Source organism: Methylobacter marinus A45 (assembly GCF_000383855.1).
GTDB classification, from domain to species: domain Bacteria; phylum Pseudomonadota; class Gammaproteobacteria; order Methylococcales; family Methylomonadaceae; genus Methylobacter; species Methylobacter marinus.
Genome location: NZ_KB912877.1, coordinates 288,358 through 403,700, shown reverse-complemented (window position 1 = coordinate 403,700; position 115,343 = coordinate 288,358). Strand labels below are relative to the sequence as shown.

The following is a 115,343-nucleotide window of genomic DNA, read 5'->3' as shown; positions in this document are numbered from 1 at the left end:
CGATAGGTGAAATCAGCACAACATTGTTCTGATCCAGTTGTTGATGGATGGCCGCGCTGTCGATGCGCCGCACTTCCCCTGTATGGCAGTAATCGATGCCGTCGATGACGCCAATGGGTTTGGCGGTCACGAAATTGCCGGAAGCCACCTTGATTTTTGCGCCCGCCATCGGCGAATTGGCAAGGCCCATGGACAAGAGTGCTTCAATTTCCACGCGCACAAGCCCCGCCGCTTCCTTGACGCATTGAAGCGCCTGGTCATCGGTAATGCGTAAATGTTTATGAAAGCGAGGAGGCGGGCTGTTTTTCAGGCGCTGGTCTATCTGCGGACGTATGCCGTGGACCAGAACCAAGCGTATGCCCAGGCTGTTCAGCAATGCAAAATCATGAACGTGATTGGCGAAATCATCGTCAAGAACCGCCTCGCCGCCGAACGAAATCACAAAGGTCTTGTTGCGATGGGCATGTATATACGGCGAGGAGTTTCTAAACCAGCTGACGAATGATTGATGCGATTCCATGATAGCGCTTGCGGAATTTTTGCCCATGAAAGAAAAGGGGCTCAGGGCGCCGGAACGCCCAGAGCAAACAGGGACGGGATTTTAATCCAGATTGTCAGTCACCGCGCCCAATGAAGCGGAGCTGACAAGTTTGGCATATTTTGCCAATACGCCACGCGTATAACGCGGTGCGGGTTGCCGCCATTCGGCCAATCGACGAGCAATCTCCTGGTCATCAACGTGTAACGTCAAGGTATTGTTTTCCGCATCAATCGTGATCGAGTCGCCGTTTTCAACAATCGCCAACGCACCGCCGACATAGGCTTCCGGAGTGATATGTCCGACCACGAAACCATGCGTGCCGCCGGAAAACCGGCCGTCGGTAATCAGAGCCACATCCTTGCCCAAACCTTTGCCCATTACGGCGGAAGTGGGGGACAGCATTTCGCGCATGCCGGGACCGCCTTTGGGGCCTTCGTAACGGATAACGATCACATCGCCTTTGACAATGTCGCCGTTCAGGATGCTTTGCAGTGCTTGCTCTTCGGCCTCGAATACCTTGGCTTTGCCGGTAAAACACAGACCTTCCTTGCCGGTAATCTTGGCGACGGCGCCTCCGGAAGCCAGATTGCCGTATAGAACCACCAGATGGCTGTCTTTTTTGATCGGGTTATCCAGCGGATGAATCATGTCCTGGCCTTCCGGATACGATTTGACGTCAGCCAGATTTTCAGCCAGGGTTTTTCCGGTCACGGTCAAGCAATCGCCGTGCAGCAAGCCCCGGTCCAGCAGTTCTTTCATCAAAGGCTGAATGCCGCCGATCTCGATCAGTTCGGCCATTTGGTAGCGGCCGCTGGGTTTTAAATCAGCAACCATGGGTACATGCTTGCCGATGCGCGTGAAATCGTCCAGTGTAATGTCGACACCGACGGCATTGGCCATGGCCAGGATATGCAGTACCGCATTGGTCGAACCGCCGAGTGCAATGGCAACCGTAATCGCATTCTCGAACGCTTCCTTGGTCATGATATCGCGTGGCTTGATGTCTTTTTTCAACAGTTCCAGTACCGCTGCACCGGCGAGTTCGCAATCCCGGCGCTTGTCTTCGGAGACAGCGGCCTGAGCGGAACTGTTGGGCAGACTCATGCCTAATGCTTCAATCGCCGATGCCATGGTATTGGCGGTATACATTCCGCCGCATGAGCCAGCCCCCGGAATGGCTTTAGCTTCAATCTCAGCAAGTTCGGCATCATCGATTTTGTTATTGGCTCTGGCGCCAACCGCTTCGAATACGGACACAACATCCAGTTTTTTATCTTTGTGGCAGCCTGGCAGAATAGTGCCGCCGTATACGAAGATGGCCGGACGGTTCAAGCGGGCCAAGGCGATCATGCAGCCGGGCATGTTCTTGTCGCAGCCGCCGATGGCGACAACGCCGTCAAAGCCCTGACAGCCGACCACGGTTTCAATGGAATCGGCAATGACTTCGCGCGATACCAGCGAATATTTCATGCCTTCCGTACCCATGGAAATACCGTCCGATATCGTGATGGTATTGAAGATAACGGCTTTGCCGTTGGCATTGTCCACGCCGCGCGCGGCATCATCAGCCAGCCTGTTGATGTGCATGTTGCAAGGCGTCACCATGCTCCAGGTCGAGGCGATACCAATCTGCGGTTTGCTGAAGTCTTCGTTCTTAAAGCCAACGGCATGCAGCATTGCGCGACTTGGCGCACGCTCCATGCCGTCAACAACTTGAGAAGAATAGGTGCGGTTTTTTTTGTCACCTGAGTTAGCCATATAAGCGATTTCCGAAGGTTAAATATTTAAAATATAGGGTGCGAAGGCAAAGGGTTGCATTGGTTTCTCAGAAGGTATCCCAACTGCTGTTTCTACGACGCCAGCCTAATTTGGGTAGAATGAACCCTAATACGACACCGATCAAGGATAGAATGCCACCGTATAAAAACCAGTCCTGATTGCTGCTGTCCGCCAGCGCCTGGTTTTCCAGTTTGAGCTGTTCCAGTTCCCGTTCAACATTAACCACGCGTTCCTGAAGTTCGTCGCGTTGAGTTTTTAACTCTATCGCGCTGGAGGCGGTTTGTTTCAGTTCGTTAAGTTCCCTGGTTAAGTGATCACGTTCCGCTGCCAGGGATTGTTCAAGCGTTGTTCCCGGGGTAAGCGCGCTTTTCAATGATTCAAGTTCGGCTTTCAACGCTATATTCTCCGTTTCGAACGACGCCAGTTTTTTATTGGCGGCATCCAGTTGAAAACGCGAGGAGGGTTCTTTCATAGTGTGACGGGTCAGAATATAGCCTTCTGTGCCGTTACTAAGACGCGCATAGCTGAAACCGGTTTTATTGTTCTGGCTAATTATCGTAAGAGGCGTACCGGATGGGAGCAGTTTTACCACCTTGCCGTGCGTGTTTTCTTCGCTTCTTAACGCTAAATTGACATTGTCGGTTATATAGGCTGTTGTAGCCTGCGCCGGACCGAACGTGAGCATTAGGATAAAAAACGAGCTTAATAGTTTTTTCACTTGAATCTCTGGTGTTGATCGTTTGAAAAGATAAATTTTAGCGTTATTTATGGCACATGAGAAATTCCAGCAGCGCCTTTTGGGCGTGCAGGCGATTTTCAGCTTCATCATAGATAACGCTCCGAGGACCATCGATAACGTCAGCAGTGACTTCTTCACCGCGATGCGCGGGCAGGCAATGCATGAACAGGGCATCATGATTGGCGACTTTCATGACCTCTGTATTGATTTGATAATTTTTAAAGGCTATTTCGCGTTGTTTCTGTTCCTCTTCCTGACCCATACTGGCCCAGACGTCGGTAACGAGCAAATCCGCATTCTGGGCCGCTTCCAACGGTGTGGAAAAAAAACGGACGCGATCGCCCGCGGCTTTAACGATCGATTCCAGGGGTTCATAACCAGACGGGCAGGCAATGTTCAATTTGAAGTCCAATACGGTCGCGGCATCAATATAGGAATGGCACATATTATTACCGTCACCGATCCAGGTGACTGTCTTGCCTTGAATGTCGCCGCGATGTTCAAAAAAGGTCTGCATGTCTGCCAGTAATTGGCAAGGATGCTGTAAATCGGTTAAGCCGTTGATCACAGGTACGCGCGAATGTTCCGCGAATGTCGTTACCGTTTCGTGCTTGTCAGTTCTGAGCATGATGCAGTCGACCATGCTGGAGATAACCTTAGCGCTGTCTTCCAGCGGTTCGCCGCGTCCGAGTTGGGTGTCCCGGGGCGACAGGAACAGGGCGCTGCCGCCAAAATGGCTCATGCCGGCTTCGAATGAAATGCGCGTGCGCGTCGATGATTTTTCAAAAATCATCGCCAGGACTTGGCCTTTAAGGGGCTGGTAGTTGGGATCGCGGTTGTTTTTCAGCGTTATGGCTCTGTTGATCAAGCCGCGAAATTCTTCGCTTGATAAATCGAGCAGGCTGATGAAGTGTCTGGGAATCATAGGCATAGTCTTGTATGCTCTTGAATAAGAGCTGATAAGGTTTCCACGAGTTGATTGATTTGTTGGTCATCAATGATTAATGGCGGCAGCAAGCGGATGGTTTTCTCGCTGGTAACATTGATCAATAAGCCTTGCTGTAGGGCTGATTTGACAAGTTCCGCGCAGGGTGCGTCAAGCTCAATGCCGATCATCAGGCCTTTATGGCGAATATCGACCACATGCGGGTTATCACCCAGTTGCTTGGCAAATCCGTCGTGGATTGCCGTGCCTTTTTGTTCGACTTGTTCGATCAGGTTTTCATGGTCTAACGTTGCCAATACTGCTAACGCCGCGCTGCATGCCAAAGGATTGCCGCCGAACGTCGAGCCGTGGGAACCCGCGGAGAAGAGTTGGGCCGCTTTGCCATGGGCGAGGCAGGCGCCTATCGGTACCCCATTACCTAGCGCCTTGGCCAGTGTGCAGACATCAGGCACGATCGAGTTGTGCTGGTAGGCGAGAAATTTACCCGTGCGGCCTATGCCGGTCTGGATTTCATCCAGCATCATCAGCAGGTTATATTGGTCGCACAGGTTGCGGATTCGGTTCAGATAATCGCTGGCCGGAATGTTGACGCCGCCCTCGCCCTGAACCGGTTCGACCAGGATGGCAACGATATTACCGTGCTGTCCAATTGCTTGTTCGATGGCATCGATATCGTTATAAGGCACGCGCACAAAACCTTCGACCAGCGGTGCAAAGCCTTGCTGTACTTTGGGGTTGCCGGTGGCGCTCAGCGTGGCCAGCGTGCGGCCATGAAAGCTTTTTTCCATGACGATGATGGCCGGATTTTCTATATGCCGCTGGTGTCCATAGAGGCGAGCCAGTTTAATGGCGGCTTCATTGGCTTCGGCGCCGGAATTACTGAAAAAAACGTTGTCCATGCCGCTTTTATCAATCAGCCTGTCCGCCAGGTTCTCCTGGGCAGCGATACCATATACATTTGATGTATGCACCAGGGTTTCGCTTTGTTTGCAGATGGCCCGGTGCACTGCCGGGTGAGCATGACCCAGGTTGCATACGGCTATACCCGCTAAGGCATCCAGATAACGTTTATTGTCGGTATCCCACAACCATACGCCGCTGCCCCGCTCGAAAGTTACGGGTAAACGTCCATAAGTTGGCATAATATGGCTAGTCATTGATTCTGCCTGCAAAGAAAAGTAGGCGGAAGTCAGCCGCCCGTCGGAAAAATGTTCGATTATAGTTTTCAAATGAGCCTCAGGCAAGAGCGGTCCTTTAAGATTTACTTTTTTAACAGCGTAAATGTTGATAAAATTAGTTGGTTTTATTTGTCGAATGAGTGACTGCTACTATGAATGTTACAGAAAGAATTAAAGACCAGCTTGAAAACAATCCGGTTGTTTTATACATGAAAGGCACGCCTGATTTTCCGCAGTGCGGCTTTTCGGCGCAGACTGTTCAGATATTGGATGCCTGTCATGCAAAATACGCGTACGTTAATATTCTTGAGGACCTTGAGGTTCGTGAAGCGCTGAAGGAATACTCGCACTGGCCGACTTATCCGCAGCTTTATATCGGCGGTGAACTCATCGGCGGTTGTGACATCGTGACTGATTTGTACACCAAGGGCGAGTTGAGCAAAATGTTGGCGGCGGCCGATGCCATAGCGGAATAAACCGCCGAGGCTCTGCAATAGTTAAATTGAGAGCCGGTTGATCAAGCGCCGCTGGCTCAATAGGCGGGATAAAGGCAGTTCGAAGGTAATGTCAATGATCACCGTATCCGCGGACGCGGGTACGGTGATGGTTTCTATCTTATTGATCGAGCGACTCAAGTCGCTTCCAGCGGTTGACTATCATACAGAACAGTTCGGCTGTCTTTTCGGCATCATAGAGCGCTGAATGCGCCTTTTCGTTATCCCACTCCAGTCCGGCTGTCCGGGCTATTTTAGCCAGCACGGTCTGTTGATAGGCCAATCCTCCGAGTGTGGCCGTATCAAACGTACTGAACGGATGAAACGGACTTCTCTTGATTTGCGTGCGATGAATAGCCGCATTTAAAAAATTAATATCGAAAGCCGGATTGTGGCCGACCAGGATCGCCCGCGTGCAGTTGTTGCGCTTTACCGCTTCCTTGATGGGTTTGAACAGCGTATTCAGCGCCTCTTTCTCGTCGACAGCCATGCGAAAAGGGTGGTGCGGATCAATGCCGTTGAATTTAAGGGCGGCTTCATCCAGTTCGGCGTTTTTAAACGGAATCACATGCGTGGAATAGCGTTCTGTGATTTCCAGATCGTGCTGGCTGTTAAGTTCGACGATAACGGCGGCGATTTCCAGTACTGCATGTTTTTTAGGATTAAAGCCGGCTGTTTCAATATCGATAATGACGGGTAGGTAGCCTCTAAATCGCTTGTCTAAGGGTATTGCAGGTATATCCATTAATTTTGAATGTTCTCGGAGTGGAAAAACTTAAGGGGCATAATAGGGTGGATGTCGGTGGTAGTAGGCATTTTATGGTATGTTACGCGAAATTTAATTCAGAATAAAAATAATAGCGAAATTAAAGGCAAATCAATGCGCAAGCAAAAATTAATAACGCAATTGACTGGTTTTATATTATTCGGCATGTTGGCCGGATGCGCAACCAGCGCAAAAGACACCAGGGATCCGATGGAAAACTGGAACCGTGGGGTACAGACATTTAATGATAATCTTGATGATTATGTGATGAAGCCTGTCGCTAAAGGTTATCAATGGGTCACGCCGTCATTTGTCGATCGTGGCGTGACTAACTTTTTCAGTAATATCGATGATATCGGCGTCACCATAAATGATCTGTTGCAGTTTAAGTTGTCGCAAACCGGTATGGATGGCGCGCGCTTTATTGTTAATACGGTGGCCGGGATTGGTGGCTTCATCGATGTCGCGGAAATGATTGACCTGCCCAAGCATAACGAGGATTTTGATCAAACCCTGGGCGTTTGGGGTGTGCCGACCGGGCCTTATCTGGTGTTGCCGTTTTTCGGGCCCAGCTCGCCGCGCGGGGTGGGCGGTCTGATCGGCGATGCGGCCATGAACCCTATCAGCTATATCGATAGCGGCATTATTACCGGTTCGTTATTCGCCCTGAATGCGACCGATTTGCGTGCCGATAATTTGGGCACGGAAAAAGTGGCCGCTGAAGCGGCTGTGGACCGGTATGAGTTTTTCAAAAATTCCTATTTCCAGCGGCGTAACTACCTGGTTTACGACGGCAATGTCCCGGAGGATGAGGAAGAACTGGAACTTGATGAGGATTATTTGTCCCCTGTCAGCCCCTATTGACCGGCATTTTATCCCCAGACAGCCGGCATTTGACGGCTGTCTGGGGGCTATGCGCTACTGCTGTATTTGCCAGGCGAGTTCTTCATCGGCTTTCAGCGGCGTGATCGATAGCGAATGCTCGCCATAGGCCGCCGGTACTTTCCAGGGGGTTTTCACCAGCGTGACGACGTCCAAATTTCTCGGCAAACGGTAAAAATCGGCGCCGTGGAAACTCGCAAAACCTTCCAGTTTATCCAATGCGTCGGCCCGTTCGAAGACTTCGGCATACAGTTCCAGCGCGGCATGGGCGCTGTAACAGCCCGCGCAGCCGCAAGCGGCTTCCTTCAGCGAGGTCGGATGCGGGGCGCTGTCCGTGCCCAGGAAGAATTTCGGATTGCCGCTGGTGGCGGCGGCAACCAAGGCCTGGCGATGGTGCTCGCGTTTGATGATCGGCAGGCAGTAATGATGCGGACGTATGCCGCCGGCCAGCAGGGCGTTGCGGTTGAACATCAAATGCTGCGGCGTGATGGTGGCGGCAATGCGCGCGCCGGCCGACTGCACAAACTGCACGGCTTCCGCCGTTGTTACATGCTCGACTACGATGCGCAGTTCCGGGAAGTTTCTGCTGATATCGGTCAGGGTGGTGTCGACGAATACCTGCTCCCGGTCGAAGATGTCACATGCCTCGTCAGTAACTTCGCCATGGATCAGCAAAGGCATGTCGTGCTTTTCCAGGGCCGCCAGCAGCGGGTAGGCGGCCTTGATATCACTAATGCCGGCATCGGAATGGGTTGTGGCGCCGGCCGGATACAGCTTGAACGCTTGTACATGCTCGCATTCCGCGGCTTTGCTGATTTCAGACGCACTCGTCGAGCCAGTCAAATAAAGCGTCATCAGCGGCGTAAAATTCAGACCGACGGGCACGGCCTGCAGAATTTCCTCCCGATAAGACAGGGCCTGTGCCACGGTCGTCACGGGCGGCTTCAGGTTGGGCATGATGATGGCACGGGCAAATTGCCTGGCGGTATGAGGCATGACGGTTTTTAAAATCGCGCCGGTTCTGACATGCAAATGCCAGTCGTCAGGTCGTGTGATGGTTAATTTTTTCATTATGCGGGTTATTCTTCTGTAAAATAGGCAGGTATTTTATAGGAAGGACCTTGAAAATCTAACATAGTCCCCTATTTTGGGTATTATTTTTTTGTTATCGGAGGGGCTAATGCCAATTTACGAATATCAATGTCAAGCATGCGGTCATGAACACGAGGCGTTGCAAAAACTCAGCGACGAGCCATTAATTCACTGCCCGGCCTGTAGTCAACCTGAGCTGATGAAAAAGATCTCAGCGGCCGGGTTCCGGTTAAAAGGCGGCGGCTGGTATGAGACTGACTTCAAAAGCGGTACCAAGAAAAACATAGCGGGCGAAAGCAGCAGCTCCAGTACCACTACCAGCTCTCCAGGCTCAGCGAGCTGCTGCGGCGGAAGCTGTAACAGCAGTCATTAGGGCTGACTTGCAACAGCCGGTTTAAGCACGTAATATCGACAACTTTTTTGGATTAACAGAGAAAACTTATGCGTACCCACAAGTGTGGAGAATTAAACAAAGAACATTTAGGGGAGGCCGTTGAATTATGCGGTTGGGTTCATCGTCGCCGGGATCATGGCGGGGTCATTTTTATTGATCTGAGAGACCGTGCCGGCCTGGTGCAGGTCGTATTTGATCCTGATTCTCCTGAAACTTTCGCCATCGCTGAAAGTGTACGCAGTGAATATGTTTTAAAGGTTGAAGGGATCGTGCGCAATCGTCCCGAAGGCACGATTAATCCGAACATGCATACCGGTGAAATTGAAGTGCTGGTCAGCAATGTGGAAGTACTGAACGAATCCGAAACACCGCCTTTCCCGGTGGAAAGCGATATCGAGGTCAACGAGGAAATGCGTCTGCGTTATCGCTACATCGATCTACGCCGCACATCCATGCAGGAAAAAATGCGCGTGCGCCGCGATGTGACGCGTACCTTGCGCAATTTCCTCGACGATAACGAATTTTTCGAGATTGAAACGCCTTATCTGACCAAGGCCACGCCGGAAGGCGCGCGCGATTACATCGTGCCCAGCCGCACGCATGAAAATGCCTTCTTTGCCTTGCCGCAGTCGCCGCAGCTTTACAAGCAAATACTGATGGTTGCCGGCATGGACCGCTACTATCAGGTTGTGCGCTGCTTCCGCGACGAGGATTTGCGCGCCGACAGACAACCTGAATTTACCCAGCTCGACATCGAAACGTCTTTCATGGATGAAAACGAGATCATGGAGGTCATGGAAGAGATGATCCGTCAGTTGTTCGCGGAAATCATCGATGTGCAACTCGATGCCACTTTCCCGCGCATGACTTATCAGGAAGCGATGTCCCGGTTCGGCGTCGACCGTCCCGATCTGCGAATTCCGCTGGAACTGGTCGATATCGCCGAGGAAATGAAAGCGGTCGATTTCAAAGTCTTCTCGGGTCCTGCCAACGATCCCAACGGTCGTGTCGTGGCCTTGCGCCTGCCTAACGGCGGCGATCTGAGCCGCAAGGATATCGAGGACTTGACCAAATACGTCGGTATATACGGCGCCAAGGGTCTGGCTTATATCAAAGTCAACGACCGCAATGGCGGCATCGACGGCCTGCAGTCGCCGATCGTCAAATTCGCACCGGCCGAAGTCTGGGAGCAAGTGCTGACCAAGACCGGCGCTCAGACCGGCGATCTGATTTTCTTCGGCGCCGACAAGGCGCACGTCGTCAACGAAGCGATGGGAGCGCTACGGGTCAAGCTGGGCCACGATCTCAACCTACTGGAAGGCGACTGGAAGCCGGTTTGGGTGATCGATTTCCCGATGTTCGAATGGGACGACAAGAGTCAGCGCTGGAATGCCATTCACCATCCGTTCACGGCGCCCAGTTGCTCGGTCGAAGAATTGCTGGCCAACCCTGGCGCGGCGTTGTCACGCGCCTATGACCTGGTATTGAACGGCACTGAAGTCGGCGGCGGCTCGATTCGTATCAATCGAACAGCGATGCAGCAGATCGTGCTAAAGATTCTGGGCATTGACGAGGACGAGGCCAAGGAAAAATTCGGCTTCCTGCTCGAGGCGCTGAAATACGGCGCACCGCCGCACGGCGGAATGGCGTTCGGACTCGACCGCCTGGTCATGCTGATGACCGGATCGCACTCGATCCGCGATGTGATTGCCTTCCCTAAAACACAATCAGCGTCCTGTCCTTTAGTCAGTGCGCCGGCTGTCGTCGATGATGCGCAGTTGCGCGAACTGGGCATCCGGTTGCTGAAACCGGCAGTCAAGGCATCGTAAGATAAGCCTGTCCAACATTTGCTCCGCCGTAAAATATGCGGCGGAGGCAAAACTATATCGGGAAGGAAGGGTCTTAGTAAATTAAATACTTCGTTCCATCGTGTCCGTTGTGAGTTATCAAATTATTCTCTGTTAAGGTTTGTCTTTATAATGACCGATACCGCATTATCCATTCAAGATTATGCATTGCTCAGTGACGAGGAGTGCGAAGCGCGCATTGTTGCCGCCAAGGAAAAGCTGGGCAGTCGTTGTGTTGTTCTAGGTCATCATTATCAACGTGATGAGGTTTTCAAGCATGCTGACTTGACCGGCGATTCATTGAAGCTGTCCCGGGAAGCGGCCCAGTCCGACGCCGAATACATCGTGTTCTGCGGTGTACATTTCATGGCCGAAGTGGCCGACATTCTGTCCAGGCCCGAGCAGATCGCCATATTGCCGGACATGGCGGCCGGCTGTTCCATGGCGGACATGGCCAACCTGATCAAGGTGCAGAAATGCTGGCACGAGCTGGCTGAAATTCTGGATGTGGAAGCTGAAGTCACGCCCGTCACTTACATTAACTCGGCTGCCGACCTGAAAGCCTTCTGCGGCGAGCATGGCGGCATCGTCTGTACGTCGTCCAATGCCCAGAAAATCCTGGAATGGAGCTTCGCGCGCCGCGAAAAAATCCTGTTTTTCCCCGACCAGCACTTAGGCCGCAATACCGCCTACCGGATGGGTATTCCGCTGGAGGAAATGGTGGTTTGGGACTTCACCAAGCCCATGGGTGGGCTGACGGCCGAGCAAGTCCGCAATGCCAAGATGATTCTGTGGAGCGGCTATTGTTCCGTGCACCAGGCGTTCCAGCCGGAACATGTCGATAACTTCCTGCAGCGTTATCCCGAAACGAAGGTGATTTCGCATCCGGAAGCCTGCTTTGAAGTGTGCCAGAAATCCGATTACATCGGCTCTACGGAATACATTCTCAAGACCGTGCGCGAAGCGGAGCCGAACACGCGCTGGCTGGTTGCGACGGAACTGAACCTGGTCAATCGTTTGAACGAGGAATGCAAAGCACAGGGCAAGAACGTGCATTTCATGTCGCCCATGCTGTGCATGTGTTCCACCATGTTCAGAACCGATCCGCAACATTTGGCCTGGGTTCTGGAAAATCTGGTGGAAGGCCATGTCGTCAACCGGATCTCCGTGCCTGCCGACGTGGCCAAACTGGCCAAGGAAGCCCTAGATAATATGTTAGCTATAAAATAGTTTTTATTTGATATCAGCAGTTGTAGGGTCGAATTCATTCGACCCGAAATACTCGCAAAGCTTTACTGCATAAAAAGCCGATAAATGCAGCGCATTTATCGGCTTTTTTACAGAAGATGGAGGGGCGACTTCAGTCGCTCAGAGCGGATAAATCCGCCCCTACAGAATTATTTCGAATCCTTCCACTTCTGTTTCCTGGCCAGTTTCTTCGCCGCTTTCTGCTCGCGGATAACCGCCAGTTCGGCCAGTTCCCGTTCCATCATGGCCGGCGTTTCCAGGCTGATGCGACCGATCGTGCCGGAACGCAATTCGGACAGCAGCAGTTTGGCAACCTTATCCATATCCACACGTCCGCCCGAACGCAGACAGCCGCGATTTTTGCCGATAGTTTCCATAAGCGCCTGCTCGCCGTCCGGCAGTTGCTCGATCTGATAGCGGGCCTTCAGCAGGTCGGGGTACTGTTTTAACAGATACTCGGCCGCGAAAAAGGCGATATGTTCATGATTGATGGCCGTGTCCTTGATCGCGCCCGTGGTCGCCAGCCGGTAGCCGCTGTTCCGGTTTTCGACATTGGGCCAGAGCACGCCGGGTGTATCCCACAGGACGATGCCGTTGCCGATGTCGATACGCTGCTGGGTTTTGGTGATGGCCGGTTCGTTGCCGGTCTTGGCGATAATCCGGCCGGCTAGGATATTGATCAGCGTGGACTTGCCGACATTCGGTATGCCCATGATCAGGGCTTGTATCAGCCGGCCGTTGCTGTCCCTGCCGGGCAGCATCTTGTGACACAGATCGGCGATCTGGCGCATTTTTTCGGGTTGCTCGACGGTCAACGCCAGGGTCTTGACGCCTTTTTCCCGTTCCAGATAGATTTGCCATTGCTGCGTCAGGTCCGGGTCGGCGAGATCGCTTTTGCTGAGCACCTTGATGCAGGGCTTGTCGCCGCGCAGGGTTTTCAGCATCGGATTCTCGCTGCTGAACGGAATGCGCGCATCCAGAATTTCAATGATCAGGTCAACCTGAGGCAGGATGTGTTTGATCTCTGTGCTGGCCTTGTGCATATGGCCGGGGTACCACTGAATAAGCATGATGTTTTTCAAATAGTTAGAATGCGGGTCGAGCGGCATTATAGCAGCTATAGCGTAGGGGCGCCCCGATGACAGTGCAGCAAAAATGGCTGATATTCAGTATCATGTGCAATAAAATCCCGATTGCTATTAATCATCCGTATGAAAACGACGAAAGAAACAACGATAACAAGCAGCTTTTACGCCTATTTATCAAGATTGCGCTGGATCAAGCGCTGGGGGCTCAAACGCAATGCCCATGACGAGAACGTCATGGAGCACAGCTGGGAAGTCTCCGTCATCGCGCATACGCTGGCCCTGATCAAAAACCGCTATTACGACGGTAATGTCGATGCCAATGCCGTCGCCGCCGCGTCCTTGTACCACGATATCACCGAAGTGATCACCGGTGATCTGCCGACACCGATCAAATACCACTCCGAGGAAATCAGCACGGCTTACAAGCAGATTGAAAAACAGGCCGAGAAGGAACTTCTGAATCTGTTGCCGGCGGAACTGCAGGCCGATTTTAAGACGCTGATTCATCATGACCACATGCCGGAAGAGCATGTGCGCATCATCAAGGCCGCCGACAAGATCTCAGCCTACCTCAAATGCCAGGCCGAGCTGAAAGCCGGCAACACCGAATTCGAGATGGCCGCCGAGCACCTGGCCAAAACAATCGGCGAATCCGATCAGCCCGAAGTCATGTTTTTCATGCAGGCGTTCGTGCCCAGTTGCGGACTGACCCTGGACGGCCTCATGAAAACCTACTGAGCTGGCAACATTAGGGACATACCACATGTTAAGACTCTTCCATACAGCCGACTGGCATCTCGGCCATCACCTGCACGGCGTATCGCGACACTCCGAACACCGGCAGTTCCTGGCCTGGTTGCTGCAGGCCATGCAAGACAGACAGGTTGACGCATTGATCGTCGCCGGCGACATTTTCGATACCGCCAACCCCTCGGCGCTCGCGCAGGCGCAACTTTATGAATTCCTGGTCAACGCCAGAACACGGCAGCCTCAACTGGATATCGTGCTGATCGGCGGCAATCACGACTCGGCAAGCCGGCTCGATGCGCCTTCGCCGATACTGAAAGCGCTGGGCGTGCATGTCGTCGGCGGACTGGTGCGCAAACCCGACGGAACAATCGACTGGGATCGGTTGATCGTGCCGCTGACCGATGCCAAAGGAGCCATCAAGGCCTGGTGCGGCGCCATGCCGTTTCTGCGCCATGCCGATCTGCCCGGCAATGGCGAGGCCGGCGATCCCTTGATCGCCGGCGTTAAAGACCTGTATGGACAGTTATCTGAACAGCTCCAGAAAAAGTCCGGCAACGGCGCGAGTCTGGTCCTGACCGGTCATTGCTACATGGTAGACGGCCGCGTGTCGGAACTGAGCGAGCGCAAAATCCTGGGCGGCAACCAGCACGCGCTGCCGGTCGATATATTCTCCGGCAACGTCGCCTATGTCGCCCTGGGCCATCTGCATCTGGCGCAAAAAGTCGGGCCGCACGAGCATATCCGCTACAGCGGCTCACCGATACCGCTGTCCTTCGATGAAGCCGACTATCGGCATCAAGTGCGGCAGATTGATATCGAGGCGGGGCAGGTGGAAACGGTCGCCGTTCAAATTCCGCGCGGCGTCGAGATGATCAGAATCCCTGACGGCAAGAACTTCGCGGTATTAGCCGACGTCATCGCGCAACTGGAGCGTCTGGATCTCGACCACGAACTGCCGATTGAGCAAACCCCGTTCGTGGAACTCAGAATCCGGCTCGACAAGCCGGAACCGGGCCTGCGCCAGCAGATCGAGGAAGCCATCGCCGGACTGCCGCTGCGCCTGCTGAAAATATCGACGGCCTATGGCGGCAGCCAACAAAGCCTGGCCGATGCGAATATCGAACAGCGATTGGAAGAACTGCAACCCATGGACGTTTTCCAGCGCTGCTACCAGAACCGCTACGACCAGAGTGCACCGGACAGCCTGACAGCCCTATTCAATGAACTGGTCGAAAGCGTGCAGGGAGGCGACTGATGCGCATTCTGGCGATTCGCGGCAAAAACCTGGCCAGCCTGGCCGGCGAGTTTGAGATTTCACTGGACGATGGCCCGCTCGCGCAGGTCGGCCTGTTCGCCATCACCGGTCACACCGGCGCTGGCAAGAGCACGATACTGGACGCCCTGTGTCTGGCGCTGTACGACAAAATACCGCGTCTGCCCGAAGGACACGGGTTTGCGGTCGGGCACAGGGACGAGGATGAAAACCTGCGCGTGACCAGCAACGACGTGCGCTCGATATTGCGGCGCGGCACGGCCTCGGGGTTTGCCGAGGTCGATTTTATCGGCAAGGACAAGCAGGCCTATCGGGCGCGTTGGGAAGTCAGCAAGGCGCGCGGCAAGGCGACCGGCCGGCTTCAGCCCCAGGACATCACGCTGACTCATACCGCCAGCGGCCTGCGCATAGGGCAGGGCAAAAAGAGCACGCTGGAAGCGATCAGTGAAAAAATCGACCTCAATTTCGACCAGTTCCGGCGTTCGGTGCTGCTGGCGCAGGGCGATTTTGCCGCGTTCCTGAAAGCCAAGAAAGACGAACGCTCCAATCTGCTCGAGCGCATCACCGGCACCGATATTTATTCCGAACTGTCGATCGCGGCCTTCGAGCGCGCCAAGCAGGAAAAAGAGGCGCTCAGACGCATCGAAGAGCAGTTGCAGAATCAGCTGCCGCTGGCAGAGCCCGATCGAAAAGCGTTGGAACAGGAACGCGATCAGTGCGTCGCGTTGCTGGACGATCTGGAAAAAGCGATCAACGCCAATCAGCAAACCCTCGACTGGTACACGGCGCTGAACAACCTGAAAGCGGCCGAGCAGGCGGCCGGCGAGGCCTTCGAACACAGACGGAAAGCCTGGGACGACGCCGAAGCCGATCGCCTGCTGATAGAAAAAGTCGAAGCCGCGCAACCGCTTAAAACCCTGCTAGCGCAGTATGAAGCAGCGCTGACAGAAGTCCGGGATGCGCAACAGAAACTGCAAGCCGGCGGCGAATTGCAAGAAACCGCCGAATTCAGGCTAAAGGCGGCCAAACAACAGGCAACGGTTGCCGCCGATGCCCTGCAGGCCGCCGAGAAAAACCGGCATGATGCCCAACCGCTATTGAACAAGGTCCGCGATCTGGATACCCGCATCGAGATCATGCAAGTCAATATCAACGCCTTGACTGCCGAACAAATCCGCCTCCAGGAACAGCTGGAGGATGCGCAAACGCATCATCAGCGCCTGCTGGCACAGCAGGCTGAAAAAACGGATCGATTGCAGCAGCTCAACGTCTGGCTGGACGAAAATCAGGCGTTCAAAACCATCGCGGTTGAATGGAGCCGTTGGCAAGGAGAACTGGAACGCTACCAAGTGCTGGCAGCACGCAAGATCGACTGCGAGAACAGGCTCAATACCTGCAAGGATTCGGTTGACGGCGATGAGCAGCAGCTGGCCGGGATCAAAAAAGCCATCATGGAAAGCCTGCAGGAGCAGGAACGGCAACAGGCAAGGCTCGATCCGCTGAAACAGCAGGCCGGACAGTACTCGCTTGAGGACTTGAACCGGACTAAAGACGAGCTGGAAACCAAGCGTGCGCAAGCCAGTGCAGCACTGAAGCTGGCTGAGGAAGCGAGAGGGCTGCAACAGGCCATGACGCAGGACGGCGACAGACTGGCCACTATCGGGCAGGCGCTGACCGATGCGGCCGGACAATTGGAAACGGCAATCCGCCAACAGGCCGTCAACAGCACCGCGCTCGAAGAAGCCAAAAAAGCCCTGGCCTTGATCCAGGCCGCCACGCATAAAAACGCGCAGGAATTCCGCGATCTGCTGCAGCCGGACCAACCCTGTCCCGTTTGCGGCGCCCTCAAACATCCCTGGCGTAGCCATAGTACCGTGGGCTCCCCGCTGGATGGCGCTCAGCAGGCCCGGGTCAAGGAACTGGAAAGCGAAAAAGTGGCCCTGATCAAATCGGTCGCGGGGCTTAACAACCTGATAGCCCAGAAACAGGAACAACAGACGGCGCTGGAGCAGCAAATCACTCAGACCCAGGCAAAACTGGCTGATTGCCGCAATGAGTGGAACATGTTGACCTTGCCCGACAAAACCGATCTGGCCGTTACCGATGCGGGGCTTCTACCGTGGCTGGAGCAGCAGGCCGAACAATTGATGGTCGAATGGGAGCGGATCAAACAGCAGGAGAAGCAGGCCATAGAACTGCAAAAGCAGATAAAAACGGCTCAGGACCTGTTCGATGCCGCCAAGCAGAAACAGGAAACTCTGGTCGGTCAACAGGCTGCACTCGACAGCCGTCTGGCCGAAAATAAAGCCAACCTGAAGCATTTTTACGACCAGCTTCAGGAACTGGAAATACAATGGGACGCGCAGAGCGGGCTGCTGCAGGCGCCGTTTGGCCAAATTGATGACTGGCAGTCCGATCTGGCACGCGATGCGGAGCAGTTCAGACAAAACCTGGCGTCACAGGTAGGCCAATGGCAACAGGCAGCGCAGGAGGTAGAGGCGACCACCCGAGATCTTGCCGATATCAAGCACGAGGAAAAACTCTCGGCCCAGACCCTGGAACAATGCAGAAAACTTTTCCAAGCCAAGCAGACCGACATCACACAGCAGATCGAGGGAAAACAGAAGCTGTCAGAAGAACGCAATGCCTTGCTGCCGCATGCCGAGGGTGAGACCGCAGACATCTACGAACAGGCACTGCACCGCAAGGTACAGGCTGCCAAGGCCGCGCATCAGCAGGCCAGCGATAATGCCGCCCAGGCTGAAACCGATCTGGCGACGCAGCAACAAAACCAGCGGCACTGGCGGGACGAGACCGATCGGCGCTCTGGCAATCTGGAAAAGGCGGGGAATATGCTGAATCAGGCGCTGGCAACGCAGGGCATCGACCTGGATGGCTTGAAGCCGTTGCTGGAAAAGGACGAAACCTGGCTGAGTGAGCAGAAAGCAGACCGGCTAAAGCTGGAACACGCGCTGCACGAAGCGGCCGCATTGCTGAAAGTCAAAGCGGACGACCGGCGCCGGCATGAAACCCATGCGCCCCTGGAAACCGAGGAACTCGCCCTGCAGATCGCTCAGGAATTGCGGCAGCAGCGGCAGAATCTGAATTCACAGAAAGAAGAAAAATTGATACTGCTACGCGAAGACGACAAGAAAATCATTGCCGGCAGCCATCTGAAAGCGGAGCTTGAACAGCAGCAGGAGCGCTGGCAACAATGGGAAAGCCTGAACGATCTGATCGGCTCGAAGAACGGCGCCAAATTTCGCGGCTTTGCCCAGAGCCTGACTCTGGAAGCCCTGCTGGCCCACAGTAACCGCCATCTTGAAGATTTTGCCCGGCGGTACCGGTTGCAACGCGTGCCGGGCAGCGAACTGGAACTGCAGATCATCGACCGCGACATGGCCGACGACGTGCGCAGCGTGCACAGCCTGTCCGGCGGCGAAAGCTTTCTGGTCTCGCTGGCGCTGGCGTTGGGCCTGGCCTCATTGTCCTCAAACAAAACCCAGGTTGAATCACTGTTCATTGACGAAGGCTTCGGCAGCCTGGACCCGGAAACCCTCGACATCGCCATTGCCAGCCTGGACACCCTGCAAGCCCTGGGTCGTAAAGTCGGCGTTATCTCGCATGTGCCGATACTGGTCGAAAGGATCGGCGCCAGAGTCATGGTTGAAAAGCAGGGAGGGGGGCGGAGCCGTGTTTTTGTTGAGGGGAATGGTTAAGGCGCGCCGTTAAATTGGCATTAAATACGCTGTTGTGCAGGAGTGGGATATAGGTTCTGTAAGGCTTGAATCATGAGGGTCAGGTTGCATTGATGTCGAGCACCAAGCGAAACTGACCCCCATTGATTGCCGTCAAACCAGATCGGTCTGAAGCGGTTCGGACTGCCCGGAAGAAGCGGGACATTTTGACTGCTTACCACGGGGAAGGCGAGTGAAACTCACCTCTTTACATCCAGGCTGTCTGAACTGACTATAGCATCTATCGGGTTTACTCCTGTTTGGCGAGCTGTCCCATACGGTCGGCGCGCTGGTCGGGTTCAGGGTGGGAAGACAGCATTGAATGCTCACCTCCGCTCAATTGCGCCAGTTTACGTAGCGCGCTCTCCGCCGCTTTCAGATTGCCGCCTGTTTTACGCATGAACTGCAATCCGTAATCGTCCGATTCCGTTTCCTGACTCTGGGAGTACTGGGCGTTCAAGACGGATTCCAATAGCCCGCCTAATTCCGAGGAAACAAGATTGCCAGCCATTGTTCCGCTTGCGGCCGCGCCTTTGCGGGCTCCGCTTAAGGCCAAGGCGGTACGCATTTCCTTTGCGGCATGGCCGTTTTTGATATGGCCTATTTCATGGCCAATAACAAACAGCAACTCTTCGTCATTCATTAGATCCATCAATGCCGTGTAGACACGTACAGAGCCGTCCGCCGTCGCATTGGCATTAACGCTGTCGCTGACATAAGCCTTGAAGTTGATATCCAAACCATCATAGTTGCGGTACTTATCGGTCAACCTCGCCAGCCGCTTCGCATATTTGCTCGATGCGGGAGCGACTGTTTCCTGGGATTGTTCTTCAAATAACCGCATTTGTCGCGAAGATTCTTTCACTTCTTCGTCTGTCAAAGTAGCGGCTTTTCCGAGTTCGGACGCGGCACCTATGGCACCGTCGACATCAATGCCTCCGATACTGCCTACTTGAACTCCGGGTAATCCCTGTCCTCCGCAGGCCGCTAATAACGAGCATATTCCAACTATTCCAATGACACGATTCATTATTGATTTTCCTTATTTATTCCATTGATCGGTTCTGATTTCAAGCAGTTAATATTGCTTTCAGACTTTAACTTTGATTATTCAAAAAATGGGTAAACTCATTGACTTGATGAGCATCACGCCGATAATGCTTCGAGAGAAGCTAAATGAGGTTGCCTGGAGCCCCTTTATGAAATAGAGCGCTAAGCAACCTAACGCATTTTATCATGGGAAAAATGGATTGACGACCCTGTCTTGCCAATCAGAGCAATCGCGCAATGCTTTCCTGATTCATGAACAGGACAGTTCAGCTCGCCGGCTGTTTCGGGCAGGATCAGCTCCAGGCTCGGGAAGCGGGCGCGGCGAAGCCCTGATGCCTGAACAGGGCTCCACTCCCTCAAGGCGCTCGAAGCCGACTAAGCGCTCGGCGTAGATGATAAGGTAGATTACCAGCGTGTTGTCCCGGTACAGCCGCTCCATCCGAACCAGGTACTATCCTGAGCGCCCCAGGTCGGTGATGACTCAGCTGTCGATCAGGATGAATCGCCCAGCATCAAGGTTATGATGTCGGCGACGCTCATGATCAGTTTAGTGCTATGGGCGGTGCGGAACCGGCTGGCATTCTTTCGTCCGGTCTATGGCCAAAATTTTAATGAACCTGGCCGCAATCCATAACGAAGTAGTTTTGGTTCAGGCCGGGGATAGTCTGGTGAAGTCGAGTTTTTCCGATGAGGAAAAACGGTTAACTCCGAATTTATTGGAGAGGAGGTTTTAGGTGATCATGGCTATTTTTTGGCAACCGTATTCACATCTTCAGTGGGATTCCAAGAATAGATTGAAGTATTATCCATGTAATCACACAAACGATAACAATCAGTATCGTTTTGATGTGTTTTGATGTTTCGCCATCATTATTTTCTGGTTTTGACATAATAAAATATATCCATGGTTTAATTACTGCGCCCATCTGATTCATCAGTTGTATGACTTTTATAAACGCTATAGTCATTGCCTGCAAGAAATTTGCATTATCTAAATTTGTACGATTTCAAATTTAGTGTGCAGGTTGGGTTAGGCGATAGCCGTAACCCTGCACATCGAAGCGATAAATGTACCATGAATGCCGTTAACAGAATTCGTGGGAGCGGGGTTACGCCGTGACAAACGCTTATAACGGCGCTTTAAATCGTGATTAGCCAGTATTTTCTGGGGAGATGGAATATTTTACGTTATCGCTTATCCAACCTACCGAACTTGCTTGAGGTGTTGCGAGGTTTAATATGAAATGCCCTGATTGTGGAGAAGATATTGAAATTGAAGATTGGATGGGTGACGAACCATTCGGTTGCCCTTATTGCGGAATTATCCTGCGGCTGATAACCAGCAAGGACGCTTATTCCGATGCCAACGACAAGCGGCTGGTGATTTGCGAATAAGCTGCCTGATCTTTTCGGCAATTGCAAGACGTTCAGGAAATGCTATGGCGCCGGAGACCTATTAGCCTGAGTGAATGCCACGATTTACTGGGAATGGTGTTGCCGCATGCAATCCAGAACCCAGGGCGGATAAATGAGGCGTCATCCGGTAAATGACGCCAGATGCTCAATTAAACTTAGTAATTAAGCTATGACCGAAGCAGCGACCAAACAATCGATCTATCAAAGAAAAGAGCAGGCGGGTTTCCTGGAAACTGTCGGAGTTCGTTACTACCAGTTTTTGGCCAAAAAAGCCGGTACGGCCGAGTTGCATAATGTCAGCATCGATGACTTACAGCCCGATGCAACGCTACAGGCATTATCGTCCAATATCACGGCTTTCGCGGCCGTGATCGCCTTTGCCATAGGCGCTCTGACCACATTCGTGACAATCTGGATAGAATGGACTTATCAAGCCTCGATGAGCACCACGGCCTATTATCTGCTCTATGGCTCGGCGTTAATCTTGATGCTGGTTATCGAAATGACTGTGCTGTTTTGGCTGGGTCTCAAAATTGTCTACAGCCTCGCCTGTCTAACCGGACATAACCAGGCCACCAAAGACTTTTGCCTGCCGGGTGATGATGCCGTGCCCAATATACTGGCACGTGCCGCGCTGGAAGTGCCGGATCCGATCATTCATTATTTGGGGATTGATCCGCTAAAACATTTATCCAAATCCAAAATATTTCTGGTCACGATTTTATATAAAGCCAAAGTCATACTCAGTAGTCTGGGGGTGAAATTTTTACTGGTGCGCTTTTTTGGTAAAGGCGACATACGCATGACCTTCAACTGGGTTGCCATTCCGATAACCGGTTTATGGGATGCCTTTACTTTGTATAAAGTGGCTAGGGAAGCGCGACTGCGCCTATTCGGCAACAAACTGGCCGAACATATTGCGGTGAACATCATCACCGACGAAGTGATCGCTCAACTGAGCCCTAAAGCCCGCGAAGGCTCGATCAGGGCGGTTGCGGTCATGATGGTCCTGGCGCAACATTACCATCCGAATATGTTGGTGTTGTTGCATAGGCTCTGCCTGACCTTCGAAATCGATGAGACTAAAGAATACGATAACTGGAAAGATTTTTTATCACTCCTGGATGAAATCTCCGAGCGCGAACGCTATTTTTTGCTTGATTTACTGTGTGTATCTGCCGCTTTCGACGGACATTTATCACGTTTGGAACGACACCATTTGCCAGAGGCATTCAAAGAACTGACCGAAGAATACATGCAACGCGCGGAAAAATTAAAAAATATGCTGCTGAACGGGCAGTTACATGCGGCCAAAGACTTATGCGAACTGGATTTTAATGCTGGCTAATGCCGCTTTTGATGCACTTCAGTTCCCTATGTCAGATATACTCGGCGCGGTCAGGAATGTAGAAAACGAGATGAGCAAGTAGGACGGTTTCGCGCAGCAAACCGCCATTTCAGGCAGGTCCGGTAATATCGCGGAACATCATGGCTTTAAGACTTCATTTGTTGGTGGCTTGCCAAGGCAAATCCACCTTACAAGTCATCCATCATACGGCCATGCTTATTCAGAAAATTCATGCCGGGCAAACGACTCCCACCCGTATTTTCTAATTACCTCCATACTAGGATTTTGCGTTTCAAACTCTTCTAGCAAGGTCAAAAAGCCATCGCCTACGTTACCAGCACGAGAAGGATCGAGCCATCCATATTCACATTCTTCACAATGTAAATATAACCTTTTATTAGTTACATCTTCCGTAATTATTAATCTCCCTTGGTGGCAATTTACACATACGTCATACCAATAGAATTTTTCCATTGCAACCTCTAGTTTCCTGGATACGAAGTTATAATTTTATTTGTGTCAGGTACAAGCTTTATATGGACTCCATAAAACAATTCACCTGTATCAGCAGTCTGACCGCCAGCTCTACCAGTAAGTTTGTTCATTGGAACAAATAGATTGCCTTGAGCATCGGGTTTTACCCCTAATTTCTGAGCTTGAGACCAAGCTTGGTTAGTCAAGTCAACCCCATCGCCATAAAAGACACCGTGCTGAGGCTTACCAGGATGATCAATATTGTGGAGTCGAACATGATCTTCGCGACTTTGTCCCTTGTACTTGCCTTTATCTGGAACAACAGCTTTCCAATCTAATGTACTATTTGTAGTACCCGAACAATCTTTCCCCGTCAACCCCAACGGATCAACCCAATTGACCGGATTAACCGCATACTGGAACAGATTCACGCCGCCGGCCAGCCCTATCGGATCCTGGTGGATGAATCGCCCCGCCTGGGGATCGTAATACCGGTGCAGATTGTAATGCAGCCCCGTCTCGGCATCAAAATACTGCCCCTGAAACCGCAGCGGATTATCGATGTCGGCCACATCGGCCAGTGCCAGCGAACCATAAGCCCGGTAGCGGGCCGACCAGACGATTTTGCCGGCGGCATCGGTCAGCTCGCGCGGTGTGCCCAGATGATCCAGGTGGTAGTAATAGACCTGTGAGGCCGCGCCGCCGGCCTGGTCGATGCAGGCCAAGGGCCGGAAGCCGCCGGGCTCGAACAGATAGGTCCGGCACCGCTCCGCCCGGGTTTCCTGCAACAGTCGCGCACCGTCATAGGCGAAGCGCGTCTCGCCCTCGGGCGTGACCTTGGCGATACGTCGGCCCAGCGGGTCGTAGCGGTACTGGCTGACGCCGTCGGGCGTTTCGGCCCGGATCAGGCGGTTGTCGCTGTCGTAGGCGTAGCGGGTAGTGAGTCGGCCGGCCTTGCCGCGCCGCTCTTCGGTCAGGTTGCCGGCGGCATCGTAGCGGAAGTGCCGGTCGCCCAGCAGCACCAGGCGGTCGCCTTTGACCCGGCCGCCGCCGTCCTCGTTCATGCCGATCAGGTTGCCGGCCGGGTCGTGCACGAAGCGTTCCGGTGTCAGGCCTTCGACCTGGAGCAGCCGGTCGGCGGGATCGTACAGATAGCGGCTGGCGCCCTGGCGTAGGTCGTCGACGGCGTTGAGCTTGCCGGTGGCATCGTAGCCGTAGCGGCGGCCGAGCAGGGCGGCTTTGCCCCGCAGGCCGGCTTGGTGCTGGGTCAGCCGGCCCATGGGATCGTAGGCATAGCGGCTGACCAGGTCGCCTTGCTGGCGGGCGGTTTCCAGGCCCTGCTCGTCGAACTGGTGGCGGCTGAGGATTTCGCCGTCCAGGCGGACGGTCTGCAGGCGGCCTTGGGCGTTGTAAGCATAATCGAGGCGCTGGCCGGTGGGCGTGACCGTGGCGGTGCGCCGGCCCAGGGCGTCGTATTCGTGCGCGACCGCGGCGTCGTCCTGGCTTTCGCTGATGACCTGGCCGAGGGGATTGTACTGGAACTGCAGCTGCGCGTGCCGGTTCTGGGCCTGTTGCAGGCGGCCGAGCGGATCGTAGCTGAACTCGCAGGCCGCGTTGTCCCAGCCGGTCTTTTTCAGCAGGCGCCCGAGCGGATCGCGCTCAAAGCGGCTGACCTGCCAGTCCTGGTCGCCGCGCTGGGCGTACAGGTCCAGGTTGCCTGTCGCATCGTAATGATAGCGCTGAACGCGGCCGTCGAAGCCGATCTCTTCGATCAGGTTCTCGTCCTGGTCGTAGTTGAGCTGGTAGCGTTCGCCTTGGGCGTTAGTCAGGCCGATCAGGTTGCGCTCGCTGTCGTAGTGGTAGCGCAATACCTGGCCGGCGGGGTCGCGGCGTTCGGTGATCTGCGCCAGGCCGTCGCCATAGCGGTATTCGGTCGTGCGCCCGGCGGCGTCGGTGTAGCGGGTCAGCAGGCCGGCTTCATTGTAGGCCAGCTGGACCACGGCGCCGTCGGGGCCCTGGAGGGCAGTGACGCGGCCGGCGGCGTCGTACCGGTACTGGCTGCTATGCGGGTGGTGCTTGGCGGCGATGAGCCGGTCGTCGCTGTCGTAGCGGAACTGCCGGCGGCCGCCGTCGAAGCCGATCTCGCCCGCCAGCCGCGCCTGCTCGTCCCAGAGCAGGGTGCGGGTCTGGCCCANGGCGTTGATGATCCGCGCCGGCAGGCCCTGGTCGTTGTAGGCGATGCGCGTGACGCCGCCTTGCGGGTCCCGGGTTTGGATCAGGCGGCCCCGGTCGTCGTAGTCGCGGCTCCAGGTCTGGCCCAAAGGATCGGTCAGGCCGGTCAGAAGGCCTGTGTCGCTGTAGGCCAGCTGCGTCGTGTGCCCGAGCGGGTCGGTCACGGACAGCAGCCGGCCCTCGTCGTCGTAGGCGTAGTCGGTGCGGTGGCCGGCGGCATCGGTGACGCGGCTTAACAGGTTGTGTGCGTTGTAGGCATAATGCGTGCTACGGCCTTCGGGGCTGGTCTGCCACATCAGCAGGGCATTAGCGTCGTGCTGGTATTCGCTGACGCCGCCGCGCGAGTCGATGGCGCGGCTGAGACCGCTGTCGGTCCATTCGAAGCGGTAGTCGTAGAGGCCGCGGTCGCCGTAGTTGCGCAGGCAGCGGCCGGTGGGGCGGTAGTCGTCCCACTCGAAACGGAAGTTGAAGCCGGTGGCGAGCGTGCGGCGGGTGATCATATGCTGGCGGTAGGCGTAGGTCTCGCCCTGGTCCAGTTGATTCAGCGCGGCCACCAGATCGCCGTGTTCGTCATACTGGTAGCGCACGAACGGCGTGGCGGCCAATTCCCAACCCTGCTCGCCCAAGGTGGCCGGGCCGATGGCGACGATGTGCCGGCCGTCGCGCTGGATGAGCAGGGTCTTGCCCCAGCTGGCCTTCAGGGCCTGGACCTGGCCGTGCGGGTCGTAGACCGGCTCGATGGACTGGCCGGCGGCGTTCTGCCAGCGCTGCAGGCGGCAGCGGCCGTGCTCGCCCCGGAAGAGGCGATCCGGCTGGCCGGCGCTGACCAGGCGAAAATGGCCGGCTTCNCGGTATAGGCGCAGCTGCTCCGGCAGGTTCAGGCTGTCGGAGCCGGGGTCGGGCAGCGGCAGTTCGATGGTGCGGCCTTCGCGGTCGTGGAAGGCGACGGCCGTGTCCGAGACGTCCAGCCACTCGTCCAGCGGCGTCAGCCAGCCGTGGCCCAGCTGCAGGTCGGCGGCAGACTGGCCGCTGCGGTAGAAGCGCGTCCAGGGCAGGCTCAGCGGCCCGTCCCAGGTGAAATCGGTCAGTGCCAGCAGTTCCTCGCCGGTGGCCATGCTGATCGGACAGCCGCTGGTGCAGGTGTCGGCGGCCTTCAGGGTGGGTTGGCCGGTGGCGGAGCGGCCGGTCTTGGCAGACGTTTTTGGCGCGGCCGGGCTGTCCGGCGGCTCCAGCGGGCAGCGTACGATGCTGCCGGGCGCCTGGTTGGGCAAGGCGGCGCCGGCTTGAACGGCCTGGGCCGCGCGTTGTTCGGCGCTGGCCAGATCCTCGACCTTGTCCCGCTTGTTCAGGTCGGGTAACAAGTCGCCCGCCTTGCCCAGCTTGCCGATCTGGCTGGCCGGAACCGCGCCCGTTAGCACGTACGAGGCCGTTTTCGCGTCAAACTCGGCCAGGCGGCCTTCCGCGGCGGCCTGGGCTCTCGCCGTTTTGTAACTATCCCAGGCGGAGGCGGCACCGTCTTTGATCTCGTTGAGGGTGCCGGTGGGATCATCGATGGCGTGGCCGATGCGGTTGCCGGCCTGTTGGGCGATCTCCTGGGCGGTTTCAAAGGCTTGCTCCCGGTAGGCCGGATCGGTCGCCAGGTGATAGCCGGCCTTGCCCAGATCCATGGCGCCATCGACGCCTTCCTTGGCGCGCTCCAGGAGATTCCTGGCAAGCTGTTTTCTGAATTTTGTGGGATAACCAAACGCTTCTTCCTGCATTGCAATCTCCTATAACCAGATGCCGGCATCCAGCGCCAGCCGCACCCTCAGCAAGGCGGTCTGGGCTTCCACTGTCAAGGCCGGTGTCAACAGTCCCTTGGCCCAAGGGGCTTGGTGCTCGAACTGCTCGCCGTAGTGCAGTCCGCAGGCGGCGAACACGAATTGTGAATCTTCGCTCAGAAAACCCCGGGTTTCGGCGCGTTTGAGCGCGCGCGGCAGCGGCGCCTCCTCCTCCAAAAGCGCGGCGCTGTCCGGCAAGGCGTTGGCCAGGGCCAGGGCGATGCGGGCGGGGCGGTCCAGCCCGAAGCTGTCCTGGCTGAGAAACCAGCCTATCGTGCCAGCTGCGCGGCCAGCTTCCGTCCAAACGCCCGGGGGCAGCCGCTCGGTCAGGGCCGCGAGACGGCCTTCGACCGGCAGGGCGGTATTGACCAGCAGCGCATGGATGGCCGGGTGCCGGTCAAAGTCCGGCGCGACGGCCGCCATCAGGTAGACGAACGAGCCCAGGCTGGCTTGCCAGGTGAAGCCGTAACAGCGCGCCCGCGCCAGGCCGAAGCCGATCAGGCGCGTCAGCGTGACCGGCGACAGCCGGGCATAGGCCGGATAGGTCTGCTGGATATGCCGGCACAGGGTGGCGCGGAATCGCTGTTCCTGGTGCTGGTCGAGCAGGCTGAGCTGATGGGGATGAATCGTCAGCATGCGGGAGCGGTCGGGGCTAATGGCTTATTGAGCGGGGCGTTTAGGGGCGTCCGAGAGGTGTTGTCCATCACGTGTTGTCCATAAGGTTCGGGTCGATAGCGCTTTTTAGTCTAGCTCAAATTTGGCAATTTAAAAAGGGTAATTGCACTCGCCGTACGGATACAGACTGATGGTAAGGTAGTTTTCCCACAGCTGTTTCACGAGCGCGAAACCCTGAAAATCGGCCGTCATCGTGAGGTGCTGTCAACGGCTCCGCAGTCAGCTGTAGCGCTTCTGTAAAAGGCCGCGATTTACCCGAGCGGCCTCATTTGTGGCCTGGGAAGGTTGCCATGCGAAATTGGAGGGGCGGGAATCGTGCGTGGTTTGGCAGATGCTCCGGAAAGCAACGACGCTTGGATGATCCTCAGTGCGCGGCCGGGTACGGAAGCGTCTTCATACATACCGAGTCGGGGAATTTCCTCCCGGCCTGGAAGTCCACGTTGGTAAAGCGGATGATTTTACTTTACAGTGAAACAGCAGCCTGCAGCGTCCATCATGCAGGCTGTACAGGGTTTTCCAACCGCGCCGCCAACCTTTTCAACCAGAGCGATGATATGTTGCTAGATACGAAGATTCCATTAAGTTATTTGTTTAACAAGGTCAAATATGATCTGTTAGTGGTGCTGGTTATATCCGGAATATTTCACACAATAAAAATTTTTTTCGTCGAGCATTTGCCTGTCATCCCGATATCTCTTGTCACGGTGTTAGGCACGAGTATTGCCTTGTTGCTGGCCTTCAAGCTCAACCAATCGTATGACCGCTGGTGGGAGGCGCGCAAAATCTGGGGCTCGATCGTCAATGACTCACGTATGCTGGTGTTGCAATTGCTAGGTTTCATAGCCGCCGAGAAACTGAAAGAGCAGGATATCGATTCGCTTGTGAGACAAATGGCGTATCGGCAGATAGGCTGGTGTTACAGCCTGGGCCAGTCATTAAGACAACAAGACCCCATGGCGAACCTGGACGGCCTGGTTGCCGCTCATGAATTGAGCGCGCTTAAAGCGCAGAGCAATAAACCGCTTTATCTGCTGATGCGTCATAGGATTGATTTGAGAACATTGCATCAGCTCGATGTGTTAAACGATTTTCAGCAAATACAGGTGGAAGGCACTATCGGCCGGCTTGGAGATTCAATGGGGAAAGCGGAAAGAATTGCGAATACGGTATTTCCGGTTACCTACAGAAAATTTTTACACTTTTTCATTTATATTTTTTTAATTTCGCTCTCTATTGCTCTGGTAGAGAGTATTGGTGTTTATGAAATACCTTTGCTTATGATTATTGCCTCAACTTTTTTTCTGATTGAAAAGTCGGCAAGACACTTGCAGGATCCATTTTCCAACCGCCCGACTGACATAGCGATTACGACCATCGCACGAACTATCGAAATAAACATCAGGCAGCTACTGCTTGAAAAAAACATTCCCAAGGCGATTGCGCCTAATGGATTTTATGTCATGTAACTGATGTTACGCATTGACGATTTTATCCCGTTTGCCGCGCCGAGCACCGGAGCTTTCGCCGAGAACAGCCCGAAGGGGCGCTTCAGGGATGAAGCGCGTTGCCAAAGGGATAGGAGTCCCTTTTGGCAACCCTTGGCGAAAGCGAGGAGCGCAAGGAAAAAGCGGCAACGGGCGGCCTTTTCTTTGGTTACTTTCTTTTGGCCGCGCAAAAGAAAGTAACTCGCCTTCGGGTGCGATAAACCCGATTCAAACAACCGTCGCGCTAGCGACACTTTATTAAATCGATCTAACTTCAACTGGCTGCGTAACATCAGTCATGTAAGTTTTTTGCCATTCAAAAGCCGGGGCTTTCATTATTCGCGCGGAGCGTGGAAATGATAGATAATCAGCCCATTTTCCGATGCAAAACAAATGGAGATTAGCCATGGCTGTAAAACTGTCTGAAATCATAGATAGCATTGAATTCATCAGTGCTGATCCGGGACTCGATAGCGAGGCGTTTTTGTCGCTGGACAGTGGGGAAATATTTATCCGTTCTCCCTACTATGACGAAGAGATGGCGAATTGTCCCGATGATGTTGATGATTCAGCCCAATATCTCCCATTGCCGCACAAGCATGAACTGGACCTTGGCGTGAGGTTGGTCAAGGTATTCGTCGCCGAATACTGTCCGTCCGAAAGCGACAAGGTACATGATATGTTCAGAAAGCGCGGCGCCTACGCAAGGTTTAAGGACTGGGCCGAGCGCAAGGGGCTTCTGGATGATTGGTACCGGTTTGAAGAGGACTCAAAAACAGCCGCCATACGGGAATGGTGCGAAGAAAATGATGTTGAATTTTCTGAATAGTGGCGGGTAGATGGACTCAATCATGTGGGGCGCGACTTCAGTCGTCCCAGCTTTCAAAATGCGGCGCGGTAATACGCGCTATAAATATAGAAAGAGATAGCCCTCGGCTTGCACCGAGGGCTCATTTTGCGGAATTATTCGCAGTTAGTCACAGTGTCTGCATCCCTGGCCGGGCCAGTCATGCAGGTATCGGTGCCGGTGCCGCCGTCCAGAATGTCGGAGCCGGGGCCGCCGCCCAGAAAGTCATTGCCCTGGCCGCCCGATACCGTGTCATCTCCTGGGCCCGCGCCCAGGAAATCATCGCCACGGCCGCCGGACAGCATATCGTCGCCCGGATGTGCGTGCAGCGTGTCATCGCCATTGCCGCCAATCAGATGATCGATGTCGCCGGCTCTCTTGCTGCCTGAAAGATAGTCGTCGCCATTGCCGCCCAATAACGTGTTATCGCCGTTACCGCCGTCGAGCATATCATCGCCGTTACCGCCACAGATGACATCATCGCCTTCGCCTGCGTAGACTTCGTCATTACCATTGCCGGCGTAGATGACGTCGTCGCCATCCGTTCCCATAATGTAATCGTCCTCGCCCGTGCCGACGCAAGTGGCCGGAATGCCGTTGCACATAGGAATTTTGCCAGCGGGTGCGGAGGAGGGATCGGCGCAGCTGATGTCGGCGGCCCAGGTTGCGGAATGGGCTGTCAGCATTAAAGTCAAGGCGCAGCCGGTCATTATTTTAGTTTTCATTCAATACCTCAAAAATGGAGTCAATACGGCCAAACAGTTGTTTGGATACAGGTGATATAGCAGAAGTTGTGCCATTCTTAAGTAATTGAATTTATTATAAGTTTATTTTTTAATAATATACTTCTGTGGCATATGCCCTGGTCAATAGGTGAAATGACACAGTTTTTGATAAAAATAAGGTTTTATAAATTGCGGAGTAATTGATGCCGCAATCCGTTGGATGCGGCATTCGGATGTGCTATGCCAGAAAGTCTTCCAGCAATTGGCTGACGAAGGGATTTTGCGCGGCGACGGCTTTGTCCGCGTCGGTGTTATAACCCCACAAGGCGAAAATGAGCTTGATCTCGGCCAGTTGGTCGTTTTTCAGCACATTCAGCAAGGTCGGCAGCCGGTCCTCGACAAAATGAATCGGCTGTCCGGAATGTTTCTCCAGCAGTTTCTTCAGAACTTCCTGCTTGCTCATATTGCGGTCCAGGCCAAAAATATGCGCGTCCGGCAACTCAATCCGGTTGGCTTTCAGGATTTGTTTGACGAAGCGTTCCTGCTTGGTGGTGATGATATACCAGATGCCCTGTTGTCCCAGCCGTTGGAGTCTTTCGCTGATGCCGGAGAATAACGGATTCATATCGATCCAGTCGGCCAGCGCCGTCTCTATCCAGGCATCGCGCGTTGCGCCGAAACGTTGTTTCAGGTCGCCGGCATCGACTTGCGCAGCCTGCATCAGGGCCTGGGTTTTGCCGGCATAGTCGGTATAGATCGCAGCCGTTGTCTCGCCCAGGTGCAGCAGGCGCATGGCCAGTATTGCTTCATAACCGGTTTCGATGATCGGCCGCACCTGGCGAAATTGGTCGATCAGTTGCGACGGCGGCACGGGGCCTGGCATATCGTCCCAGATCTGGCCTGCGCATTTCCAGCCCGTTATCGCGGTCTCGACCGCGCTGTCACAGATTACGCCGTCGAAATCAAGCGCATAGATAATGGAGTTGTTCATAGGTTTGTTGTTTTAAAGTCGTGTAAGCGGTAATTGCGGCCCTGAACGATTAACGGTGATCGGCGTACAGGCGCTTAACCCAGGTCTTGTTTTCGGCAAACCCCTCGCTGATCTTCTCGAGGGCTTCGGGGAACTGCCCCGGCCAGGCAACACCGTATTTTTCGGCCTTGTGCAGCGGCCCCAGCAAGGACGCAACGGCCAGATCGGCACGCGTGAAGCGGTCCCCGACCAGGAATTGCCGGCCTTGCAGGCGGGCATCCAGTTTCTCGACAGCCCGGCTGAGTTGTTTGAGGGCAATTTGCGAGGTCCTTTGATCGAGTTTCATCTTGCTGCGCATGGTCTTACTCAGTTTCGGGTAAAGAACCGGCATGATAAAGCGTCCGTACCAGGGGCCGCCCGCGGTAAATATCGGCATCAGCAAATCCGGGTGGTCAAGCAAGACATTGTAACAAACCATCCTGACCGGAATTCCCAGCTGTTCATCGGCGAATGCTTCCCAGTCCAGGGCCTCCTGTTTTAGCGCCTGATCGGCAGGGGTCAGTGACGATTCAGGGAACTGCTGGTCCAGATAATCGATGATGTCGCTGGAATTTCTGACGGCCTTGCCGTCATGGACCAGGATAGGGAGCGAGGACGAACCGCTCAGTTTCATGGCCTTGGATCGATGCAGGCCGGGCAGGAGGTTGATGGTCCGGTAATCCAGTTTCTTGTAATCCAGCGCCCAGCGCACTTTTTCACAATAATGGGAAATAGGGAATTGATAGAGAGTCAGCATGGTGTTTTTCCTGGTACTTGCATGTACTATTAGGCCCATCAGTTGCAGGGATCGGATGACGATTGTGAATAATAACACCTTGAAACGCAATATTGCATTCACCGGCCACAGCACCAATCTGCTGGGTATTTCCACGGCGTGGCTGGCCAGTGCCGATTTCAACGAACAGCCTTGCGAATTGCACATACACGGAACCCGCGAGGCCAATGCCGGCTTGTTCGATAAACTGGCCGGCGCGCGGACCGTGGCGGAGGCGGGGGCCGTGTTTCAGGATTACATGAGCCTGGTTTTCGGTTTTGAGGACGAGCAGCGGCTTAAAGTCGATTCGCAGGGCCGGCGGCGGTTTCGCAGCAGTTACCTGAGCCTGTTGCAGGATTGGAGCTTCGATTCCAACAACGCCCAAAGCGCGGTACTGAAGGGCTGGGTCGAAAGCCGCTTCGGTCTATTGCCGACTTATCACAAGGCGCCGATCAGCGGTTTCACCACCCAGGCCTGGATGGCGTATATTCAGGACAAAATGAACAGCCGCTATCACAACAACTGCATCTATCTGCAGCTCGATTTGCTGTACGAATTCTGCCAGTGGGTCGCGACGCGCTTCAACGCGCCGGCCGGCAGCCACATGACGCTGTACCGCGGCATCAACAAATTCACCGAGGACTGCGTGCGGGAAAAAATGGATGGCCACCGCATGTTCCTGCGCCTGAATAATATCGTTTCATTTACCGATCGCCGCAGCCGGGCCAGCGAATTCGGCGACTATATCATCGAAGCCAGGGTGCCGAGAGAGAAACTGCTGTTTTTCAATGATCTGCTGCCCCGGCATACCTTGCGCGGAGAGTCCGAGTATCTCGTGATAGGCGGCAGTTATCAGGTGCGGGTGTCTTATTAGGACAAACAGGAGAATACACAGAATGAACTTGACGCTTAAGGACCGCGCTCTGGGCGCTTATCTGGGCCTGGCCTGCGGCGATGCGCTGGGCGCTACCGTGGAGTTTATGACGCCTGAGCGAATTCGTGCCGAATATGGCGTGCATCGCGACATAATCGGCGGCGGCTGGCTGACGTTACGACCCGGCCAGATTACCGATGATACCGAAATGTCGATTGCTCTGGCCCAGGCCATGATTGACAGCGGCGGCTGGGATTTGACGCGCGTGGCCGACGCGTTCGCCGACTGGCTGCGATCATCGCCGGTCGATATCGGCAACACCTGCCGCCGCGGCATCCGGCGCTACATCAAAACCGGGGCGCTGGCAGGCCCGGTCAACGAAGCCGAAGCCGGAAACGGCGCCTGCATGCGCAATCTGCCGGTCGCGATCGCAACCCTGGGAGACGCGCGGGCATTCGAGCGGCAAACCCTGGAGCAATGCCATCTCACGCATCACCATCCGTTGTCCGATGCGGGGACGTTGTGCCTGGGGCGGATGCTGCAAGCCTTGTTTGCGGGCGACGGCATCGCGCCTTGCCGGCAACAGGCCGAGGACTTGATAGATGCGCACCCTGAATTTCAATTCGATCCCTATCCGGGCCGGGCCGGCGGCTATATCGTCGATACGCTGCAAACCGTGTTTCACTATTTTTTTCATACCGATTCATTCGAAGCGTGCGTGACCGAAACCGTCAATCGCGGCGAGGATGCCGATACCACGGGCGCGCTGGCCGGCATGCTGGCCGGCGCGCATTACGGCGTCGATGCCATTCCGCCGCGCTGGCTGGCGCAGCTGGAGCCGGCCATCAGCCGAACCCTGAAGCGGCAGACCGATGCCTTATTGAAGCTGAATCAGTCTGGAAGAACTGTGGATTAATTAAGGAATGCGCATAAAATAACTTCCTCAAGTGCGCGGATGCATTTCCGTTGTAGGTGCGGATTTATCCGCACAGTGCGAATACCCATAGGGCACAAGTGAATTCGGCCCTAAAGCTGCGTAATAGCAGCTAATGAATCATAAAGTTTTTTATCTTAACTGATGTTAGGCATGGACGATTTTATCCCGTTTGCCGCGCCGAGCACCGCAGCTTTCGGCGAGAACAGCCCGAAGGGGCGCTGCATGGATGCAGCGCGTTGCCAAAGGGACAGGAAGTCCCTTTTGGCAACCCTCGTCGAAAGTGAGGAGCGCAAGGAAAAAGCGGCAACGGGCGGCCTTTTCTTTGGTTACTTTCTTTTCGACTGCATGGATGCAGGAGGTAGAGCAATGCAGGAGCAATTGCCGAGGCCGCGCAAAAGAAAGTAACTCGCCTTCGGGTGCGATAAACCCGATTCAAATAATCGTCGCGCTAGCGACACTTTGCTAAACCGATCTGAATTCAACTTACTGCGTAACATCAGATCTTAATATTCTCTCCGCATGCTTCGCCGGATCATTTCGTTACAAAATACCAGGCCAGCTGCGCTAGAATAGCGGCCTTTTTTTAAGCCCATTGTAAGAATATGCCTACAGTTGTCTACGGGATTATTGCCTATATCCTGCTGCAATTGCTGATCGGCGTGTATTTTTCGCGCCGTATCGTCAGTGAAAACGATTATCTCCTGGCCGGGCGCAGCCTTGGCCCGGGCATGGCCAGTCTGAGCGTGTTCGCGACCTGGTTCGGCGCCGAAACCTGCATAGGCGCGGCCGGCTCCGTTTACGAGAACGGCCTGTCGGGCGCGACCATCGACCCGTTCGGCTATACCATCTGCCTGGTGCTGATGGGCATGGTGTTCGCCGTGCAGTTATGGCGGCGCAATCTGACCACGCTGGCCGACCTGTTTGCCCAGCGCTATTCGGCCAGGGTTCAAAACCTGGCCGTTCTGCTGATCGCGCCGACCTCGGTCATGTGGGCGGCCGCGCAGATTCGCGCGTTCGGGCAGGTGTTGTCGGCCGTGTCGGGATTTGAAGTGGAGCTGGCCATTGCCGCCGCGGCGCTGGTCGTGATCGTCTATACCATGTACGGCGGCCTGATGGCCGATGTCGTGACCGACGCCGTGCAGGGCGTCGCATTGATCATCGGTCTGTTGCTGCTGCTGTTTTTTGTGCTGGAGGCGGGCGGCGGTTTCGATGCGTCCATGGCGCATATTCACCCGGAAAGGCTTAGCCTGTTCGGCGCCGAAGCCGGCGGCCTGATCGCCAAAATCGAGCAGTGGGCCATACCGATCTGCGGCTCGGTCCTGTCACAGGAACTCGTCGCGCGCGTGCTGGCCAGCCGCTCGCCCGAGGTGGCGCGCCGGGCCTGTATCCAGGGAGGCCTGTTGTATCTGGCCGTGGGCTTGATACCGGTGTTCATCGGCCTGCTCGGCTTTCAATTGGTGCCGGGCCTGGCGCAGCCGGAGCAGATTCTGCCGCGGCTGGCCCGCGAGCATCTGAATACGTTTTTGTACATCATTTTCGCCGGCGCGCTGATCTCGGCTATTTTGTCGACCGTCGACAGCGCCCTGCTGGCGGCCTCCGCCCTGGTGTCGCATAACCTGATCGTGCCGGCCGTCAGGACCATCAGCGATCAGGGCAAGGTCAGAGTCGCGCGGATCGTGGTCATGGCATGCGGCATCATCGCCTTTGTGCTGGCGCTGCATGCCGATCGCGTCTACACGCTGGTGGAAGAGGCGTCGGCATTCGGCAGCGCCGGTATTTTCATCGTCGTCGTGTTCGGCCTGTTCACGCGTTTCGGCGGCAGCATGAGCGCCGCCGTTACGCTGCTGACCGGCATGTCGACATGGATTGTCGGGCATCATGTGCTCGATCTGGGCGCGCCTTATCTGCTGTCTCTGGCGACGGCGCTGGTCAGCTATGTGCTGGCGGGGTACTTGGAAACGCGGCGGCCCAAGTCATGGCTGATGGTTAAGCGCAAAGACTTCAATTTTTAATACCCGGCTTATGCAGTAAGATAGGCTTTCCACATAATAAGAAGTAGAGGAATGCATATGAAAAAGTTACGCACTTATCTGTTGGCTGCTTTTACGGCGGCGATGCTATTGTCATTTCCTGATGCCCATGCGCAATCAGCCGCGCATAAATTTGGCCGGGGACTGGCGGGCATGACCTGTGGTTTTCTGGAAGTGCCGGGCAATATTATCCATGAAACACGCGCCCAGGGTGCCGTTGGCGTACCCATCGGCCTGGCGAAAGGGGTGGGCATGCTGGTGGCCCGCGAACTCATCGGTGTTTATGAGTTTGTTTCCGCGCCTTTCCCGGCACCGGCGGGTTTTCAGCCTATTTTAGCGCCTGAATATCCTTGGGATTATTTCGAATAATATTTCATAAACCACGCAACTCACTAGGCTTGGCTGGGTGTGCATACGACATGCCGCTCTCAAAGCACGGTATCGGTTCCCACGGAGGAGAGACTGTGAAAGTATTCAATTTAAAGGGTTTAACCACGAAGGACACGAAGAGCACGAAGTTTTAAGCCTTTGATTAACTTAATTTTTTCTTCGTGTCCTTCGTGATCTTCGTGGTGAATAAGGCTTTTTATGACGTTTTTCACTAATTCTTTCACAGCCTCAGGACCGTGGGAACCAGGGAAAGGTACGCAGTGCGGACCCTACGGGCTTTTAGCCAGCCGCTAAAACAAATACCGGCTCCAGCCGCCATAGCTGTTTTCGACCTTGCCGCGCGGCAGGCTGGCGGCAATCAGCAACAGCGCCGCCAGGACGCCGGACCAGTCGGCGAGGCGGCTGCCGCCCTCCAACATCAACGGCGAGGCTATCAGGGCGATAGCCAGCAGTATATTGATGAAGCGCGCCGGCCGCATCACTTCCGCCAGCGCCGTAACGGAAACCGTCACCACGAGAGCGCCGATCAGGTGATCGCTATTGGCCTGCTCGCCTTGCGTCCCGAAAATCAGTCGCGTGCACATCAGCCAGATGCCGATGGCCGCGCTCAGAACCAGTGTCCAGGGCAGATTGACGCCGCCCCCGAGCATATCCTTGATGAGTGCCCAGGGCGAGCCTTCGAAGTTTTCCCGTTCGGTCTTGCGGCCGCCTTCCATCGTGTCGCCGCGCAGGAAAGCCAATATGACCGATTTGCCCTTGCGGCGGCGTTCGGCCAGAAATTGGCCCGTGGCGATTATTTCATCGAAGGCGTAGGGAATCTGGATCAGCATGGCCGCGGCCCCTACCAGGCACAACGTGCACCAGGTGCCGATCAGAATAGGCTGGATAATGATGAAAAAAATGCTGACGGCGCCCAGGGGCACGATCATGAGGCCGAACAGAATGACCAGCCAGGGCATCGTGCGCCAGCGGTCGCGCCCGCCGATGATGCCGGTCAGTATTTCCAGCAGGTAAGTCACGGCGCCGAGGCCGGCGTCGGGCACGGGCCAGGCCTTGGAGATGTCGGAAGTGATGATGCGCTCGGTGCCGTCGCCGAAGAAAGGGTCCCAGGCGTTTGGGAGATGGCCCAACTGATAGGCGGCCAGATAGCGCGAGACGTAGAGACCGATGAAAGCCAGAAAAATGATCGGTACGCGCTGCGTCCATGCCGATGGACTGTAGTCCCAGCCGGGCGGAATGTCGGGGCCTTTCAAGCTGGCCATGAGGCCGACGCCGGGCATGGGGCGAACCAGGAGCGCGAAGCCGATGACCAGCGAGCCCACCAGGGTATCGTTCAAATAAGCCGCCGCGCTCGAGGTCCAGAACACCAGCGGTGCGAACAACAGCCACAGGCCTACGACCGCATTGGCAATGCGCGCCCAGGCCATGCGCCGCGACAGCGACAGCGCGCCGAATACCAGCACCAGGGCGCCCGCGACCAGATCGTTGAGAATCATGGCCTCGCCCGGATAACCCAGGGTAGCCGGACTGGTCATGAGCCAGGTGCCCAACGCCATGTTCAAAAAATGCGCCCAGAGGTTTTCGCTGTGCGTCTGACGCCATGACTCGTTATAGCCATGCAGCAGGTCCTCGGCCGGCTCGGGGTGGGCTGCCATGGTTTCGACCCATTCCGCGGGAGTCAGTTTATTGCGCCGATACCAGCTCAACGGGTCGGCTTTCAGCGCCACCACGATCGCCGGCAGTGTGTCGCGCAGCGAATGCCGCGGTTCCCAAGCGAGCAGGCTCCGGGCCCGGGCGATGTTCAGTTCATAATGATCATCGGCCAGATCGACCATGAACGGTTTGATGAAGGGCTTTTCGCCCTTGTCGATGGAATCCGGTATCGCGACTTCCATGCTCTCCTGCAAGCCGGCGCCGGCCTTGGCCAACAGTTTCGGCAACGTCTCGGTCGGCCATGTTTCGCCGTGAATCAGGTAGCCGATCTCGTTCTGCAGCGCTTCATACCCTAATGTCAACGGCTCGCCCAGGAGCAGCTCAAGTTCGTCAGGCAGTTGCCTGCGCCGCCTGATCATGCGCATGAAAGCCTCGATCAAATCGTCGATATGAACAAACGATTGGCCGTGCGAGATATCGCCGGCGAAAAACCGGCTGGTGAACTGGCGCTCGTAGATCCGCTGTATCTGATTGGCGAGCGTCGGCGGCTGCAGGCTATCGGTATAGACGCCGGCGATGCGCGCCAATACATAGGGGATGGCGCCGTGCTCGTTGATGATGACTTGCTCGGTTTCCCGCTTCGATTGGGGATAGGCCCATTTAGGCTGTATCGGCCAATCCTCCGTGATCGGCACGCCGGGATCGGTCGGCGCGTGCACGAGCATCGTGCTGGCGTAGATGAACTGTTCGACTTCAAATCCCTGTAAGGCGCGCAACAGGCGGCGGGTGCCCTTGACGTTGACGCTCTCGTAAAGCGGGTTCGGTTCGCCGGTAAAATCATAATAGCCGGCCAGATGCACCACCGAGGCGATGCGCGTGCCGTGATGCTGGCGTACATCATCCAGGGCTTTTTCAACGGCGCTGTCCGAGGTCAGGTCTATATCGATGTAGCCGGGAAATTTTTCAGGGTCGGCATCCCGGTCGAGGCCGACAACACGGTAATGCTGTTCCAGCGCTTTGCTCAGCGCCTGGCCGAGGAAACCGCTGATGCCGGTAATCAACACAATGTCTTTGGCGTTCGCAGTCTTGTTAACCATGAGCGTTTTCTCCTGAAGAGTTTGAGCGATCATCCGGTTTATCGAGCCATCGCGAAACGGATACCTGACGGATTTTCGAGCGACAAGGGCAAGATAAAGTTCATGCTTTTATCGGTAATACAAGCACTTGCGCTATAGCGGGAGAACCTGTCCGCGCACCGGCATCAGTGAAAGGACAGGGCAAAAGGTTTGAAAACGGAAACCAGGAACAGAATCACGCTGGCGATAATGATCGCGGGGCCTGGCGGAATGTCGGAAGCCGCATAGACCAGAATGCCGGCCAGGCAGGCCAGACACCCCGCGAGGGTACTGATCAGCGCGTATTGCCCCAGGCTGGTGCTGAGGTTTTTGGCCGTGCAGGCAGGAATGGCGAGCAGCGCCGCGGTCATCAAGCCGCCGACGATACGCACGCCCAAGGCCACGGTGATGGCGATGCAGATGAGATAGAGCGTGTTATTGCGCTTCAGGTCCGCGCCGGCGGTCTGCGCCAGGTCCGGTGAAATGCCGGCCAGGATCAAATCCTCATAAATGGATTTGATCATCCAGAATAGGCCCAGGGAAATCGCGGCGGTACTGAAAACGGTAGCCGGTGTTATCCGGGAAATGTCGCCCAGTAAGGCGATATCCGTCTCTTCTTCCGGCAGGAACAGAAAGGCGACCGCCAGCGAGCCGGAAAACACCACCGCTGTCAACGCTTCCAGGTGCAGTTGGGTCTTTCGTTCCAGAAACCAGATCATTGCCACGCCGAAAGCCAGGAACAGCACCGCGCCGAGCGATACGTCGAAATCATAAAGCAATGCCAGGGCCACGCCGGGCAAGGTCAGATGGCCGAGCGCCCCACCCATTAATGCCATGCGTTTGGTCAACATCAACGACCCCAGATAACCGCCGACGGCGCCGATTATCCCGGCAAGAATAAGCGCAAGAAAAATTTGTCCGACCATGATTTTTTACCCGTGCCGATGTTGATAAAACTTGATGCCGGTGCCGTAAAGCTGCTTCAACTGCTCCAGCGTCAAGACTTCGTCGGGCTTGCCCATGCACATCTGCTGCCGGTTCAGGCAGAGGACTTGGGTAGCGTATTCCCAGACGACATGCAGGTCGTGAGTCACCAACAGCATGGTCAGGTTCTGTTTCTGCCAGAATTTATGCAGCAGGCTGTAAATGGTTTCCTCTCCGCCGATGTCGATGCCCGACGTGGGCTCATCCAGGATCAAGACATCCGGATTATCCAGCAACGACCAGGCAATCATCATGCGTTGAAACTGTCCTGTCGATAATTCGTTGAATTGTCGGCTTAAAAAACTGTCATCCAGACCGACATCGGACAACATTGCCTTGATCGATCCGGTATCATGCGTTTTGAAGTGAAAGAATTCCGCCAGTTGCAGCGGCGGAAGGCCTTGCCGCTGCAGCGATTCCTGAGGCGGAAGATAGCCGATTTTCCGGGCATGCCAGATAACGCTGCCCTGATAGGGCAGAAGATTCAGCAGGCCGCGCAGCAGCGTGGTTTTTCCGGCGCCGTTAGGGCCTAAAACGATCAGAATGTCCCGTTGCGCCATGGAAAAAGTAAGCCCTTCGATGATGGCTTGTCCGTCATAGCTCATGTGTAAATTGCTGACTTCCAAGACTTTGTTATCATTGGTCATTATTTCCACCGCCATGCAATAAAAAAGTGAGGCGCGTATGCTTGTATTTGGACCCGTACCGTCAAGACGCCTGGGACGCAGTCTGGGCATCAACAATATACCGCCGAAGCACTGTTCCTATTCCTGCCTGTATTGCCAGGTAGGACCGACGCAAGCCTCGGAAATTCAGCCCCGTGCTTTTTACCGGCCGGAAGATATTTTCGATGCCGTCGAGCAGCACCTGGCAAAGCTTAATGAGCGGCAGGAAACCGTCGATTATTTAACCTTCGTTCCGGACGGCGAGCCTACCCTCGATGCCGGCCTCGGCAAGGCTATTGAATTGTTGCGCGGCCTGAACATCAACATTGCCATCATCTCCAATGCCTCGCTGATCTGGCAAGCCCCGGTGCGGGAAATACTGAACCTGGCCGATTGGGTGTCGCTAAAGGTGGATTCCGTCGACGCACCGGTCTGGCGGCGCATTAACCGGCCCTGTGAAGGGCTTGTATTGGACGACATATTGGCCGGCATGCGGGCTTTTGCCGCCGATTTTAACGGGACGCTGGCGACCGAAACCATGTTGCTCGAAGGCATCAATACCGGTCAGGGCTCGGTGGAACGTCTGGCGGCATTTTTGCAAACACTGGCGCCCGACAACGTTTATCTCGCCATACCTACGCGTCCCACCGCCGATAGCAGCGTTCACGCACCCGGCGCGGAAACGCTCAACCGCATCTACCAAACCGTAAGCCTGATCATGCCCGGCGTTGAATTGCTCACCGGCTACGAAGGCGATGCCTTCTCTTCGACCGGCAATTTTACCGATGATCTGCTGGCAATCACCGCGGTGCACCCGATGCGCAAGGACGCTGTTTTAAAGCTGCTTGGCAAAACCGGTCAGGACTGGAGCGTCGTTCAACAGTTGTTGGCCCGGAAAGCATTGCGGGAAGTCGAGTACCAGGGGCATTATTTTTATCTAAGAATGCATCATTAAAAACAATTTGCATCTCTTATCCCACCACTGCCGTAATGCCCTGGTAGTCAGTCAATTTAATTATGGCGGGTAAATTGTAGGTGCGAATTTATTCGCACTATTCACACGCTATGAATGCTCTGCAAATTTTACTCGTCAGACCAAGGCTAACTGAGTGCCAGTTGTTAAATTCATGGAGTTATGGCGCCGTTTGAGGCGGCCCCGTTGTTGCGCCGGCCGCCAAAGTTCGGTTCGAGTAAGAGCGCGGTTTGTCCGCCATTTAAAATCAAAGGGAATTATACAGTTCCAACGTTTTGTTGATTTTTTCTGTCGCGCCTTCAATATCACCTTCTTTTAATTTGATTTGCGCCTGAATGATGCATGCGTTGGCCTGTTTGACGATGTCCGGATCTCCCGTTATTTTTTTGGCAATCGCACGCGCGGCTTTTAGATGATTACTGGGCGGCACGAAATCGTTTTTGACGATTTCGACTCTCGCCGCTTCAAGATGCATGATGGCTTCATTGGGGCTGTAAACTGAAGGTTTGGCGGCTTCTTCCTGCGCATAAGCGATAGGGCTGGTTGAAGCCAATGAGAAAGCCAGTAAGAACGTTAACGCTGTGTGTTTGATAATATTCATAAAATAAAGTCTTGGTTGTGATTATCGGATGGTGTCGGTAAACATGCTTGAAAAACAAACTGTTTCGGCCTGCATGCCGCGGATTAATCGCCGATGACCTTAGGAACGTGAATTTTATAACTCCCGCAACTGACTTGTCTTTCTGTCCCTCTTCGGCGTTGCGCAAACAGTTTCATAGCTGGCTATGCGCCTGTTTGCGCGCCTTGAATATGAACAGAAATCCTGCCTCAATTGCGGGTCTTATTTCATTCCCGTTCCTTAGTTTTAAATGGATGTGATTTGCAGTGAAACTATCATAGTGTGAACTCAGTGGACAATACGGATAAATACCTAACGGATGTTTCGCGTGGAGACGCGGCATGCGCCCACCCTATAGCTGCGGGCTATGTTTATCCTGTACCAGAGGTATGTTATCCCGGTTTAACAGGCAAGCCTTCGAAGATAATCTCTTGAAATTATCAGATGGCAGGGGAGTCGGGTTTAAAAAAAGCCATGTTTCATGGATGGCTCAGGTTAAAAGAGATCAGCCATCGACGTTTGTTATGTTCGATTGCATACCATGCGGTGATTGCAGCATGGGCTACCGGCTGTACGTCACAAGGGGGAAAGGGCTGTGAATGAGGGACAAGTCGACACGGAAAAGCGCCTGACCGAATTTGTTTATGTTGATGGAGTTTTGTCGATGTTCGATATCCTGTCTCGGCAATAAAAAACCGCCTTTGCTTTTGCCGAGGCGGTTTGTCCCAGGTAAGCCCTTTATGCGCTTCTGTTGTTTTCGAGCAGGCTGTACGTCAGTGAATATGTACCTCTCGCGATTTGACCGTATCGCTTCTGCGCAAAACATAGCGATCCGCCTCACGGGTCATCCTGGCGCCATCGTCATTAAGCTGAATGAGCGTCCCTTCATCTTCAATATGGTAGTACCGTTTATGCGTCCCGCCCTTCTTTGGCGTTAAAACAACGGTTTGATCTTCGTCGTTCCAGCTGTATTTCCCTTTTTCATAAAATTCCCTTGAGGACTCTCTTGCGGGCTGAGTTACCAGCAAATAATTGTCTTTTTGTTTTAAAGACAGCGTCGTTTTGATTCCCGCGCAATCGTCGCAGGGGAGATAGCCGTAGAAAACACCACGAAATTCCAGACTTTTATCGATATGGTTTTCGTGTGCGGCGTGATTGGTTTCTTGTTCGTGGATTTTTGCCCGCGCTCTGGCGAAGCCTTCTTGCGCTTCGAGGTCGGTGGCTGCCATTGCGGGAACAGCAGAGAACAGACTGGTAAAAAGCAACAAGCCCAGACTGTGTGTAAAGGGTTTTTTTAATGCTTGCATAATGACTCCCCGGAAAGTAACGATGGTTATGCCAGTGGATAATGGAAGGGAAAATTTACCAGATTTGCCCTCAAAGAGCTTGTAAATTTGTCAGCAAAAACCGGTCCGAACCACGTCATTTGCCAACCTCCGGTCATTCAGACGGTATTGGCGACAGATAGCGCTGGAGGTGAAGAGGGTGTGGTGGGTGAAGCGCGGCAACGCATGCCGGCGCCTTTGGGGATCGCAATCTCAGGATGCCGCACGGTACTCGGCCATGGCCGAAGCAATAACAAGGATGGCCGAGCGCATCAGAAACACCACGAGTCCCAGCGCAACCGCCATGTCGGGCCAACCGGAACCGGTAAGCCAGACGGCTCCCGCCGCCGCAAAAACCGCAAGATTGGAGACGATGTCGTTTCTCGAACACTCCCATACCGAACTCATGTTCACATCCTCGCGGCGGTGCCGCCACAGCAGAAAAAGGCACAAGGAATTCGCGGCAAGATCAAGCAGGCTGAACGCGCCCATGACCTCGAAGAGGGGCAGACTCGGGACGAACAGTTTGTAAATAACCTGAGCGGCCACGGCGATCGCCGCAAGAAAAATAAGTCCCCCTTTAAACAGGGCGACTTTGGCCTTGACGGCCGTGCTCCTCGATACCGCGTACAGGCTCAGGCCGTAGGTCAATGCGTCGCCCAGGTTATCGAGACTGTCAGCCAGCAGCGCGGTTGAATTGCCATAAAGCGCCGCGGAGACGATTACAAAAAACATCACGGCATTGATGCCGAGGACCATGTATAGCGTCCCGCGCTGCCGTTCGCGCAGGCGCTCCAGGGAACATTCATCGTCGCAACAACCGCTCATCGTGCAATCCTCATTAAGAAACGTGAATGAAATAAGAAACGTGAATGAAATAAGGATTTGGTTGTAAATAATTTCCCTGTTTAAACATAGGATGTGCCGACGACAGGAGGCGCATCGTTCGCGAGCGATGCGCCTCCTGTCGTCGGCACATCCTATGCAAGATTCCAGTTTCAGGAAGTAATCTTTAGCCAAATCCTAAGGAATCGAATATCGACAATATTGACTGTCTTATATGAAACCTGATTCATTGTAATTCATCATAAACCCATTGAGTTGATTGCCAAAGTTCTGACGTAACTGGGCAATGGCTGCCTGTCTTGTACCAAACTGAATACAGTCGATGCGAATTAATATTTAGGCGGCCAGATCAAGGCCGGGGTCTTACAAATAATGTATCTATGATATTTCCCTGAGCAGGACAGGTTTGATTAATTTTAGGGTATAAGATAGAACTAATATTCATTGGCAAGGGGGCGTTGCCATTTCCAGCAGGCGCTATCACCGCACCTTATAAATTTCCACATGCAGGATAGTTGTAAATGTATATCAATTTGGGCGACATGAAAGCCGGCGACCGGGGACGCGTCGCGGATTACGACAAAAACTTCCTGCCTTACCGGCATAAGCTGATGGCCATGGGCCTGACGCCCGGCACGGAGTTCAAAGTCGTGCGTATCGCGCCGTTGGGCGATCCGGTGGAAATCCGGATGCGCGGTATGGATATCAGCGTGCGCCGGGACGAGGTGGCCGGCTTAAAAATTGAACGCCTGGACAGTGAGGCGACCGTCACTAAGCCTGCTCCGCAGCAGCGGGAATACACCGTCGCCGTCATCGGCAATCCCAACAGCGGCAAAACCACGCTGTTTAACGGCCTGACCGGCGCCCGGCAGCATGTCGGCAACTGGCCCGGCGTCACCGTCGAACGCAAAAGCGGCTTTTACCGATACGACAACAAGGCCGTCAGAGTCGTCGATCTGCCCGGCATCTATGCGCTGGACGTGAGCGATACGACCACGGCGCTGGATGAAAAAATCGCCCGGGATTACGTGCTGTCGCAGCAGGCGGATCTGATCATCAATATCGTCGACACCTCCCATCTCGAACATAATCTGTACCTCACGACACAGCTGCTGGAAATGCGGCTGCCGATGCTGGTGGTGCTGAACAATATGGACGATGCGACGGGCCGCGACATCAAAATCGACAGCAATGAAATTGCCCGGCGTCTCGACTGCCCGCTGGTTTCGCTGATGGCAACCCGGGCCGATCAGGTCAGGGCGCTGAAATCGACGATCAACCGTCTGCTGGCGCCTAAAACGCTGTCCCATTTCGCCGTCGACTATCCCCCAGAGATTCAGGCGGCGCTGGACCGGCTGGCGCCGCTGGTCGAACAGCAGCTGGACAACCGCTTCGGCGATGCGCGCTGGTTCGCCGTCAAGCTGCTGGAACAGGACCGTTTCGCGCTCGACCAGGCCGACCCGTCGCTGGCCGGGACGGCGGCGCGGCTGCGCCGCGAAATCGAAGAACAAACCGGCGACGAGGCGGATGTTCTGATTGTGGACAGCCGCTACGGCTTTATCAGCGGCTTGGTTAAAGAGACGCTGACGCGCAAATCCGAGCTGGGCCGCAATCTGTCCGACAAAATCGACAACGTGATTATGAACCGTTTTCTGGGCATTCCGATCTTCTTCGGGGTGATGTATCTGATGTTCACATTCACGATCAAGCTCGGGCGCGCCTTCAAACCGTTCTTTAACGACCTCGCGCAGGCGTTTTTTGTCGATGGCATGGGGCATTTTTTGACGCTGCTGGATAGTCCGCAATGGCTGATCATGCTGATGGCCCAGGGCGTCGGCAACGGCATCCGGGAAGTCGCCGCGTTCGTCCCGATTCTCGGTTTTCTGTATCTGTTCATTTCGGTACTGGAGGAGTCGGGCTACATGGCCCGGGCGACGTTTGCGATGGACCGCTTCATGCGCGTTCTGGGACTGCCCGGCAAGGCCTTTGTGCCGATGATTCTGGGCTTCGGCTGCAACGTGCCGGCGATGCTGGCGACCCGCACGCTGGAGCGTCCGCGCGACCGCCTGTTGAGCATCCTGTTGAATCCATTCATGACCTGCGGCGCGCGCCTGGCTGTCTTCACGCTGTTTGCCGCGGTTTTTTTCCCGGACAACGGCGGATTGATCGTTTTTATACTCTATCTGATCGGCGTGGTATTCGCCGTATTGACCGCCTTGTTGCTGAAGAACACATTTCTGAAAGAGGAATTCTCGCTGGTGATGATGGAAATTCTGAATTATCACGTTCCGAAGTTGAAAAATGTGCTGATCAACAGCTGGACCCGGGTCGAGACCTTTGTCGTGCGGGTCGGGAAACTCATCATCACGATGGTCGTGCTCTTGAGCATCCTCAGTTCGCTGGGGACGGACGGCTCCTTCAGAGCTAATAACATCGAAAATTCGGTGCTCAGCGCCGCAGGGCGCGCGGTAACGCCGGCGCTTGCGCCGCTGGGCGTCAGGGAAGACAACTGGCCCGCGACGGTGGCGCTGTTTACCGGCGTGCTGCATAAAGTCGTCGTGATCAGCACGCTGAAGACCATCTACGCGCAAGCCGCTCAACCGGAAGCCGCCAAGCCGGCCTTCGATCTGGGCGATGCGGTCAAACGGGCCTTGATGACCATTCCCATGGGGCTGAAAAAAATGTTCGGCACCGGCCCGCAAAGCCAGGCGGCCGGCCAGGATCCGTTCGTTGCGGCGCTGCATGCGTATTTTCACGGACCCATCGGCGCCTTCGCCTATATGCTGTTCATTCTGCTGTATTTTCCCTGTATCGCCACGTCGGCCGCCGCCTATCGGGAATCCAGCCTGCGCTGGTCGGTATTTATGGTGGTCTGGTCCACGGGGCTGGCTTATCTGACCGCGACGCTGTTTTACCAATTGGCGACCTTTAGCGAGCATCCCGAAACATCGACGGCCTGGCTGGCCGGGGTTGCGATGATCGTCGTTGCGGTTGTGCTGGTGTTTCGTTATTGGGGAGATCTTAACAAGCGTAGGTCGGGTTAGCGCCAGCGTAACCCGACATCCTCTCTGACGCTCGGTAACTGCTCCTGCGTTACTCTATCTCCTGCATCCATGCAGTCGTAACCCGACCTACATCTGATAAAGGGCACAACCATGATTTATAAAACTTATTTCGACAAAATCGATGCCGAACTGCTGAAAATCAGCCCCCGCCGGGACATCATGCTGCTGCGCGTCATCGCCGCCGTCATTCCGGTGGTCTTGTTCGGCCTGGACGCGCTCTATGACCTGCCGGCCTTGTACTGGCTGGGCATGCCGTTCTATCTGTTCTGCCTGGCGCTGTATCTGGAAAGTCTGTTGAAAAGCGTGCTGATCATGCGCAAGGTGTCGGCGGAATTGCTGATCGTACTGGTCATGACCGTGACGCTGATCGACGGCGCGCCGTTGAGCGGGGCGATGGTCGCCTGGTTTATCGGCCTGGGGTTATACATCTCCTTCACGATCATCCGGAAAAACCGGGAAAAGATCGAAAGCCTGATTCAGGAGGGTAAAAAAACCGCCCAGAAGCTGCAAGGCGATAACATTGTAGAAATACCCATCAACCAGGTTCGCCAAGACGATGTCGTGTTGATCGCTAAAGGCGCGATGGTGCCGATAGACGGAACCATCATCGAAGGCGCCTCGGCGATCGACGAATCCACCATGACCGGCGAACCCTTTCCGGTTTACAAGAAGACCGGGGCCAGCGTGACCTCGGGCACGCTGAATCTGAGCGGGCCGCTACAGGTCAAGGCCGACAAAAACGGGGATGATTCGTTTCTTTCGGTGATCACCCAGGAAATCGAAAACAGTCTGGAGAATAAGTCGGAATTGCAGCGGCGCGCCGATACCACGGTACAGATTCTGCTGCTGTCGGTCACGGCCTATGCCTTTCTGCTGTTGTTTATCACCGGCAGCCTGCATCTGATGGCGACGGCGCTGGCGGTGGTCTGTCCCTGCGCCTGGGCGCTGGCGACGCCGACCGCATTCGCGGCCAATATCGGTTACCTGGCCCGGTCGAACATTCTGGCCCGCGGCGGCGAACCGCTGGAAAACATGCAGGACATCAAAACCCTGATTCTGGATAAAACCGGGACGGTCACATTGGCGGAGCCCGAAGTCAGCCAGGTCATCGAAATAGGCCTGCCGACACAGCCATTGCTGGAACTGGCCGCGTCGATCGAATCCCGTTTCGATCACCCGATCGCGCGCTCGATCATCAACTATGCAAAAAAACAGGGCGTTAATGCTTTGCTGCCGGTCGAACGGGCCGAGGATCTGCCGGGCCGCGGCATCAAGGCCCGAATCGAAGGTCAGGACATCCTGATGGGCAGCGCCGAAACGCTGAGTCTTCAGGGCATTGAATTGCCGGCTATCGATTATACCGGCCGGGCGATCTGGCTGGCGGCCGGCGGCGAAGTCAAGGGCGTCATCGTCATTCGCGACGTCATGCTGTCGGAAATGCAGGGCCTGGCCGATACCATCCGTGCCTGCGGCATCGAAAAAGTGGTGCTGGCGACCGGCGACAACGAGGAGCAGGAAGCCAAACGCGTGGCCGACTACATCCACGCCGATGAATACCACTTCAATTGCAAGCCGGACGACAAAACCGCGCTGGTCAAACAATTTCAGGCGCAGGGCAAGGTGGCCATGGTCGGCGATGGCGTCAATGACGCGCCGTCTCTGGCCGCCGCCAATGTCGGCATCGCCATCGGCGGGCACAAGAATGTCAATCTGGCGATCATTTCATCGGATGTGGTCATTCTCGGGCACGATGCCCAGGATCTGGTCACGATCTTGCGGCTCGGCCATAAAATGGGCGGCATTATCCGGCAGAATTATATGTGGGCCGTCGGTTTCAACAGCGTCGGCCTGGCGCTGGCCACGTTCGGCCTGCTCAATCCGATTTTTGCCGCGCTGCTGCATCATGTCAGTTCGGTGTTTGTCGTCGTCAATGCCGGCCGACTATATTTCACCGGCATCGAGCAATCGCCGATCGGGCCTATGTTCAGAAAAATGGATGAGCTGACCGGCCGCGAGCAGCGCGGCCAAGCCGAGCGCTTGCCTTCCGATTCCGAAGCGGTCGCCGAACAGGATTCCTAGACCCTGCCTCGAGAAAATTTTTGCAAAGTCGGGACTTGCTAAATTCGCTGTTAAGTGCCTTCCCGCCAGGATGTTAGATAATTCTGCTGTTCCGCTGTCAAGGTGTCGATATCAATGCCCATCGCTGCCAGTTTCATCCGGGCCACCTGTTGATCGATCCCGGCCGGCACCGGATGTACGGCGTTGTCGAGATCGGCGCCATGCTGCCACAAGTAAGCCATGCTCAGGGCCTGATTAGCGAAACTCATGTCCATCACTGCGGCCGGATGGCCTTCGGCCGCAGCCAGGTTGACCAGCCGCCCCTCGGCCAGCAAGCGGATCTGGCGGCCGTCTTCCAGAAAATACGTTACGACATGGGCGCGTGGTTTGTGTTTGTTGGCGGCCAGCGCTTCCAGCGCCGGAATGTTGATTTCGACATTGAAATGGCCGGAATTGGCGATCACGCAGCCATCCTTGATGACCTGAAAATGCGCCTGGTCCAGCACATGTTTGTCGCCGGTGGCGGTGACAATGAAATCCGAGCAGGCGGCCGCCTGCAGCATGGGCATGACCCGAAAACCGTCCATCGCCGCTTCAAGGGCCCGGAGCGGGTCGACCTCGGTGACGATGACCCGGGCTCCATGGCCCTTGGCGCGCATCGCGATGCCGCGCCCGCACCAGCCGTAGCCGGCTACCGTGAACGTCTTACCGGCCAACAGGATATTGGTGGCACGAATGATGCCGTCCAGCGTGCTTTGGCCGGTGCCGTAACGGTTGTCGAACAGGTGTTTGGTCATCGCATCGTTGACCGCGATCACCGGAAACTGGAGGGCATCGTCCGCCGCCATCGCCCGCAGCCGTATCACGCCAGTGGTGGTTTCCTCGCTACCGCCGATCATCTCGTCCAGTAACTCGCGGCGATTTTTATGCAGTTCGCTGACCAGATCGGCGCCGTCATCCATGGTCAGTTGAGGGCGGTGATCCAGCGCCTTGCCGATATGCCGGTAATAGGTATCGCTGTCTTCACCGCATCTGGCGAAGACGGGGATTTGGTCATGCCGCACCAACGCGGCGGCGACATCATCCTGCGTGCTGAGCGGATTGCTGGCGCACAGGACCAGTTCGGCGCCGCCCGCGGTCAGCGTGCGGGCCAGGTTGGCGGTTTCGGTGGTGATATGCAGGCAGCCGCTGATGCGTGCCCCGGCCAATGGCCGCTCTTGCCTGAAGCGCGCCTGTATCGCGCGCAGCACCGGCATTTCGGAAAAAGCCCAGTCGATGCGCTCCCGGCCTTGATCGGCCAGCGAGAGATCGTTGATGTCATGGTCGATATTGAGCATAGCGGGTTCTCCTGACGAATGGTTGAGAAACGCGTTTTGTAACAGCCAGCGGCAATCGGGCATAAAAAAACCGCCAATCGCCAATTAGACAGCCGATGTCAGCCCAAAGCCACATCCAGAATCATCATCACAATAAAGCCCAGGATAATGCCCCGCGAAGCGTAATGGGCATTGCCTCTCTCCCTTGATTCGGGGATCACCACGTCGATCACGACAAAGATCATGGCGCCGGCGGCGAAGGCGAGGGCATAAGGCATGATGGGAAGGCTCACGGTGACGGCGGCGGCGCCTATGACGGCGGCGACGGGCTCGACCACGGCGGAGAGCTGCCCGTACCAGAAACTGCGCAGCGGCGACCAGCCCGCGCGACGCAAGGGCATGGCTACTGCGGTGCCTTCGGGAAAGTTTTGCAGGCCGATGCCGATAGCCAGGGCGACCGCGGTGCCCAGACTGGCCGTTTCGAAACCGCCGGCCAGCGCGCCGAAAGCGACGCCGACGGCCAGCCCTTCGGGAATGTTGTGCAATGTAATGGCGGATACTAGCAGCAAGGTGCGTTGCCAGGTCGTGGGGCCTTCCTTTTGCATCGTTGTATCCACAGAGCCGATCTGAAAGCGGTTCAGAAGCATGCCGGCGATACTCAGCGCGAACGCGCCGAGGCTGAATCCCGCCGCAGCCGGAAACCAGGCAAAAGCCCCGTAATCGCTCGACAAATCGATCGCGGGCGCAAGCAGGGACCAGTAGCTGGCCGCCAGCATCACGCCTCCCGAAAATCCGAGCATGACGTCAAGCAGTTTCTGGTTGATTCGTTGGGTGAAAAAGACCAGGGCGGCGCCCAATGCGGTCATTCCCCAGTTGAATACGGATGCCAGCAGGGCTTGCAGAATGTGCGAAATCCCGGCAAACCAATGGGCGGCAGACTGAAGTCCTGTGTGAATCCATATTGTGAAAAAAGACAGATCCCACTCGGAGGCGACAAAGGCCAGGCCAGCCTCCGCTTCAGTCACGGTCCGACTGCCCCGAAAAAGTATCTTCATACTCGGCGCGAGTTTTGCGCCAGGCCGCATATTTTTCCAATTCGGATTGCACGAGCTTCAGGATAAGCGCCAGGACGGCCACATCGTCCATGTAGCCGATTACCGGGATAAAATCCGGGATCAGCTCCACGGGATTGACCAGGTACAGCAGACCGAAGACCACGGCCACAATCGCCCAGGCCGCGATATTCCTGTAGGCGCCGGAGCGATAATCCCTGATCAATTCCAGGCACAGTTGCACGTCTTTCAAGAGCTTATGCAGCGAAGGGATGCTTTTTACTTTATCCTTGATTTCGATAGCCTTCTCAATAATTCGATCAAGGTGCCGGTCGGTGACTTTTCCGCTGTTATGTTCGAAAAAGGCCTGGTTCAACTGATCCGGGGATTTCCGGTTATCGTCATCACTGGTCATACTGAGCTCCGCTGTTGACTGTGGCGGTTATATTTATTCTCCCATGAGAGTGTCACAACTGAAAATTGATCCGTGGAGATAAATTATCCAGAATTGCGCTTGTTTATTTAATATCTTCAATAGTCAACTGCGTGAGCGGTTTTCCTTGGTACTCGCCGGTCAGCGTGTTCAGGAAAGCCACGATTTTGGCGGTTTCATTGTCGGTAAGGTTTTTGCCTCGCTGAACTTTGGCCATAATCCTGACCGCCTCGGCCAGGTCATTGACCGAGCCGTCATGAAAATAGGGATAAGTCAATTCTATGTTACGCAATACGGGAGCCTTGAAGAAATGGCGATCTTTTTCCTGCCCGGTCACGTTGAATCGGCCGTTGTCGACTTCAGTCGGCTCGCCGCCGCGCAGTTTGAAATAATCCTGTTTGAGGCCCATTTTTTCATAGGATAAGCCGCCGAGCACCGGACCGAAGTGGCAGGAGGCGCAATGCGTTTTAAACAAGTCGTAGCCGTCCTTTTCATCCTCCGTCAGCATGTCCTGTTCGCCGCGCAGGTAGCGGTCGAAACGGGAATTGGGCGTCACCAGCGATTCCTCGAAAACGGCAATCGCATGAGTCACCGTCGATTGCGTCAGGCCTTCTTCCGGATACAGTTTGGCGAAAGCGTCCCTGTAGTGCTCTACGTTGTTAAGTTTCTTGATGACCTTGTCCCATTCCGCGCCCATTTCGACATGGTTGGCGACAGGCCCTGCGGCTTGTTCCTGCAAGTCCTTGGCGCGGCCGTCCCAGAATTGGGCGATGTTATACATGGCGTTATAGACAGTCGGTGAATTGATCGGACCCTCCTGTCCGCGTATGCCGATAGCGACCCTGGCCTGATCGGTGCCGCCCCGGGCCAGGTCGTGGCAGAAAGCACAGTTTAAAGTATCGTCTCCGGACAGCATGCGATCGTGGAAGAGTTTGTCGCCCAGCGCCACTTTTTCGGGGTCGAGATCAACCGTTAACGGCAAAGGGTGCACCGGTTCGCCTTTAAACACTTCGGCGGCATCCGGGCTCCAGGGATGTTAGGCCCGTTCCTCGGCAATCCAGGCAAGGATGCTGTCTTGCTCGTCGGCCGTCAGGCGCCCGGTCCAGTGCATCAGCAGATATAGCGAAGGGGCATGCTGTCGTTTCGGATGACATTTTCCAGTCGGGCCAGCATCAGGGGCGTAAAGGTTTGTTCGCCACTATAGACCTGTTTGGATAGAACCAGCCTGTCTCCGGCTTCCTCGACATCTCTCTCCATAAGCTGTTTTGCTATCGGCAGGTCCGAATAGATCGGCATTCGGGTCATGCCGGGCGAATGGCAATCGACGCATTTGTTCTGCAAAATCCGTGACACTTGGGTAAAGCTTTCGGAACTGCCGGAAACAACCGGAACCGGCTCATTTTCACCCGTCAAACCGATCAGGTTGGAAATGGGGAAAAATAAAATGACAGCCAGCAGAAAAAGTAAAAACCATTGGATTCTGGTCATTGTTTGGTTCCGATGCGTTAGAGATTGATACTGTACAGCTAAAGTTCGATCAAAGTCCATGCCAGCTTATAGGCCGCTAAGCGTGATCTGGCTAAGGAACGAGCATGAAATAAATCAGGGAATTGTAGGTGCGAATTCACTTGTGCCCTTCAGGGTATTCGCACTGTGTGGATACCCTGAAGGGCACAAGTCCCCATAGGGCATAAATAAATCCACACCTACACCGGAAAATTCATCCTCGCACTTAGGAAGTTATTTTATGCGCATTCCTAAGTAATGATAGTCCGGGAAGCTTAATTTAGAACATCTATTCATTAATCAGAAACAACGAGTCCAGAGCAAAGATGCGGACTCATAACCGGCCGCCGGCGACGCCAGCGTACACGCGACTTGTTCATCAAGCGGCAATGCATGATTCATCCGCTCACTTATTCCTGCAGCCGATACAGGTATTCCGTCAGCGCCAGAATGCGGCTACTTTGATAAATCCAGAATTTTCTGCACCGACCGGTATGGCCGGTGATGTCTTTTCGGTTTTGGCTGGCGACAGCAATTTTCATGATAATTGCTGGCTTGTCGGCTGAAATGATCGTCCTTGAATTCAGACGGTTTGCAGAAATTAGTTATAAGACGGCGGTAAAAGTGGCTCAATACCCTCAAATTGGGCGGTAGGGTGATGTTTGGTAATCAATTGGCTGAGTGAGTCGATGCGTTCCTTGGCGATGTCGACCATGACCAGCAGTTCGCCGCGTTCAATGGCTTCCTCGTATTTTTTGACTTTTGAATTTCCAACCTGAAGGCCGGCCAGGCCGCTCATCATTGCGCCGATAGTTGCGCCGTAAATCAAAATACCAAGAACGGGGCCGCCGGCAATTACGAATCCCGCGAGGCGTAAACCGATAAGTCCCGCCAGCACACCTGTTGTGCCGCCTAGTGCCGCGCCTCGTTCCAATGCCGGTATAAAATCCGTTTTCTGAAAGACCGATGCTTCGGGCAAATCCTCCAGGGGCGTGTCTCTTTTGGCTAATATATGGATATGACGGTCTTCTATGCCTTCGGCGCGTAATTCGTCGACAATTTTATGTGTCGTTTCAATATCGGGGGACAAAAAATATATTCTTCTCATTATCTTCTCCGGTTTGATTTTATAAAGCTTCGACATGAACTTTGCCGCGCCGTTCCTGAGTTATCGTGATATAACCGAACCTGATAAAGAACGGCGAGATCACCTTCTGAATCAGGTACGGGAAAATGATGCGGCGGCATTTTGCTCAGTACCGGATTAACCGGTATCTCAGGACTTTCAGGGGTTTACTGAAATTTAGTCGTGACTTTCAATGGTAATCTTATTAAGTTAATGGTTTTTTCAAATTTCCAGGAATCAAAATGAAGCACCGCGGTACTTTCGGCAACTCCATTTCCAGAATCATGCTGACGCTTCTGATGACTTTGCCCGCCGCTGCCACGGCCGCCAGTGCCTGGAGCTATCATCAGGACCGGGACCGCTTGACCAACCGGCCTTATAGCTACGCCAGATCGCCGCTGCCGAGCAGTGCCCAGTATGAACACATCAGGCTGGAGGTCGCCTGCAAGGAAAGCAGGCTGCAATTTGTCATTGACGCCAGCAGCCTGATCGCCTCGCAAGGCCGAGCTTTTGATGTCGAGTATCAAATCGACAAAAACCCGCCGATCAAGATCTCCATGAAAACGTTCCCGGACTCGAAACGCCGCGGCTATACGGAAGAGCATGCCAGGGAAGTTGTCGACGGCATTCTGGCGGGCCAATCGATTTTTATTCGCGTCAACACCATGATCAGACAGGTTCTGACAGCGGCGATTGATTTGGAAGGGGCGGACCAGCCGATTCGGCAGGTATTTGCCGATTGCGGCATGGCCGTATCGGATAAAGCGGACGATGGCGCGGCCTACAGCTGGGCCGAATTTGAGCGTGACTTTAACAGGCTTTCTCCGGAGCGGCAGCGGGAAGTGCTCGGCAAGATAAAGAGCCTTATGCGGGAGATGCGTTAGGGCGAATTGCCGGGTTACGCCATGCTTTTATGCCTCATGGGCAAACCCGGTCTGCGCATGTATCTTAATTGAATTAACAATTAATCCTTAACTCAATGGCAGGGAGCGCAAGCCCAGCACCATTAAGGGCGCCTGCATTTGGCAATCGCCCCACATACGAGTTAAAGCATTTTTTATTTCTGCTCCTTGAACTCGACGCTCTTGTGCGTGAATAAGGCATTTTTCGGGCTTTTATCGTAACCGCTGGACCACAGCGGCAGTGCCAGCACTCCCAGGCTGGCCAGCCAGGCCAGCAGCTGGCTGTTGGTGATGGTATAGATGACAGCCAGCTTGAGGCGCTCGGTTATGTCGGGATGGGCTTCGATAAAATCGCGGCTGATCAGGAAAGCGCGCGTCTCGCCGATAATCAGCGCCAGGCTCATGATGACGAGAACATAGGCGATAACTTTGTTGCGTTTCTGGCCGCCCTGACGGCAGTCGATCAGGCGGTTGAAGTCCAGCAGCCTGACTGACCCGTTCCGCTCATTGATATAACGCATAAGGACCAGGCCCAGCATGCCGGTTACGGCGATATAAGTCGTTTCGTACGGGAAGCTGATATAGCGCCCATCCAGCGCCAGGGTATAGGTTTTATAGACGGCCAGCGCTATCAGAATGCCATACAGGGTCTGCAGCCATGCGCCGAGTTTCTTATTGGCGGTATCGTTGTTCAGCACGGTCAGCGCCCGGTATGCCAGGCAAACGGTCAGCAGCGCATTGACAGCGATGATCGCGGTGGTGCCGGCGCTTTGCAACGGCGTGAAGCTTGCGGTCCATAATTCATCGGCCAGGGTCACCATCAGCGATGCCAGCAATTGCGCGAAAGCCAGGAATACGGCCAGACGCGGCAGCGGCAATCGTGATAATGCCTTGAAGTGAAAGGCAACGGTCAGCAGCAGAATGGCTGTCGAGGCGATTAGCCGATGCGTCCAGTCCGGATTTTCAACCACTTTGCCGGTCAGGGAGAACACCGGCTCGCGATCGGCCGACAGCAACCCCCAATTGGCGCCGACGACGCCTTCCTGGGCGCTTTTCCAGGATTGATCGAACGCTTCGACGATGTTCAGATTGAAGCCGTTTTTCCTGGATACCTGAATCAGGCCGCGGATGAATCTCGCCTCGTTCGCGACGCTCGGCACGGCCCAGCCGCGCTGGCGGCCGTCGCTGGGCCAGCCGGATTCACCGATCAGGATCGGTTTGCCCGGATACAGGGCCCGCACCCGTTCATAAACTTGTTGATAGGTTTTCTCGATATGCGCGATGGCGTCATTGACTTCCAGCGGCTCATCCTCCCAATACGGCAGAATGTGGATGGTAATAAAATCGACTTCCTTGCCGATTTCCGGGTATTTCAAATAGAACGACCAGACATCGGCATAAGAGACGGGTTGCTTGACGGCCTTTTTGACCTCGCGGATGTAGGTGATCAATTGCTCCGGTTCCATCTCGCCGCGCAACAACACTTCGTTGCCGACCATGACGCGCTTGACGACGTCGGGATTGGCGTTTGCCGAGCGGATCAGTTCCTTGATTTCCGCATGATTGAGCGTCTTGGCCTTGTTCAGTTCCTGCACTTCCTCGGGACTGAGTGTGGCCGGATCAAAGGGACGTTCATAAGTCAGCCAGGCGCCCTGGATCATGGTCAGTCCGTATTTGCGCGCCAGTCCGGGCACGACTTGCAGGCCGTCCAGGCTCGAATAGGTGCGTATCGAGCGGGTTTTGTCGGCCAGGAGGCTGATGTCCTCCTCAATCTGCGCAGGCGTCGGCAGGACTTTTTCAATAGGGCTTTGTCCGTCACGGAACGGTGCGAATGACAGACTGGTCAGTTTGCCGTCCGGTACGTCGGGGCCCACATCGACAGGCCGGTTATTGAGCCAGCCGAACAATCCATTCAACGCCACCGTCAGCGCAACGAGCATGAGAACAGTAGATTTTTTCATGATTATAAACAGGCGGGCAAGAGAGTAATCGGATGATGACAATGGCCTTATTATCCATCAGGAGAGCAGGATAATACAATGACGAAAATAGAGGAGAATTGATCGGCCGGGGCGGCGATGCATTCGCGCCGGGAAATCGTTCTGGCGTCGCGTCGCAGCCTGAAAGCAAAAAGTAAGACCGTGCGATAAAACCCTACTATGCTTAATGTAAGCGATTAACTATCGCGATAAGCCGAAGCGCAGGCTCGTCATTGTTTTCTGACAAATCATTATCGTATAGTATGATCATCCGACCATGCCATCAATGCACGAATAAGGAAGTAACTTGACTCAAAGACGGACTAACGACTATTCCGCCCTAGACCCCGTTCAGCCATCCCCTGAGGAAGAACCAATCGGGAATGGGATTGAGTTCTGTCGCGTTTTGCTGGTCGAGGATGAGCCGGGCGACGCCAACCTGGTGAAACATGCATTGCTGGCATCCGCGGATATGCGTTTTGATATCGATTGGGTGACAACACTCGCCGAAGCGCGGCGGCAACTCCGGCAGAATCCGCCCGATGTCTTGCTGCTGGATTTATCATTGCCGGATTCCAACGGTCTTGACACCGTGCGCGCCGCCCGCCAGTCGGCGGACAGGCAGGCGCTGATCGTGCTGACCGGCCACGATGATACCGGTTTTGCGCTGCAAGCGCTGACGTTCGGCGCCCAGGACTATCTGGTCAAGGGACGCTTCGATTCCGATAGTCTCGTGCGCGCCATTCGCTATGCTATCAGTCGGGGACGGCTGGAACAGAGTCTGGCCGAGACCGGCATGCATCTGCGCACCTTGATCAATGCATTGCCGGATATCGTCTGTTTCAAGGATGGCGAAGGGCGCTGGCTGGAAGCCAATGACTTCGACCTCAAGCTCTTTCAGCTCGACAAGATCGATTATCACGGCAAGAAAGACTCCGAACTGGCGCGCTACCAGGATTTCTACCGCGAGGCGCTTATGGGCTGTGAAGCCAGTGACGAGGTGGCCTGGCAAGCGCGCGTCATCACTCACACGGAAGAAACCGTCCCTCGTCCGGATGGCTCATCGCTGATATTCGACATCACCAAAGTCCCGCTTTTTCATGAAGATGGCCGCCGCAAGGGGTTGGTCGTGGTCGGGCGCGACATTACCGAGCGCAAACAGATTGAAGCGCGCCAGCGCCTTGCCACGCGCGTGTTCGAAACCACGGGCGAGGCCATTATGGTCACCGACGCCGATGCCAACATCGTGGCGGTCAATCCGGCTTTTACGCGCATTACCGGTTATTTGGAGCGGGAAATAACAGGAAAACACCCGTGTATACTCGGCTCCGACCGGCACGATAAATACTTTTACCGGAGCCTGTGGCGGTCGCTGCAACAGAACGGCGAATGGGCCGGAGAAATCTGGGGAAAACGCAAAAACGGCGAGGTTTTTCCGGAATGGGCGACGCTGAGCGTCGTCAGGGATAAGGCCGGCAACATCCAGCACTATACCGCCGTATTCGCCGACCTGAGTGAAATCCGCGATGCCCAGGAAACGGTCGAGCATTTGGCCTGGAATGATCCGCTGACGCATCTGGCCAACCGGGCGCTGTTTTTGAAACAGCTGGAACAGCTGCTGGCCCATGCGCGGCGCGAAGGCGGTTTTGCCGAAGTGCTGCTCCTTGATATCGACCGCTTTAAAAACATCAATGAGGCGCGCGGGTTTGCCGTCGGCGATGCCTTGCTCAAGGCTGTGGCCGAACGTCTGCGCCGGATGCTGAAGCCGGGCCAATTGCTGGCGCGGCTGGATTCCGACGAATTCGCGATACTGTTGCCGGACCTATGCGAGACTATCGAAACCGCCGGCCGCGAAGCGTTGGCCATGACCGAAAGGCTGCGGGACACATTGCACGGAAGCCTCGAACTGGAGGGCGAAACCGTGCATTTCGATGTCAGTATCGGCATCGCATTACTGCCCGAATCGCTGCAGGAAACCGCCGCTGACGTATTGCGCCAGGCCGACATGGCGATGGCGAAAGCCAAAGCGAAAGGCGGCGGCAGTACCGTGTTCTTCGAGACAGCCATGGGCGAAGGCATCAAGGAGCGTTTCCGCCTGGAGGGCGAGTTGCGTTCCGCCATCAGCAATGAACAGCTGCGGCTTTATCTGCAGCCGCAGGTCAACGCGGCGGGCAGGCAAGTCGGCGCCGAGGCGCTGGTACGCTGGCAGCATCCGGAGCGCGGCCTGATTTTTCCCAACCAGTTCATTCCAGTGGCCGAAGCATCCGGTCTTATTGTCGCCCTGGACCTCTGGATGCTGACCGCTGTCTGCCGGTTGCTGGCCGAGCTGAGCGCCGAGGATACTGACTTGCGCATATCGGTCAACATCAGCCCGCGGCATTTTCAACAGGCCAATTTTGTCGAAGACATTAAACGCCTGTTGGCCAGCAGTGGCGCCAATCCGGCTCATCTGGTGCTGGAAGTGACCGAAGGCCTCATGATCGCCGACATGGGCGATGTCGTGGCCAAAATGACGGAACTGATCGCGCTGGGCATCCATTTTTCCATGGATGATTTCGGCACCGGCTATTCCAGTCTGGCTTACCTGAAACGCCTGCCTATCCACGAACTCAAGATCGACAAGAGCTTTATTCAGGACGCGCCGGTCGATCCTAGTGATGCCGCGCTGGTGGAAGTCATTTTATCCGTGGCGCAGCATCTGCACTTAAGAGTCGTGGCGGAAGGGGTTGAAACCCAGGCGCAGGCCGATTTCCTGAACGCGCGCGGCCACATCATCCACCAGGGGAATCTGTACGGCAATCCTGAGCCGGCGGAACTGTGGCACGCGCGGTTGCACAAGACGGAAACTGTGTGAGCCCGACAATGCCGGGCTTTATGAATTCGAAGTCCGCCCTGACGCGACTGCTGCCGGGCATTCTGCTGGTTAATCTGTTCGTGTTCGCTCTGGTGGGATTCTTAATCTATCAGGGCTATCAGCAATGCCGGTAGCAAACGAGCTCAATGCACTGATGGCGTTAATGGTGCTGATAGTGCTGCTGACGCTAGTGTCGACAGTGATGATATATCGGAGCTGGCAGCGTCAACGGGGCTCGATCGAGGCGCTGTCGAAACAGGAAGCCATGTTTCGTACCGTGGCCGATTACACGTTCGACTGGGAATACTGGCAGGGCCTGAATCAGGAGATTATTTACATGACCCCTTCCTGCGAACGGGTCACCGGTTATACGCCAGCCGAGTTCATTGCTGATCCCGACCTGCTCATTCGCATTATTTACCCCGAGGACCGTCCGGTCATGGCGCGGCATTTTCATGATATAACCCGCGGCATCAGAACCCCGGCGGATTTTCGTATCGTGCGCCGCGACGGCGGTATCCGCTGGATCAGCCATTATTGCCGGGTTGTCACCGGCGACGACGGGCAACCGCTGGGACACCGCGCCAGCAACCGCGACATTACGGCCGCGTATCAAGCCCAGGCATCCTTGCGGGCCAGCGAGGAAAAACTGCGAGGTCTTTACGAACTGTCTCCGTTAGGCATCTGCCTTACCGATATGCAGGGGCGTTTCGTCGACTTCAACCATGCTTTTTTGCTTATCTGCGGCTATTCGGAGCAGGAGCTTAAAGCCTTGGATTACTGGACGCTGACGCCGAAAAAATATGTCGCCGACGAGAGGCGGCAAAAAGAGGCGCTGGAACGCACCGGGCGCTATGGCCCTTATGAAAAGGAATACCGGCGCAAGAACGGCAGCCTGGTGCCCTTGCGTCTTAACGGCGTGCTGATCACGGGCGCCGACGGCAAGGACTACATCTGGTCCATCGTCGAAGACATTACTGAGCGCATACAGTCGGAGCAGGCGTTGCGCGAAAGCGAATCGCGTCTTAACGAACTGTTCGAGAACATGAGCAGCGGCGCGGTCATGTACCACGCTTCAGAGGACGGCCGGCGTTTTATCGTGGCATCGGTCAACCGGGCCGTGGAGCGCATCGAGCACGTCCGGCGCGCCGACCTGATCGGAAAAAATCTCGAACAGGCGTTTCCCTGCGCCGTGACATCCGGCCTGCCCAACATCCTGCAGCGCGTCTGGCAAAGCGGCGTCGGTGAGCATTTTTCGTTGTCTTTCCATTGCGAAGGGCGCATGGCCGGCTGGCGCGAAAATTACGTCTATAAACTGCCGGGCGGAGAGATTGTGGTGATTTATGACGACGTGACCCAGCGCAAGCAGGCGGAGGAGGCGCTGAGACAGCAAGAAGCCTTGTTGCGTACGGTTCTGAATACCTTGCCGGTGGGCGTGTGGGTGGCCGACGCTCAAGGCGCTATCCGGACCGGCAACGAGGCGGGACGGCGTATATGGGGCGGCGCCCGAACTATCGAGCCGGAACAATACGGCGAATGCAAAGGCTGGTGGCACGATACCGGCAAGCCGATCGCGGCGCACGAGTGGGCGCTTGTCCGCGCCATCGGCAAGGGCGATACCGCGCTTGACGAGGTGATCGATATCGAGTGCGTTGACGGTACGCGCAAGACAATTTTGAATTCGGCCATTCCGCTTCGGGATGATAATGGCCGGATCACGGGTGCGATCACCGTCAATCAGGACATTACCGAGCGCATAGCCGCCGAAGCGGCGCTGCTGCAATCGAACGCCGATCTCGAACAGTTCGCCTACAGTGTCTCGCACGACATGCGCCAGCCGTTGCGCATCGTGGTTGGGCATCTGCAATTGCTGGCGAGAGGGCTGAACGCCAAACTGGACGATGAGGACCGCGACAACCTGAATTTCGCGCTGGACGGCGCCAGGCGCATGGATGCGATGATCGTATCCCTGCTCGAGTACTCGCGCGTGGGTCGCAAGACCGAATCCAAGCGCTGGATGTTGAGCAGCGAGTCGCTGGACGAAGCCCTGAGCTTCCTGGCGCCCGCGATCGAAGAGGCCGGCGCCGGGATTGAAATCAGCGGTCAATGGCCGCGCATTTTCGCCAGCCATGACGAGTTGACCCGGCTTTTTCAGAACCTGCTCGGCAATGCCGTCAAGTACCACGAAGCCGGGCAGCCGCCGCGCATCGAAGTGGCTTCGGCGGTGACGGCAGGGCGCTGGCGCGTCAGTGTCCGCGACCACGGCATAGGCATAGACCTCCGGCAGATCGATCGTCTGTTCCAGTTTTTCAGCCGCCTGCAATCGCGGGCTCGCTTTGAAGGGACCGGCATGGGACTGGCGTTGTGCCGCCGGATTGTCGAACACCATGACGGCCGCATTTGGGTGGAGTCGGAAGGCGAGGGGCAGGGCAGTACGTTTATTTTCGAACTGCCGGTCAAGTCCCCCGGCAATGAGACCGGCCCGTGACGCGAAGCGCCCGAACAACCCGTTACTCGCGCGACAGGCCAGGGTCGCTGTTGCTTCCCGGCCTTATGTTGGTCATTTCGTTAGGCATAACCTATGCCGTTTGGCACAATGCGCGGCAGCAGGGTGAGCAGACCCTGAAAACCGATTTCAATTTTCGCGTGCGCGAAACCGTCGAACGCCTCGAACAGCGCATGGCAACTTATGAGCAGGTCTTGCGCGGCGCGCGCGCTTTATTTGCCTCATCCGAGCTCATCGAACGCAATGAGTTCCGGGATTACATCACCCTGTTACAGCTTGAGCAGCATTATCCCGGCATTCAGGGCGTCGGTTATTCGGTTATCGTGCCGAAAGCGGGCGTCAACAGCCATATTCAGGCCATACGCGGACAAGGCTTTGCCGAGTACACGATCCGTCCCGAGGGCGAGCGCGAAACTTATACGGCCATTATCCAGCTGGAGCCGTTCAGCGGCCGCAATCCGCGCGCCTTCGGCTATGACATGTATGCCGAGCCCGTGCGCCGCGCGGCCATGACGGAAGCGCGCGACCTGGACAAGATCAGTATCTCAGGAAAGGTGAGTCTGGTGCAGGAAACCGATGAGCAGGTGCAGGCAGGCTTTCTGATGTACCTGCCGGTTTACAGGAAAGGCCAGCCGCACGACACCTTGGCGCAGCGCCGGACCCATATTGTCGGCTGGGTATATGAGCCGTTCCGCATGAACGATCTGATGGCCGGCATCGGCGGTGAGCGTGCCGCTGAACTCGGACTCGAAATTTACGATGGCGAGACCGTGGCCGGGCCGGCAAAAATGTACGACAGCCATGTCTTGCAGGACAACCGTCAGGCGTCCAGTCCGCTTTTTAAAACCGTCAGGCATATCCGCATCGCGGATCACCCCTGGACGCTGGTAATACACTCCCGGCCCGCGTTCGAAGCGCGCATCAACAAGCTCAAGCCGCAAGCCATCGCGGTGGTCGGCATAATTATCAGCGGTTTGCTGTCGCTGCTGGCCTGGCTGTTGATAACGGGCCGGATGCGTGCGCTGGCCATGGCCGAAAACATGACTCGTGAGCTCAAGGAAAGCGAGAAGCGCTTTCGGGTCATGGCTGATTCGGCGACCGTGCTGATTTGGCTGGCAGACGCGGACAAGCGCTGTATCTGGTTCAATAAAGGCTGGCTAAACTTCACCGGCCGGACTCTGGCGCAGGAAGTCGGGGAGGGCTGGATGCTGTCCGTGCATGCGGACGATCTGCAGCGCTGTACAGACTGTTATGTCAGCCATTTCGATCGCCGTGAACCGTTCCGCATGGAATGCCGGATAAGACGCCATGACGGCGAATATCGTTGGGTCGTTGATACCGGCGTGCCGCGTTTCGACGATAACGGTAATTTTTCCGGTTTTATCGGCTCGGGGATCGACATTACCGAGCGCAAGCAGGTCGAGGAAGCCCTGCTGCGCGCGCATGCCGATCTGACCCGCTTCGCCGAGGTCTCGGCTCATCATTTGATGGAACCGGCACGCCGTTTGACAATCTATACTCAACATCTCCGCCAGCGTCTGAAGGCCCTGCGCGATGACCAGGAAATCGGTACCGATCTCGATACGCTCGAACGGGAGGCCGATCGCCTGCGCGGCTTGGTGCACGGTATTCAGCTTTACCTGGCGGCCGGCGAGCCTCACGGCATGGTACGGGCGGAAGATGCCAACTCGACGCTGGCGGCCGTGGAACAGCGTCTGTCCGCGCGGGTGACGGTTCTGGACGCCTCGATTGCGGCCGAAAAGCTGCCGCCGGCCGTGCTTGACCGGGCGCGGCTGATGGATTTGTTCGCCGTGTTATTGGATAATGCGCTGCGCCATGGCCGCCCCACTGACACTGGGCATCGGCCGCGGATTCATATCAGCGGCGAGCGCGAGGCCGGGTTGAGCCGCTATCGGATCTGCGACAATGGCGCCGGTATTCCGGCCGAGTATCGCCGGCGCGTGTTCGAAATTTTCGAACGCCTGAAAACCGGCGGCGCCGAGAGTGGCTCGGGCATCGGCTTATCGGTTGCCCGGCGCATCGTCGAGAGCCGCAACGGTAGCATCTGGATAGAAAGCGCTCCCCAGGGCGGCGCCATGGTCGTGTTCGAATTGCCGGACGGAAAATAAACTATGATTCTTGAGAATACCCAACCTTTCGATATCCTGCTGGTCGAGGACGAGCCGGCCGACGCCAACCTGGTGCGTGCGGCATTGAAGGAGAACCAGGTCTTCTGCAATCTGCATCACGTCACCGACGGTGTCGAGGCTTTGGCTTTTCTGCGCGGCGAGGGTGAAATCAACCGCGCGGCGCCCCGGCCTGATCTGATTCTGCTCGATCTCAACATGCCGCGCATGAATGGCCGCGAATTCCTGTCGGTTGCCAAGTCCGATGATGGTCTGGCCGCCATTCCGGTGGTGGTGCTGACGACGTCGGACGCCGAGCGCGATGTGCTGGCCTCCTACCAACTGGGCGCGGCCAGTTATATTACCAAACCGGTAGACATGGAACAGTTTATGGCGGCGATCCGCCAACTCGATAACTACTGGTTTACCTTGACGCGCCTGCCCCGGAAGAGCTGAGCCATGAATGCCACGACACCCTGTCGTGTGCTGTTGTTCGAGGATGACCCGGGCGATGTTCAGCTGATCCGGTCAGCCCTGGAGGCGTCCCGAACCGCACGTTTTGAAGTTACATGGGCTGCGACACTGGCCGAGGCCAGGGATCTGCTGCACAATAAGGCGTCTTTCGATGCCTTGTTGCTGGATCTGTCGCGGCCTGATTCCAGTGGTCTTGAGACTGTAAAAGCCATGCGCCGGGAGGCGGGCGCATTGCCTATCATTGTTCTGAGCGGCCACGACGATGCGGAGTTCGCGCTACGCGCGCTCAATGTCGGCGCTCAGGACTGTCTGGTCAAAGGCAGCTTCGATTCCGATGCCCTTATCCGTACTATCCACTATGCGATCAGCCGGTTCCGGCTGGAACATCGTCTGCATGATTCGGAACAGTTCGCGGTTTCAACCATAAACGCGCTGAGCGCGCATATCTGCGTGCTCGATCAGACCGGCAGGATTCTCATAGTCAATCAGGCCTGGCGCGATTTTTACGAGAAAAATTTTCCGGGACACAGCGATTCTTCACCAGGGACCAATTATCTGGCGATCTGTGATAACGCCACCGGCGAGGAGTCAGAACAGGCGGCAATAATGGCGGCAGGCATCCGGTCGGTCATCAACGGCGAGCGCGAAACCTTCATAATGGAGTATCCCTGTCATTCGGCGACCGAGCAACACTGGTTCGTCGCGCGCGTGACGCGCTTTCAAAACGATAGCGGCTATGTCGTGATATCTCATCAGGATATTACCGCACGCAAGCTGGCCGATGCGCGAGACCATTTATTGGTATCGGCGCTGGAGGCGGTCAGCCATGGCGTCATCATTACCGATACCGAGGCCAGAATCGAGTGGGTCAACCCGGCTTTCGAGAAACTGACCGGCTATACGCTGGAAGAGGCGATCGGCTTCCGGCCGACGGAGTTGGTGAAATCAGGCCTGCAGGATGAGGAGTTCTATCAGAATTTATGGCAGACCATTTTGAAAGGAGAAACCTGGCATGGCGAACTGATTAACCGGCGCAAGGACGGTACGCTCTACGACGAGGAATTTACCATTGCCCCGGTCAGGGACGAGAACGGCGCCATCAACCATTTTGTCGGCGTCAAGCTTGACATCAGTGAGCGCAAACGCCTGGAAGCTGAATTATGGGAGATGGCCACGACCGACGCGCTGACCGGCCTGTCCAACCGGCGCCATTTCATGGCCCGGCTGAACGAGGCTCTGGCGCGCGTGCAGCGTCTTAAGAATCATCATGTGTCGGTGCTTATGCTGGATATCGACCACTTCAAGCGAGTTAACGATACATACGGCCACGCAGTCGGCGATGCGTTGCTCAAGCATATCGCAACGCTTATGCATCATGCGTTGCGCAGGACGGATACGATAGGCCGGCTGGGCGGCGAGGAGTTTTCTATTTTCCTGTCCGGTACCGACCTGGCTGAGGCCGTGGTATTTGCCGATCGCCTGCGTCGGAAAATCGGTTCCATGCCGTTGCAAATCGATGACCTGACGATTGCCGTGACGGTAAGCATCGGTATCGCGGGCATGGCGGCAACGGATGACCAGGCCGACGCGGTTCTGATCCGCGCCGACCAGGCGCTGTACCGTGCCAAGTCATGCGGGCGCAATCGGGTCAAGGTTGCCAGCGGGCTATAATGGGTTATTCCTGCAATAACCCTTGCACGCGCGTTTCCAGCTCCGGATAGGCGCCGAAAGCGCAATCCCTTAAAATGCCGCGTTTATCGACCAGGATATGCGACGGCGTGCCTTTCAGGTCGAAGCGTTCAAAGGTCTCGGCCCGGTAGGACAGGGATTGAAAATACCGCTGTGCCTGCTTGATGATCTGTTGCCGGTAGCTGTCCGGCTGTTGATCGAAGTCGGGCACGCGCGCCCTGATGAAGGACAGGATAGCGTCATCGGTCATGATGTCCTCGCGCTTGTTCAAACGGTCCATGGCCAGCGGGAACGGGATGCGATAGGGCAGGCATCCGTCGGTCAGTTCGCCGCGCTGGCTCAACGCAAGCCGAGTCTCGCCGATAACTTCGCCGCTTTCAGCCAGACGGACCAGATTGTCCAGATTGTTTTTATCGAAATCCTCGAACGCGGTCGCCACGCCCAGGACCGTCAAGCCTTGCTCCGCGTAGTGCTGATGCAAATAGATGGCCTGCGGCAAGGCATATAAAAAACACCCCGGACAGTTGACCTGAAAAACTTCCACCAGTACGACCCGGCCTGACAACAGATCAAAATTGACCGGTCCGCCCTGAACCCAGTCGGATACCGATAGCAAGGGGGCTGGTTGGCCTATTTCCGCGGTCATTTTTTCTCTCCCGTAAAATGGTATGGTTTGTGGGGAGGGCGACTTCAGTCGCCCTCCATTTTTACGTTAATCCTGAAGTTATAAAATCACCAAAGTGGCGAAAGAAAAATTTAACTTCGTGTTCTCTGGGACCTTCGAAGGTTAATCAATCAACTTGCCGGACCGCTTTCGCCGCCCGTTTCGCTGTCAGTGCCTTGGCCGCATCGGCGCCGATATGGGCTTCGCCGCGTCGCTTGGCCAGTTGTATCTGCTTTTCACGTTCCATGAAACGGGTTTTCTGTTCCGGCGTGATTTTATCGTAACAATGCGGGCAGCTGACGCCTTGCTGATAGTGAACGCTGGCTTTGTCGGCTTCGGTAATCGGCAGTCGGCAGGCATTGCATTGATCGTAACTGCCTTTTTCAAGCTGAAGATTGACCGTTATGCGTTCGTCAAAAACGAAACATTCGCCCTGCCACAGGGATTCTTCCGCCGGCACTTCTTCCAGGTATTTTAAAATGCCGCCTTTCAGGTGATAAACCTCATCGAAGCCCTGTTCCTTCAGAAAAGCCGTGGATTTCTCGCAACGTATGCCGCCTGTGCAAAACATCGCGACTTTTTTGTGTTTTTCAGGATCAAGATGTTCCCTGACGTAGCGCGGGAATGCGCGAAAGCTGGTCGTATTCGGATTGATGGCGTTTTTAAACGTACCGACTTTCACTTCGTAATCATTGCGCGTATCGACCACGAGCACGTCCGGGTCCGAAATCAGCGCGTTCCAGTCCCGGGGGCTGACATAGGTGCCGACCACGCTTTTAGGGTCTATGCCTTCGACGCCCATGGTCACGATTTCTTTTTTGAGTTTCACCTTGGTGCGGTTGAAGGGCGGTTTGTCGGTCAGCGATTCCTTGTGATCGATATCGGACAGGCGCGGATCGGCGCGCAGCCAGCCCAGCAGCGTATCGATCGCCTGGCGCGAGCCGGCCACCGTGCCGTTAATGCCTTCGTGAGCCAGTAACAGGGTGCCGCGCACCTGATTGACGTGCATGACATCATGCAAGGGTTGACGTAAATCGCAATAATTATCGAGCGTGACAAATTTGTACAGCGCACAAACGACTGTTTGAGACATAAGAGGGTTTCCTTGTGCAGGCCGGACCGTAAATCCGGGGCAAAAGGCAGATATTATAGGTAATACCGGCAAAATTTGTCGGTATTAAGAATTCCTAAGTATGAAAAAATCTGAAGACGGGCTTACATCTGCGATTGCAGGTAATTCTGCAGCCCGAGCTTGCCGATCAGTTCCAGTTGGGTTTCCAGCCAGTCGACATGCTCTTCCTCGCTTTCGAGGATGTGTTCGAAGATTTCCCGGGATACATAATCCTTGGTGTTTTCGCAATAGGCGATCGCCTCGCGAAGCAGGGGCATGGCGTCCTGTTCCAGTTTCAAGTCGCATTCGAGCATCTCCTGGGGATTTTCGCCGATCATCAGCTTGCCGAGATTTTGCAGGTTGGGCAGGCCTTCCAGGAACAGGATACGTTCGATCAATTGATCGGCGTGCTTCATTTCATCGATGGACTCGTGGTAGACCTTCTCGTTGAGCTTGGCAAATCCCCAGTTTTTGTACATGCGGGCATGTAAAAAATACTGGTTAATGGCGGTCAGCTCATTAGTCAGCGCCTTATTAAGAAACTCGATAACCTGGCTATCTCCTTGCATGCTACACCTCTGGATTTTCTAATACGCGTTAAGAATGGGTTCGTTTGATGCCTCCGGCATTATAGATTGCCGCCGGCGGTTTCCGTCAAGCAATTCCTTGACCTGTTTATTGCATTTTCCGCAACTTCTGCCGACCCCGAGGCAGTCGAATATCTGCTTGCGCGTACAAACGCCGTTATCAATCGCGTTCTTTATCTGAGTATCGGTGACTGCTTTGCAAACACATACGTACATAAGGGCATCTCCTGATAGTAAGTCTTTTGCAAATGATAACAATTCTCATTTTAAAGATAAAGCGGTTTTTGCAATTTATGCGCCTGCGAGTTTTTGTCCATGGCGACTCAGGTTAAGCAGTCGGGTTGGACAACCCAGCCTTTTAAGAATGCTCCAACCCAGCCTACCGCAAATCCTGGGCCAGTAGCGCCGCATTGCCGCCAATCGCGGCGGTATTGATCGTCAGCGTCTGTTCAACCACGAAGCGGCGCAGATAATCGGGGCCGCCAGCCTTGGGGCCGGTGCCGGAAAGCCGCATGCCGCCGAAAGGCTGCACGCCGACGACCGCGCCGATCATGTTGCGGTTGACATAAATATTGCCGACTTTGACGCCTCGCCGGATTTTTTCGGCGGTCGTTTCAATCCGGCTGTGTATACCCAGCGTCAGCCCGTAACCGGTAGCGTTGACGGCGGCGATCACCTGATCGAGATCGGCGGCGCGGTAGCGGATCAGGTGCAGGATCGGGCCGAAGACTTCCCGGGTCAGTTGCGATAATGACTCGATTTCAAACAGGGCGGGCGCAAAAAAACTGCCATGCCGCAAGGTCTCGGGCAGCGACAATTGATAAAGCAGTTTCGCCTGTTGCTTCATGGTCTCCAGATGCGTTGTTAACGGCTCCCGCGCGGCAGGGTCGATCACGGGGCCGATGTCGGTCGAGTACAGGCCTGGATTGCCGATTGATAACTCCTTCATGGTGCCGATCAGCATGGCGATGGTTCTGTCGGCGATTTCCTGTTGCACAAACAGCACGCGCAAGGCGGAACAGCGCTGGCCGGCACTGTTGAAAGCCGACAGCAGGGCATCCTGCACCAGCTGCTCCAGCAGCGCTGAGCTGTCGGCGATCATGACATTCTGGCCGCCGGTTTCGGCAATGATCGGCACGATGGTTTGGTGATGTTCGGCCAGTTGCCGGTTGATGAACCGGGCCGTGGCGGTGGAACCGGTGAAGGCGATGCCGGCTACCTGCGGATGGGGCAGGACATGCTGGCCGGTCGTGCGGCCGTCGGCCGGCACAAACTGCAGCACCGATTCGGGGATGCCGGCCTGGTGCAGCAGGCGCATGCAATGCATGGCCGTCAATGAGGTCTGGCTGGCCGGTTTGGCGATAACGGTATTGCCGGCCGCGAGCGCGGCGACGATCTGGCCGGTAAAAATGGCGATCGGAAAATTCCATGGACTGATGCAGACATAGACGCCGCGGCCATAATGATAAAGCCGGTTGTCTTCGCCGGTAGGGCCGGGCAGCCGAATCGGCTCGCTGAATAATTCGAGCGCCGACTGGGCATAGTAGCGGCAGAAATCCACCGCTTCCCGGACTTCCGACAGGGCGTCCTTGATGGTGCGGCCGCCTTCGCGCACACACAGCGACACCAGCTCCAGGCGGTGCTGCTCGAACAGATCGGCGGCCTGCTTCAGATAGGTTGCCCGCGTCTCGACCGGGCAAAGGCGCCAGCTGTCAAAAGCCTCGGCGGCCGACGCTAACGCGCGCTCGATGGCTTCTTGTCCGGCATGGCTGACGGTGCCGACCGTCAGGCGGTTGTCCCATGGATTCACGATGGTCTGTTCCCGGCCCGGCCAGGGCTGGCCGTCGATCAGCGGCATGGCCGTCCAGTGCCGGTCGGCCAGCGTGTTCAAGTCCTGCTGCAATTGCTCCAATACTTCGGGATCGGCCAGATTGATGCCGCTCGAGTTAAGCCGCGTTTCGCCATAGAGATCGCGCGGCAGGACGATCGAGGTTTTTTGGCCGCCTGTGTTGACCGCGGCCACGGGATCGCCGGTCAGTTCCGCCACGCTGATGTCCGGGTGGTCGATCTGGTTGATGAACGACGTGTTGGCGCCGTTTTCCAGCAGGCGCCTGACCAGGTAGGGCAGCAGTTCATGATAGCGACCGACCGGCGCGTAAACGCGGCAGGGGATTTGCCAGTCCCGGTTTTCGACGATTTCGCGGTAAAGCGCTTCGCCCATGCCGTGCAGGCGCTGGAATTCATAGCCCGGATGCCGCCTGCCCATCTGCCGAACAGCGGCGAGCGTGTGGGCGTTATGGCTGGCGAATTGCGGATAGAATGCCTCGGGCCGCGACAGCATGAATTGCGCGCAGGCCAGATAGGCTACATCGGTTGCCGATTTATGCGTGAATACCGGGTAATTGCTGAGGCCGTTTTCCTGGGCCCGTTTGATTTCGCTGTCCCAGTAGGCGCCTTTCACGAGGCGTAACGGAATCTTGCAGTGTCGGGATTCGGCCAGTGCGGCCAGCCAGCGGATGATCGGCAGGGCTCGCTTCTGGTAAGCCTGCACGGCCAGCCCCAGGCCCGACCAGCCATCGAGGTGCGCCAAAACCGCGGCGAAAATATCCAGCGACATGTCCAGGCGTTCGGATTCCTCGGCGTCCACGGTGAGGGAGATATTGGCCGCGCGCGCATGATTGGCCAGATGCAGCAGCCGGTCCGTGAGTTCGTTGACGGCGCGTACCCGTTGCAAAGGCTCATAGCGCGGGCACAGCGCCGATAATTTGACCGAAATGCCGGGGTTGGCATAAATATCGTCGTTATCGGCATGTCCGGCCAGTGTGGTGATGGCCTTGGCGTACGACTGGAAATAACGCTCGGCATCGGCGGCTGTCAGCGCGGCCTCGCCCAGCATGTCGAACGAATAGCGGTAGAGTGGTTGTTGCTCGCCGCGCGCAATAGCCTGCTCTATCGAATCCGCGATCACGAATTGCAGGGCCATATGCTGCATGGCCTGATTCAGGGCGCTGCGAATGACCGGCGCGCCCAGTCTGGACAGCAATTGCTCGAAAACCGGAAACCAGTGCTGGCTCGAGGGCGCGACCTGCTGTTCAAATTGCCGGGTAAACAGTAAGGCGCGGGTCGATAAATTGACCCAGAAGGAATCGCTGTGCTGAACGTGGCGTTGCCAGTCGGCAACGGTCAGTTTTTCCTGTAAAAACTGGTCCTGCGTCTGGCTGTCGGGAATGCGCAGCAGCGCTTCGGCAATGCCCATCAGTACAATGCCTTCCTGGGAATTGAGCTGGTATTCGTGCAGGAAGGCTTCGATGGCGGTGGGCCGGTGGCTGGGCGCTCTGACCGCGGTCACCAGGGTTTCGGCGCAGGCGCTGACGGCAGCGGCATCATACGTGGTCAGGCCGGCTGACAGGGTCCTGATGATGTCCTGTTCATCGGCCAGATAGGCCTGATTGATAGCGGCGCGTAACGCGTCTGTTGCGTTTTGACTCACGGTTGTCACCCTGTGGTCCGGTCTGAAAATCATGAACTTTTTACTGGATTTTAGACTAATAACACAAGGGATATTTCAAAAATTAACTGGATGGATGAGGTTTCAACCGTTAAATTAGCTACACTGATAACATGACAAGAACAAAAACGACGTTGTAAGCGGTGCCGGCATTCGCGAGCCGGCAGACCTGTTGATTAATCTGGAACAAAAGAAAAAAAACGATGAAATTGAATCTGGAAAAAATGAATGGCTATAGCGTTCTTTTTATTCAAGCTGAAAGAATAGACGCCCATAATTCAGGGGAATTGAAGGAATACATTCTGGACATGATTGAGCAGGGCGAGATAAATATAATCGTCCAATTGGAGCTTGTACGGTTTATCGACAGTTCCGGACTGGGCGCTTTATTGTCCGGCTATAAAAACACGGCCGCCAGATCAGGTAAACTCGCTTTATCCAATTTGCAGCCGCAAGTGTTGTCGATGTTTGAATTGACCCGTTTAAACCGGGTTTTTGAAATTTATGCCGATTTAAATGAGGCATTTGAAAATGAACCGTAGAGGCTTTGTATGTGCAGTTCGGATATTCAGGTTGACGTAATCATTCCGACACAGACCAAATATCTGGATTTGATCGGTAGTATAGGGGAGCGCATAGGCAAGGATCTGGAAACCTTTGAGGGCGACCGGGAGGCCTTGGCCTATCATTTAAACCTGGTGCTGACCGAAGCGACCATCAATGCCATCAAGCATGCCAATTATAAAAATACCGAGGACACGGTCCGGATAACGATACAAATTCAGGAGGACGCCGTTATCATCAAGGTTTACGATCATGGCCAGGGCTTTGATCTGGAAAATGTGCCGGTACCGGATTTTGAGAATCCCAAGGAGGGCGGCATGGGCATCTTTTTTATCAAGACCTTGATGGATTCGGTGACGTACACGCGGCAGGATGACTGCAATGTGCTAGAGATTGTCAAATACCTGAAATGAGACTGGATCGTTGGATATATTGCTGACAAGTGATGACCGAGAGGTCAAAGGGACGCGGCAACGGCAGCAAATAGTGGCCGTTCAGCATCTTCTTGATACCCATAAGAACTATCAAAAACGCCGGCTTTTAAGAAAGCTGGCGGATTATCTGCTGTTCCCGGACAGTTATCTGATCACGCTTCCGGTCCCGTTGCTGGCCGATTTGATCGACCAGACGCTGGAATTTATCGAATCGAGGACCGAAACCGCCGCGATAAAAACCATTCCGCTGGACAGTAACGACAGCCGGCTGTTGCTGGTCAATTGCCAGAATGTCCCGCATGTCGTGGATTCGATCATGGCTTTGCAGGCCAAGCTGGACATCGCTATCGAGCTGCTGGCGCATCCGGTTTTAAGCGTCAGGCGTCATGAAAACCACGTGTTGTATCTGGAAAACGAGGTGATCTCGGGCGGCAGCGAATTGCTGATTGTCATCCGGCTGGATTATGTCGATGAACAGAGTGATGCCCTGCTGCTGCAGGGTATTTCCAGGGCGATTACCGCGGCATTGAAAGTCGACCGCAGCCGTGCAGGGATTCATGAGCAACTGAACGGGCTGAAACAAATCGCCTCGCTAAAGAAATACGCTGACTTTATCGACTGGCTCAAGGACGAGGCGTTCATCTTTGTCGCCTGCCAGCAGTTTTCCTCGGAGCTGCCCGAGCAGGAAATGATAAAGCGCGCCGAAGACGCGTTAACCGATATTGCGCCTTATGCCTGTTATGATGCCGATTTTCCCTGTTGTCTGAAAAAACTGCTGGCCCGGCAAACCGACGTTATCGTTGAATCCATTCCGGTCATCAGCCCGATTGTCCGCGCCCAGCCGCTGGTTTATATAGGTTTCCGGCAAGCCGGTGCGGATGGCTCATGGGTCGAGCAGAGTTTTTTCGGCCTGTTTGACGAAGTGGAGCTGAACGGGACCATCAGCACGATTCCCGCGCTGAGCGAAAAAATCAACCAGACGTTGCATGCCATAAAGGTGTATCGGGACAGCCATGAATATTTCCAGCTCAAGGAAATATTCGATTTGTTCCCGAAAATCGAAGCCTTCCTGTCCAGCGACATCCAATTGCACTTAATCGCGCAGTCGCTGAAACGCTATCTTTACCGTCCTGAAATTATCAAATTGCTGATCCTGACAAGCGCGAGCCCGAACAGGATATCCGCCCTGATTGTCGTTCCGGTCGTGCTTTATAAAGACGGTATCGAAACCCGGCTGTACGAGCTATTGTGCAAGGAACTGGCCAGTCGCCTGGAGTCCAGCCGAAAAACCATTCCGGGCGGCAATTATATCGGCCTGCAACTGGTGCTGACTCCCGAACAGGACCTGACCACGATCAACGTCGACAAGCTGGACGGACAGTTAAACCGTCTGGCACGGCCCTGGTCGGTATCCTTCATGCGGCTGGTGGAGCGGGTCTTCGGCGGGAAAACCAACGGCCGGCTGTGGCAGAAATACCCGTCGCTGTTTTCCGCCGAGTACCAGACGCGGGTGTCGCCGCGCTATGCGATCAAGGATATTTTGCAGCTAAAACAGGTGCTGGCGTCAGGCAATCAACGAGTCAGTCTGTTGGGCCCTTATCGGGAAACGGAACATTACCGGCTGCATTTTTACAGCCGGCAGGAACGCTTTCTCGACGAGTATATCCCGGTGCTGGAAAACATGAGCCTGAGGGTCATGGACCAGGTACAGTTTAACGTTACGCTGGAAGGCAGTCCGCTGTTTATCAAAAGCTTTACCATCAAGGCCGCCAAGGATCATGGCGTCAGCTTCAATCGACTGAAATGCCGCATGCTGGAGTGCATTCAGGCGATACTGGACGGCAAGGCCGAAAACGATGCGCTCAACAGTCTGCTGATCATGACCGGCATGGACTGGCAGGATATCGACGTGCTCAGGGCTTATCGCAATTATTATCTGCAACTGGGCTATCAAACCACGATAGCCAGCCTGCATCGAGCCCTGCTGAACAATCCGCGGGTTGCGCATTACCTGTTCAAATATTTCGAAGCCCGCTTCAGGCCCGATCCGGCCTGGCATGATTTCATGCTCAGGGAAGACCAGGTGTTGTTTCCGCTGCGCCTGCAGTTATTGGAAGGCATCGAATCGGTGTCCAATATCAACGACGATCGGATCTTGCGTACGCTGTTCAATCTGATCGACGCGACCATGCGCAGTAATTTTCACCTGCGACGCAATCGGCCGGATTATTTTATCGCCTTTAAAATCAACAGTCTCGGCATCATCGATATGCCGCCCCCCAGGCCGCAGCATGAAATTTACGTGCATGCGTTCGATATGGAAGGCATCCATTTGCGCGGCGGCAAGATTTCCCGCGGCGGCATACGCTGGTCCGACCGTCCCGACGATTTCAGGACCGAGATTCTGGGGCTGATGCAGACCCAGATCAGCAAAAACGCGCTGATTGTCCCGACCGGCGCGAAGGGCGGGTTTGTCGTCAAGAAAAACGGTGGGCCGTTTGACCTGAAAGCGGCCGGCAAAAAAGCCTATATCACCTTGATACGCGGTCTGCTCGATTTAACCGATAATTATGATGAGGAGCAGCAGGTCGTCAGGCCGGCAGGACTCGTGACTTATGATGACGCGGACCCGTATCTGGTCGTGGCCGCCGACAAGGGCACGGCGCAGTTTTCGGATACCGCCAACGCGGTCTCGGAAGACTACCGGTTCTGGCTCGGCGATGCCTTCGCCAGCGGCGGTTCCCGTGGATATAACCATAAGGCCCTGGGTATTACCGCACGCGGCGCCTGGGAATGCGTCAAACGCCATTTCCGCGAGTTGGGCAAGGATATCCAGAAAGAGCCGTTCACGGTGGTCGGCATCGGCAGCATGGACGGCGACGTGTTCGGCAACGGCATGCTGCTGTCGCCGTGCATCCGCTTGCTGGCCGCCTTCAGCGGGCAGCATATCTTTATCGATCCCGATCCGATGCCGGGCGATGCGCCGTTCAACGAGCGCAAGCGCCTGTTCGAACTGCCCGGGTCGAGCTGGGACGATTACGACCGCCTCCTGATCTCCAAGGGCGGCGGCGTCTATCCGCGCTCGGCCAAGGATATTCCAATCTCCGCCGAGCTGAGAAAATGGCTGGGCGTGCGCTACCGTACCCTGGACGGCGAATCGCTGATCCGCTACCTGCTGGCCGCGCCGGTCGAGTTGTTGTGGCTGGGCGGTATCGGCACTTACGTGAAAGCCGGCACGGAAAAGCACGAGGACGTTGGCGACCGCGCCAATGACGCCGTGCGCGTGGATGCGGCGGAACTTGGCGCGCGCGTGGTCGGCGAGGGCGCCAATTTGGGTTTTACCCAGAAGGCGCGCATTGAATACAGCCTGAAAGGCGGCCATATCAACACCGATGCGGTCGATAATTCGGCAGGCGTCGATGCCTCCGACCATGAAGTCAATTTGAAAATTCTGCTGACGGGATTGCAAAAGAAAAACGTCATCAGCGATTATCAGCAGTTGTTCGTCAGCATGACCGATGAGGTCTGCCAATTGGTTTTAGCCAATAATTACGCCCAGAGTCTTTGCCTGTCGCTCGATGTGCGGCGCTGCGCCGAGAACCCGATGATTTTCCTGCAACTGGCCGAACGCCTGGAAGCCGCCGGCATTTTCGACAGGGCGGTCGAATCCTTTCCGCAAACCAAGCCGGTATTGGCCCGGCCGAAACAAACCCTGACCCGGCCGGAACTGGCCGTATTGATGGCGGCGGCTAAAATGCAGTTGACCCAGCAGATACAGGACCGGATCGTTTTGCTGGAAGAGGGATGTTGTGACTGTTACCTGCAGGCCTATTTTCCCGAACAGGTCAATGAGCGCTATAAAGAGCACCTGTCCGAGCATGCGCTGGCTAACGAAATCAAGTCGACCTTCATCAGCAATAAAATCATCAATCAGGCCGGGTGCGGTTTTTTAAGTCTCGATATCGACAGGCAAAACATCAATACCATGGATAATGTCACCTGTTACCTGACTTTTGACCGGGTGCTGGACGGCGATGCTTTCCGGCGGGCGGTTTATGCGCTGGACAATCGGCTGGATGCCGAGAGGCAGTACGCGCTGTTGCGGGAGCTGGAAAACATTCTGGCCGGTTTCTGTCGCTGGGCATTGATCCATGGCAGAAAAATCCGGCCGACCCAGCGGACCATTAGCGACTATTGCCGTTATTTGATCGAATATGAAACGCATTTTAACGAATCCGGCCTTGTCGAAACCGAGCCATTCAAAGCGCGGTTTGACGACTACCGGCAGCAAGGCGTGCCCGACACGCTCGCGCGGCGCATCCTGTTGATCGGCAGTCTTGAGGATTTTCCGCTGATCGTATCGCTGTCCGTCGAAACAGAACTGGGATTTATTGCCGTCCTGAAGCTGTTCAATGACATCAGCGCCTATCTGGGGCTCGATGGCATCCAGGCGCAATTGGCGGCGATGCCCCTGCATGACTATTGGGAGCGACGAGTCGCCAGTGATTTAAAGGAAGGCATGAAGCGCACGGTAGGCAAGCTGGTCAAGGCCATGGCGGCCGAAAAAACCGAAACCTGCGCCGCATACTTCGAACAGCCGCGCGAAAAGCAAAAAGTCAACCGCTACCGGCGCATCTATCTGGAAATCAACGCGGTCCCGCCGCTTAACCTGTTGCCTTATATCGCCTTGAACAGAGAACTGGAAAGCCTGGTTAATAATCAACAGGGGCCGGCTTGACAGGTCAGTAAGGATTTGGTCATAAATAATTTACCTGTTTAAACATAGGATGCGCCGACGACAGGCGGCGCATCGTTCGCGAGCGATGCGTTTCACTGCGTCGCCTAGAGCGCCTACTTTTGGTCTGCACATCCTATGCAGGATCCCAGTTTCAGGAAGTCATTTTTAGCCAAATCCTAACCCGACCTACGGAGCCATGAGATTTGATCTGCAATGAATAATTTTAGCGATAGCGTAACCGGACAATAGTCATGCAATACCGACGCGCATTCATTCCAGGAGGGAGTTATTTCTTTACCGTAGTCACGGAAAATCGCAGACCGGTGTTTAACAACGCGGCAATGGTCGAAGTCCTGCGCGACGCATTTCGCAACGTACGCAAATCCCGCCCGTTCGAGATCGACGCGATGGTAGTAATGCCGGATCATTTACATTGCTTGTGGACATTGCCGCCCGGCGATAGCGATTACGCTACCCGCTGGTGCATGATCAAAACCTGATTTACCAAACATTGCGATCCGGCATTGCGGCGATACGCGACGAAACCGATTTTCAGCGCCATGTCGATTACATCAATTACAACCCGGTCAAACACGGTTTGGCGTCATCGCCAATCGATTGGCCGTATTCCAGTTTTCGCCGCTATGTTGAAGCAGGCACATATCCGCCCGATTGGGGGCGAGACGGCATTGATTACGAAGGTATAGGTCATGAATAAACAGGTCGGGTTAGCCTTTGGCGTAACCCGACGGATCGAAGCCAAGTGGGCGCAGCGGGCACGAAAGTGTCGGGTTACGCTGCGCTAACCCGACCTACGGAGCTTCATTCACTAAAATCCGTCGATTCATTACACGGCCGAAAAGGTATGCGATGTATAACCTACGGCCTTGCTATTGATCGGGTTCACCTTTTATACCCTAAACTGATTAAAAGCGCTTTTTCCTGCCTCAATCGTTTCAGGCTGCAATTCGGCCGGTGTTTAATGACGATCGGGTTAATAGTTATGCAATATCTACCTTGATACTATTCTTAATCTCGCCGGGTTAAGTTCGAATTAAGTTTTCAGGATGACAATATATTCAAATAACTCGGATTAAGTATTATCGGGTTATTGGATATATAAAATATTTTTAAAATAATAATGTTCAGTAAATAAAATAATATGAAAAAAGTAATAAAATTATCAGTAATTACCCTGGCTTTCAGTCTGGTTACAGCTTGCGCAACGACTTCGGATGTAGAAAACCTGCAGTCGCAGGTTGATGGCTTGAATGCTTCCGTTCAACAGGCATCGACTGATGCGGCCAATGCTCAAACTGCCGCGGCTGACGCGGCCGCAAGGGCCGGAGCCGCGGAAGCCGCCGCCAATCGGGCTGCCGAATTGGCCCAAGATACCAACAGCAAGCTGGATAATAATTTCAGACGCTCAATGATGAAATAATCACTTTTTACCAGAGTGGAAAATCGCCCGGCGGGGAAACTCCCGGGCTTTTTTGGCGTTTATATTTTCAATTCACCGACCATGCCAGTCATCCGGCCCCCCGCGGTGAAACCATGCAATCTCGGCTCCGTTCAAGCACTCGCCTTTTGATAGGCAAACGCCGGCAATATGATCAGCGTGCAAATAATCATCAGGATCAAACCGATGGCCAGCAGTTGCCCCATGCTCGCCAGGCCCAGGTGCGGCGTGAACGCCATGCTGACCAGACTGCAGAGCGTGGTCATTTCCCCGAACACCACGCCTCTGGCCGTGCTGGTATTCAATACGCTGTCTTCCTGATCGGGATTGCGCAGGCGGTTGACAATATAGATGCCGGCATCGACGCCGAGTCCGAAAAGCAGCGGGATGATGATGATGTTGGCGAAATTGAACGGATTGTCCATGATCACCGTCGAGGCGCCGGTCAGGATGCCGGTCATCAGCAAGGGCAGGAGAATCAGCAGGGTATCCTTGATGCTGCGCTGGGTAAGCAGCAATACCAGGACGATGGCCGCCAGCGCGCTGATCAGTGCCTGCCGAAAGGCTTGCACGATCGCGTTGCCCGATTCCAGGTAAATGACCGGTAAACCCGTGGCGTCGGGCGCCAGCTGCCGGACTTCGTTGACGAACTCGCGCAGATTGTTCTCATCATTCAGATCCTTGCGGGGCGTGATCATAACCCGGTAAACGCCGTCATCGCTGAGCCAGCGTTCGGTCAGGTCCGGCGGCAGCGTCTCGAGCGTGACAGGCCCCGCATCAAGTCCTTCAAGCAGCGTGTTCATGGTATCGGGCAAGGTATCGAGCAGGCTGAACTGCAATTGCTCCAGCCTTGCCTTTTTTTCCGGCCCGGATTCGGATCGCAGCACGGCCAGCAGCGAGACCAGGTCTTCGCGCAGCCGGCTCAGGTTCGCCGACAGCTCACTGCCCGGCTCGTCCGCCAAATGCCGGTCGATGGCCTGCCGGAATTGTTCCAGCTCTGCCATGGTATCTTCGACGTTGACCTGTTGAGGGGCGGGGAAGGCGGTCAGCTGGAGCCCCATCACTAAAGCCAGATCCTCGATGATGGCCAGCTTGGCGTCCTGATTATCGGGAATATAATCGACAATCGTGATCGCATTATCGACCGAATCCAGTCGCTTCAGCTTTCGGGCCTTGGCGAACGCCTCCGCTTTGTTTTCGCTCAACACTGTCAGCGTCATTGGCGACTCATCCTTAGCGGTCAGCAGTTCCCTGAACGTGGCGACCGACTCGGTGTCGGGGGCGCGCAAGTTGATCGGATTGATGTCGAACCGAGCCTGGGTCAGCAGGGCCAGGCCGGCAAGTGTCAATGCGGCCGCTGTCCATTTGATCAGGGTTGCATGCCGCATCGGGATGCGGTAAACCCAATCCGGAAACAGACTCTCGGATTTCGCGGCGGGCGTTAGTTTCGGCGGAAACAGCAGCAACAGCGCCGTCAGCGCCGTAAATGTAATCAGCAGTGAGATAAAGATACCCACGCCGGAGATGATGCCCAGCTCTGAGACGCCGGTGTAGGCAGTCGGGACGAAGGCAAAGAAGCCTGTCGCGCCGGTGATCGCGCACAGGGTAATGGAGGGACCGACTTTGCGCACGGCACTGATCAGCGCCTGTTGCCGGGACGGTTGCTGGCGCAGCAATTCCCGATAGCGCAGGGATAATTGAACCGCGTAATCGTCGCCGATGCCGATATACAAAGTCGCAAAGGCGATGGAAATGATATTCAAATGCCCGATGGCAAGCGTGGCAAAGCCGGCAGTCAGAATCAGCCCCATCAATATGACGCTGAGCGTGACCAGCATCATTTTTACCGACCGATAACCGGTCATTAAAGTCAGGGAGACCAGAATAAAGGAAAACAGCGAGGCTATTTCGGCGCTGTAGGTCACCGTGGCCAATTCGTCGTGTTCCAGCACGACTTCGCCGGTCAGGCGGATGCTGACTCCCGGCAGATCTTGTTTGGCCTTTTCCACAATAGCCCGCACCGCTTCCACCGATTTTTCGGCCGGCGTCAGCTCGGTGAAGTCCAGTGTCGGCTGGACCAGGATGAAGCGCCGGGTGCTCAACAGTTCCTGGTCCGCTTCTCCAATCATCATCTGCTGCCAGGACAGCCGATAGGATTTATTGTCCAGCACGGCCCGGACTGCCAGGCGAATTTTATCGAGCAAGGGATTCAGGTCGACCGGCAGTTCACGCTCGTCCGTGGTAATGGCCTGTTCGAGAATGGACAGCAAACTTTTCAGGCTGTTGTCCCTGGACAGCGTGCCGATGAAGGGCTGGGCTTCGGCCAGCTTGGCGGCCAGATCCTCGAGCTCGTCCAGGTCGAGGTAAAGCAGGCCGTGCCGGTCGAAGAATTCCCCGGCGCCGGGGATGTAGACCGATTCTATCCACTGTTTTTCGTTGCCAAACTGTGTGTCGAGGTAATTAACCGCGCGAGTAGCCTGTTCCGGCGTTGGGGCGTCGACAACGACCAGGATGGCCTGGTCATCCTGCGGAAAAGTCTCGATGAAGCGTTCCCGGTTTTGCAGAAAGGGCAGTTCCTCCGACAGTATTTTGGTGGTATCGGTATCGATGCCCAGATTTCGGGCCGTATAAAACAGGCTGGCTCCGCAGGCCAGGAGGATCAGCAGAAGCAGCGTCTTCGGGTGACGCAACACGCCGGTTTCCAGTTTGACCAGAAATGCACTGTAAACTTCGGGAATTCTCTTCATGCTTCACCTCTGTTTTCATATCGGTGAGTATCATAAGGACTGTCGCCTTTAGACTGCGAAATCCTGATTGGTGTTACGCATGGGCTGTTTTTAATTTCGTTTGCCTTGCTGGTGACTCTTCGTTAACCGGTCCCGATTAACCCGCAACATCAAACACGGCGGCAGCGCTTTTTTGCCCGCCATGAGCGATATTGGCGGGTTAGTGTCTTATCTGAAAAACTGATGTTACGCAGCCAGTTCAAGTTAGATCGATTTAATTAAGGTGTCGCTAGCGCGACGGTTTTATTTAACCGGGTTTATCGCACCCGAAGGCGAGTTACTTTCTTTTGCGCGGCCAAAAGAAAGTAACCAAAGAAAAGGCCGCCCGGTTGCCGCTTGCTTCCTGTGCTCCTCGCTCTTGTGCCCCTTGCGGGTATTCGCCGAGGGTTGCCAAAAGGGACTCCTGTCCCTTTGGCAACGCGCTTCATCCATGCAGCGCCCCTTCGGGCTATTCTCGGCGAAAGCTGCGGTGCTCGGCGCGGCAAACGGGATGAAACCGCCCGTACGTAACATCAGTGAAAAATCCCGTCAGTCTTGCACCCTATTGGCAAACGCCGGCAGTATGATCAGTGTGCAGACAATCGTCAGTATCAGGCCGATGGCCAGCAGTTGTCCCATGCTCGCCAGGCCCAGATGCGGCGTGAACGCCATGCTGACCAGACTGCAGAGCGTGGTCAGGCCGCTGAACACCACGCCTCTGGCCGTGCTGGTGCGCAGTACGCTGGCCTCCTCGGCCGGGTTCCGTAAACGGTACATGATATAAATGCCGCCATCGACGCCGAGTCCGAAAAGCAGCGGGATGATGATGATGTTGGCGAAATTGAACGGATTGTCCATGATCACCGTCGAGGCGCCGGTCAGGATGGCCGTCATCAGCAGGGGCAGGAGAATCAACAGGGTATTCTTGATGTTGCGCTGGGTAAGCAGCAATACCAGGACGATGGCCGCCAGCGCGCCGATCAGTGCCTGTTGAAAGGCTTGCACGATCGCATTGCCCGACTCCAGGTAAATGACCGGCAAGTCCGTGGCGTCGGGCGCCAGCTGTCGGACTTCGTTGACGAACTCGCGCAGATTGTTCTCATCATTCAGATCCTTGCGGGGCGTGATCATAACCCGGTAAACGCCGTCATCGCTGAGCCAGCGTTCGGTCAGGTCCGGCGGCAGCGTCTCGAGCGTGACAGGCCCCGCATCAAGTCCTTCAAGCAGCGTGTTCATCGTATCGGGCAGGGTATCGAGCAGGCTGAACTGCAATTGCTCCAGCCTTGCCTTTTTTTCCGGCCCGGCCTCGGATCGCAGCACGGTCAGCAGCGAGACCAGGTCTTCGCGCAGCCGGCTCAGGTTCGCCGACAGCTCACTGCCCGGCTCGTCCGCCAAATGCCGGTCGATGGCCTGCCGGAATTGTTCCAGCTCTGCCATGGTATCTTCGACGTTGACCTGTTGAGGGGCGGGGAAGGCGGTCAGCTGGAGCCCCATCACTAAAGCCAGGTCCTCGATTATGGCCAGCTTGGCATCCTGGTCCGCCGGAATATAGTCATAAATCGTGATCGCATTCTCGACCGAGTTTAGCCGTGTCAGTTTTTGCGCCATATCGAGCGCCTGGTGTTTGTTATTGGCCAGCACCGTCAGCGTCATCGGCGATGCGTCCTTGGAGGTCAGCAGTTCCTTGAACGTGGCGACCGACTCAGTGTCGGGGTCGCGCAAATTGATCGGGTTGATGTCGAACCGGGCCTGAGTCAGCAGTGCCAGGCCGGCAAGTGTCAATGTCGCCGCCGTCCATCTGAGCAAAGTCGCATGCCGCATTGGAAAGCGGTAGGCCCAGTCCGGAAACAGACTGTCGGATGTCCCGGGAGGCGCCGGCTTCAGCGGGAATAGCGTCAACAGCGCCGGCAGCGCCGTCAGCGTGATCAGCAGCGAGATAAAGATGCCGACGCCGGCGATGATGCCCAGCTCCGAGACGCCGGTGTAGGCGGTCGGGATGAAGGCAAAGAAGCCCGCCGCCGTCGTAATCGCGCACAAAGCAATGGAAGGGCCGACTTTGCGCACGGCTTCGATCAGCGCCTGTTGCCGGGATAATTGCATCTGTAATAATTCCCGATAGCGCAGGCACAGTTGAATTGCATAATCCACACCGATGCCGATATACAAAACCGCAAAGGCGATGGAAATAATATTCAAATGCCCGATGGCAAGCGCGGCGAAGCCGGTGGTCAGCAGCAATCCCATCACCAGCACGCTGAGCGTGATCAGCGTCAGTCTTATCGAGCGCAGGCCAATCGATAAAGCCAGGAAAACCAGAACAAAGGAAAACAGCGAGGCGATTTCGGCGCTGTAGGTCACCGTGGCCAATTCGTCATGCTCCAGCACGACTTCGCCGGTCAGGCGTATTTGAACGTCGGGGAGCGCGTGCCGGGCCTCCTCAACGATAGCCCGCACCGCTTCCACCGATTTTGCGGCAGGCATCAGTTCGTTGAAATCCAGCTGCGGTTTGATCAGGATGAAGCGCTGGCTGCTTAACAATTCCTGGTCTTCTCCAATCATCATCTGCTGCCAGGACAGCCGATAGGGTTTGCCGTCCAGCACGGCCCGGACTGCCAAGCGAATTTTATCGAGCAAGGGATTCAGGTCGACCGGCAGTTCACGCTCGTCCTTGGTAATGGCCTGTTCGAGAATGGACAGCAGGCTCTTCAGGCTGTTGTCCCCGGACAGCGTGCCGATGAAGGGTTGGGCCTCAGCCAACTTGGCGGCCAGGTCCTCAAGTTCGTCCAGATCGGGGTAAAGCAGGCCGTACCGGTCGAAAAATTCCCCGGCGCCAGGGATATAGACCGATTCTATCTGTTGTTTTTCGTTGCTAAATTGTGTGTCCAGGTAGTTAATCGCGCGAGTGGCCTGTTCCGGCGTTTGGGCGTCGACAACGACCAGCATGGCCTGGTCATCCTGTGGAAAAGCCTCGATGAAGCGTTCCCGGTCCTGTTGAAAAGGCAGTTCCTCCGACAGTATTTTGGAGGTATTGGTATCGATGCCCAGATGGCCTATCGTATAGTACAGGCTGACTCCGCAGGCCAGGAGGATCAGCAGAAGCAGCGTTTTAGGGTAGCGCAACAAACGGTTTTCCAGTTGGATCAGAAAGTGGCTGCAAACTTCGGTAACTTTTTTTTTCATGCCGCACCTTTTGTTTTTGTTATCTGAGCAGAATCTAAGGAACGTGAATTTTATAATTCCCGCAAATGACTTGTCTTTCCGTCCATCTTCGGCGTTGCCTACAGGGATGTAGGCAAGGAGCGTGAGCAGGAGCGGAAGCTTTGCGCAAACAGTTACATGGCTTGCCATGCGCCTGTTTGCGCGCCTCGGCAACTGCTCCATGCGTCGCCTAAAGCGCCTACTGTTGGTGCTCTACCTCCTGCATCCTTGCAGTCGTTGAATATGAACAGAAATCCTGCCTCATTTGCGGGTCTTATTTCATTCCCATTCCTAAGCGTTCGGTTTTGGGGGGATGAGTCTTTCGCCGATAGCTTGTAAAAATTTGCGCGCTTCCTCAAGTATCAGCACGGACGATGCAACGCTGGCCGCGATAAGCCAGTCTGTCGGCGCCAGCGCGGTGGTACGAAACACCGCCTGCGCCGGCGGCCAGTGTATCACCAGTAATTGCAGCAGCACGACGCCGGAAATGGCCAGCCAGAGCATGCGGTTGGCAAAGAAATGCCGATTGAATGCCGTGATCTTTTCGGCGCGCGCATTGAATACGTTGAACACCTGGAACAGCACAAAGGTCGTGAACGCCAATGTGGCCGCGTGTTCGGCCTGACCGTTGCGAAGTCCGCAGTACAGTACGGCCAGCGTGCCGATCGCCATGGTCAGTCCGTAACTGAACAGATTGCCCAGGCGCCGCCAGGACAGGATGCGCGCTTTGGGATCGCGCGGCGGCTCCATCATGCTGCCCGGCCGCGCGGGATCGATGCCGAGGGCCATGGCCGGCGGTCCGTCCATGATGATGTTGATCCACAGCAGCTGCACGGCCGTGAATGGAATCGGCAATCCCAGCAGCGGCGCGCCGGCCACGGCCAGAATGGCGCCGATATTGGTCGAAAGCTGGAAGCGGATGAATTTGATCATGTTGTCGTAAATGCCGCGCCCTTCCTTGACCGCTCTCACAATCGTGGCGAAATTGTCATCGGTCAGCACCATCGTCGCCGCTTCCTTGGCGACATCGGTGCCGGTGATGCCCATGGCAATACCGATATCGGCGTTTTTCAGGGCCGGCGTATCGTTGACGCCGTCGCCGGTCATCGCGACGATATGGCCGTCGGCCTTCAGGGCCTTGACGATGCGAACTTTCTGTTCCGGCGCCGTGCGCGCGAAAACGCCGAGCGCATCAATGCGCTCGGCCAGCGCCGGATCGTCCAGATCGGCCAGTTCCCGGCCCTCGATGGTATCGCCCGCGAGGCCCAGTTCCTGGCCGATGGCATCGGCCGTCACTTTCTGGTCGCCTGTGATCATCTTGACTTCGATGCCGGCCTGCCGGCACAGCGCGATCGCTTCGCGGACTTCAGGCCGGGGCGGGTCCATCAGGCCGATCAGCGCGACAAAAGTCAGATCCGCCATGTATTCGAACAGGTCGCGGTCCGTCTCAAACCGGTCGGCCGGCAGCGTTCTTTCGGCCACGGCCAGTACGCGCAGACCGGTGCAGGCCATGGATTTATTGACCGTCAGCAGAGTATCCTTATGAAGCGGAGCGGGCATGCCATCGTCAGTGAGCATCGTGCTGCAGCGGTTCAGTACGACTTCGGGCGCGCCTTTGACGAATACCTTGACGTGATTGCCATCGCGATGGAAGGTTGCCATGAATTTATGTCCGGCATCGAAGGGCAGTTCAGCTAGGCGCGGCAGCTGCTCGCCGACCCGGTCTTTATCGATGCCGCCCTTGGCGGCCAGCACCAATAGGGCGCCTTCCATCGGGTCGCCGATGACTTGATCGCTGTTCAGATGGCTGTTATTGCACAGCGCCAGCGGCAGCAGCAGCGCCGACAGGTCGCCGGTGTCGCCGGTGTCGCCGGTTTCGGCCGAAATCGTGCCGGCAGGGTCATAGCCTTCGCCGCTGACCCGATAGTTGCGGGCCTGATAATAGACCGATCGCGCCGTCATCTGATTGACGGTCAGGGTGCCGGTTTTATCGGTGCAGATCACGGTCGTGCAGCCCAACGTCTCGACCGCCGCGAGGCGCTTGACGATGGCGCGCTGCCGGGCCAGGCGTCGCATGCCCAGCGCCAGTGTGACGGTGACGACCGCCGGCAGACCTTCCGGTATCGCGGCCACGGCCAGCGCGATAGCCGTAAACGCGGTTTCTATCAGTGGTTCGCCGCGCCAGACGGCGCTCGCGAACAGGCCGATGATCACGATCAGGGCGATCAGCGCCAGCCGTTTGCCCAGGCTGTCCAGCTGTATTTGCAGCGGCGTGTCGCCGTCCCGGGATTGAGCGAGCAGCCCCGCCAGCCGGCCGATTTCGGTATCCATGCCGGTGGCGGTCACGACCATTTCGGCACGGCCGCGGGTGACGGCATTGTTCATGTAAACCATGTTGCTGCGCTCGGCCAGCGGTGAATCGTCGGATAGCGTCTGGGTTTGCTTGGCAACCGGCAGCGATTCGCCGGTCAGGGACGATTCATCGACTTCCAGCGTTTGGGCGGTGATGATGCGGCCGTCGGCCGGGATTTTATCGCCGGCATCGAGAATCACGATATCGCCGGGCACGAGCTGTTCAGTCGGCAGGTTGCTGTTCTGGCCGTCACGGCGGACCTCGGCCTGCAGCGCCAGCATTTTTTTCAGTGCCGCCAGTGATTGTTCGGCCTGATATTCCTGATAGAATCCCAGGCAGGCGTTGATGAAGACCACCACCAGAATCACGGCGCCGTCCGTGACATCGCCGACCGCCGCGGCCAGCAGCGCGGCTGCGATCAGCACGATGATCAGAAAACTCTTGAACTGCGATAACAGCAGCCGCCAAGCGGGGCGGCCGGGTTTCTCGGCCAGCTTGTTAGGTCCATAATGCTTCAGCCGTTCTGCCGCCTCGGCCTGACTGAGTCCCTCGGTTGGAGTCGACGACAACGCCTGCAGCGCCTGTCCCGCTGTCAAACGGTGCCAAGTGATGGCCGCGCTTTCGGCTGAGGCGAAAGCGGATGTTCGGGCTATGAGCCTGCGGTGCCGGCTATAAGCGAATAAAATTCCGGCAATCGCAACGAGCAAAGCAACCGCTATGGCCCAGACCAGCATCGGTTGATTCAATAAATCGCTAAGCGGAGACAATGCTGTATCAATCATTCAGATCCTTGTTGTTTTTTATTGTGAGGTGATCTTGATCATTATTGGATGGCTGTTTCTCAAGAATCGTTCCGATGCCAGGCCTGAAGTTGAATTTTGTCGCTGTACTGGTAAACCTTATATAGCGGACTTCGAAGCCGGCTTTACGCTAATGCTCCAACCCTGTCTTGTATGATCAAATTCAAGAAACTTTCGGTTATGGTTCGTTCATCTTTCGTAATGAATCAATTCTTATAGATAATGTTTTTTACTTCTTGCAAAAATCACTATTGGATATTTAAACACTTTTAAAAATAAGAGAAACAATGATTAGTGCATTGCTTTTTTTAATGTTTATCTGTAATGAATTGATAATAATGAAAGTTAAAACCGTAAAATATTGGGCACTGTTTTAAAGTAGAATACTGATTATATTAATATTGAACTGTTTAATATTTCCAGTCATCTATTTGGAGTTGCAAAAAAAACGGTGTAAACCGGAAAATACCGAAAGGTCAATTTTCTGAACTGCCCTAAGCAGGTGCGTTTAATGCACTATTATTGTGCAATCGAATCCAGTTACAAATTAAATAATATCTAAATTATTGATTTAAATAATGGCACAGCTTGTGCTTTAAGACGAGGGGTTTATAGCTGGACTGATGAGTCTGAGTTGGTGCATCTATGAATTATAAAAAACGTGCTGAAAAACAATGTTTTTTTCAGTGTTACAATAAATTTTGGAGAGAATCCATGAAAATAAAGTTACTGATTACCTTGCTTTTAGCTGTTGGTTTAGCATCGGCATGTAGCGAGATGAGCCCTCATCCGATGGATATGAGCCAAGCCGTGCAAAACGCAGAAACAAAGGCCGATCATGAGGCACTGGCAAAGCATTACGAGGAAGTGGCAAAAGAAATGCAGCTAAAAGCTGATGAGCACAAAAAGCTTCTTAGCAAATACGAGGCAAAAAGCTATCTTTACGGTAAGCAGGCGGATAATCTTAAGGCGCATTGCAGAAGATTGATTAATGTTTATGAAAAAGCGGCCGAAGAAAATTTGGAAATGGCAAGGCTGCATCGTCAAATGTAACATTACATACAAGCCAAGGGATGGACACTTTGCCATCCCTTATGTAAAATACCGATGAGATAGGCCATATCTAGCTTCTGCTCGAATAGCTAATCAAGAAACACTTAATTTTCAATTGATCATAACTCACCATCCGCTTAAATTTTACCCAAGGTTCATGGGATACTGGCAATACATTCATCTATTATCAATAACGAACATAACAAGAGCCGAACGGGTAGACGCTATTTCGCTGTTATTAGCGCAGACGGGCAAAATGAATATAGCCGTATTGCTGGACAAGTGTTTTCTGATGCATGAGAACTGGCAAATTGAGGCCGGGTTTGCCCCTCGGCTTACATTGATTTAACGGAACTGTAACACGTGTGCGAGGATATCATGTCGCCATCAACCCTGCTCAAGCGTTTTGCCTTAGCCGTTTTTCTGCTGGCCGGCGGCGCTGTCGGCGCCGGGGAGTCGCCGGTTTTAACGCTGAAAGCCGCGACTGAACAGGCGGTTCAGGACAACCCCGATCTGGCGGAGATGCAGGCCAGGGCGCAGGCGATGGCGGCCATCCCGCCGCAGGCCGGCGCCTTGCCGGACCCCATGATCAGCTTTAACGCCTTGAATCTGCCGGTGGACAGTTTTGATATCCGGCAGGAGCCCATGACCCAGATACAGGTGGGCATATCCCAGACCATTCCGTTTCCGGGCAAGCTCGCGCTGCGCGAGCAGGCGGCCGCTTTCGAAGCCGCCGCCGCTCTGCAAAACGTCACGGAAGCGCGCTGGTGGCTGCAGAAAAACGTCAAAACGATCTGGTGGGGAATTTTCTATCTGGATCATGCCCTGCAGATTATCGACAGCAACCAGACGCTGCTGCGCCAGTTCATCCAGATCACCCGCACCAAATACGAAGTGGGCGAAGGTTTGCAGCAGGAGGTGCTGCTGGCGCAACTGGAATTGTCAAAGCTGCTGGACCAGCAGATCAAGTTCGAGGGCAGCCGGCGCAATCTTGCGGCTCAGCTCAACGTGCTGCTGGACAGGCCCGCAAATCTTGAGATCATGCTGCCCGACAGCGTGGACGAGAAGCTGCCGGCCATCATGGCCGAAGCCGGTCTTTATCAACGGGCCGAGTCCGCTCGGGCGTTGCTGGAGGCGCAGCGCGAAAACATTAACGCGGCCCAGGCGCGCCTCGATCTGGCCGAGAAAGATTACTTCCCCGATCTGGATGTCGGCGCGGCTTACGGCGCCCGCGACGACACGCTGTCCGGCCAGGAGCGCGCGGACTTTTTGAGCATGCGGCTGAGCGTCAGCGTGCCGGTCTTCCTGGCCGACAAGCAGGCCAAGGCCGTCGATCAGCGCACCAGCGAACTGATGCAGCAAAGGTATGCCCTGCAGGACCAGTGGAATCAGGTGCGCGGCCAGATTTCGCAGGCCCACAGCGACTACCGGCGGGCCAGGGAGCAGAGCGAGCTGTTCAAAACCGGCATCATTCCGCAGGCGCGGCAGACGGTCGCCTCGATGCTGTCCGGGTATCAGGTCAACAAGGTCGATTTTCTCAACCTGCTGCAAAGCCAGATCACGCTGTTCAACTACGAAATGCAGTACTGGAACGCCTTTACCGAAGCGCAGCAGGCTTTAGCGCAATTATCTGCCGTGGTTGGCCAGGAGGATATTTATGAATAAGCGGCTCATCATCGCGGTTTTTCTGGCACTCTTGCTGGGTTTGGGTATCGGTTACTGGTTTGCCGCCGAAAAGTTTCAGCCAAAGGTCGAGACAACGCCGGTCCCCAGAAAACCGTTGTATTACCGAAGCCCGATGGACCCTGCGGTTACATCCCCGGTCCCCAGGAAAGATTCGATGGGCATGGACTATGTACCCGTCTATGCCGACCAAGAGCAGGCCGCCGAAACCGCTCCGGGTACCGTCAGAATCGATCCGGTGACCGAACAGAATATCGGCGTGCGCACGGCCGTTGCCGGTAAGGAAACGCTCTCGCACGTCGTGCGCGCCGTCGGTCGGGTGGCGTACGACGAGGAGCGCCTGGTGCGCCTGCATCCGAAAACGGAAGGCTGGATCGAGACATTGCGGATCGATAAAACCGGCGAATGGGTCAAAAAGAATGAGGATCTGCTGAGCATTTATTCACCGCAGCTGGTGGCCAGCCAGCAGGAGTATATTCTGGCCCTGAACAATCTCAAGGCCTTGGAGAAAAGCCCGATTGAAGATATCCGGCGCGGCGCCGAGGAATTGGTCAAGAGTTCGCGCGAGCGCCTGAAACTGCTGGATGTCCCCGCGCATCAGCTGCGTGATCTGACCCGCACGCATGAAATCAAAAAAACGCTGCATATTCATACGCCGGCGGCCGGCATCGTCATGAATATCGGCGTCCGCGAGGGCCAGTATGTGACGCCGGCCACCGAACTCTACATGATCGCTAATCTGTCCACCGTCTGGGTCTATGCCGATATCTATGAATACGAACTGCCCTGGGTCCAGGTCGGCGACCGGGTCGAAATGCGCCTGGCCGGCATTCCCGGCCGCGTCTTCGAGGGGCATCTGGCCTATATCTACCCTTATGCGGAGCCCAAAACGCGGACCATCAAAGTGCGGCTCACGTTCGATAACCCGGAGTTGCTGCTGAAGCCGGACATGTTCGCCGAAGTGACGATTTTTGCCGGCAGAAAAGTAGACGCGGTCACGATTCCCGCCCAGGCCGTGATCCGCTCGGGCGCCCGCAATCAGGTCTTTGTCGTGCGAGCCCCCGGCAAGTTCGAGCCGCGCACGGTAACGCTGGGGCTCGCATCCAACGGCAAGGTGGCGGTGCTGGAAGGTCTGGAAGCGGGCGAAAAGGTCGTCACTTCCGCGCAATTTCTGCTCGATTCGGAATCCAAGCTGCGCGAAGTCACCACCAAGATGAGAGAGCCTGACGAGCCCGCCGATTTGAGCAGTAAGCCTTTGCCTTTACCGACCCCGCAAAACTCGGGCAATACGGATGGAGAGGCGGAACCTAATCGGCATGAGGGGCACCGGCATGATTAAGGCCTTGATCGACCTGTCGCTGAAAGACCGTTTTATCGTGCTCCTGGGCGCCGTTATTCTGGGCGCGGCGGGCTTGTGGTCTTTTAAAACCATGCCGCTGGATGCGATACCGGACCTGTCCGATGTACAGGTCATCGTCTTTACCAAATATCCGGGGCAGGCGCCGCAAGTGGTCGAGGATCAGGTGACCTATCCGCTGACGACGGCCATGCTGGCGGTTCCGAAGGCCAGCGTCGTCCGCGGCTATTCCTTTTTCGGCCTGTCTTTCGTTTATATCATTTTCGAGGACGGCACCGACATCTATTGGGCTCGCTCGCGCGTGCTGGAATATCTCAATTACGCCAGCGACCGTCTGCCCCAGGGCGTCAGTCCGGCATTGGGGCCCGATGCCACGGGCGTCGGCTGGGTATTCGAGTACGCGCTGGTCGATACAACCGGCGAGCGCGATCTGGCCCAGTTGCGCTCGATCCAGGACTGGTATCTGCGTTACCCGCTGCAAACCGTGCCCGGCGTGGCCGAAGTCGCTTCCGTCGGCGGTTACGTCAAGCAGTACCAGATCGAAGTCGATCCGAATGCTCTGCTCGCCTACGGCATCCCGCTGGCCAAGGTCAGGCAGGCCATTCAGCGCTCCAACAACGATGTCGGCGGCCGCCTGATCGAAATGGCCGAAACCGAGTATATGGTGAGGGGGCTGGGCTACATCCGTGACATCGACGACATCAACGGCATACCGCTGGGCGTCGATGCCAACGGTACGCCGGTTCGTCTGGAAGACGTGGCCCATGTCCATATCGGTCCCGAACTGCGCCGGGGCCTGGTGGAACTGGACGGCGAAGGCGAGACCGCCGGCGGCGTCGTGATCATGCGTTTCGGCGAGAACGCCAGGGCGACCATCGAAGGGGTCAGGGCTAAACTGGCGGAACTGGCCAAGGGGTTGCCGGAAGGCGTCGAAATCGTGCCGGTCTATGACCGCGGCGATCTGATCGAGCGCGCCGTCGATACGCTGTACACGGCGCTGACCCAGGAACTGGTCATCGTCTGCGTCATGGTGGCCCTGTTCCTGCTGCATCTGCGCTCGTCGCTGGTTATCGTCATCACGTTGCCGTTAGGGATCCTGATCGCCTTTATCGTCATGCGGCTGCAGGGGCTTAACGCCAACATCATGTCGCTGGGCGGCATTGCCATCGCCATCGGCGACATGGTCGACGGCGCTATCGTCATGGTCGAGAACGCCCACAAGCATCTGGCCGAGGCCGCGGAAAAGAAACAGGCCGAACTGACCCGGCAGGAGCGCTGGCAGGCCATCGCCAACGCCTCGAAAGAAGTGGGGCCGGCGCTGTTTTTTTCGCTGCTGGTCATCACCGTTTCGTTCATTCCTATTTTTGCGATGCAGGCACAGGAAGGCCGCCTGTTCAGCCCCCTCGCTTATACCAAGTCCTATGCGATGGCCGCGGCGGCGCTGCTCACGATCACGGTCGTGCCGGTTCTGATGGGCTATTTCATCCGTGGCAGAATCATTCCCGAGCACAAGAATCCGGCCAGCCGCTTTCTGCACTTTATTCATGCGCCGGTCTTAAGAATGGCCATGCGCTGGCGCTTTGTGACCTTGCTGATCGCCGTCATCTTGCTGGCATCGACAGCCTATCCACTGGCGAAAACCGGCAGCGAGTTCATGCCGCCGCTCGATGAAGGCGACATCCTGTACATGCCGAGCGCATTCCCCGGCATCTCCATCACCAAGGCCAGGGAACTGCTGCAGCAGACCGACAAGATTCTGAAAACCTTTCCCGAGGTTCAGCATGTCTTCGGCAAGGTCGGCCGGGCCGATACGGCGACCGATCCGGCGCCGTTGTCGATGCTGGAAACCATCGTCCGCCTCAAGCCGAGAGCGCAGTGGCCCGATCCCGGCAAGACCACCCGGCAATTGATGGCCGAAATGGACGAGGCGATCCGCTTCCCGGGCATCGCCAATGCCTGGACCATGCCGATCAAGACCCGCATCGACATGCTGTCGACCGGCATTAAAACGCCGGTCGGCATCAAGGTGTCCGGACCGGATCTGAATGAACTGCAAAGGTTGGCCAGGGCCATCGAGCAGGCGATGAAAACGCTGCCGGAGACCCTGTCGGCCTTCGGCGATCGCGCCGTCGGCGGCTATTATCTCGATTTCGACATCAACCGGGATGCCGCCGCCCGCTACGGGCTCACGGTCGGCGACGTGCAGGACGTCATCCAGACCGCCATCGGCGGCATGAACGTGACCGAAACCGTGGAAGGCCTGGAGCGCTATCCGGTCAACCTGCGCTATCCGCGCGAGCTGCGGGACAACCTCGAAAGCCTGAGGCGGGTCCTGATCCCAGCCCCGACCGGCGCGCAGATACCGCTGGCCCTGGTGGCCGACCTTAATTTGCGGCGCGGGCCGCCCGTCATCAAGAGCGAAAACGCCCGGCCCAACGCCTGGATTTATGTCGACATCAACACGGCCGACATCGGCGGCTTCGTCGCCAAGGCGCAGAAGACGCTGGCGCAGCAGGTCGAGATTCCTGCCGGCTACACGGTCAGCTGGTCGGGGCAGTTTGAATACATGGAGCGGGCGGCACAGCGGTTGCGGATCGTGGTGCCGCTGACGCTGCTGCTGATTTTTTTGCTGCTGTATTTCACGTTCCGGAATTTCGTCGAGCCGGTCATCGTCATGTTGACGATTCCTTTTGGTTTGATCGGCGGCATCTGGGTGATTTACGGGTACGGCTTCAACCTGTCGGTCGCGGTCTATGTCGGCTTTATCGCGCTGGCCGGCACGGCCGCCGAAACCGGGGTCATGGTCCTGAATTTTATCGACATCGAAATCGCCAGGCTGCGCGAGCAAAAGCAGGCCGCGTTAACAGCGCCGGAAATCAGGGAAGCCGTCGAAGCGGCCACCTCCCTGCGCGTGCGCCCGGTGGCCATTACCGCCTTCACGACCATGCTGGGACTGGTGCCGATCATGTGGGCCACCGGCACCGGGGCCGATGTGACCCAGCGCATCGCCGCGCCGGTACTGGGCGGCATGGTGACCGTGCTGATGCTGAGTCTTTTGGTGTTTCCGGTGATTTACAGTCTGGTGCTGCAGGTTCAGGAAAGGCGCAGGTAATGATCGGGTTACGGTGACGGGCTTCGGTATTCGGCCGGGTTGAAAGCGTATTTTTTCAGCTTGCCGTAGACGGCGCGCGGCGTGACGCCCATGCTCTCGGCAATTTTATTGACATCGCCCCGGTGGGCTTTTAGTGCCGTTTTCAGATAGGCCTGCTCGACTCGGACCAGGGCGCTTTCCTTGATGTCCTTCCATTCGTCGGCGACGTTTACCGTGGTCGGGAGTTCCAAATCCAGGTCGGTAATTTCTTCGCTCTGGGTAAACAATAGGCTGCGTTCGAGGATGTTTTCCAGTTCGCGGACATTGCCCGGCCAGGGGTAGGTGCGTATTTTCTGCATGACTTCGCGGCTGACCGATTGGACTTGTTTGTTGTATTTCTTGTTCAGGCGCTGGATGATCAGGTGAACCAGGTAAGGCAGATCTTCGGGGCGTTCGGCCAGGGGCGGAATGCTGAGTCGGACTACATTAATACGGTAGTACAGGTCATGACGGAACAGCCCCTGCTTGACCTGCTCTTCCAGATCCTGGTTGGTCGCCGAGATGATGCGCAGATCGACCGGCAGGGTCTGCTTGCCGCCGACCCGTTCCAGTTCGCCCTCCTGAATCACGCGCAGCAGGCGGGTTTGCGCGGCCGGCGACAGGGAATCGACTTCATCGAGAAATAGCGTGCCGCCTTCGGCGCGCTCGAAATACCCTTGATGCACTTCGATGGCGCCGGTAAACGCGCCTTTTTCATGCCCGAACAGCGCGCTTTCAAGCAGGCTTTCCGGGATGGCGCCGCAGTTGATCGGAATAAACGGTTTCCGGCAGCGCTCGCTCATCGCGTGGATGGCGCGCGCGATCAATTCCTTGCCGACGCCGGTTTGGCCCTGGATCAGTACCGTCGCCAATGTGGGCGCAACCACTTCTATGGATTGCAGAACTTTCTGCATGGTGGGCGACTTGGCGACAATGGCCGGCGGCTGGTGCTTTTTGGCGGGCGGCTTGGCTTGCTTGCGCCAGATCTGCTGCATGCTTTCCTCGATGCGTTCCTGCAGGTTATCGATATCCTGCTTTTCCTTGACCGGCGTCGTGTCGGTGTATTCGATGCCGGGGCGGTCCTTGCCGGCTTCGCGGTTGGTGTAAACGCAAACTTCGCAACAGCCATGGTTGCGGGCGATGCTCTTTTTGATCTCGACCTTGGCGTAACCGAAGTTTCTGGCCGCGATACCGCCGAATACGCTTGAGGTCATGCCGCATAATTCCGGGAAATTGGTCACGCGGTCGCCGAAGGGGCAGCTGGAGTTGGTCACCGTAATACACGACTGATTACTCGAAGCCAGCGAAAATTTACCGCCGATATTGTTTTTAAGCCCCAGAATGAGTTCGGTATAGCTTTCTCTATCGAGCATGCCGCTTTTGTTGGTGTCGCTACGATAGGTTTCTTCAAAAAAACAACCGGCCGTTTTGGCGATGTGTTCGATTAATTGCTCGCAGTGCTTTTGCCCCTGTTGCTCGCTGGCATGCATCAATTCAAGAATAAAAGTCTGGAGGAAGAAAACGGGCGTTAAATCGGAAAGAGAGTTATTGCTCATGACTGCTTTGTGAAATTGATTTTCACTCATTGAAGCATGGCTTCTCAATTGATGTAAAGTAAAAAATCAAGTCTTTGTTTTTTAAGTAAAATATTATTTAAATTTGCTGGCATGTAGTTTGCTGATTATTGAATCGCACCTTAACAATAACCAATTGAGAGTTTAACGATGAATCAACAAAGACCCCCCTTGGATCCGCATCCTTTAAGTGAATATGTTGCCTGGGCCGGCAGCCGTAACCGCGAACCGCTTTTGGGCGTATTGAAAGAAAAACTCCCTAAAGGCCCTGGCCGCGTACTGGAGATGGCCAGCGGCAGCGGTATGCATATCAATTATTTTGCGCCGCATTTCGAGCATTTGCATTTTCATCCGTCCGATAAGGATCAAAGCGTTTTCGACAACATCAAACAGTTGTCGGTCGATCACAGCAACGACAATATTGCCGATCCGGTGCATCTGGACTTAACCGATCCGCAGACCTGGTTTAATCCTGGCAGTCCGGGATCGTTCTCGGCCATTTTCTGCATCAATATTTTTCAGGTCGCGCCGATTTCAATAGCCGACGGCATGATGGAATGCGCCTCTTATCTGCTCGATGATACCGGTATTCTGCTGATCTACGGACCTTTCCAGATGGAAGGAAAGTTCACGACCGATTCCAACAGGGAGTTCCACGACACTTTAAGTTCCGCCGGCGTCTCGGAATGGGGTCTTAAGGATGTGGCCGATCTGAAAAAAGCGGCCGAAAAGCATGGCCTGGAATTAAAAGAACAGATCGACATGCCGGCCAATAATTTCTCGTTGATATTCGGCAGAAAATAACCAAAGGGAGGAGTTTCCATGAGCAAAATATTGAATGAAGTGCTTGCCGCGAATCACGATTATGCGGCAGGATTCGATAAAGGCGATTTGCCGATGCCGCCCGGCCGGCATTTCGCGATTCTGACCTGCATGGATGCGCGCCTGGACCCGGCCAAATATGCCGGTCTGTCCGAAGGTGACGCGCATGTGATCCGCAATGCCGGCGGCAGGGCCAGTGATGATGCCATCCGCTCGCTGGTGATTTCCTATAAATTGCTGGGCACGCGCGAATGGTTTGTTATTCATCATACCGACTGCGGCATGGAGACCTTTAACGACGAAATCATGCGCGATCTGCTGAGCAGCAGCCTGAAGACGGCTTCTGTCGATGAAAGCGGCTGGCACGATTGCTGCGAGGGGCCGGGCTCGGCGGAAGGCAAGTACATCGACTGGCTGACGATTAAGGACCAGGCACAAAGCGTGCTCGAAGATGTCATACGTATCAAGTCGCATCCCCTGGTGCCGTCCGATATTCCGGTTTACGGTTATATTTATGACGTCAAATCAGGGAAATTAATCGAAGTGCCTGAGGCAACCGAAGCGGGAAAGTAAATAGTGCAGCCATGTTCAGCCGTTATTATTGGTGTTGGTCCAGAGCAAGGACTAGGCGCGACGCTCGCCAAGTATTTTGCTTTAAAAGGTTTGCACGTCTTCATCGCCGGCCGCAGCGAAGATAAACTGCAGCGGGTTGCTGACGTGATTCGGCAAAAAGGCGGCGCGGTCACCTCTGTGATTGCCGACGCCACTGTCGAGCGCGATGTCGCGCATTTGTTCAAGATGGTGGAATTGGGCGGTTTTCAGGTCGAGATTGCCGCCTATAACGTCGACAGTAATATTCCTGCACCGTTGCTTGAAACCGAGGAGAAGACCTTCGCCGTGCTCTGGGAGCAAAATTGCCTGGGGGCGTTCCTGTTCGGCAAAGCCGCCGTGAATGCCATGAAGGAGCGGCATCAAGGCACGCTGTTTTTTACCGGCGCGACTGCCTCGTTGCGGGCCAAACCGCCTTTTACGGCATTTGCCAGCGCCAAGGCCGGATTAAGAGCCTTGGCACAGGGCATGGCACGGGAATTCTCGCCACAGGGCATCCATGTCGTGCATGCCGTGATCGACGGCGTGATCGACGGTGACCGCGCCCGGCAGCAATTTCCGGATTACGTCAAGGCCAAAGGCAGGGATGGTCTGCTGAAACTGAGTGCGATAGCCCGGACCTACTGGGCTATCCATAAGCAGCATCCGAGCGCATGGACGCATGAACTGGATCTGCGCCCGTTCAAAGAACCGTTTTAGGAGAGTGTTATGCCGCAAACAAAGAACTGGTCCTTGCAAGGCGATTATTTCGAAACCTGTAACTGCGAAACGTCCTGTCCCTGCGTCTGGCTGCAACCGCCCACCGAGGGCGATTGCAAGCTGCTGGTGGCCTGGCATATCGACCAGGGGCAGCTGGACGGGCAATCGCTGGACGGCCTGAATGTCGCGCTGGCCTGCTACGCGCCGGGGCTGATGATAGACGGCGGCTGGCAGGCGGCTTTGTATGTCGATGAGCGCGCCAGCGACAGTCAGTCCGATGCGATCGTGCAGATATTCAGCGGCCAGCAGGGCGGCCATCCGGCTGTGCTGATGAGCTTTGTCGGCGAGGTGCTGGGCGTCAAGAAGGTTAAAATCGATTATCAGGGGCAGGGCATCAGCCGGCAGTTGACCATTCCCGGCATCGCCCAGGCCGAGATAGAAAGTATTGCGGGCATATCCGGCGGTCCGGCCACGATCAACAATCCGCCGTTGTGCGTGGTGACCAGCCATCCATCCATTGTCAGCCGGTCCAAACAGTATCGCTATCAGGATTATGACAAGGACTGGACGTTTTCCGGGCGCAATGGCTATTTCTCGGCATTTACCTACACGCCTTAATAATTTGTTTTTTAGAGCACAAATATCTGTTCTGGCCGTTGTACTGGCGGTGATTGTTGCGGCCTGGGGCTGGCTCTTCTATCAGCATTGGCAGATGGTCTCATCGCCGATGTCGCAGATGTGGATGCCGCCGTCGGAAATGGCAGCCTGGCGTTTTATCGACTTCGCGCTGGTTTACAGCATGTGGGCGGTCATGATGGCGGCCATGATGCTGCCGTCCGCTATCCCCATGATCATGGCTTTTCATCGCGTCTGCCAACAGCGCACAAAAGCGCCGCATCGGCTCGGTTATCTGTTTGTCCTGGCCTATCTGTTGGTCTGGTTTCTGTTCAGCAGCGTGCTGACGCTGTTGCAATGGCAGTTTCACGGCTGGTCCTGGCTGACGCCGATGATGGACAATCAGAGCACCGTATTGGCGGTCGGTGTGTTGTTTCTGGCCGGCATTTATCAGTTCATGCCGGCTAAAAACGCCTGCCTGACGCACTGCAAGTCTCCGATGGGGTTCCTGCTCAATGAATGGCGCGAAGGGGCTTCAGGCGCGCTGATCATGGGGTTCAGGCATGGGGCGACCTGTCTTGGCTGTTGTTGGGCGCAGATGTTGATCATGTTTGCCGTCGGGGTGATGAATCTGCCCGCCATGGCGCTGATCACCCTGCTGGTTATTGTCGAGAAATGGCTGCCTGTCGAGTCGGGCTTCATCTGTAAAGCGGGTGGCGTCGTTTTTTTGCTCTGGGGCGCATTGTTGTGGGGGCTTTAAGGCCGGATCATGATCAGTCGCCTGACGGAACAAAAAATCAGGCCTGCAGTCTACGCATGGACAGCGGGCTGTGCTGATTAATGTTTGGGGGAGCTTAATGTCGGTGACTGCCACGGATTGCTTAATGGCAGGCCAGCTTGGACTGTTGGCGACCGGCATGGACCGGACATCGAACTGAAAATTCAAGATGTCGACAGCCAGTTTTGATATTGGCGGCCAGGCCGCTAATGGAAGCAGCCGCAATCCGGTTCTTTTGTCATGAGTAACCAGGCGGAAAGCGAACAGGCTTTTCGCGATTATCGTGATGGCACGCTTACAACGCTCTAAAACATCGGCCTTTTATCTGAAGCTGTTTAGCGCAATCTTTCTCTTATCTTAAGAGTCCCTTAAAGCTTATAATATGGCAAGCTTACGTCCCAGCCGTAACCATCGCGAAAGGAGTATTTATGAAGGCAAGCGTAAAATCTTTAACAGGTGTGCTATTTATTCTGCTGGCGGCGTGTTCCACCCAGGAAGTCAAACAGGGGGCAGATGTCGGGATGCCTGCAACCACCGAGACGCCAGCCGTGCCTGAAGATGCTCCGGACATGTCAGGGCAGAATCCGCCGCTTACCATCAATAAAGGCGATGAAACCCTAAAGCTGGTCAGAATCATGGATGGCGGCGTCTGTAAGAATGATTTTCAAGGCGCTAAAGGGGTGTTTCTGGTTTATGCGGACGCCGACGATATAGAGCGTATCAAGAGAGAGAAAGGTCCTGAGGTCTTCGCCGAATTCGAAAATAAAATACAAGCATTCTCAATTGATGCCCTGCAGGAGGCCGTTGAGGCCACTAATCTTGCCGAAGATCCGTTTTCCCTTGGAGAGGATGAGGCACAGCAGAAGCTGGCCAAGCAGTTGAGTAAGAATTTCCGTAATGCCGTAGCGGCAGCTATTGACGCATTTCAAAATGAAACGACTTTAACCGTTGATGTCGTTCCATTCCCACCTTCCCTTATTTTTTATCAGAATGGCTGTGAAGCCGCTCATCTCGAGCCGGAAACGGAAGGTCAATGAGATAAAGAAGAATCGACACCTCAATTGATCATCCCGATATCAGGCTGTCAGTCTGGCTTTATTTAACGTTCGGTTTGTTATACGCTTTCATCTTGTTTCTCTGGTAAGGAGAAGCGATTGACAGGTCGAATTTTGGTATGTTTTAGGGATGAAGAAAATTCTTTGATCAGGAAAAGTATTATTAAAATACTCAGACTGATGAAGAAATTGATGAATATTATCAACTTATTAAACATAAAGCCTTCCTTTTCATTGCTTAAAAGTAGGGTTAACTTAATTTTTTGCTTACGTTATCCTCGGATAGGCCGGTATTGTTTCTGATAGAACAGTATGGCGCAATTGGACTGATTACCTAGGTTATTGTTAGTGCAACAAAATCATGTAAAAACATTCTAATCCGTTTTATGGTTCATGTGCTTCGATAACTTGACTGCCGGTTTACTGAGAACTCTAAATTAATAATCAAATACGAGGTAAGCTGTTATGGGCTGGAGAGAACGCAAACAACAAGAAACTTATTCCGATGCCGATGTTGAAGAGCGGTTGAAAGAAGAACTGCCGCACTGGTATCTTGAAAAAGGTTGGATTCGCCGCAAATATAAAACCAGCGGCTGGAAATCGACGTTAATGGTTGTGAACACTATCGGGCATCTGGCAGAGGCGGCTTTTCACCATCCCGATCTCACCGTTTCCTATGCTTTTGTCATCGTTAAGTTGATGAATCATGAAGCCAAGGGCATTACCGATAAAGATTTTGAACTGGCTAAAAAAATCGAGGAGGTGATCTGCTGGCAGCCCGGTAAGGAGGGCGGCGCTTTGCCAGGGACCCCCGATGATCCACGCTTCAAATACATTAAATACGATTGAGCGTCTGACTGCGGCCGGGTAACCTGTCAGTTAAAGTAGAATAATTTCGCAGTTTGATCCACTGGAGGTCGAAATGAATGAAGATACTTTGAATATGGAAGTCAGAAAATACCTCAAAAAAGTCGGCGTGACATCGCAGCGAGAAATCGAGCACGCCGTTGCGCAAGCGATTGAATCGGGGAAACTGAATGGTTCCGAAACGCTCGATGTCTCGATGACGCTTGATATCCCTTCTATAAACCTGAATTACAACATTAAGGGAGAGATCGATCTGGAGTAGTTGTGTTATTCTCTCTGTTGCTCTAAAGAAAAGGTAGGGCCAGCATGCTATTAGTCAGTCAATTTATTTATGACGGGTAAATTTGCAGGTGCGAATTCATTTATGCCCTATGGGTACTTGTGCCCTTGAGGGTATTCGCACTTTATGAATTCTAAGGAGTGCACAAGTAACCCGTGCCATACTTTTTTACTCGTCAGAACAAGGTCGACTTAAGCACCAGGGACGCGTATCAGCATGAATCCTATCGTGACTTTTTTATATAAAATATAGAGGGTCTTTTGTTTACGCAGGCGTTTGGAGAACGGCTATGACTGAATTAAACCGGCAACAAGATGTACAAGAAGCAGTTCGGGACGCGGTGGACTCGGGTTCCGATATTTATCGGCGAGTCAAGGATATTACCTTGAAAGCTCTGACGGAACGGCGGCTGGATATGGAAAATATCAGCAATGTGGCTGACGCTGTCAGCAAAGGTATCGGCGAGGGGATGGGAAGTCAGGGCGAATATTCCAAAGAGGCTTTTACGCAGGCGGTATCGGCCTTGGATGATGCTCTGGCGACGGCTGCGGAAGCATCAAAACTGGCTATCCAGGAGGCGGCTTCCAAGGTCAGTGATTATTCCCAACATGATTTTAACAAGGCTGCTGACGATATACAGCAGCTAGAAGAGCTGTTTCTGGGTACGGTCAAGAAAATTGCCAAGGACAGCAATCAAATCATTGCGGATATCGTCAATGACTTTACTACGCATGCGCGGCAAAGCGGGACGGCGGTTGGTCAGCAGGCTTCAATCGCTATGGACGCGCTGAAAGGCCTGCCGCGGATTAGCAAGGACACGCTTATATCAAGTACGGTGGCGGCAACTTCCGCATTAGCTGAAATAGGCAGCGGAATTTTATCAGGCATTGCTGAAAGCCTGCGTTCATCTCAGGCTAAAAAATAATCGCCGGCCAATAAAATGCTGTGGCAGATGCTAAACGCGGCCAGGGATCTGGGGCGGGCCCAGGAAATAGCGACCATATTGATCCGTTACGGCTTTGGCGGTTTTGTGCGTGTCCTGGGGATGGGGCAGGCGCTCGAGCGGGCGGGAAAGGTGTTGCATTGGAAGCACGTGGAGGAATACGTGAGGCTCGATACGCCGCAACGCGTTCGGCGCGTCCTAGAGGATTTGGGGCCCACATATATCAAACTAGGACAAATTCTGGCGACTCGAGTGGACGTGTTTCCACCGCCCTATATCGCCGAATTTGAAAAACTTCAGGATCAGGCGCCTCCTCTGCCGTTTGATGAACTGCTTCCCCAGATTGAAGAGGATATCGGCGGCTGCATCGATGAGGTTTTTGCGTATGTTGACAGACAACCGCTGGCCGCCGCATCAGTTGCCCAGGTTCATAAAGCCGTGCTCAAGGACGGCACTCAGGTTATTTTGAAGGTCCGGCGTCCCGGCCTGCGTAAAATTATTGAAGCGGATTTGAGGCTTTTACAACGCATTGTGGATATTGCCGAATCCGAAGAACCGGAGCTTCGACGTTTTCATCCGCGAAATATACTGCGTCAATTTAATCAATCATTGCGCCGAGAACTCGATCTCGCCAGTGAGGGCCGGAATTCGGAACAGGTCGCTCTCAATTTAAGCGGCGATCTTAATATCAAAATTCCCAAGGTCTATTGGGAATGGACGTGCGAAAGACTGAATGTTCAGGAATACATTGAAGGCGTGCAAGGCAGAGACCTGGAATCGGTCGAACGAGCAGGGTTGGACAGAAAACTGCTGGCTGATCGTGGCGCCAAGGCAGTCATGCAAATGATCATGGAAGATGGTTTTTTTCATGCTGATCCGCATCCGGGCAACGTATTTTATCTGCATGATAATAAACTGGCGTTCATCGATTTCGGCATGATCGGCCGCCTGACTGAAGAGCGTCGGGAGCAGGTCGTCAGTTTGCTGTACGGCATGGTCAACCATGCCCCTGCCAGGGTAGTTGAAATCCTGGAAGACTGGTCGGACAACCCTACCGTAGATGAACAAGCGCTTACCGTGGAGATAGAAGCCTTTGTCGATCAATACAGTTCGCTCACGGTCAAGGATTTGAGTCTGACGGACATGATGGGCGATCTGATGGCCTTGCTGAGGGATCACAATCTGATTCTGCCCGCGGATCTGGCTCTGCTGATCAAGGCTTATATTACCCTGGATGGCCTCGGCAGGCACCTTAACCCCGACTTCAACACCCTGGTCTTTGCGGCGCCTTATCTTGAGGAAATCATGATGGAACGCTACAGGCCGGAAGCCATTGCCAGGCGTGGCTGGCGTAATCTGGTCAGTGTCGCCGATATAATTTCCAACTTGCCGAAGGATATGCGCAAATTGCTGCATGCCTCGCGCAAAGGCGCTTTTCAGATCGATATCGACGTCAGGCATCTCGAATACTACGCCAACAAAACCGATAATGCCATGAGCCGGCTCACCATGGGCATCATAACCGCCGCGCTTATTATTGGTTCATCCATTATCACGACGATAGAAAGAGGGCCTTATATCTTCGGGGTGCCGGCTTTCGCTTTTCTTGGCTTTACGCTTGCAACCCTGGGATTTGTCTGGGTACTGCTTTCTATGTGGCAAAGTGGTCATAAACGCTGATGACTTCTTGTAATAGCAAAGGTTGTAAGTATTAGAACTTATAGTTCTCTAGCTAATTTGAGATGATAATGATTACTTTAGCCTTGATTTTTAAGGCTGATAAGACTAGATCCATGGATTAGCTTCCTCCTTCATTAAGAGATTAGAGGGATTTATCATGAAGAACAAAAGCATCCTGAGAGGTATTCATGAGCTATATAGAGACAATCCTGAGAAAGCAGATCAGCTCATTTGGGGCAGGGAAGTCGAGCCGGTTTCCCGGCGAGGGTTTTTAAAGAAAAGCGGGTTATGGGCGATGAGCGCTGCACTGGGCGCCCATATCCCTTTTGCCGACAATATGCCTGGCGGGTTGATACCAGCCGCTTTTGCAGATACCGATGAATCTTTCCATATTCCTGGTAAGCATCCCGGCCTGATTGTGGTGAATGACAGGCCCGTCAGTGCGGAAACACCAGCCCACCTACTGGATGATTTAATTACCCCGGTTGATAAATTATTTATCCGCAACAATGGTATTCCGCCTGAAAACATTGATCCCGCCGCCTGGATGCTGCGCATCGAAGGCGAATCCATCGAATCCCATGCCCAGTTCAGCCTTGAAGAGCTGAAACGGAAATTTAAACATTATACGTACCAATTAACGATCGAATGCGCCGGTAATGGCAGGAGTGAATTTAATCCGCCAGTTCCCGAGGGGCAATGGACGGTTGGGGCGGTAGGTTGTCCTGAATGGACCGGCGTGCGTCTTCGGGATGTGCTGGAATCGTTAGGCATTAAAGATGACGCGGTTTATATAGGCTATTACGGGCGTGATACACATATCAGCGGCAAATCCAGTCTTGATTCTATTTCCAGAGGCGTACCGATGAGCAAGGCGCTTGAAGATGAAACGCTGATTGCATGGGCCATGAATGGTGCGGATATGCCGGCCATGAACGGTCACCCGTTAAGATTGGTCTGCGGAGGCTGGCCTGCTTCCACGTCGGGAAAATGGCTCAGTAAAATTGTCGTGCGCAATAAAATCCACGATGGCGCCAAAATGACCGGGCTTTCTTATAAGGTGCCTTGCCACCCTGTTGAGCCGGGAAGCAATGTTAAGGATGAGGATATGTGTATTATCGAGTCCATGCCGGTTAAATCGCTGATTACCTATCCAAAAACAGGGGCGATGATCAAGGCTGGACAGAAGTTGTCACTGCGTGGCCATGCTTGGGCGGGAGATTTGAGTGTATCGGCTGTGGATATTTCCAATGATTTCGGTGCGACCTGGCAGCGTTGTAAGCTGCGGCAGCCTAAAAACCGGTTGGCCTGGCAGCATTGGCAGGCGGAGCTGGATTTTCCCGGTCCCGGTTATTACGAGGTCTGGGTCAGGGCGACCGACAGTGCCGGAAAAATGCAGCCCATGGTGGTGCCGGGCTGGAATCCGAAAGGTTACCTCAATAATGCCTGCCACCGAATTGCCGTTAAAGTAACCTAGTACGCAGTCAGCCTTGTTCTGACGAGTAAAAAGTTGCAGAGCATTCATGGTGTACGAATAGTGCGAATACCCTCAAGGGCACAAGTACCCATAGGGCGTAAATGAATTCGCACCTACAATTTAACCGCCAAAATTAAATTGACTGAATACGAGTCAGGAACTGTCATGAGTTTATCTGTTAGGGTTAGGGTTATGATTTTTGTCTTGTCGCTGTTATTCGCTCAGCAGCTGGTATCGCGACCTAATATAGACGCTAAGACGGGTTTGATTATTGATCAGGGATATCTCAAGGTAAAATCCGAGTGCACTGTTTGTCATTCAGCAAAATTGATCATACAAAACAGGGCAACCCGAGAAGGTTGGTTGAAAACGATTCGATGGATGCAAGATACGCAAGGCTTGCATCAACTGACTGCGGAAACCGAAGAAGAAATACTGACATATTTAGCGAAAAATTATCCTTCTGAGCACAAAGGACGTCGTGCAAATCTGATTGTTGAGAACTGGTATTGGTTAAATCAAGAGCAATAGTTCTTAACTCCATAGCCGGCTTTGTTGTTTAATGCCGTTCCCCATTAATAATTCCAATTTCATCAGGAAATTATTCCCAATATCTGCCCCAATGAAATGGACGTCAATTTCATTAAAAGATGGCAATAAAATAATATTGTAAGCTTTGATCTGCAATAAAGTAAAAACATAAGTTTTTAATATTTATGAAATATTAAGTAATTACTATCGATAAGTTAGGCTTGCTTTTATTTCAGGTATTGTCTGTCAAGAGGGTGTGAAAACCCTTTTTTTATTTTTACATCAAAAGCTTAAATAAATATTAATCATCTTGTTGTTTTAATCGAATATTTAGATCATTCCGGAACTAAATAAGAAGATACTAAATTATCTTGTTTTTCAATGCACTTAAGTGGTTATGAAGAGCTTCGGAAAGCGGGGTTGGAGAAAGAGTTTCTTTGTTTTATTGTTATTTTTATATTATTTATCAAATAGTTATTGGTTGTTTGTGTATTTTGTAGGGATGGGATAACCATTGCGTACTGACGTGGCCGCTTTTTCTGAACTTGAAAGCGAGGCTGAATTTAGCGGGTCGGCTATGCGGATATAAAGAAATTATCTACTACGAGGTCGAGAAATGATCAGTATTAATCGATGCGCATAATTTCAAATGACACAACCGCGTTACTCAACGGTTTGAGCTAAATATAGCCTGTTTCAGTATTTGAAAAAAACTGGATTTCTACTGTCATCGATTGTCAATAAAGCTTCAACAGAAGTTAATTTAGCAATACTTAAATTTTAAGTGTTTTTTAAGATTTCATCTATGTCTTTTTGATGTTTATTAATTGATACTGTAACCGTATCAAGAAATTAGTAAAAACTTAAAGCAAGGGTTGGGTTAATATTAAGTAATATTACTAATGGTAACAGTACTAATGGTAATAAATAAAAATAATAGTATTATAAATTCTAAGTCTAATCCTTTATTAAGTCGTTAATGGATGAAGTGGTTATAATGCGATATATATTTATATGACAAATCGATTAATTAGCTATTAATTGATCGTAATGTTTCTAAGCTGATTTAGAAAACTGAGGGGTAAAATAATGATTAAAAAATTTGCTTATATATTAATACCTGCCTGTGCAGCTATATCAGTTGCAGAAGCGGAAACAATGAAGTCAAGTCCGACACTACTTACAGCGGGTGAAATGGATCAGGTGACTGCAGGTTCAAGTATCGACGTTGATGCGGGGGCAATAGCTATTTCCAATGTTTTAGCGCTCACAAAAACCACTACTGCGGCCATTACAGTGGCGGGCGGCGATAATCCCAAACTTCCGGGAGGGGGATTTGCTGTCGGAGGGCTGGCCCAGGCAAGCGCTGTGGGCGATGGAGCTGCGGCGGACACATCTGTAACACCAACAGTGGGCATAACCGGCTCAAATGTTCATTCCATCCAAGTCGACGTTAAATCATCAGGCTCTATAAGTAACCTGAGCGGAAGTGCCATTGTTGCGGTCATTGCGCCTACAGCTCTTCCTTTTTAACACGAATCACTGACATCAGCTTGGTTTGTTCAGATTGAAAGAATTTAGAATGTCTTCGAGCATTATGCTTGGGACAGGCTAAGAAACCCCTTAAGTTTTAAAGGACTTAAGGTATTTGTTAGATAAATTAAACTGAGGTGTTTTGCTATGAAATTAATAAAAACAATTGCTGCAAGCGTACTGGTTTTGGGCATGGGTTCTGCATTTGCTGATGAGCCAGTCGCCCTGACAGAAACACAAATGGATAATGTATCGGCCGCTGGTCTTGCCGTGGCTGACGCTTATGCTGCTGCCGCAGGTTTATTTGCCGCTGCGACATACACTAACACTGCAACAGGTGTTATCGTTTTGCAATCCATTCCAACTCAAGCTGGCCAGATTACTCAAGATTATACATTCTCTTACTCTTCTGCATCAGGTGCTGCGCTGTAAGACCTGTCTAATATTGTATTTAAAGTAATGTGCTATTCAATAATTTGGAGAATATAAAATGAATAAATTAACTAGTTTGTTAGCAGGTGCTTCAATGTTGGTAATTGCTGGCGGCGTAAGCGCTGAACCTATGGCTTTGTCCGCAGATCAAATGGACGGCGTCAGTGCTGGTGCATTAGTGGTATTTGAAGGCGCTGGCTATGCTGATTCTGGTGCTGGAGCTATTTCTAACCTGCTCGGCATAACATATACAAATGCTGAAGTTGATGTTCAACCTGGTTTGGGTTTTGTTGTTTCAGGTGCGGAAGGCACTTCAGCAGCGCTTTCTAGCTATGCTTTAGGTGTCCCTACTAATGGCGCCGTAGCTTTCAGCGGCTCTTCTTCATCAGCTACATTATTCTAAAGAAGAAAAAGCAGGAAACGCCTCTTTATGTTGAAGCGTGAGAGGCGGATCCCACTCAAAGCGCACTAGTTCAAGTTACGCCTCGCATTAAATGATAATGCGGGGCGTTTTCTTTTTCCACGACTTTTTTACAAAAAATAAAAATATCAAAAAATGATTTCTCCTGGCTCCATTCGGAAGCTTCAATGGAAATAATTCTACTGGAGATAAAAATGCCTATATTTACATATAAAAAAGATAGTTATTGTTTATTCGGTCACGGGTTTTCCCTTGTTTCAATGCTGAAGCGCTTTTGTTCAAGGCTTACTTCTGAAAAACCTATTATCTCCGGCATAACAGGTATGCAAAAATTAATGACACTGACTTGGAGGGATTTTTTAACAGCTAAAAAACTGGGGCTATTGCTGTGTCTGATAGGAAGCTATCCAGGAATTTCCCCGGCCCGTTCTGTGAAGTCATTGATTGAAATGCGGCACGAGAATGTCGTTATACAACAATGGGATCTGAGTTGCGGCGCGGCAACTCTAACCACGCTTTTAAATTACCAGCATGGTGATCCGGTAACGGAAAAGGAAGTTGCAAAAGCGCTGATGAGCAGGGATGAATACATCAAAAATCCGGGGTTGGTCAATATTCGCCAGGGTTTTTCGTTACTGGACCTTAAACGTTATGCAGATGCTCATGGTTACAAAGGCATGGGCTATGGTAAACTCACGCTTGATGACCTTATTAAAAAGGCTCCAATCATTGTTCCGATAAGTATTATGGGATATAACCATTTTGTTATCTTTCGGGGGATACAAGGCAACCGTGTATTATTGGCGGATCCTGCGTGGGGTAACCGGACAATGCTTGTTGATATGTTTGAAAAGATGAGAATCGATTTCCCTAAAATAGGCAAGGTCGGTTTTGTAATTACTAGGCTTGATGGAGCTGAACCGCCTAATCGCTTGAAGCCTGAATCACGCGAATTTGTAATGACACGATAGGTATTTTATGACCAAAAATAATAATAATCGGATAAACTCACTGAAATATTCTGTCCCACCTTGGAAAATTTCATCAAAATTTATCTTATTGATTAGCACGGGGATGCTGGTATCGAGTTGGAGCTATGCCGCACAGGACGCAATAGATAAAACTTCGGAAACAAATTTACAAAACAAACTGATACAAAAAATTGCTGAACGGGATCAAGTCATTGCTGATCTTCAGCGTCGGGTTCAGCATTTGGAGCAACTTGTTACAGCCCCTGATGCCGGCCGCTATTCTAGCGCCAAAGGTAGCGTTGCTCCGACAAGTGCTCCTGAAAGAACCGCATCACTGCCACCTGCGAATCAGCCGCAGGCTCAAAATAAATCGGCTAACAAGCAATCAGCCAGTTCAGCTCCAGGTAGTTTTGAAATAGATGAAGATGCAGCCCAACGCGCATTGGAACGTACATTAGTCCAAACTGGTGCTTTACTGTTACCCTTTGGTCTGGCAGAAATTCAACCCTATGCAACCTACACACGGAGAGAAGCTGATACGCCTATTTTGGCCACTGCAGGAGGGCTAGTGCTCAACCAACGCGTCCGCCGAGACGAAATCGATGCAGGTGCAACATTACTGATTGGCCTGCCTTTTGAATCTCAGGCTGAAATGCGTATTCCCGGCCGGTTTATCGAACAATCCGTGGTCACCTCGATACCCGGAGCATTCCCTAATGATATGAAATCCAGTGCTTCAACTTTTGGTGATGTGAGTGTCGGCATTGCTAAAACCTTAATGCATGAGAGTGATTGGCTTCCGGATGTAATAGCCCGATTTACATGGGATTCCGCGAGTGGCAATATTACTGACAATAATGTTTCAACGGGAATCGGATTTGACGATTTCATTGGTTCATTAACATTCCTAAAACGTCAGGATCCGCTGGCTTTTACCGGTAGAGTCGCTTATCAAACAAGCTTGGAGAGAAATGGTATAGAACCGGGTGATCAGGTTAATTTCTCGGTCTCCGCAATATTGGCAGCCAGTCCGCAGACCTCTTTGAATATCGGTTTACAGCAGGCATTTATTCAAGAAACCAAGATTAATGATATTGAATTGCCAGGCAGTGACGGTGTTTCGAGCGCCTTTACTTTTGGTGCTTCATCGACCATCGGGCACAGATTATTTTTCTCCGTTCTCGGCGGTATCGGTCTGACGGAGTCATCACCTGATTATTTTTTAAACGTAACCATTCCATTCAGGTTTGATATTCCTTTTAAATCGGAACTTTAGCTTCTCCTATCTCTTTTTACGCACAAAACAACCGGAGGCGTTTTAGCGGCTGCACAAAGGTGGGCTGAAACTCCTCCTCGTAGTGTGCGCTTACGTCTGCAGTGCTTGATTGATTACCGCTGATTTTAAGTGCTGCCTTAGAGATAATAGACTATCAACAAATTCATCAGGTTGCTGCAGTATGCAATCAGTGCGTCTAACGCATGTTCAAGACAGGTGAGTATAGAAAATCACGATTGTTGAATGTCAAACCCCACCCCTTGAATCATCGAAAGCCAGCCAGGTTTAATAGCTATGATATGGCCGCGCCAGCATTTCAAACATCTTAATATTGCTGCATGGAAAAGTTATAAATTAGCGCCTTGACTCAGCGCCCTAAAAAGCTTGACCTCAGCAGTATGCTCACATTATGATTTCCTCAAAAAGTGATAGTGAAAGGGTGACGGTCTGCTTGATGTATTTTATCAAAACAGAGATAAAGGCCGCATAGGAGTGATTGGCAAATCAATTTATGACATGGCTGCTTGCCGATTTAACAGAGCAGTAACACATCATAAATAATTAAGCTTATCGCTTCACTGAATTAAATTTGGGAGCATTTAGCGCATAAAGTCTCACCAATACAATCATCACCATTGCTGGCAGTCCTATATTCTTTGTTTCGATCCAGCGAAGGCTCGGAACATTAATCCATAAACAATTTAGCGTTCTACCGATCCTTGCGTATTAGTTTCGTCGTCTTAAATACGATGATTTCAGCAAGCAAAGGGCAGAGACTTCCTGTCTGGCAGCAAATTTATTGATGCAAGAGATAAATAACTGATTTCGTCTTTAATAATATCAAGTTCTACTCATCCTCTGATAGATTGCTGATTTACAGTTAATAAGGACTTTGAATTTATTAAGAAAAAAAAGAATTTCATGGCCGTAATACAAAGGCAACCGCCTGAATAGGTTGATTACCGAAACGAAGATGCTTTTCAGGTAATCTGAATTTAAGCGATATATGCGGTATGCAGTTGGCCAGCAGGCCGTGAAAAGGCGCTTGAATATAAATATTCAATCATTTTGTTTTATAGGAGAATTTTTTAAAGCAGCTTATCAGGCTTGTTAGTTTCAAGAAATAAGAACAGCGCAGTATCAGTTATTCAATCTTCAGAGGGAGTAATTTAATGAATACTCATAGGATCATCATATTTCAGTTAACGGGCTTATTTATAGTCGCTTCATCTTTATCTTTAAATGCTCAAGCAACATCAATACCGTTCGC

89 protein-coding genes and 1 pseudogene (2 of these 90 only partly in view) are annotated in these 115,343 nt (G+C 54.3%); 52 read left to right on the top strand and 38 right to left on the bottom strand.

Annotated elements, in window-relative coordinates; translation table 11 throughout:
- The 5 genes from argA to METMA_RS0101680 form a co-directional block, all read right to left on the bottom strand.
- Positions 1 to 520 carry the 5' end (the start) of an amino-acid N-acetyltransferase gene (gene argA / locus METMA_RS0101700; RefSeq protein WP_027146955.1) on the bottom strand. It extends 794 nt beyond the left edge of the window, so 520 of the gene's 1,314 nt are visible here — the first part of the coding sequence; the start codon lies at positions 518 to 520; its stop codon lies off the left edge, out of view.
- 81 nt (positions 521 to 601) lie between these two features.
- Complete coding sequence (gene ilvD, locus METMA_RS0101695; RefSeq protein WP_027146954.1) at positions 602 to 2,299, bottom strand: dihydroxy-acid dehydratase; 1,698 nt, start codon at positions 2,297 to 2,299, stop codon at positions 602 to 604.
- Positions 2,300 to 2,366: 67 nt separating this feature from the next.
- Positions 2,367 to 3,038 (bottom strand): TIGR04211 family SH3 domain-containing protein, encoded by a 672-nt coding sequence (locus METMA_RS0101690; protein WP_027146953.1) that lies wholly within the window; start codon positions 3,036 to 3,038, stop codon positions 2,367 to 2,369.
- A gap of 43 nt (positions 3,039 to 3,081) precedes the next feature.
- A complete protein-coding gene (gene argF / locus METMA_RS0101685) occupies positions 3,082 to 3,984 on the bottom strand; it encodes an ornithine carbamoyltransferase (protein WP_020157325.1) in 903 nt (300 codons plus the stop codon).
- Positions 3,981 to 5,162, bottom strand: a complete 1,182-nt coding sequence (locus tag METMA_RS0101680; protein ID WP_027146952.1) for an acetylornithine transaminase — start codon at positions 5,160 to 5,162, stop codon at positions 3,981 to 3,983. The genes argF and METMA_RS0101680 overlap by 4 nt, the downstream gene beginning before the upstream one ends.
- 173 nt (positions 5,163 to 5,335) lie before the next feature.
- Between METMA_RS0101680 and grxD the strand changes: the two genes are divergently transcribed.
- The gene (gene grxD / locus METMA_RS0101675) at positions 5,336 to 5,659 is read left to right on the top strand and encodes a Grx4 family monothiol glutaredoxin (RefSeq protein ID WP_020157323.1); all 324 of its coding nucleotides are present in this window, start codon (positions 5,336 to 5,338) and stop codon (positions 5,657 to 5,659) included.
- A gap of 139 nt (positions 5,660 to 5,798) precedes the next feature.
- On the opposite strand, the gene rnt is transcribed toward grxD, so the two are convergent.
- Positions 5,799 to 6,422: a ribonuclease T gene (rnt, locus tag METMA_RS0101670; protein WP_020157322.1), complete on the bottom strand. Its 624-nt coding sequence runs from the start codon at positions 6,420 to 6,422 to the stop codon at positions 5,799 to 5,801.
- Between the two features lie 135 nt (positions 6,423 to 6,557).
- Here rnt and METMA_RS0101665 point away from each other — a divergent pair, with 135 nt between their 5' ends.
- Positions 6,558 to 7,307 carry an MlaA family lipoprotein gene (locus METMA_RS0101665; RefSeq protein WP_036252007.1) on the top strand — a complete coding sequence of 250 codons (750 nt, stop codon included), beginning with the start codon at positions 6,558 to 6,560 and terminating at the stop codon, positions 7,305 to 7,307.
- 54 nt (positions 7,308 to 7,361) lie between these two features.
- On the opposite strand, the gene pyrC is transcribed toward METMA_RS0101665, so the two are convergent.
- On the bottom strand, positions 7,362 to 8,396 hold the full coding sequence (pyrC, locus tag METMA_RS0101660; RefSeq protein ID WP_020157320.1) for a dihydroorotase: 1,035 nt from the start codon (positions 8,394 to 8,396) through the stop codon (positions 7,362 to 7,364).
- A gap of 109 nt (positions 8,397 to 8,505) precedes the next feature.
- Here pyrC and METMA_RS26165 point away from each other — a divergent pair, with 109 nt between their 5' ends.
- The 3 genes from METMA_RS26165 (at position 8,506) to nadA (ending at position 11,888) form a co-directional block, all read left to right on the top strand.
- Complete coding sequence (locus METMA_RS26165) at positions 8,506 to 8,790, top strand: FmdB family zinc ribbon protein (protein WP_027146951.1); 285 nt, start codon at positions 8,506 to 8,508, stop codon at positions 8,788 to 8,790.
- A gap of 68 nt (positions 8,791 to 8,858) precedes the next feature.
- Positions 8,859 to 10,640, top strand: a complete 1,782-nt coding sequence (gene aspS, locus METMA_RS0101650) for an aspartate--tRNA ligase (protein ID WP_020157319.1) — start codon at positions 8,859 to 8,861, stop codon at positions 10,638 to 10,640.
- A gap of 150 nt (positions 10,641 to 10,790) precedes the next feature.
- Positions 10,791 to 11,888: a quinolinate synthase NadA gene (nadA, locus tag METMA_RS0101645; protein WP_020157318.1), complete on the top strand. Its 1,098-nt coding sequence runs from the start codon at positions 10,791 to 10,793 to the stop codon at positions 11,886 to 11,888.
- Positions 11,889 to 12,055: 167 nt separating this feature from the next.
- On the opposite strand, the gene ylqF is transcribed toward nadA, so the two are convergent.
- Positions 12,056 to 12,976 carry a ribosome biogenesis GTPase YlqF gene (ylqF, locus tag METMA_RS0101640; RefSeq protein ID WP_027146950.1) on the bottom strand — a complete coding sequence of 307 codons (921 nt, stop codon included), beginning with the start codon at positions 12,974 to 12,976 and terminating at the stop codon, positions 12,056 to 12,058.
- 141 nt (positions 12,977 to 13,117) lie between these two features.
- On the opposite strand from ylqF, the gene yfbR reads away from it, so the two are divergent.
- From yfbR to METMA_RS0101625, 3 genes are read left to right on the top strand one after another with little or no spacing between them, the layout of a single operon-like run.
- Positions 13,118 to 13,732, top strand: coding sequence for a 5'-deoxynucleotidase (gene yfbR / locus METMA_RS0101635; protein WP_027146949.1), 615 nt, complete (start codon positions 13,118 to 13,120; stop codon positions 13,730 to 13,732).
- Between the two features lie 25 nt (positions 13,733 to 13,757).
- Positions 13,758 to 14,999 carry an exonuclease SbcCD subunit D C-terminal domain-containing protein gene (locus METMA_RS0101630; RefSeq protein ID WP_020157314.1) on the top strand — a complete coding sequence of 414 codons (1,242 nt, stop codon included), beginning with the start codon at positions 13,758 to 13,760 and terminating at the stop codon, positions 14,997 to 14,999.
- Positions 14,999 to 18,736 carry an AAA family ATPase gene (locus METMA_RS0101625; protein ID WP_020157313.1) on the top strand — a complete coding sequence of 1,246 codons (3,738 nt, stop codon included), beginning with the start codon at positions 14,999 to 15,001 and terminating at the stop codon, positions 18,734 to 18,736. The genes METMA_RS0101630 and METMA_RS0101625 overlap by 1 nt, the downstream gene beginning before the upstream one ends.
- A gap of 268 nt (positions 18,737 to 19,004) precedes the next feature.
- On the opposite strand, the gene METMA_RS0101620 is transcribed toward METMA_RS0101625, so the two are convergent.
- Entirely contained in the window at positions 19,005 to 19,784 is a 780-nt protein-coding gene (locus METMA_RS0101620; protein WP_027146948.1) for a M48 family metalloprotease, read from the bottom strand.
- 1,605 nt (positions 19,785 to 21,389) lie between these two features.
- Here METMA_RS0101620 and METMA_RS0101600 point away from each other — a divergent pair.
- Positions 21,390 to 22,568, top strand: a complete 1,179-nt coding sequence (locus METMA_RS0101600; protein WP_020157308.1) for an LBF_2804 family protein — start codon at positions 21,390 to 21,392, stop codon at positions 22,566 to 22,568.
- Between the two features lie 216 nt (positions 22,569 to 22,784).
- Here METMA_RS0101600 and METMA_RS26160 read toward each other — a convergent pair whose 3' ends face one another.
- The 3 genes from METMA_RS26160 to METMA_RS0101580 all read right to left on the bottom strand — a co-directional run bounded on the left by METMA_RS26160 (position 22,785) and on the right by METMA_RS0101580 (position 27,730).
- Positions 22,785 to 23,042 carry a hypothetical protein gene (locus tag METMA_RS26160; RefSeq protein WP_084254068.1) on the bottom strand — a complete coding sequence of 86 codons (258 nt, stop codon included), beginning with the start codon at positions 23,040 to 23,042 and terminating at the stop codon, positions 22,785 to 22,787.
- Positions 23,043 to 23,050: 8 nt separating this feature from the next.
- Positions 23,051 to 26,941, bottom strand: a complete 3,891-nt coding sequence (locus METMA_RS0101585; RefSeq protein WP_456297452.1) for an RHS repeat-associated core domain-containing protein — start codon at positions 26,939 to 26,941, stop codon at positions 23,051 to 23,053.
- 102 nt (positions 26,942 to 27,043) lie between these two features.
- Complete coding sequence (locus METMA_RS0101580) at positions 27,044 to 27,730, bottom strand: hypothetical protein (RefSeq protein WP_020157305.1); 687 nt, start codon at positions 27,728 to 27,730, stop codon at positions 27,044 to 27,046.
- A gap of 308 nt (positions 27,731 to 28,038) precedes the next feature.
- Between METMA_RS0101580 and METMA_RS0101570 the strand changes: the two genes are divergently transcribed.
- On the top strand, positions 28,039 to 29,235 hold the full coding sequence (locus METMA_RS0101570; protein WP_198014446.1) for a bestrophin family protein: 1,197 nt from the start codon (positions 28,039 to 28,041) through the stop codon (positions 29,233 to 29,235).
- A gap of 424 nt (positions 29,236 to 29,659) precedes the next feature.
- A complete protein-coding gene (locus tag METMA_RS0101560; protein ID WP_036254275.1) occupies positions 29,660 to 30,082 on the top strand; it encodes a UPF0158 family protein in 423 nt (140 codons plus the stop codon).
- 134 nt (positions 30,083 to 30,216) lie between these two features.
- On the opposite strand, the gene METMA_RS23710 is transcribed toward METMA_RS0101560, so the two are convergent.
- From METMA_RS23710 to METMA_RS0101545, 3 genes are all read right to left on the bottom strand, one after another.
- On the bottom strand, positions 30,217 to 30,825 hold the full coding sequence (locus METMA_RS23710) for a calcium-binding protein (RefSeq protein WP_020157300.1): 609 nt from the start codon (positions 30,823 to 30,825) through the stop codon (positions 30,217 to 30,219).
- A gap of 238 nt (positions 30,826 to 31,063) precedes the next feature.
- On the bottom strand, positions 31,064 to 31,816 hold the full coding sequence (locus METMA_RS0101550) for an HAD family hydrolase (RefSeq protein WP_020157299.1): 753 nt from the start codon (positions 31,814 to 31,816) through the stop codon (positions 31,064 to 31,066).
- Positions 31,817 to 31,865: 49 nt separating this feature from the next.
- The gene (locus METMA_RS0101545) at positions 31,866 to 32,591 is read right to left on the bottom strand and encodes a glutathione S-transferase family protein (RefSeq protein WP_020157298.1); all 726 of its coding nucleotides are present in this window, start codon (positions 32,589 to 32,591) and stop codon (positions 31,866 to 31,868) included.
- Positions 32,592 to 32,646: 55 nt separating this feature from the next.
- Between METMA_RS0101545 and METMA_RS0101540 the strand changes: the two genes are divergently transcribed.
- The 5 genes from METMA_RS0101540 (at position 32,647) to METMA_RS0101520 (ending at position 36,819) form a co-directional block, all read left to right on the top strand.
- Complete coding sequence (locus METMA_RS0101540) at positions 32,647 to 33,483, top strand: NAD(+)--dinitrogen-reductase ADP-D-ribosyltransferase (protein WP_020157297.1); 837 nt, start codon at positions 32,647 to 32,649, stop codon at positions 33,481 to 33,483.
- A gap of 22 nt (positions 33,484 to 33,505) precedes the next feature.
- Positions 33,506 to 34,399: an ADP-ribosyl-[dinitrogen reductase] hydrolase gene (gene draG / locus METMA_RS0101535; RefSeq protein WP_020157296.1), complete on the top strand. Its 894-nt coding sequence runs from the start codon at positions 33,506 to 33,508 to the stop codon at positions 34,397 to 34,399.
- A gap of 171 nt (positions 34,400 to 34,570) precedes the next feature.
- The gene (locus METMA_RS0101530; protein ID WP_232216307.1) at positions 34,571 to 34,825 is read left to right on the top strand and encodes a hypothetical protein; all 255 of its coding nucleotides are present in this window, start codon (positions 34,571 to 34,573) and stop codon (positions 34,823 to 34,825) included.
- A 197-nt stretch (positions 34,826 to 35,022) separates the two neighbouring features.
- Entirely contained in the window at positions 35,023 to 36,432 is a 1,410-nt protein-coding gene (locus tag METMA_RS0101525) for a sodium:solute symporter family protein (protein WP_020157294.1), read from the top strand.
- Positions 36,433 to 36,489: 57 nt separating this feature from the next.
- Positions 36,490 to 36,819 carry an exosortase system-associated protein, TIGR04073 family gene (locus tag METMA_RS0101520; RefSeq protein WP_020157293.1) on the top strand — a complete coding sequence of 110 codons (330 nt, stop codon included), beginning with the start codon at positions 36,490 to 36,492 and terminating at the stop codon, positions 36,817 to 36,819.
- Positions 36,820 to 37,130: 311 nt separating this feature from the next.
- On the opposite strand, the gene METMA_RS0101515 is transcribed toward METMA_RS0101520, so the two are convergent.
- The 3 genes from METMA_RS0101515 to METMA_RS0101505 all read right to left on the bottom strand — a co-directional run bounded on the left by METMA_RS0101515 (position 37,131) and on the right by METMA_RS0101505 (position 41,239).
- Complete coding sequence (locus tag METMA_RS0101515) at positions 37,131 to 39,590, bottom strand: NAD-dependent epimerase/dehydratase family protein (protein WP_020157292.1); 2,460 nt, start codon at positions 39,588 to 39,590, stop codon at positions 37,131 to 37,133.
- A 164-nt stretch (positions 39,591 to 39,754) separates the two neighbouring features.
- A complete protein-coding gene (locus METMA_RS0101510) occupies positions 39,755 to 40,534 on the bottom strand; it encodes a metal ABC transporter permease (protein ID WP_020157291.1) in 780 nt (259 codons plus the stop codon).
- A gap of 6 nt (positions 40,535 to 40,540) precedes the next feature.
- Positions 40,541 to 41,239 (bottom strand): metal ABC transporter ATP-binding protein, encoded by a 699-nt coding sequence (locus METMA_RS0101505; protein ID WP_040590877.1) that lies wholly within the window; start codon positions 41,237 to 41,239, stop codon positions 40,541 to 40,543.
- Positions 41,240 to 41,276: 37 nt separating this feature from the next.
- On the opposite strand from METMA_RS0101505, the gene METMA_RS0101500 reads away from it, so the two are divergent.
- Positions 41,277 to 42,212: a radical SAM protein gene (locus tag METMA_RS0101500; RefSeq protein WP_020157289.1), complete on the top strand. Its 936-nt coding sequence runs from the start codon at positions 41,277 to 41,279 to the stop codon at positions 42,210 to 42,212.
- A gap of 265 nt (positions 42,213 to 42,477) precedes the next feature.
- On the opposite strand, the gene METMA_RS0101495 is transcribed toward METMA_RS0101500, so the two are convergent.
- The 3 genes from METMA_RS0101495 to METMA_RS0101485 form a co-directional block, all read right to left on the bottom strand.
- Positions 42,478 to 42,831: a hypothetical protein gene (locus METMA_RS0101495; protein WP_020157288.1), complete on the bottom strand. Its 354-nt coding sequence runs from the start codon at positions 42,829 to 42,831 to the stop codon at positions 42,478 to 42,480.
- 791 nt (positions 42,832 to 43,622) lie between these two features.
- Entirely contained in the window at positions 43,623 to 44,156 is a 534-nt protein-coding gene (locus tag METMA_RS0101490) for a copper resistance protein NlpE (RefSeq protein WP_020157287.1), read from the bottom strand.
- A 231-nt stretch (positions 44,157 to 44,387) separates the two neighbouring features.
- Positions 44,388 to 45,002: a cation transporter gene (locus METMA_RS0101485; protein WP_020157286.1), complete on the bottom strand. Its 615-nt coding sequence runs from the start codon at positions 45,000 to 45,002 to the stop codon at positions 44,388 to 44,390.
- A gap of 539 nt (positions 45,003 to 45,541) precedes the next feature.
- Between METMA_RS0101485 and feoB the strand changes: the two genes are divergently transcribed.
- Positions 45,542 to 48,064, top strand: coding sequence for a Fe(2+) transporter permease subunit FeoB (gene feoB / locus METMA_RS0101480; RefSeq protein ID WP_020157285.1), 2,523 nt, complete (start codon positions 45,542 to 45,544; stop codon positions 48,062 to 48,064).
- A gap of 111 nt (positions 48,065 to 48,175) precedes the next feature.
- Complete coding sequence (locus tag METMA_RS23700; protein WP_020157284.1) at positions 48,176 to 50,164, top strand: heavy metal translocating P-type ATPase; 1,989 nt, start codon at positions 48,176 to 48,178, stop codon at positions 50,162 to 50,164.
- A 50-nt stretch (positions 50,165 to 50,214) separates the two neighbouring features.
- On the opposite strand, the gene ahcY is transcribed toward METMA_RS23700, so the two are convergent.
- From ahcY to METMA_RS0101440, 7 genes are all read right to left on the bottom strand, one after another.
- On the bottom strand, positions 50,215 to 51,480 hold the full coding sequence (ahcY, locus tag METMA_RS0101470) for an adenosylhomocysteinase (protein ID WP_020157283.1): 1,266 nt from the start codon (positions 51,478 to 51,480) through the stop codon (positions 50,215 to 50,217).
- Positions 51,481 to 51,578: 98 nt separating this feature from the next.
- Positions 51,579 to 52,514, bottom strand: a complete 936-nt coding sequence (locus METMA_RS0101465) for a ZIP family metal transporter (RefSeq protein ID WP_084254067.1) — start codon at positions 52,512 to 52,514, stop codon at positions 51,579 to 51,581.
- A complete protein-coding gene (locus tag METMA_RS23695) occupies positions 52,477 to 52,926 on the bottom strand; it encodes a YkvA family protein (RefSeq protein ID WP_020157281.1) in 450 nt (149 codons plus the stop codon). The genes METMA_RS0101465 and METMA_RS23695 overlap by 38 nt, the downstream gene beginning before the upstream one ends.
- A 103-nt stretch (positions 52,927 to 53,029) precedes the next feature.
- Positions 53,030 to 53,953, bottom strand: a complete 924-nt coding sequence (locus METMA_RS0101455) for a cytochrome-c peroxidase (RefSeq protein WP_020157280.1) — start codon at positions 53,951 to 53,953, stop codon at positions 53,030 to 53,032.
- 101 nt (positions 53,954 to 54,054) lie between these two features.
- Positions 54,055 to 54,432 carry a heme-binding domain-containing protein gene (locus tag METMA_RS0101450; protein ID WP_020157279.1) on the bottom strand — a complete coding sequence of 126 codons (378 nt, stop codon included), beginning with the start codon at positions 54,430 to 54,432 and terminating at the stop codon, positions 54,055 to 54,057.
- 428 nt (positions 54,433 to 54,860) lie between these two features.
- On the bottom strand, positions 54,861 to 54,992 hold the full coding sequence (locus METMA_RS27960; protein WP_020157278.1) for a NifB/NifX family molybdenum-iron cluster-binding protein: 132 nt from the start codon (positions 54,990 to 54,992) through the stop codon (positions 54,861 to 54,863).
- 59 nt (positions 54,993 to 55,051) lie between these two features.
- Complete coding sequence (locus METMA_RS0101440; protein WP_027146944.1) at positions 55,052 to 55,558, bottom strand: hypothetical protein; 507 nt, start codon at positions 55,556 to 55,558, stop codon at positions 55,052 to 55,054.
- Between the two features lie 260 nt (positions 55,559 to 55,818).
- Here METMA_RS0101440 and METMA_RS0101435 point away from each other — a divergent pair, with 260 nt between their 5' ends.
- On the top strand, positions 55,819 to 56,460 hold the full coding sequence (locus tag METMA_RS0101435) for a hypothetical protein (RefSeq protein ID WP_020157276.1): 642 nt from the start codon (positions 55,819 to 55,821) through the stop codon (positions 56,458 to 56,460).
- Positions 56,461 to 56,633: 173 nt separating this feature from the next.
- Here the strand turns inward: METMA_RS0101435 and METMA_RS23690 are convergent, their stop codons facing one another.
- Positions 56,634 to 58,439 carry a glycoside hydrolase family 17 protein gene (locus METMA_RS23690; RefSeq protein WP_051114318.1) on the bottom strand — a complete coding sequence of 602 codons (1,806 nt, stop codon included), beginning with the start codon at positions 58,437 to 58,439 and terminating at the stop codon, positions 56,634 to 56,636.
- Positions 58,440 to 58,764: 325 nt separating this feature from the next.
- Here METMA_RS23690 and METMA_RS0101425 point away from each other — a divergent pair, with 325 nt between their 5' ends.
- The 5 genes from METMA_RS0101425 to METMA_RS25625 all read left to right on the top strand — a co-directional run bounded on the left by METMA_RS0101425 (position 58,765) and on the right by METMA_RS25625 (position 68,088).
- Complete coding sequence (locus METMA_RS0101425) at positions 58,765 to 61,311, top strand: EAL domain-containing protein (protein WP_232216306.1); 2,547 nt, start codon at positions 58,765 to 58,767, stop codon at positions 61,309 to 61,311.
- 124 nt (positions 61,312 to 61,435) lie between these two features.
- On the top strand, positions 61,436 to 63,799 hold the full coding sequence (locus METMA_RS25635) for a PAS domain-containing sensor histidine kinase (RefSeq protein ID WP_020157272.1): 2,364 nt from the start codon (positions 61,436 to 61,438) through the stop codon (positions 63,797 to 63,799).
- The gene (locus tag METMA_RS25630) at positions 63,796 to 65,946 is read left to right on the top strand and encodes a CHASE domain-containing sensor histidine kinase (protein WP_156830436.1); all 2,151 of its coding nucleotides are present in this window, start codon (positions 63,796 to 63,798) and stop codon (positions 65,944 to 65,946) included. Before METMA_RS25635 ends, METMA_RS25630 begins: the two co-directional genes overlap by 4 nt.
- Positions 65,947 to 65,949: 3 nt before the next feature.
- Positions 65,950 to 66,399: a response regulator gene (locus tag METMA_RS0101405; protein ID WP_020157270.1), complete on the top strand. Its 450-nt coding sequence runs from the start codon at positions 65,950 to 65,952 to the stop codon at positions 66,397 to 66,399.
- A gap of 3 nt (positions 66,400 to 66,402) precedes the next feature.
- Complete coding sequence (locus tag METMA_RS25625) at positions 66,403 to 68,088, top strand: diguanylate cyclase (protein ID WP_020157269.1); 1,686 nt, start codon at positions 66,403 to 66,405, stop codon at positions 68,086 to 68,088.
- A 4-nt stretch (positions 68,089 to 68,092) separates the two neighbouring features.
- Here METMA_RS25625 and METMA_RS0101395 read toward each other — a convergent pair whose 3' ends face one another.
- From METMA_RS0101395 to putA, 5 genes are all read right to left on the bottom strand, one after another.
- Complete coding sequence (locus METMA_RS0101395; RefSeq protein ID WP_020157268.1) at positions 68,093 to 68,752, bottom strand: TlpA family protein disulfide reductase; 660 nt, start codon at positions 68,750 to 68,752, stop codon at positions 68,093 to 68,095.
- A gap of 145 nt (positions 68,753 to 68,897) precedes the next feature.
- On the bottom strand, positions 68,898 to 69,863 hold the full coding sequence (gene trhO / locus METMA_RS0101390; protein ID WP_020157267.1) for an oxygen-dependent tRNA uridine(34) hydroxylase TrhO: 966 nt from the start codon (positions 69,861 to 69,863) through the stop codon (positions 68,898 to 68,900).
- Between the two features lie 122 nt (positions 69,864 to 69,985).
- Positions 69,986 to 70,450: a bacterioferritin gene (bfr, locus tag METMA_RS0101385; protein WP_020157266.1), complete on the bottom strand. Its 465-nt coding sequence runs from the start codon at positions 70,448 to 70,450 to the stop codon at positions 69,986 to 69,988.
- Positions 70,451 to 70,468: 18 nt separating this feature from the next.
- The gene (locus tag METMA_RS23670; RefSeq protein WP_036252821.1) at positions 70,469 to 70,684 is read right to left on the bottom strand and encodes a (2Fe-2S)-binding protein; all 216 of its coding nucleotides are present in this window, start codon (positions 70,682 to 70,684) and stop codon (positions 70,469 to 70,471) included.
- A gap of 163 nt (positions 70,685 to 70,847) precedes the next feature.
- Positions 70,848 to 73,991 (bottom strand): bifunctional proline dehydrogenase/L-glutamate gamma-semialdehyde dehydrogenase PutA, encoded by a 3,144-nt coding sequence (gene putA / locus METMA_RS0101375; RefSeq protein WP_051114317.1) that lies wholly within the window; start codon positions 73,989 to 73,991, stop codon positions 70,848 to 70,850.
- 188 nt (positions 73,992 to 74,179) lie between these two features.
- Between putA and METMA_RS0101370 the strand changes: the two genes are divergently transcribed.
- The 5 genes and pseudogenes from METMA_RS0101370 (at position 74,180) to METMA_RS0101350 (ending at position 81,153) form a co-directional block, all read left to right on the top strand.
- Complete coding sequence (locus METMA_RS0101370; protein WP_020157263.1) at positions 74,180 to 74,518, top strand: STAS domain-containing protein; 339 nt, start codon at positions 74,180 to 74,182, stop codon at positions 74,516 to 74,518.
- A gap of 9 nt (positions 74,519 to 74,527) precedes the next feature.
- A complete protein-coding gene (locus METMA_RS0101365) occupies positions 74,528 to 74,953 on the top strand; it encodes an ATP-binding protein (protein WP_020157262.1) in 426 nt (141 codons plus the stop codon).
- A 10-nt stretch (positions 74,954 to 74,963) separates the two neighbouring features.
- Entirely contained in the window at positions 74,964 to 79,712 is a 4,749-nt protein-coding gene (locus tag METMA_RS0101360) for an NAD-glutamate dehydrogenase domain-containing protein (protein WP_020157261.1), read from the top strand.
- Between the two features lie 251 nt (positions 79,713 to 79,963).
- Positions 79,964 to 80,430, top strand: a pseudogene (locus METMA_RS28165) (REP-associated tyrosine transposase).
- Positions 80,431 to 80,874: 444 nt separating this feature from the next.
- Positions 80,875 to 81,153: an Lpp/OprI family alanine-zipper lipoprotein gene (locus METMA_RS0101350; protein WP_020157258.1), complete on the top strand. Its 279-nt coding sequence runs from the start codon at positions 80,875 to 80,877 to the stop codon at positions 81,151 to 81,153.
- Between the two features lie 131 nt (positions 81,154 to 81,284).
- Here the strand turns inward: METMA_RS0101350 and METMA_RS0101345 are convergent, their stop codons facing one another.
- From METMA_RS0101345 to METMA_RS23660, 3 genes are all read right to left on the bottom strand, one after another.
- On the bottom strand, positions 81,285 to 83,918 hold the full coding sequence (locus METMA_RS0101345) for an MMPL family transporter (RefSeq protein ID WP_020157257.1): 2,634 nt from the start codon (positions 83,916 to 83,918) through the stop codon (positions 81,285 to 81,287).
- A gap of 567 nt (positions 83,919 to 84,485) precedes the next feature.
- A complete protein-coding gene (locus METMA_RS0101340) occupies positions 84,486 to 87,116 on the bottom strand; it encodes an MMPL family transporter (RefSeq protein ID WP_020157256.1) in 2,631 nt (876 codons plus the stop codon).
- 309 nt (positions 87,117 to 87,425) lie between these two features.
- Entirely contained in the window at positions 87,426 to 90,269 is a 2,844-nt protein-coding gene (locus METMA_RS23660; protein WP_232216305.1) for a cation-translocating P-type ATPase, read from the bottom strand.
- 732 nt (positions 90,270 to 91,001) lie between these two features.
- Between METMA_RS23660 and METMA_RS0101330 the strand changes: the two genes are divergently transcribed.
- The 4 genes from METMA_RS0101330 to METMA_RS0101310 all read left to right on the top strand — a co-directional run bounded on the left by METMA_RS0101330 (position 91,002) and on the right by METMA_RS0101310 (position 97,492).
- Complete coding sequence (locus METMA_RS0101330; protein ID WP_027146942.1) at positions 91,002 to 91,340, top strand: hypothetical protein; 339 nt, start codon at positions 91,002 to 91,004, stop codon at positions 91,338 to 91,340.
- Positions 91,341 to 91,718: 378 nt separating this feature from the next.
- On the top strand, positions 91,719 to 93,005 hold the full coding sequence (locus tag METMA_RS0101320) for a TolC family protein (protein WP_020157252.1): 1,287 nt from the start codon (positions 91,719 to 91,721) through the stop codon (positions 93,003 to 93,005).
- Complete coding sequence (locus METMA_RS0101315) at positions 92,998 to 94,362, top strand: efflux RND transporter periplasmic adaptor subunit (protein WP_020157251.1); 1,365 nt, start codon at positions 92,998 to 93,000, stop codon at positions 94,360 to 94,362. The genes METMA_RS0101320 and METMA_RS0101315 overlap by 8 nt, the downstream gene beginning before the upstream one ends.
- Positions 94,355 to 97,492 (top strand): efflux RND transporter permease subunit, encoded by a 3,138-nt coding sequence (locus tag METMA_RS0101310; RefSeq protein ID WP_027146941.1) that lies wholly within the window; start codon positions 94,355 to 94,357, stop codon positions 97,490 to 97,492. The genes METMA_RS0101315 and METMA_RS0101310 overlap by 8 nt, the downstream gene beginning before the upstream one ends.
- An 8-nt stretch (positions 97,493 to 97,500) precedes the next feature.
- On the opposite strand, the gene METMA_RS0101305 is transcribed toward METMA_RS0101310, so the two are convergent.
- Entirely contained in the window at positions 97,501 to 99,066 is a 1,566-nt protein-coding gene (locus tag METMA_RS0101305) for a sigma 54-interacting transcriptional regulator (protein WP_027146940.1), read from the bottom strand.
- Positions 99,067 to 99,234: 168 nt separating this feature from the next.
- Between METMA_RS0101305 and METMA_RS0101300 the strand changes: the two genes are divergently transcribed.
- From METMA_RS0101300 to METMA_RS0101210, 18 genes are all read left to right on the top strand, one after another.
- On the top strand, positions 99,235 to 99,888 hold the full coding sequence (locus tag METMA_RS0101300) for a DUF938 domain-containing protein (RefSeq protein WP_020157248.1): 654 nt from the start codon (positions 99,235 to 99,237) through the stop codon (positions 99,886 to 99,888).
- An 18-nt stretch (positions 99,889 to 99,906) separates the two neighbouring features.
- The gene (locus tag METMA_RS0101295; RefSeq protein WP_020157247.1) at positions 99,907 to 100,479 is read left to right on the top strand and encodes a beta-class carbonic anhydrase; all 573 of its coding nucleotides are present in this window, start codon (positions 99,907 to 99,909) and stop codon (positions 100,477 to 100,479) included.
- Positions 100,480 to 101,214, top strand: coding sequence for an SDR family NAD(P)-dependent oxidoreductase (locus METMA_RS0101290; RefSeq protein WP_027146939.1), 735 nt, complete (start codon positions 100,480 to 100,482; stop codon positions 101,212 to 101,214). It abuts the gene before it with no gap.
- 9 nt (positions 101,215 to 101,223) lie between these two features.
- Positions 101,224 to 101,832, top strand: coding sequence for a DUF1326 domain-containing protein (locus METMA_RS0101285; protein WP_020157245.1), 609 nt, complete (start codon positions 101,224 to 101,226; stop codon positions 101,830 to 101,832).
- 4 nt (positions 101,833 to 101,836) lie between these two features.
- Positions 101,837 to 102,589 carry a DUF2182 domain-containing protein gene (locus METMA_RS0101280; RefSeq protein ID WP_020157244.1) on the top strand — a complete coding sequence of 251 codons (753 nt, stop codon included), beginning with the start codon at positions 101,837 to 101,839 and terminating at the stop codon, positions 102,587 to 102,589.
- A gap of 446 nt (positions 102,590 to 103,035) precedes the next feature.
- Positions 103,036 to 103,644 carry a hypothetical protein gene (locus METMA_RS0101275; RefSeq protein ID WP_020157243.1) on the top strand — a complete coding sequence of 203 codons (609 nt, stop codon included), beginning with the start codon at positions 103,036 to 103,038 and terminating at the stop codon, positions 103,642 to 103,644.
- Between the two features lie 483 nt (positions 103,645 to 104,127).
- Positions 104,128 to 104,511, top strand: coding sequence for a 4a-hydroxytetrahydrobiopterin dehydratase (locus METMA_RS0101265; protein ID WP_020157241.1), 384 nt, complete (start codon positions 104,128 to 104,130; stop codon positions 104,509 to 104,511).
- 73 nt (positions 104,512 to 104,584) lie between these two features.
- Complete coding sequence (locus METMA_RS0101260; protein ID WP_020157240.1) at positions 104,585 to 104,791, top strand: DUF6494 family protein; 207 nt, start codon at positions 104,585 to 104,587, stop codon at positions 104,789 to 104,791.
- Positions 104,792 to 105,098: 307 nt separating this feature from the next.
- The gene (locus METMA_RS0101255) at positions 105,099 to 105,734 is read left to right on the top strand and encodes a DUF6781 family protein (RefSeq protein WP_020157239.1); all 636 of its coding nucleotides are present in this window, start codon (positions 105,099 to 105,101) and stop codon (positions 105,732 to 105,734) included.
- Between the two features lie 15 nt (positions 105,735 to 105,749).
- Positions 105,750 to 107,432, top strand: coding sequence for an ABC1 kinase family protein (locus METMA_RS0101250; protein ID WP_020157238.1), 1,683 nt, complete (start codon positions 105,750 to 105,752; stop codon positions 107,430 to 107,432).
- Between the two features lie 157 nt (positions 107,433 to 107,589).
- Positions 107,590 to 108,909 carry a sulfite oxidase gene (locus tag METMA_RS0101245; protein WP_020157237.1) on the top strand — a complete coding sequence of 440 codons (1,320 nt, stop codon included), beginning with the start codon at positions 107,590 to 107,592 and terminating at the stop codon, positions 108,907 to 108,909.
- A 165-nt stretch (positions 108,910 to 109,074) separates the two neighbouring features.
- Positions 109,075 to 109,440, top strand: coding sequence for a hypothetical protein (locus METMA_RS0101240; RefSeq protein WP_084254066.1), 366 nt, complete (start codon positions 109,075 to 109,077; stop codon positions 109,438 to 109,440).
- Positions 109,441 to 110,529: 1,089 nt separating this feature from the next.
- Positions 110,530 to 110,973: a hypothetical protein gene (locus METMA_RS0101235; protein ID WP_020157235.1), complete on the top strand. Its 444-nt coding sequence runs from the start codon at positions 110,530 to 110,532 to the stop codon at positions 110,971 to 110,973.
- Positions 110,974 to 111,120: 147 nt separating this feature from the next.
- Positions 111,121 to 111,405, top strand: a complete 285-nt coding sequence (locus METMA_RS0101230) for a hypothetical protein (protein ID WP_020157234.1) — start codon at positions 111,121 to 111,123, stop codon at positions 111,403 to 111,405.
- 58 nt (positions 111,406 to 111,463) lie between these two features.
- On the top strand, positions 111,464 to 111,808 hold the full coding sequence (locus tag METMA_RS26820) for a hypothetical protein (protein ID WP_152565145.1): 345 nt from the start codon (positions 111,464 to 111,466) through the stop codon (positions 111,806 to 111,808).
- Between the two features lie 212 nt (positions 111,809 to 112,020).
- Positions 112,021 to 112,797 carry a C39 family peptidase gene (locus METMA_RS27350; RefSeq protein WP_232216303.1) on the top strand — a complete coding sequence of 259 codons (777 nt, stop codon included), beginning with the start codon at positions 112,021 to 112,023 and terminating at the stop codon, positions 112,795 to 112,797.
- A 7-nt stretch (positions 112,798 to 112,804) separates the two neighbouring features.
- Positions 112,805 to 114,073, top strand: a complete 1,269-nt coding sequence (locus METMA_RS23650; RefSeq protein WP_020157232.1) for a hypothetical protein — start codon at positions 112,805 to 112,807, stop codon at positions 114,071 to 114,073.
- Positions 114,074 to 115,245: 1,172 nt separating this feature from the next.
- Positions 115,246 to 115,343: the beginning of a hypothetical protein gene (locus tag METMA_RS0101210; protein ID WP_156830435.1), read on the top strand. The gene runs 1,345 nt beyond the window's last position; only the first 98 of its 1,443 coding nucleotides appear in the window; its start codon is at positions 115,246 to 115,248; its stop codon lies off the right edge, out of view.

Bases quoted from the DNA above. Each gene is read 5' to 3' on its own strand.
- rnt (WP_020157322.1), bottom strand. From the start codon at position 6,422: ATGGATATACCTGCAATACCCTTAGACAAGCGATTTAGAGGCTACCTA.
- pyrC (WP_020157320.1), bottom strand. From the start codon at position 8,396: ATGAAAAAATTAACCATCACACGACCTGACGACTGGCATTTGCATGTC.
- METMA_RS0101365 (WP_020157262.1), top strand. From the start codon at position 74,528: ATGTGCAGTTCGGATATTCAGGTTGACGTAATCATTCCGACACAGACC.
- METMA_RS0101680 (WP_027146952.1), bottom strand. From the start codon at position 5,162: ATGACTAGCCATATTATGCCAACTTATGGACGTTTACCCGTAACTTTC.
- METMA_RS0101285 (WP_020157245.1), top strand. From the start codon at position 101,224: ATGCCGCAAACAAAGAACTGGTCCTTGCAAGGCGATTATTTCGAAACC.
- METMA_RS0101310 (WP_027146941.1), top strand. From the start codon at position 94,355: ATGATTAAGGCCTTGATCGACCTGTCGCTGAAAGACCGTTTTATCGTG.
- METMA_RS0101600 (WP_020157308.1), top strand. From the start codon at position 21,390: ATGACCGAAGCAGCGACCAAACAATCGATCTATCAAAGAAAAGAGCAG.
- METMA_RS0101330 (WP_027146942.1), top strand. From the start codon at position 91,002: ATGAAAATAAAGTTACTGATTACCTTGCTTTTAGCTGTTGGTTTAGCA.
- METMA_RS0101300 (WP_020157248.1), top strand. From the start codon at position 99,235: ATGAATCAACAAAGACCCCCCTTGGATCCGCATCCTTTAAGTGAATAT.
- METMA_RS23695 (WP_020157281.1), bottom strand. From the start codon at position 52,926: ATGACCAGTGATGACGATAACCGGAAATCCCCGGATCAGTTGAACCAG.
- METMA_RS0101485 (WP_020157286.1), bottom strand. From the start codon at position 45,002: ATGAGCGGTTGTTGCGACGATGAATGTTCCCTGGAGCGCCTGCGCGAA.
- METMA_RS23670 (WP_036252821.1), bottom strand. From the start codon at position 70,684: ATGTACGTATGTGTTTGCAAAGCAGTCACCGATACTCAGATAAAGAAC.
- METMA_RS0101580 (WP_020157305.1), bottom strand. From the start codon at position 27,730: ATGCTGACGATTCATCCCCATCAGCTCAGCCTGCTCGACCAGCACCAG.
- nadA (WP_020157318.1), top strand. From the start codon at position 10,791: ATGACCGATACCGCATTATCCATTCAAGATTATGCATTGCTCAGTGAC.
- METMA_RS0101630 (WP_020157314.1), top strand. From the start codon at position 13,758: ATGTTAAGACTCTTCCATACAGCCGACTGGCATCTCGGCCATCACCTG.
- METMA_RS0101320 (WP_020157252.1), top strand. From the start codon at position 91,719: ATGTCGCCATCAACCCTGCTCAAGCGTTTTGCCTTAGCCGTTTTTCTG.
- METMA_RS0101260 (WP_020157240.1), top strand. From the start codon at position 104,585: ATGAATGAAGATACTTTGAATATGGAAGTCAGAAAATACCTCAAAAAA.
- METMA_RS25635 (WP_020157272.1), top strand. From the start codon at position 61,436: ATGCCGGTAGCAAACGAGCTCAATGCACTGATGGCGTTAATGGTGCTG.
- METMA_RS0101245 (WP_020157237.1), top strand. From the start codon at position 107,590: ATGAAGAACAAAAGCATCCTGAGAGGTATTCATGAGCTATATAGAGAC.
- METMA_RS0101250 (WP_020157238.1), top strand. From the start codon at position 105,750: ATGCTGTGGCAGATGCTAAACGCGGCCAGGGATCTGGGGCGGGCCCAG.
- METMA_RS27350 (WP_232216303.1), top strand. From the start codon at position 112,021: ATGCCTATATTTACATATAAAAAAGATAGTTATTGTTTATTCGGTCAC.
- METMA_RS26160 (WP_084254068.1), bottom strand. From the start codon at position 23,042: ATGGAAAAATTCTATTGGTATGACGTATGTGTAAATTGCCACCAAGGG.
- yfbR (WP_027146949.1), top strand. From the start codon at position 13,118: ATGAAAACGACGAAAGAAACAACGATAACAAGCAGCTTTTACGCCTAT.
- ahcY (WP_020157283.1), bottom strand. From the start codon at position 51,480: ATGCTCAATATCGACCATGACATCAACGATCTCTCGCTGGCCGATCAA.
- ylqF (WP_027146950.1), bottom strand. From the start codon at position 12,976: ATGCTTATTCAGTGGTACCCCGGCCATATGCACAAGGCCAGCACAGAG.
- METMA_RS0101440 (WP_027146944.1), bottom strand. From the start codon at position 55,558: ATGAGAAGAATATATTTTTTGTCCCCCGATATTGAAACGACACATAAA.
- METMA_RS0101340 (WP_020157256.1), bottom strand. From the start codon at position 87,116: ATGAAAAAAAAAGTTACCGAAGTTTGCAGCCACTTTCTGATCCAACTG.
- METMA_RS0101295 (WP_020157247.1), top strand. From the start codon at position 99,907: ATGAGCAAAATATTGAATGAAGTGCTTGCCGCGAATCACGATTATGCG.
- METMA_RS0101620 (WP_027146948.1), bottom strand. From the start codon at position 19,784: ATGAATCGTGTCATTGGAATAGTTGGAATATGCTCGTTATTAGCGGCC.
- METMA_RS0101530 (WP_232216307.1), top strand. From the start codon at position 34,571: ATGGACGATTTTATCCCGTTTGCCGCGCCGAGCACCGCAGCTTTCGGC.
- METMA_RS23690 (WP_051114318.1), bottom strand. From the start codon at position 58,439: ATGAAAAAATCTACTGTTCTCATGCTCGTTGCGCTGACGGTGGCGTTG.
- feoB (WP_020157285.1), top strand. From the start codon at position 45,542: ATGTATATCAATTTGGGCGACATGAAAGCCGGCGACCGGGGACGCGTC.
- grxD (WP_020157323.1), top strand. From the start codon at position 5,336: ATGAATGTTACAGAAAGAATTAAAGACCAGCTTGAAAACAATCCGGTT.
- METMA_RS0101255 (WP_020157239.1), top strand. From the start codon at position 105,099: ATGACTGAATTAAACCGGCAACAAGATGTACAAGAAGCAGTTCGGGAC.
- METMA_RS0101550 (WP_020157299.1), bottom strand. From the start codon at position 31,816: ATGAACAACTCCATTATCTATGCGCTTGATTTCGACGGCGTAATCTGT.
- METMA_RS0101435 (WP_020157276.1), top strand. From the start codon at position 55,819: ATGAAGCACCGCGGTACTTTCGGCAACTCCATTTCCAGAATCATGCTG.
- METMA_RS0101520 (WP_020157293.1), top strand. From the start codon at position 36,490: ATGAAAAAGTTACGCACTTATCTGTTGGCTGCTTTTACGGCGGCGATG.
- METMA_RS0101240 (WP_084254066.1), top strand. From the start codon at position 109,075: ATGAGTTTATCTGTTAGGGTTAGGGTTATGATTTTTGTCTTGTCGCTG.
- METMA_RS0101450 (WP_020157279.1), bottom strand. From the start codon at position 54,432: ATGACCAGAATCCAATGGTTTTTACTTTTTCTGCTGGCTGTCATTTTA.
- METMA_RS23650 (WP_020157232.1), top strand. From the start codon at position 112,805: ATGACCAAAAATAATAATAATCGGATAAACTCACTGAAATATTCTGTC.
- METMA_RS0101395 (WP_020157268.1), bottom strand. From the start codon at position 68,752: ATGACCGCGGAAATAGGCCAACCAGCCCCCTTGCTATCGGTATCCGAC.
- METMA_RS23710 (WP_020157300.1), bottom strand. From the start codon at position 30,825: ATGAAAACTAAAATAATGACCGGCTGCGCCTTGACTTTAATGCTGACA.
- bfr (WP_020157266.1), bottom strand. From the start codon at position 70,450: ATGCAAGGAGATAGCCAGGTTATCGAGTTTCTTAATAAGGCGCTGACT.
- draG (WP_020157296.1), top strand. From the start codon at position 33,506: ATGAACTTGACGCTTAAGGACCGCGCTCTGGGCGCTTATCTGGGCCTG.
- aspS (WP_020157319.1), top strand. From the start codon at position 8,859: ATGCGTACCCACAAGTGTGGAGAATTAAACAAAGAACATTTAGGGGAG.
- METMA_RS23660 (WP_232216305.1), bottom strand. From the start codon at position 90,269: ATGATTGATACAGCATTGTCTCCGCTTAGCGATTTATTGAATCAACCG.
- trhO (WP_020157267.1), bottom strand. From the start codon at position 69,863: ATGTCTCAAACAGTCGTTTGTGCGCTGTACAAATTTGTCACGCTCGAT.
- METMA_RS26820 (WP_152565145.1), top strand. From the start codon at position 111,464: ATGAATAAATTAACTAGTTTGTTAGCAGGTGCTTCAATGTTGGTAATT.
- METMA_RS0101345 (WP_020157257.1), bottom strand. From the start codon at position 83,918: ATGAAGAGAATTCCCGAAGTTTACAGTGCATTTCTGGTCAAACTGGAA.
- METMA_RS0101265 (WP_020157241.1), top strand. From the start codon at position 104,128: ATGGGCTGGAGAGAACGCAAACAACAAGAAACTTATTCCGATGCCGAT.
- METMA_RS0101560 (WP_036254275.1), top strand. From the start codon at position 29,660: ATGGCTGTAAAACTGTCTGAAATCATAGATAGCATTGAATTCATCAGT.
- METMA_RS0101540 (WP_020157297.1), top strand. From the start codon at position 32,647: ATGACGATTGTGAATAATAACACCTTGAAACGCAATATTGCATTCACC.
- METMA_RS0101305 (WP_027146940.1), bottom strand. From the start codon at position 99,066: ATGAGCAATAACTCTCTTTCCGATTTAACGCCCGTTTTCTTCCTCCAG.
- METMA_RS0101275 (WP_020157243.1), top strand. From the start codon at position 103,036: ATGAAGGCAAGCGTAAAATCTTTAACAGGTGTGCTATTTATTCTGCTG.
- METMA_RS25625 (WP_020157269.1), top strand. From the start codon at position 66,403: ATGAATGCCACGACACCCTGTCGTGTGCTGTTGTTCGAGGATGACCCG.
- METMA_RS0101505 (WP_040590877.1), bottom strand. From the start codon at position 41,239: ATGACCAATGATAACAAAGTCTTGGAAGTCAGCAATTTACACATGAGC.
- METMA_RS0101370 (WP_020157263.1), top strand. From the start codon at position 74,180: ATGAAATTGAATCTGGAAAAAATGAATGGCTATAGCGTTCTTTTTATT.
- METMA_RS27960 (WP_020157278.1), bottom strand. From the start codon at position 54,992: ATGAAAATTGCTGTCGCCAGCCAAAACCGAAAAGACATCACCGGCCAT.
- METMA_RS0101350 (WP_020157258.1), top strand. From the start codon at position 80,875: ATGAAAAAAGTAATAAAATTATCAGTAATTACCCTGGCTTTCAGTCTG.
- METMA_RS0101405 (WP_020157270.1), top strand. From the start codon at position 65,950: ATGATTCTTGAGAATACCCAACCTTTCGATATCCTGCTGGTCGAGGAC.
- METMA_RS0101625 (WP_020157313.1), top strand. From the start codon at position 14,999: ATGCGCATTCTGGCGATTCGCGGCAAAAACCTGGCCAGCCTGGCCGGC.
- METMA_RS0101235 (WP_020157235.1), top strand. From the start codon at position 110,530: ATGATTAAAAAATTTGCTTATATATTAATACCTGCCTGTGCAGCTATA.
- METMA_RS0101525 (WP_020157294.1), top strand. From the start codon at position 35,023: ATGCCTACAGTTGTCTACGGGATTATTGCCTATATCCTGCTGCAATTG.
- METMA_RS0101500 (WP_020157289.1), top strand. From the start codon at position 41,277: ATGCTTGTATTTGGACCCGTACCGTCAAGACGCCTGGGACGCAGTCTG.
- METMA_RS0101545 (WP_020157298.1), bottom strand. From the start codon at position 32,591: ATGCTGACTCTCTATCAATTCCCTATTTCCCATTATTGTGAAAAAGTG.
- METMA_RS23700 (WP_020157284.1), top strand. From the start codon at position 48,176: ATGATTTATAAAACTTATTTCGACAAAATCGATGCCGAACTGCTGAAA.
- METMA_RS0101495 (WP_020157288.1), bottom strand. From the start codon at position 42,831: ATGAATATTATCAAACACACAGCGTTAACGTTCTTACTGGCTTTCTCA.
- putA (WP_051114317.1), bottom strand. From the start codon at position 73,991: ATGATTTTCAGACCGGACCACAGGGTGACAACCGTGAGTCAAAACGCA.
- METMA_RS0101230 (WP_020157234.1), top strand. From the start codon at position 111,121: ATGAAATTAATAAAAACAATTGCTGCAAGCGTACTGGTTTTGGGCATG.
- METMA_RS0101510 (WP_020157291.1), bottom strand. From the start codon at position 40,534: ATGGTCGGACAAATTTTTCTTGCGCTTATTCTTGCCGGGATAATCGGC.
- METMA_RS0101515 (WP_020157292.1), bottom strand. From the start codon at position 39,590: ATGGTTAACAAGACTGCGAACGCCAAAGACATTGTGTTGATTACCGGC.
- argF (WP_020157325.1), bottom strand. From the start codon at position 3,984: ATGATTCCCAGACACTTCATCAGCCTGCTCGATTTATCAAGCGAAGAA.
- METMA_RS0101665 (WP_036252007.1), top strand. From the start codon at position 6,558: ATGCGCAAGCAAAAATTAATAACGCAATTGACTGGTTTTATATTATTC.
- METMA_RS0101315 (WP_020157251.1), top strand. From the start codon at position 92,998: ATGAATAAGCGGCTCATCATCGCGGTTTTTCTGGCACTCTTGCTGGGT.
- METMA_RS26165 (WP_027146951.1), top strand. From the start codon at position 8,506: ATGCCAATTTACGAATATCAATGTCAAGCATGCGGTCATGAACACGAG.
- ilvD (WP_027146954.1), bottom strand. From the start codon at position 2,299: ATGGCTAACTCAGGTGACAAAAAAAACCGCACCTATTCTTCTCAAGTT.
- METMA_RS0101490 (WP_020157287.1), bottom strand. From the start codon at position 44,156: ATGCAAGCATTAAAAAAACCCTTTACACACAGTCTGGGCTTGTTGCTT.
- METMA_RS0101465 (WP_084254067.1), bottom strand. From the start codon at position 52,514: ATGAAGATACTTTTTCGGGGCAGTCGGACCGTGACTGAAGCGGAGGCT.